Annotated in this window: 104 protein-coding genes (2 of these 104 running past the window's edge); 34 read left to right on the top strand and 70 right to left on the bottom strand. The window is 43.5% G+C overall.

Annotated elements, in window-relative coordinates; genetic code table 11:
- The 7 genes from K360_RS0101630 to K360_RS0101600 all read right to left on the bottom strand — a co-directional run.
- Positions 1-673 carry the 5' portion of a glycine/sarcosine/betaine reductase component B subunit gene (locus K360_RS0101630; protein WP_024821446.1) on the bottom strand. It extends 620 nt beyond the left edge of the window, so only the first 673 of its 1,293 coding nucleotides appear in the window; the start codon lies at positions 671-673; its stop codon lies off the left edge, out of view.
- An 11-nt stretch (positions 674-684) separates the two neighbouring features.
- A complete protein-coding gene (locus K360_RS0101625; protein ID WP_024821445.1) occupies positions 685-1,956 on the bottom strand; it encodes an L-cysteine desulfidase family protein in 1,272 nt (423 codons plus the stop codon).
- A gap of 58 nt (positions 1,957-2,014) precedes the next feature.
- Positions 2,015-3,031: a TRAP transporter substrate-binding protein DctP gene (dctP, locus tag K360_RS0101620; RefSeq protein WP_024821444.1), complete on the bottom strand. Its 1,017-nt coding sequence runs from the start codon at positions 3,029-3,031 to the stop codon at positions 2,015-2,017.
- A gap of 20 nt (positions 3,032-3,051) precedes the next feature.
- Positions 3,052-4,653: an L-serine ammonia-lyase, iron-sulfur-dependent, subunit alpha gene (sdaAA, locus tag K360_RS0101615; protein ID WP_024821443.1), complete on the bottom strand. Its 1,602-nt coding sequence runs from the start codon at positions 4,651-4,653 to the stop codon at positions 3,052-3,054.
- Between the two features lie 24 nt (positions 4,654-4,677).
- Positions 4,678-5,982 (bottom strand): TRAP transporter large permease, encoded by a 1,305-nt coding sequence (locus K360_RS0101610; protein ID WP_024821442.1) that lies wholly within the window; start codon positions 5,980-5,982, stop codon positions 4,678-4,680.
- Complete coding sequence (locus tag K360_RS0101605) at positions 5,983-6,531, bottom strand: TRAP transporter small permease (RefSeq protein ID WP_024821441.1); 549 nt, start codon at positions 6,529-6,531, stop codon at positions 5,983-5,985. It lies immediately after the preceding gene.
- A gap of 90 nt (positions 6,532-6,621) precedes the next feature.
- Positions 6,622-7,614: an ornithine cyclodeaminase family protein gene (locus tag K360_RS0101600; RefSeq protein ID WP_024821440.1), complete on the bottom strand. Its 993-nt coding sequence runs from the start codon at positions 7,612-7,614 to the stop codon at positions 6,622-6,624.
- Positions 7,615-7,804: 190 nt separating this feature from the next.
- On the opposite strand from K360_RS0101600, the gene K360_RS10395 reads away from it, so the two are divergent.
- The 3 genes from K360_RS10395 to K360_RS0101585 all read left to right on the top strand — a co-directional run bounded on the left by K360_RS10395 (position 7,805) and on the right by K360_RS0101585 (position 10,050).
- Positions 7,805-8,497, top strand: a complete 693-nt coding sequence (locus K360_RS10395) for a FadR/GntR family transcriptional regulator (RefSeq protein WP_024821439.1) — start codon at positions 7,805-7,807, stop codon at positions 8,495-8,497.
- Between the two features lie 95 nt (positions 8,498-8,592).
- Positions 8,593-9,288, top strand: coding sequence for a FadR/GntR family transcriptional regulator (locus K360_RS10390; protein ID WP_024821438.1), 696 nt, complete (start codon positions 8,593-8,595; stop codon positions 9,286-9,288).
- A 51-nt stretch (positions 9,289-9,339) separates the two neighbouring features.
- The gene (locus tag K360_RS0101585; RefSeq protein ID WP_024821437.1) at positions 9,340-10,050 is read left to right on the top strand and encodes a FadR/GntR family transcriptional regulator; all 711 of its coding nucleotides are present in this window, start codon (positions 9,340-9,342) and stop codon (positions 10,048-10,050) included.
- A 24-nt stretch (positions 10,051-10,074) separates the two neighbouring features.
- Here the strand turns inward: K360_RS0101585 and K360_RS0101580 are convergent, their stop codons facing one another.
- The 8 genes from K360_RS0101580 to K360_RS0101545 form a co-directional block, all read right to left on the bottom strand.
- Positions 10,075-11,172, bottom strand: coding sequence for a M24 family metallopeptidase (locus K360_RS0101580; RefSeq protein ID WP_084043835.1), 1,098 nt, complete (start codon positions 11,170-11,172; stop codon positions 10,075-10,077).
- 71 nt (positions 11,173-11,243) lie between these two features.
- Positions 11,244-12,440, bottom strand: coding sequence for a DUF3798 domain-containing protein (locus K360_RS0101575; protein WP_024821435.1), 1,197 nt, complete (start codon positions 12,438-12,440; stop codon positions 11,244-11,246).
- A 107-nt stretch (positions 12,441-12,547) separates the two neighbouring features.
- Complete coding sequence (locus tag K360_RS0101570; RefSeq protein WP_024821434.1) at positions 12,548-13,750, bottom strand: M20 family metallopeptidase; 1,203 nt, start codon at positions 13,748-13,750, stop codon at positions 12,548-12,550.
- A gap of 31 nt (positions 13,751-13,781) precedes the next feature.
- Positions 13,782-14,162, bottom strand: coding sequence for a DUF6672 family protein (locus K360_RS0101565; RefSeq protein ID WP_024821433.1), 381 nt, complete (start codon positions 14,160-14,162; stop codon positions 13,782-13,784).
- Between the two features lie 20 nt (positions 14,163-14,182).
- Positions 14,183-15,274, bottom strand: a complete 1,092-nt coding sequence (locus K360_RS0101560; RefSeq protein ID WP_024821432.1) for an ABC transporter permease — start codon at positions 15,272-15,274, stop codon at positions 14,183-14,185.
- Entirely contained in the window at positions 15,271-16,326 is a 1,056-nt protein-coding gene (locus K360_RS0101555; RefSeq protein WP_024821431.1) for an ABC transporter permease, read from the bottom strand. Before K360_RS0101555 ends, K360_RS0101560 begins: the two co-directional genes overlap by 4 nt.
- A complete protein-coding gene (locus K360_RS0101550; protein WP_024821430.1) occupies positions 16,319-17,929 on the bottom strand; it encodes a sugar ABC transporter ATP-binding protein in 1,611 nt (536 codons plus the stop codon). Before K360_RS0101550 ends, K360_RS0101555 begins: the two co-directional genes overlap by 8 nt.
- 389 nt (positions 17,930-18,318) lie before the next feature.
- Positions 18,319-18,522, bottom strand: coding sequence for a cold-shock protein (locus K360_RS0101545; protein ID WP_156923315.1), 204 nt, complete (start codon positions 18,520-18,522; stop codon positions 18,319-18,321).
- Between the two features lie 176 nt (positions 18,523-18,698).
- On the opposite strand from K360_RS0101545, the gene galE reads away from it, so the two are divergent.
- Entirely contained in the window at positions 18,699-19,673 is a 975-nt protein-coding gene (galE, locus tag K360_RS0101540) for a UDP-glucose 4-epimerase GalE (protein ID WP_024821428.1), read from the top strand.
- Between the two features lie 73 nt (positions 19,674-19,746).
- Here galE and K360_RS0101535 read toward each other — a convergent pair whose 3' ends face one another.
- The 3 genes from K360_RS0101535 to mscL form a co-directional block, all read right to left on the bottom strand.
- Positions 19,747-20,277, bottom strand: coding sequence for an O-acetyl-ADP-ribose deacetylase (locus tag K360_RS0101535; RefSeq protein ID WP_024821427.1), 531 nt, complete (start codon positions 20,275-20,277; stop codon positions 19,747-19,749).
- A gap of 108 nt (positions 20,278-20,385) precedes the next feature.
- Positions 20,386-22,185 carry a gamma-glutamyltransferase gene (gene ggt, locus K360_RS0101530; protein WP_024821426.1) on the bottom strand — a complete coding sequence of 600 codons (1,800 nt, stop codon included), beginning with the start codon at positions 22,183-22,185 and terminating at the stop codon, positions 20,386-20,388.
- A 93-nt stretch (positions 22,186-22,278) separates the two neighbouring features.
- Positions 22,279-22,734, bottom strand: a complete 456-nt coding sequence (gene mscL, locus K360_RS0101525) for a large-conductance mechanosensitive channel protein MscL (RefSeq protein ID WP_034326166.1) — start codon at positions 22,732-22,734, stop codon at positions 22,279-22,281.
- Positions 22,735-22,928: 194 nt separating this feature from the next.
- Here mscL and K360_RS0101520 point away from each other — a divergent pair, with 194 nt between their 5' ends.
- Genes K360_RS0101520 through K360_RS0101500 form a run of 5 tightly spaced genes read left to right on the top strand, consistent with a single transcriptional unit; the run spans position 22,929 to position 28,362 of the window.
- The gene (locus K360_RS0101520; protein ID WP_024821424.1) at positions 22,929-24,611 is read left to right on the top strand and encodes an ABC transporter substrate-binding protein; all 1,683 of its coding nucleotides are present in this window, start codon (positions 22,929-22,931) and stop codon (positions 24,609-24,611) included.
- A gap of 10 nt (positions 24,612-24,621) precedes the next feature.
- A complete protein-coding gene (locus K360_RS0101515; protein WP_024821423.1) occupies positions 24,622-25,596 on the top strand; it encodes an ABC transporter permease in 975 nt (324 codons plus the stop codon).
- Positions 25,596-26,780, top strand: coding sequence for an ABC transporter permease (locus tag K360_RS0101510; protein WP_024821422.1), 1,185 nt, complete (start codon positions 25,596-25,598; stop codon positions 26,778-26,780). Before K360_RS0101515 ends, K360_RS0101510 begins: the two co-directional genes overlap by 1 nt.
- The gene (locus K360_RS0101505; RefSeq protein WP_024821421.1) at positions 26,777-27,556 is read left to right on the top strand and encodes an ABC transporter ATP-binding protein; all 780 of its coding nucleotides are present in this window, start codon (positions 26,777-26,779) and stop codon (positions 27,554-27,556) included. Before K360_RS0101510 ends, K360_RS0101505 begins: the two co-directional genes overlap by 4 nt.
- Positions 27,553-28,362, top strand: coding sequence for an ABC transporter ATP-binding protein (locus tag K360_RS0101500; RefSeq protein ID WP_024821420.1), 810 nt, complete (start codon positions 27,553-27,555; stop codon positions 28,360-28,362). Before K360_RS0101505 ends, K360_RS0101500 begins: the two co-directional genes overlap by 4 nt.
- On the opposite strand, the gene K360_RS0101495 is transcribed toward K360_RS0101500, so the two are convergent.
- From K360_RS0101495 to K360_RS0101420, 15 genes are all read right to left on the bottom strand, one after another.
- On the bottom strand, positions 28,334-29,521 hold the full coding sequence (locus K360_RS0101495; protein WP_024821419.1) for an MFS transporter: 1,188 nt from the start codon (positions 29,519-29,521) through the stop codon (positions 28,334-28,336). The two genes, K360_RS0101500 and K360_RS0101495, sit on opposite strands and share 29 nt — an antisense overlap.
- A gap of 55 nt (positions 29,522-29,576) precedes the next feature.
- Complete coding sequence (locus K360_RS0101490; RefSeq protein ID WP_024821418.1) at positions 29,577-30,170, bottom strand: ribonuclease HI family protein; 594 nt, start codon at positions 30,168-30,170, stop codon at positions 29,577-29,579.
- Positions 30,160-31,035 carry a dTDP-4-dehydrorhamnose reductase gene (gene rfbD, locus K360_RS0101485; RefSeq protein WP_024821417.1) on the bottom strand — a complete coding sequence of 292 codons (876 nt, stop codon included), beginning with the start codon at positions 31,033-31,035 and terminating at the stop codon, positions 30,160-30,162. The genes K360_RS0101490 and rfbD overlap by 11 nt, the downstream gene beginning before the upstream one ends.
- Before the next feature lie 62 nt (positions 31,036-31,097).
- The gene (locus K360_RS0101480; RefSeq protein ID WP_024821416.1) at positions 31,098-31,928 is read right to left on the bottom strand and encodes an ABC transporter permease subunit; all 831 of its coding nucleotides are present in this window, start codon (positions 31,926-31,928) and stop codon (positions 31,098-31,100) included.
- A gap of 63 nt (positions 31,929-31,991) precedes the next feature.
- A complete protein-coding gene (locus K360_RS0101475; protein WP_024821415.1) occupies positions 31,992-33,074 on the bottom strand; it encodes an extracellular solute-binding protein in 1,083 nt (360 codons plus the stop codon).
- 26 nt (positions 33,075-33,100) lie between these two features.
- Positions 33,101-34,144, bottom strand: coding sequence for an ABC transporter ATP-binding protein (locus K360_RS0101470; RefSeq protein WP_024821414.1), 1,044 nt, complete (start codon positions 34,142-34,144; stop codon positions 33,101-33,103).
- On the bottom strand, positions 34,141-34,626 hold the full coding sequence (locus tag K360_RS0101465; protein WP_024821413.1) for a TIGR00725 family protein: 486 nt from the start codon (positions 34,624-34,626) through the stop codon (positions 34,141-34,143). The genes K360_RS0101470 and K360_RS0101465 overlap by 4 nt, the downstream gene beginning before the upstream one ends.
- Positions 34,627-34,631: 5 nt before the next feature.
- The gene (locus tag K360_RS10385) at positions 34,632-35,447 is read right to left on the bottom strand and encodes an ABC transporter permease (protein ID WP_245587088.1); all 816 of its coding nucleotides are present in this window, start codon (positions 35,445-35,447) and stop codon (positions 34,632-34,634) included.
- 156 nt (positions 35,448-35,603) lie between these two features.
- A complete protein-coding gene (locus K360_RS0101455; RefSeq protein ID WP_024821411.1) occupies positions 35,604-36,860 on the bottom strand; it encodes a serine hydroxymethyltransferase in 1,257 nt (418 codons plus the stop codon).
- Positions 36,861-36,885: 25 nt separating this feature from the next.
- Entirely contained in the window at positions 36,886-38,079 is a 1,194-nt protein-coding gene (locus K360_RS0101450; protein ID WP_024821410.1) for a glycine C-acetyltransferase, read from the bottom strand.
- A gap of 166 nt (positions 38,080-38,245) precedes the next feature.
- On the bottom strand, positions 38,246-39,199 hold the full coding sequence (locus K360_RS0101445) for an NAD-dependent epimerase/dehydratase family protein (RefSeq protein WP_024821409.1): 954 nt from the start codon (positions 39,197-39,199) through the stop codon (positions 38,246-38,248).
- 83 nt (positions 39,200-39,282) lie between these two features.
- Positions 39,283-40,518 (bottom strand): dicarboxylate/amino acid:cation symporter, encoded by a 1,236-nt coding sequence (locus K360_RS0101440; RefSeq protein ID WP_024821408.1) that lies wholly within the window; start codon positions 40,516-40,518, stop codon positions 39,283-39,285.
- 302 nt (positions 40,519-40,820) lie between these two features.
- Complete coding sequence (locus tag K360_RS0101435; RefSeq protein WP_024821407.1) at positions 40,821-42,071, bottom strand: glycerate kinase type-2 family protein; 1,251 nt, start codon at positions 42,069-42,071, stop codon at positions 40,821-40,823.
- A 155-nt stretch (positions 42,072-42,226) separates the two neighbouring features.
- On the bottom strand, positions 42,227-42,883 hold the full coding sequence (locus K360_RS0101425; RefSeq protein WP_024821406.1) for a response regulator: 657 nt from the start codon (positions 42,881-42,883) through the stop codon (positions 42,227-42,229).
- Positions 42,884-42,900: 17 nt separating this feature from the next.
- Positions 42,901-46,164 (bottom strand): sensor histidine kinase, encoded by a 3,264-nt coding sequence (locus tag K360_RS0101420; RefSeq protein ID WP_084043834.1) that lies wholly within the window; start codon positions 46,162-46,164, stop codon positions 42,901-42,903.
- Between the two features lie 73 nt (positions 46,165-46,237).
- Between K360_RS0101420 and K360_RS11510 the strand changes: the two genes are divergently transcribed.
- The 4 genes from K360_RS11510 (at position 46,238) to larC (ending at position 50,063) form a co-directional block, all read left to right on the top strand.
- The gene (locus K360_RS11510) at positions 46,238-46,654 is read left to right on the top strand and encodes a citrate lyase subunit alpha (protein WP_156923313.1); all 417 of its coding nucleotides are present in this window, start codon (positions 46,238-46,240) and stop codon (positions 46,652-46,654) included.
- Complete coding sequence (locus K360_RS0101415) at positions 46,569-47,687, top strand: NAD(P)-dependent malic enzyme (RefSeq protein ID WP_420804784.1); 1,119 nt, start codon at positions 46,569-46,571, stop codon at positions 47,685-47,687. Before K360_RS11510 ends, K360_RS0101415 begins: the two co-directional genes overlap by 86 nt.
- A gap of 281 nt (positions 47,688-47,968) precedes the next feature.
- Positions 47,969-48,787 (top strand): ATP-dependent sacrificial sulfur transferase LarE, encoded by an 819-nt coding sequence (larE, locus tag K360_RS0101405; RefSeq protein ID WP_024821403.1) that lies wholly within the window; start codon positions 47,969-47,971, stop codon positions 48,785-48,787.
- 25 nt (positions 48,788-48,812) lie between these two features.
- Entirely contained in the window at positions 48,813-50,063 is a 1,251-nt protein-coding gene (gene larC, locus K360_RS0101400; protein WP_024821402.1) for a nickel pincer cofactor biosynthesis protein LarC, read from the top strand.
- A gap of 97 nt (positions 50,064-50,160) precedes the next feature.
- Here larC and K360_RS0101395 read toward each other — a convergent pair whose 3' ends face one another.
- From K360_RS0101395 to K360_RS0101385, 3 genes are all read right to left on the bottom strand, one after another.
- On the bottom strand, positions 50,161-51,291 hold the full coding sequence (locus tag K360_RS0101395; RefSeq protein ID WP_024821401.1) for an alanine racemase: 1,131 nt from the start codon (positions 51,289-51,291) through the stop codon (positions 50,161-50,163).
- A gap of 79 nt (positions 51,292-51,370) precedes the next feature.
- On the bottom strand, positions 51,371-52,570 hold the full coding sequence (locus K360_RS0101390) for a M20 metallopeptidase family protein (RefSeq protein ID WP_024821400.1): 1,200 nt from the start codon (positions 52,568-52,570) through the stop codon (positions 51,371-51,373).
- Positions 52,571-52,585: 15 nt separating this feature from the next.
- Positions 52,586-53,767, bottom strand: a complete 1,182-nt coding sequence (locus K360_RS0101385) for a membrane protein (protein WP_024821399.1) — start codon at positions 53,765-53,767, stop codon at positions 52,586-52,588.
- A gap of 441 nt (positions 53,768-54,208) precedes the next feature.
- Here K360_RS0101385 and K360_RS0101375 point away from each other — a divergent pair, with 441 nt between their 5' ends.
- From K360_RS0101375 to K360_RS10920, 3 genes are all read left to right on the top strand, one after another.
- Complete coding sequence (locus K360_RS0101375; RefSeq protein ID WP_024821398.1) at positions 54,209-54,433, top strand: putative Se/S carrier protein; 225 nt, start codon at positions 54,209-54,211, stop codon at positions 54,431-54,433.
- 74 nt (positions 54,434-54,507) lie between these two features.
- A complete protein-coding gene (locus tag K360_RS11280) occupies positions 54,508-54,672 on the top strand; it encodes a hypothetical protein (protein ID WP_156923309.1) in 165 nt (54 codons plus the stop codon).
- A 120-nt stretch (positions 54,673-54,792) separates the two neighbouring features.
- The gene (locus tag K360_RS10920; RefSeq protein WP_024821397.1) at positions 54,793-55,188 is read left to right on the top strand and encodes a hypothetical protein; all 396 of its coding nucleotides are present in this window, start codon (positions 54,793-54,795) and stop codon (positions 55,186-55,188) included.
- 62 nt (positions 55,189-55,250) lie between these two features.
- Here K360_RS10920 and K360_RS0101360 read toward each other — a convergent pair whose 3' ends face one another.
- The 4 genes from K360_RS0101360 to dnaK all read right to left on the bottom strand — a co-directional run bounded on the left by K360_RS0101360 (position 55,251) and on the right by dnaK (position 61,063).
- A complete protein-coding gene (locus tag K360_RS0101360; RefSeq protein ID WP_024821396.1) occupies positions 55,251-56,597 on the bottom strand; it encodes an FAD-dependent oxidoreductase in 1,347 nt (448 codons plus the stop codon).
- Between the two features lie 129 nt (positions 56,598-56,726).
- Positions 56,727-58,118: a dipeptidase PepV gene (pepV, locus tag K360_RS0101355; protein ID WP_024821395.1), complete on the bottom strand. Its 1,392-nt coding sequence runs from the start codon at positions 58,116-58,118 to the stop codon at positions 56,727-56,729.
- Positions 58,119-58,152: 34 nt separating this feature from the next.
- Positions 58,153-59,037: a DUF2156 domain-containing protein gene (locus K360_RS0101350; RefSeq protein WP_024821394.1), complete on the bottom strand. Its 885-nt coding sequence runs from the start codon at positions 59,035-59,037 to the stop codon at positions 58,153-58,155.
- Positions 59,038-59,173: 136 nt separating this feature from the next.
- Positions 59,174-61,063, bottom strand: a complete 1,890-nt coding sequence (gene dnaK, locus K360_RS0101345) for a molecular chaperone DnaK (RefSeq protein ID WP_024821393.1) — start codon at positions 61,061-61,063, stop codon at positions 59,174-59,176.
- A 235-nt stretch (positions 61,064-61,298) separates the two neighbouring features.
- Here dnaK and K360_RS0101340 point away from each other — a divergent pair, with 235 nt between their 5' ends.
- Positions 61,299-62,105 (top strand): hypothetical protein, encoded by an 807-nt coding sequence (locus K360_RS0101340; protein ID WP_024821392.1) that lies wholly within the window; start codon positions 61,299-61,301, stop codon positions 62,103-62,105.
- Here K360_RS0101340 and K360_RS0101335 read toward each other — a convergent pair.
- The 9 genes from K360_RS0101335 to K360_RS10370 form a co-directional block, all read right to left on the bottom strand.
- Positions 62,102-62,899 (bottom strand): putative hydro-lyase, encoded by a 798-nt coding sequence (locus K360_RS0101335; protein ID WP_024821391.1) that lies wholly within the window; start codon positions 62,897-62,899, stop codon positions 62,102-62,104. The two genes, K360_RS0101340 and K360_RS0101335, sit on opposite strands and share 4 nt — an antisense overlap.
- Positions 62,899-63,669, bottom strand: coding sequence for a LamB/YcsF family protein (locus K360_RS0101330; protein WP_024821390.1), 771 nt, complete (start codon positions 63,667-63,669; stop codon positions 62,899-62,901). The genes K360_RS0101335 and K360_RS0101330 overlap by 1 nt, the downstream gene beginning before the upstream one ends.
- Before the next feature lie 15 nt (positions 63,670-63,684).
- Entirely contained in the window at positions 63,685-64,767 is a 1,083-nt protein-coding gene (locus tag K360_RS0101325; protein ID WP_024821389.1) for a 5-oxoprolinase subunit C family protein, read from the bottom strand.
- Positions 64,764-65,513, bottom strand: a complete 750-nt coding sequence (gene pxpB / locus K360_RS0101320) for a 5-oxoprolinase subunit PxpB (RefSeq protein ID WP_024821388.1) — start codon at positions 65,511-65,513, stop codon at positions 64,764-64,766. Before pxpB ends, K360_RS0101325 begins: the two co-directional genes overlap by 4 nt.
- 41 nt (positions 65,514-65,554) lie before the next feature.
- Positions 65,555-66,742 carry an NRAMP family divalent metal transporter gene (locus tag K360_RS0101315; RefSeq protein WP_034326409.1) on the bottom strand — a complete coding sequence of 396 codons (1,188 nt, stop codon included), beginning with the start codon at positions 66,740-66,742 and terminating at the stop codon, positions 65,555-65,557.
- Positions 66,743-66,968: 226 nt separating this feature from the next.
- On the bottom strand, positions 66,969-69,095 hold the full coding sequence (locus K360_RS0101310; RefSeq protein ID WP_024821386.1) for a methyl-accepting chemotaxis protein: 2,127 nt from the start codon (positions 69,093-69,095) through the stop codon (positions 66,969-66,971).
- A gap of 124 nt (positions 69,096-69,219) precedes the next feature.
- Positions 69,220-69,906 (bottom strand): response regulator, encoded by a 687-nt coding sequence (locus tag K360_RS10915; RefSeq protein ID WP_024821385.1) that lies wholly within the window; start codon positions 69,904-69,906, stop codon positions 69,220-69,222.
- Between the two features lie 12 nt (positions 69,907-69,918).
- Positions 69,919-73,056 carry an AAA family ATPase gene (locus tag K360_RS0101300; protein ID WP_024821384.1) on the bottom strand — a complete coding sequence of 1,046 codons (3,138 nt, stop codon included), beginning with the start codon at positions 73,054-73,056 and terminating at the stop codon, positions 69,919-69,921.
- Positions 73,044-74,354: a metallophosphoesterase family protein gene (locus K360_RS10370; RefSeq protein WP_024821383.1), complete on the bottom strand. Its 1,311-nt coding sequence runs from the start codon at positions 74,352-74,354 to the stop codon at positions 73,044-73,046. Before K360_RS10370 ends, K360_RS0101300 begins: the two co-directional genes overlap by 13 nt.
- 91 nt (positions 74,355-74,445) lie before the next feature.
- Between K360_RS10370 and K360_RS0101290 the strand changes: the two genes are divergently transcribed.
- Together K360_RS0101290 and K360_RS0101285 are read left to right on the top strand one after the other, a co-directional pair.
- The gene (locus K360_RS0101290) at positions 74,446-75,690 is read left to right on the top strand and encodes an ArsB/NhaD family transporter (protein WP_024821382.1); all 1,245 of its coding nucleotides are present in this window, start codon (positions 74,446-74,448) and stop codon (positions 75,688-75,690) included.
- On the top strand, positions 75,684-76,658 hold the full coding sequence (locus K360_RS0101285) for a DUF2284 domain-containing protein (RefSeq protein WP_024821381.1): 975 nt from the start codon (positions 75,684-75,686) through the stop codon (positions 76,656-76,658). Before K360_RS0101290 ends, K360_RS0101285 begins: the two co-directional genes overlap by 7 nt.
- Here K360_RS0101285 and K360_RS0101280 read toward each other — a convergent pair.
- The gene (locus tag K360_RS0101280; protein WP_024821380.1) at positions 76,614-77,783 is read right to left on the bottom strand and encodes an MFS transporter; all 1,170 of its coding nucleotides are present in this window, start codon (positions 77,781-77,783) and stop codon (positions 76,614-76,616) included. The genes K360_RS0101285 and K360_RS0101280 overlap by 45 nt on opposite strands.
- A gap of 193 nt (positions 77,784-77,976) precedes the next feature.
- Here K360_RS0101280 and K360_RS0101275 point away from each other — a divergent pair, with 193 nt between their 5' ends.
- Genes K360_RS0101275 through nudC form a run of 7 tightly spaced genes read left to right on the top strand, consistent with a single transcriptional unit; the run spans position 77,977 to position 86,435 of the window.
- On the top strand, positions 77,977-79,602 hold the full coding sequence (locus K360_RS0101275) for a sensor domain-containing diguanylate cyclase (RefSeq protein ID WP_024821379.1): 1,626 nt from the start codon (positions 77,977-77,979) through the stop codon (positions 79,600-79,602).
- Positions 79,603-79,661: 59 nt separating this feature from the next.
- The gene (locus K360_RS0101270) at positions 79,662-80,999 is read left to right on the top strand and encodes an MATE family efflux transporter (protein ID WP_024821378.1); all 1,338 of its coding nucleotides are present in this window, start codon (positions 79,662-79,664) and stop codon (positions 80,997-80,999) included.
- A 22-nt stretch (positions 81,000-81,021) separates the two neighbouring features.
- The gene (locus K360_RS0101265) at positions 81,022-81,492 is read left to right on the top strand and encodes a MarR family winged helix-turn-helix transcriptional regulator (RefSeq protein ID WP_024821377.1); all 471 of its coding nucleotides are present in this window, start codon (positions 81,022-81,024) and stop codon (positions 81,490-81,492) included.
- Between the two features lie 8 nt (positions 81,493-81,500).
- Positions 81,501-83,135, top strand: a complete 1,635-nt coding sequence (locus tag K360_RS0101260; protein WP_024821376.1) for a glucan biosynthesis protein G — start codon at positions 81,501-81,503, stop codon at positions 83,133-83,135.
- Between the two features lie 18 nt (positions 83,136-83,153).
- Positions 83,154-83,516, top strand: coding sequence for a hypothetical protein (locus tag K360_RS0101255; RefSeq protein WP_024821375.1), 363 nt, complete (start codon positions 83,154-83,156; stop codon positions 83,514-83,516).
- Positions 83,517-83,535: 19 nt separating this feature from the next.
- Complete coding sequence (mdoH, locus tag K360_RS0101250; RefSeq protein WP_024821374.1) at positions 83,536-85,635, top strand: glucans biosynthesis glucosyltransferase MdoH; 2,100 nt, start codon at positions 83,536-83,538, stop codon at positions 85,633-85,635.
- Complete coding sequence (nudC, locus tag K360_RS0101245) at positions 85,587-86,435, top strand: NAD(+) diphosphatase (RefSeq protein ID WP_245587074.1); 849 nt, start codon at positions 85,587-85,589, stop codon at positions 86,433-86,435. The genes mdoH and nudC overlap by 49 nt, the downstream gene beginning before the upstream one ends.
- Here the strand turns inward: nudC and K360_RS0101240 are convergent.
- Positions 86,432-87,610 (bottom strand): HD-GYP domain-containing protein, encoded by a 1,179-nt coding sequence (locus K360_RS0101240; protein WP_024821372.1) that lies wholly within the window; start codon positions 87,608-87,610, stop codon positions 86,432-86,434. The genes nudC and K360_RS0101240 overlap by 4 nt on opposite strands.
- Before the next feature lie 194 nt (positions 87,611-87,804).
- Between K360_RS0101240 and tpx the strand changes: the two genes are divergently transcribed.
- Positions 87,805-88,323 carry a thiol peroxidase gene (gene tpx / locus K360_RS0101235; protein ID WP_024821371.1) on the top strand — a complete coding sequence of 173 codons (519 nt, stop codon included), beginning with the start codon at positions 87,805-87,807 and terminating at the stop codon, positions 88,321-88,323.
- 110 nt (positions 88,324-88,433) lie between these two features.
- On the opposite strand, the gene K360_RS10365 is transcribed toward tpx, so the two are convergent.
- The 3 genes from K360_RS10365 to K360_RS0101220 all read right to left on the bottom strand — a co-directional run bounded on the left by K360_RS10365 (position 88,434) and on the right by K360_RS0101220 (position 89,749).
- Positions 88,434-88,838 (bottom strand): hypothetical protein, encoded by a 405-nt coding sequence (locus K360_RS10365; protein WP_024821370.1) that lies wholly within the window; start codon positions 88,836-88,838, stop codon positions 88,434-88,436.
- Between the two features lie 12 nt (positions 88,839-88,850).
- Positions 88,851-89,144: a hypothetical protein gene (locus K360_RS0101225; RefSeq protein WP_024821369.1), complete on the bottom strand. Its 294-nt coding sequence runs from the start codon at positions 89,142-89,144 to the stop codon at positions 88,851-88,853.
- A 173-nt stretch (positions 89,145-89,317) separates the two neighbouring features.
- On the bottom strand, positions 89,318-89,749 hold the full coding sequence (locus K360_RS0101220; RefSeq protein ID WP_024821368.1) for an FKBP-type peptidyl-prolyl cis-trans isomerase: 432 nt from the start codon (positions 89,747-89,749) through the stop codon (positions 89,318-89,320).
- 119 nt (positions 89,750-89,868) lie between these two features.
- Here K360_RS0101220 and deoC point away from each other — a divergent pair, with 119 nt between their 5' ends.
- Positions 89,869-90,546: a deoxyribose-phosphate aldolase gene (gene deoC, locus K360_RS0101215; protein ID WP_024821367.1), complete on the top strand. Its 678-nt coding sequence runs from the start codon at positions 89,869-89,871 to the stop codon at positions 90,544-90,546.
- A gap of 25 nt (positions 90,547-90,571) precedes the next feature.
- On the opposite strand, the gene K360_RS0101210 is transcribed toward deoC, so the two are convergent.
- The 8 genes from K360_RS0101210 to K360_RS10910 all read right to left on the bottom strand — a co-directional run bounded on the left by K360_RS0101210 (position 90,572) and on the right by K360_RS10910 (position 100,549).
- The gene (locus K360_RS0101210; RefSeq protein ID WP_024821366.1) at positions 90,572-91,498 is read right to left on the bottom strand and encodes a dihydrodipicolinate synthase family protein; all 927 of its coding nucleotides are present in this window, start codon (positions 91,496-91,498) and stop codon (positions 90,572-90,574) included.
- 98 nt (positions 91,499-91,596) lie between these two features.
- Complete coding sequence (locus K360_RS0101205) at positions 91,597-92,754, bottom strand: pyridoxal-phosphate-dependent aminotransferase family protein (RefSeq protein ID WP_024821365.1); 1,158 nt, start codon at positions 92,752-92,754, stop codon at positions 91,597-91,599.
- A gap of 39 nt (positions 92,755-92,793) precedes the next feature.
- Positions 92,794-93,543: an IclR family transcriptional regulator gene (locus tag K360_RS0101200; RefSeq protein WP_024821364.1), complete on the bottom strand. Its 750-nt coding sequence runs from the start codon at positions 93,541-93,543 to the stop codon at positions 92,794-92,796.
- Between the two features lie 194 nt (positions 93,544-93,737).
- Entirely contained in the window at positions 93,738-94,805 is a 1,068-nt protein-coding gene (gene buk / locus K360_RS0101190; RefSeq protein ID WP_024821362.1) for a butyrate kinase, read from the bottom strand.
- A gap of 77 nt (positions 94,806-94,882) precedes the next feature.
- A complete protein-coding gene (locus K360_RS0101185) occupies positions 94,883-95,815 on the bottom strand; it encodes a bifunctional enoyl-CoA hydratase/phosphate acetyltransferase (protein ID WP_024821361.1) in 933 nt (310 codons plus the stop codon).
- A 49-nt stretch (positions 95,816-95,864) separates the two neighbouring features.
- Positions 95,865-96,773, bottom strand: coding sequence for a bifunctional enoyl-CoA hydratase/phosphate acetyltransferase (locus K360_RS0101180; protein WP_024821360.1), 909 nt, complete (start codon positions 96,771-96,773; stop codon positions 95,865-95,867).
- The gene (buk, locus tag K360_RS0101175) at positions 96,770-97,864 is read right to left on the bottom strand and encodes a butyrate kinase (protein WP_024821359.1); all 1,095 of its coding nucleotides are present in this window, start codon (positions 97,862-97,864) and stop codon (positions 96,770-96,772) included. The genes K360_RS0101180 and buk (K360_RS0101175) overlap by 4 nt, the downstream gene beginning before the upstream one ends.
- A 54-nt stretch (positions 97,865-97,918) precedes the next feature.
- On the bottom strand, positions 97,919-100,549 hold the full coding sequence (locus K360_RS10910) for an ABC transporter substrate binding protein (RefSeq protein ID WP_024821358.1): 2,631 nt from the start codon (positions 100,547-100,549) through the stop codon (positions 97,919-97,921).
- Between the two features lie 226 nt (positions 100,550-100,775).
- Here K360_RS10910 and K360_RS0101165 point away from each other — a divergent pair, with 226 nt between their 5' ends.
- Positions 100,776-101,603, top strand: a complete 828-nt coding sequence (locus K360_RS0101165) for an aminotransferase class IV (RefSeq protein ID WP_024821357.1) — start codon at positions 100,776-100,778, stop codon at positions 101,601-101,603.
- Positions 101,604-101,710: 107 nt separating this feature from the next.
- Here the strand turns inward: K360_RS0101165 and K360_RS0101160 are convergent, their stop codons facing one another.
- The gene (locus K360_RS0101160) at positions 101,711-102,574 is read right to left on the bottom strand and encodes a DMT family transporter (RefSeq protein ID WP_024821356.1); all 864 of its coding nucleotides are present in this window, start codon (positions 102,572-102,574) and stop codon (positions 101,711-101,713) included.
- Between the two features lie 162 nt (positions 102,575-102,736).
- Between K360_RS0101160 and phrB the strand changes: the two genes are divergently transcribed.
- Positions 102,737-104,092: a deoxyribodipyrimidine photo-lyase gene (gene phrB / locus K360_RS0101155; protein WP_211235514.1), complete on the top strand. Its 1,356-nt coding sequence runs from the start codon at positions 102,737-102,739 to the stop codon at positions 104,090-104,092.
- A gap of 118 nt (positions 104,093-104,210) precedes the next feature.
- On the opposite strand, the gene K360_RS0101150 is transcribed toward phrB, so the two are convergent.
- The 7 genes from K360_RS0101150 to rsmG form a co-directional block, all read right to left on the bottom strand.
- On the bottom strand, positions 104,211-104,777 hold the full coding sequence (locus K360_RS0101150) for a biotin transporter BioY (protein ID WP_024821354.1): 567 nt from the start codon (positions 104,775-104,777) through the stop codon (positions 104,211-104,213).
- A gap of 102 nt (positions 104,778-104,879) precedes the next feature.
- Positions 104,880-105,518: an IMPACT family protein gene (locus K360_RS0101145; protein WP_024821353.1), complete on the bottom strand. Its 639-nt coding sequence runs from the start codon at positions 105,516-105,518 to the stop codon at positions 104,880-104,882.
- Positions 105,515-106,006 (bottom strand): HIT family protein, encoded by a 492-nt coding sequence (locus K360_RS0101140; protein WP_024821352.1) that lies wholly within the window; start codon positions 106,004-106,006, stop codon positions 105,515-105,517. The genes K360_RS0101145 and K360_RS0101140 overlap by 4 nt, the downstream gene beginning before the upstream one ends.
- 43 nt (positions 106,007-106,049) lie before the next feature.
- Complete coding sequence (locus K360_RS0101135) at positions 106,050-106,274, bottom strand: hypothetical protein (protein ID WP_024821351.1); 225 nt, start codon at positions 106,272-106,274, stop codon at positions 106,050-106,052.
- A gap of 15 nt (positions 106,275-106,289) precedes the next feature.
- Positions 106,290-107,183, bottom strand: a complete 894-nt coding sequence (locus tag K360_RS0101130) for a ParB/RepB/Spo0J family partition protein (protein ID WP_024821350.1) — start codon at positions 107,181-107,183, stop codon at positions 106,290-106,292.
- On the bottom strand, positions 107,156-107,932 hold the full coding sequence (locus K360_RS0101125; RefSeq protein ID WP_024821349.1) for a ParA family protein: 777 nt from the start codon (positions 107,930-107,932) through the stop codon (positions 107,156-107,158). Before K360_RS0101125 ends, K360_RS0101130 begins: the two co-directional genes overlap by 28 nt.
- 4 nt (positions 107,933-107,936) lie before the next feature.
- On the bottom strand, positions 107,937-108,626 hold the full coding sequence (rsmG, locus tag K360_RS0101120; RefSeq protein ID WP_024821348.1) for a 16S rRNA (guanine(527)-N(7))-methyltransferase RsmG: 690 nt from the start codon (positions 108,624-108,626) through the stop codon (positions 107,937-107,939).
- Positions 108,627-108,722: 96 nt separating this feature from the next.
- Between rsmG and K360_RS0101115 the strand changes: the two genes are divergently transcribed.
- The 4 genes from K360_RS0101115 to K360_RS0101100 form a co-directional block, all read left to right on the top strand.
- A complete protein-coding gene (locus K360_RS0101115; RefSeq protein ID WP_024821347.1) occupies positions 108,723-109,457 on the top strand; it encodes a Rossmann-like domain-containing protein in 735 nt (244 codons plus the stop codon).
- Positions 109,454-110,260, top strand: coding sequence for a thermonuclease family protein (locus tag K360_RS10905; RefSeq protein ID WP_024821346.1), 807 nt, complete (start codon positions 109,454-109,456; stop codon positions 110,258-110,260). Before K360_RS0101115 ends, K360_RS10905 begins: the two co-directional genes overlap by 4 nt.
- A gap of 291 nt (positions 110,261-110,551) precedes the next feature.
- A complete protein-coding gene (locus tag K360_RS0101105) occupies positions 110,552-114,211 on the top strand; it encodes a hypothetical protein (RefSeq protein WP_024821345.1) in 3,660 nt (1,219 codons plus the stop codon).
- Between the two features lie 79 nt (positions 114,212-114,290).
- Positions 114,291-115,343, top strand: partial view of a PucR family transcriptional regulator gene (locus K360_RS0101100; RefSeq protein WP_024821344.1) — the 5' portion only. It continues 564 nt past the right edge of the window; 1,053 of the gene's 1,617 nt are visible here — the first part of the coding sequence; its start codon is at positions 114,291-114,293; the stop codon falls past the right edge of the window.

Genomic DNA, 115,343 nt, shown 5'->3' with positions numbered 1-115,343 from the left:
GACATCCCTGCGCGTTGAGACCATAGAAATAGTTATCGTGAAGCAATCCTTGTGCTATGGCTTGACAGACATAAATCACTTTAGGTAATGAGCTGTTTCTTCCTAGGAGTTCCGCCAACGTAGGAACCGTGTACGTTGTTTCTTCGTATAAAGGGTAGTTCTTTACTGCTTCTGCCAGGAAACGGGCGACCTTAATGCCGCCGTTTCGTACACTTCGCTCGTGTTCATGTTTCCCAAGACCAGGGACTGGCTCAAAAAGCAAAACTATATTGTTCTTCTTCGAAAAGATGCTGTATTCCGCACCTTTTCCCTTCATATCTATGAGACCTTCCTGGAAATTCACAAGTTTACCTGACGTCACCACAGCTGCCCCATCGAGAACAACTGTGGTTCCTCGACCCGAAAGGAAATTAGGGTCACAAAAAAAGCCCGGGAAGGTGTAGGTTTTTTCTTCGAGTTTCGTTCGAGGCTCTATGACATCTTTTACAGGGATAATTCGCTTGCTTTCCCCAGGCCGAGCTACTTTAATATCAACACTTTGAAGCTGCTTATCTTCGAGAAGAAGGGAAACGAGCTCTTCTTTATCTATAAAAAGAGTCTTATCCTTAATTTCAGTGACTGTCCCAAACTCTATGTTTGAAATTGAGATTCGTCTCAGCTTCAAGGTTTCCATAAAGTTCCCCCCTAACCCTGTTCTCGTTCTATAATGGCACGGCACATTTCTTCATCGGCAGGAGCCATTCCCTTTTGTGCTATCCGGCCAAGAATGCAGATGGTATCATCTGCTCTCTCACAAACGAGTCCGTCTCCTGAACGGATAGACGTATTATTCATTGCCAAATAAGCTGATTCCATTGCCGTACCTACCGCATTGGCCAACTTCATAGCACATCCGAGCTTTGCGCCATCGCACAAGATGCCGCCAATACTTCCTACAACAGTATTGATTGCTCTTTCCACCTGCTCAAAAGAACCGTCAAGCATAAGGACCATTCCAGAAGTAACACCCAACCCCGCAGCTATGGCGCAAGCACACATCGGTGAAAGGCGACCAATATGACTCTTTAGATAAATAGTGACAAGAAAACTAAGGGCAAGAGATCGAAGAAGCGCTTCTTTATCTTTATCAAGTTCACGAGCCATAACAACAAGGGGTAACGAAGCTGTAATGCCAACATTTCCACTTGTGGCACAACTCATGGCTGGCAGCCCCAGGCCATCCATTCGTGCATCAGAGGCAGCGGCTGTCAAGGCTTTAGCCTTGATAATAGGATTCATATAGGGATAATCGAGGAACCCCTGTCCAAACTTTCCTCCTGCTTGTTCTTCAAAACCAGCCTTGGCAAGTTTTTCGTTCATCACTATGGCATCTTGAAGGAATAATAAATTCTCAAGAGGCTCACTTAAAGAAAAATCGTAAAGATCCTTAAGCTTATAAGAAAGGATTGCATCTTTCGAATAGTCAGAAGCTGCTGTATCTTCTTGGGGTTTAGCCAATATCATTTCTTCATTGGCTTTTATAAGAACTACATTTGTATGGGTTTTAACGACAACTGCTCGTCCAACTCCATTTGTAGTTTCAACTGTAGCATCAATATAAAGACCAACCTCTTTTCGAGTCCAATCGATAGAAATGTGGGTGTTGGGTAGCATGGCTATGGCCCTTTTCTCGTCTTCCTTCGTGATATTATGTAAAACCTCTAGGCCTGCTTCTGCATCCCCAGCAACGGCACCAAGAGAAGCCGCTATATCAAGCCCTAATAGCGATGTACCTGGGATACCCACTGCTATAGAATTTTTATACGTATCCCGATCCATCACAACTTTTATGGATTTTACTTCCCCTTCCACAGCTGCTTGAGCCACACTTGCAGCAAAAGAAACAGAGGTCGGGCCAGTACATCCAAGGGCTGGCTTAACTTCTCTTTTCAAAATGGTAAGCAACGATTCTGACACTACAATTCCCCCTTTTTAGAAAGTAGGGGCTTATTGAAGCCCCTACTTATAAACAGTTTTAATCCATAACTAGCTTCACAGCTTCGTCAAAGTTTGCCTCTCCAAGTATCTTTCTCATTTCAGGCCAAACTTTTTCTCGAGCATTATCAGTAAGGGCTTGAAGCTCCTCTTTGGAAAGGTGAACAACCTCAATGCCATACTCTTCCATACGCTTCTCATTTGCCGCTTGATCAGATTCAGCCTGAGCAACGCGGCGATCTTCCATTTCGCGAGCCAACGTAGTAATTAAAGCCTGATCTTCCTCAGAAAGAGAGTTCCAAAGTTCCATGTTTATAATGAGATACCACTGCTCAAAATGAGTATTCGATGGAACATAGCACTTGATAATGTCGCGGAAATTCGCATAATATCCTTCTGCTCCGGCTCCAAAAGCCCCATCTACAATTCCAGTCTGAAGAGCTGTAAATGTTTCAGCAAAAGCAAGAGGAGTAGCCATGTACCCTTGTGCATCTGCCAGAAGCTCAAAGGCTTTCTGCGTCGGGACTCGGACTTTCAGCCCTTTAGAGACGGAAGGATCGCCAGGTTTCTCAGGTTTTTTCATGAGAGCGGTTCCTCCGAAATACACCGGCCAAACGCTAATAATTTTGAGGTCTTGTTTGGCGTAACGTTCCGCTGCCCAGTTCATGAGGGGAGTGCCGCTTACATAATTTTTCTTTACTCCCTCCCAATCATTCACAATGTACGGGAGATTCAATATCTGGAGCATTTTGTCGGCAGTGGTAACGACAGGCTGAATGGCCATGTCTACCGCACCAACACTCACTCTTTCATGAACGACGGTGTAGTCGCCAAGCTGACTGTTATCAAAAATCTGGAGCTTAATACGACCGTTAGATTCCTGTTCAAGTTTTTCTGCAAACCACTTCACATCTTTGTCAATTGCCGTATCTGCCGGGCGGATATGAGAAATCTTCCAGACATAAGATTTCTCTTTGGCCAGAGCTTCTCCGCCTACCATAAAGAGAGCCGCAAAAACAAAAGAAATTCCCAATAGTGCTGCAAAAAACTTTTTCATGAACACCGCCTCCTTTATGCTTAACTATTCTTTACTCCCAATTTTGCAAACCATTTGTCTTTGAGTTTTTGTGCGGTAGGGGTAGAAGCTAACCCTCCTCGCATGCTTCCTCGAAGTTCAACAGGCAAAAGCTTCTGTACATTGATGAGAGCATCGACCACTTCATCTGGCGGGATAATACTTTCTATGCCAGCAATAGCCATATCTGAAGCCGCAAAAGCATTGGCTACCCCTATAGCATTGCGTTTAATGCATGGAATCTCAACTGGTCCTGCAACAGGGTCACAGATAAGTCCCAAAATATTTTTTAAAGCAAGTGAAGAAGCATGAACAACCTCTTTTGCAGTACCTCCGGAAAGCTGTGCTAAAGCAGCAGCAGTCATGGCAGAAGCAACACCTATCTCGGATTGGCATCCTCCCAATGCTCCGGAAACTGGTGCCCTCATAGCGATGAGAGCCCCTGTCATTGCCGCTACAAGTAACGCATCTTCTATTTCCGCAATATCTGAGCTTAAATGTTCAGCTGCTGTTAGAAGGGCTCCAGGCAATACACCACTTGACCCCGCAGTCGGAGCTGCTACTACACACCCCATACATCCGTTCAATGTCATGACGCCCAGCGCTCTTGCCACAGCCTTTCCTACAGTTTCACCAGAAAGAGATCGCCCTCCTTCTACAAGAGCCATAAGTTTTACACCTTCATCATGGGGCATAAGCCCACCTAAAAGACAAAGATCGTTCCCCATCCCCTTTTCTACAGATTGAGACATTGTTTGCCACGCAATCTGTACCTTTTCACGAATAAAACCCTTGGATAAGCCACTCCTTTTTTCTTCAAATGCAATTGCTGCTTCAGGTAAAGAAATATGGAGAGAGTCAGCATAGTGAAGCCATCCTTCGAAAGAAGAGAAAAGGGGTTCATCGTTTTTCAATTTGTAATCAAGCAAACAAGTAAGGGGAAAAACCTTTCTAACTCCTGCTTCTCTTTCTATTTTTTTAAGCTGAATATCTGACAAAGGTTTTTCCGTAAGGCAGGTGTAAAGGACGTCCTTTTCTTCATGGTTTGACGAGACACTCTTTTCAAGGAATAAAACGTTCTCTTCCAAAAGTTCAGCTAAAAACTCTTTTGTGAAAAGCTTATCTGCAATAAAGAGAATCCCTTCTTCGCTTCCTTGCAAGTAAATAGGAAAGTCTTCAATATCTGTCATAAGAATTTCGCCACCACCGACAGAAATTCCTACAACCCGAAGGCTTTGATCTCGTCTCGCAAGAAGCATATCTACAGTGTTCGGGTTTCTTTTGGAGAGTGGTTCCAAGTGATATAAAACAGGGATATTTTTTTGCTCGGCCAAAGAAAGAGCTTCTCCTATTTCCGGAGAATCTTCTCTCATGCCAAGCAAGCCGCCTACTATAGCAGAATCGCTCATATGTCCTTTATAGGTTTCAGCCAATGCGCCATAGAAAAAAAGGTCAATGCGCTCAGGGTCTCCTCCTAAAAAGAGTCGGCCCATTCGCCCTATTCTGAGGACTCCCGCTGTATGAGAACTAGAGGGTCCTGTCATAATAGGACCGAGGGAATCAAAAAGACTCACGAGTCTGTTACGGTTCTGACAAAAGTTCATAGACGCCACTTCCCTTAATACCCACTACTGTAAAAATCCCATAATTCCAGGAAGGAAAAGGGACAGAGGGGGCCAAAATGTAGTAAGGATCATAACGGGGATATAGCCCAACAAAAGAAAAGTCATTGCTGGACGAAGAATCTCAACAAATTCCACCTCTCCAATCTTCATTCCTAAATAAAGGATGCTCGCATAGGGTGGCGTGACACCGCCGACTGCGAGGTTAACACCAAGAATGGAGGCAAAATGGATAGGGTGAATTCCTATGGCTAAAGCTAATGGTAAAAGTAAGGGCGCGACAAGAATAACTCCTGTAAGGTCATTCACAATCATGCCTATGAAGAAAAGAAGAAGATTGATGAGGACCAACAATATAACCTTATTCTGTGTAATTCCAAACATAGTTTTTACAATAGCTTGAGGAATTTGAAGCATAACAAATGTCTGGCTGAGCATGAGGCTACATAAAATCATGACCATGATAGATCCAACGGATATTGCAGAATTTTTGGCTACCTCATAATAATTTTTAGCTTTAAGCCCTTTATAAATTAGGAAACCTACAGGAATTGCATATATAACAGCTACTGCTGCGGCCTCTGTAGGAGTCATAATTCCCCCATAAATTCCGCCAAGAATAATAACTGGCATCATGAGGGCTGGTAATGCTTTCCAACCTCGATGAACAATTTCGCGCATTTTTTCTTCTTTTTTAAGCTCTGGCTCCAGTTTGAGAGGGAACCGTTTAGCCCATATAAGATTAATGATGGAAAAGAAAATAGTAACGAGGATTCCCGGCCCTACTGTGGCAAGAAAACAGGCTAAGATAGATGTTTCGGTGACCCAGCCGTAGACAATCAAAATAACACTTGGAGGAATAAGGAGCCCAAGAATAGAAGAATCTGTGACAAGAGCCGTAGCGTAACCTTTTGGGTATCCTTGCTCAACCATGCGTGGAATAAGGATAGGACCCACTGCTGCTACTCCTGTAAAACCGCTGCCAGAGATAGCGCCAATAATGGCGCAACTTACTGTAGCTACAACACCTAAACCACCCTTTACTCTCCCTACAAAAACGTCCACTAGATCAAGTAGATATTTTGCAATACCGCTTTGACTCATTAAACTTCCTGCAAAAATAAAGAGGGGGACACAGAGCAGGACAGGGCTCAAAATCTGTTGCAACCCCCACATCATCATGCCTTTCATGGATACGCCACCTATAATGCTCATATACATAAGGGCTCCACCAAAACAGAAAGGTAAAGGAACACCGAGGGAGAGGAATACAACGAGAATTAATAAAGCGATAAGAGCAACAGATACCATTTAATATACCTCCTCTTCCACTTCCATCTGGGTTAGCACGTCTTGAGGTGTTCGGATAAAGTCTCGAACATGACCAAAAAATTCAACGATGGTATAGAAGGTCATGCAAGCCATACTGACAAAAACAAGAGACTCAGACCAAATCATGGGAATAAAGAGCGTGGGACTTTCTTTTTGGACACGTAGAGCATATTTGAGATAATCGTATCCCCAATAGGAAAGCCAAATTAGAACAACTCCACTTAAAGCAGCAGCAATGGCACGCACTAAATACACTGATTTCTGTTTCCGCATAAAAACTTCGAGCACCCTGGCCACTATCTGATTTTTGTCTGCCGAAGCTTTTATAGCCCCGATAAGATATGCCCATGTTGTGGGAAAAAGAAGCAACTCTTCTATTCCCATAAGGGGGGCTTTAAAAACATAGCGCAACACAACCTGGCCAAAAACAAGAATCGAGATGAATGACATCAGAAAAACCAAAACTACATCTTGCGCTTTTGCTGCCCAATAAAGAATGGTGTTAAAAAAACTTTTTGACTCTGACATCCCAGACCCTCCCCTCTTACTCTTTTAAAGAATGGGTGTCGTACTCGCCTAACGACACCCATTCTTTATGTGCGGCGCTACCCGCTTGTTCTATACAAATGCGTACGTTTTTCCGCGTTGGCTCTTCTTAGCTCTGTCAAGCACAACTGAAGCCACACCAATATCCATAGCGCCTGTTCCAATGGGGATACAGAGAATCTTTTCTCCGTTAGCTACAGAGGCTTTCTTTTTTCCAGCAGCTAATTCGCCGATGGTGGCAAAAATGTCTTTTTCTGTGATCCGTCCAGAGGTACCAAGTTCTGCAAGAGCGCCGCGGTGAAGGGTCTGTCCAATATGATCTACTATTATTTTATCCGCGTTTAAAATACAATCATTATCACATTCCTGATATGATCCCATAGGGAAAAGCAACATTCCTGGCTTAAACCACTCATTTTTAAAAAACTTATCTTTTGATTGAGTAACACAAACGACCACATCTCCATCCGCTGCTTCTTCGGGGGTATTCGCAATATGAATTTTCCCTTTTACATAAGAAGCCATGTCAGAGGCATAGCGCTCAGCAGCTGCTTTACTAATGTCGTATACGTGTACTTCTTCTATGTCAAAAAGCTGGGAAATGGCCATGGTCTGAGTATGCCCCTGCATTCCCGCTCCATAGAGACATAAACGAAGAGATTTTCTAGGGAAAAGATACTTAAGGGCTACCGCTGTCTGAGCACCTGTACGAAGATTGGTAATGTATGCACCATCCATCACTGCTGTGAAGTTGCCCATTTTAGGATCTATGAGCATAATAAGAGAGGTAATATAGGGAAGACCAACTTTTTTACGTTCGCCTAAGAACCCGCCAGCCCACTTTATTCCAGCCGTGTCTGACCATCCAACATAGGCAGGCATAGCATTCATAAATCCACTATAAGGAGGGAACGATGCTGTTTCTCCAAGATCTAGATTGACTTTCGTGGGGTTAATAACAGTTCCGTCGCCCATTCCTTGAAAGGTTTTGTCGCAGGCCTCAACTACATCTTTCATCGTAATAAGCTCTTTGATTTCATTCTGGCTCATCAACAACGTATTCATAGAAAAAACCTCCCCCTTCATTAATTGTTACGTATCTTTGAGCTTTACTGATAGAGAATGGTAGGATATAGTAGAAATGATCTTATGCCCTGCTGTTGAACAATTGAACATTATCACAGCAAGGCAATAACGTCAAGCCTGAAAAAATAAAATTTTATAAATAAAACTGTATTGAATACAGGAGGATCTTATGTTTAAACCCGCAAACAAGGCAACTCTTCATGAAAATGTGCTACATCAAATGATCAACGCCATAAAAAATAAGGCTTGGGAACCGGGTATGAAATTACCTGGGGAACAATCTTTGGCGAAAACCTTCGGCGTAAGTCGGAACTGCATACGAGAGGTTTTAAAAGCTCTTGAGCTTACAGGGATAGTCGAAGCCCGAGCTGGTGACGGCACATATCTTTCCGACAGTGCTTTGTGTAACATAGCTAATACAGAACTTGTTGCCTCTCTCTTCGAGGAAAGCACTCTTGCAGAGCTCATGGAGGCACGGCAACTTCTGGAAGGACAAATTGCCTACTGGGCAGCCGAACGGGCTACTGAGGAAGATGTGAATATCTTAGAGCATATTTTGATGGAAGAAACAGACGTTCCCAACGTAGATATACATAACCAATTTCATAATTTTCTGGCGGAAGTAGCCGGGAATCCCTTTCTATTGCGTCTTTTAGATTCCATACGAAATGAAGTATCTGCTCAAAGAATTATGTTTAAGTCATGGCCCTCTACAGATCTGGAACAATTTCGGAAAGACCACTGGGAAATCTGTCAGGCGGTAAAAGCACGGGCTCCAGAAAAGGCACGAGAAACTATGATCCAACACCTCGCCCATTCGCAAAAAGGGATTCTGGAGAAAAAGGAGAAAGAGAGACTATAAAATTGTTATATAAAATATAAAATCTATTTTTATGTCTCTTCACGGAGTTCAAATAGTATATACTTTAACAAGGTCTTATACGTAAGGGGGATATAATGTTTAAACCGGCAAGTAAATCGACACTTCATGAAAGCGTTCTCAACCAAATTATTGATGCTATTAAAAAAAATATATGGGAACCTGGTATGAAGTTGCCTGGAGAACAAGCTTTAGCGAAAACCTTCGGGGTAAGCCGAAATTGTATTCGAGAAGTTTTAAAGGCTCTTGAACTTTCAGGAATTGTTGAAGCGCGTCCTGGTGATGGCACGTATTTATCTATAAATGCTCTTCGCAATATTACTAACACTGAGTTTGTTGCAAGCCTTTTTGAAGAGTCTACATTAAAAGAGCTTGTGGAAGCTCGGCAATTGTTAGAAGGCCAAATTGCTTATTGGGCAGCACAACGGGCTACTGAGCAACAAATTCAAAAAATGGAGGAGCTTTTATTAAAAGACGAGGAACATCCGGATGTAGATATTCACGATAAATTTCATAATGTCTTAGCAGAGATGGCGGGAAATCGTTTTTTATTGCGGTTACTTGGATCTATTCGCAATGAACTCGCGACGCAACGACTTATTTTCAAAACCTCGCCAGTTGAGAACCTTGCTGCTTTCAAGAAAGAAAATTGGGAAATATGTCAAGCTATAAAAGAGCGGAATCCAGAGAAAGCCAAAAAGATTATGTATAAACACCTGTCTCACGGCCAATATGAGATCTTGGAACGTTTACACGAAAAAGAACAGCGTTAGGTCGTATTGAAATAAGAACACATTATTTTTAATGCTTCAGAAAGGATATAAATGATAAAGCCTGCTAATAAATCTACGTTATATGAAAATGTTTTAGAACAAATGCTCGAAGCAGTAAAAAAAGGGGCATGGAAACCTGGAGAAAAGATCCCAGGGGAACTAGCTCTTGCTGAGATATTTCAAGTCAGCAGAAATTGCATCCGAGAAGTTTTAAAAGCTCTCTCAATATATAACATCGTCGAATCCCGATCTGGAGATGGCACATACATTTCTGCCAATGCGCTGCGATATTTGGCAAACAATGAGCTCGTTGAACACTTATCGGAAAATGTTTCCATACGAGAATTAATGGAAATTCGAATTCTTTTAGAGACACAAATTGTAGAATGGGTTATAGAACGGGCAACAGAAGAGGACCTTGAAACTCTCAAAGAAATTGTTTTTTTAGAACGAGGCAATAAAAATGAAGCTATCAATCCTTCCTCACATACTAAATTCCATGAATATCTAGCTGAAATAGCAGGAAACAGCTTGGCTGTTAAAATATTAGCCTCCATACGAGAAGAAATTAATGCACAAAGATATAGATATACAAGGCTTCCCTTGTCTAGCTGGCAAGAGATGATGACAGAACATGAAGCAATATTAAACTGCATACTCAATAGAGACATAGGTAAAGCACGTGAAAGCGTAAAGAAACACATTGAACATATGCTTAAAAGTCAATTATTAAGCCTTGATGCGCAAAAGAATTGCGAGTAACCCTTCAAAGGGCTACTCGCAATTTTATAGAATGATCATTTCTTTATCTAGTTTATTTAATACTTCAGGACCCGTTTCTGTAATAGCAATAAGATTTTCTATACGGACCCCAAATGCCCCCTTTAGATAAATCCCCGGTTCTATGCTGAAACAGTTCCCAACCTCCAGAGGTCTTTTATTTCCTGCTACGATAAAGGGATCTTCATGAGGATCCATACCAGTTCCATGACCTAAACGGTGGGTAAAAGCAGCACCATAACCTGCTGTTTCAATAACTTTTCTCGCCTTATTGTCTATATCCTCCGGTATGGCTCCTAGCGTAGCCTCTTCTTCTCCAACATTTTGTGCTTCTAGAACAATTCTATATACCTTTTTCTGTTCTTCCGTCGGATCCCCTATAAAAAACATTCGTGTCATATCACAATTGTAGCTGTTATACCAAGCCCCAGTATCAACGATAATAATGTCTTTGTTTTGAATAATTCGATTGTCTTGGCCTCCATAATGTGGCATCGACCCATTTATTCCAGAGGCTACAACAGGGTACCGGGGAACCCCCCCTCTTTTCTCATGGAGAAACATAATATGCTTCGCTATATCTTTTTCCGTAACTCCTGGGCGGATGAAATTTTTCAGGTCTTCCATAACTGCATCATTATTTCTTGATGCCGCTCTCAAAAAATCAAGTTCCTGCTCATCTTTACTACGTCGAAGAGGCGAAAGAACCGATGCCCCATTTACACACGTTATGTTCGTCTCTAAAACTGCATCAAGCATATCTACAGCTTTCACTCCTGCATTAAATGCAACTCTTCCATTGTTAAGGCCTAAGGCTTTTATCCCATCTTTAAATACTTCCACAAATCCTTGACCATCTTTCCATTCCAAAATGGCCGTACTTTCAGGAAGAGCTGCCTCCATTTCTTCGCGATAAAGGGAGGGGCAGAGAGCAAAAGATTCTCCATTTTTAGAGATCATGACTCCTTTAAATCGACTGTCAGGATGAAGCTTAAGGCCTGTGGTGTATTCCAGATCTGAAGAGGGAGCTAAAAAAATTCCATCTAAATTGCTATTTTGAAGAATTTCGAGAAGTTTGTTAAATCTTTTTACGTAATCCATCATATCCTCCTCGTATAAGAGAAAGAGAGAAGCTTTTATCTGCTTCCCTCTTTCTTACTAAAACAAACTATTTCTTACTTTATTTTGTAGTATTTCTTAGGTATCTCAACATCCGTCAAATGGAGGAACCCTTTCCCAAAGACGTAGGAGTCTTGCATAATAAGGAGATAATTTTTCATCTTTACACCTGTATTTTTATCTGTATAGTACATTGTTCTCCATGATGCTCCCGGAGTATATGTCTCAAGAGCTTTTTTTAGCGCCTCCGTGTCATTAATGTCGGTTTTCCCTTCTACTACCCATTTCCCGAACTCGCCAAGCCCTGCAGCAGTAGCATAGGCAGTAGAGTACGCCCATGTACCCAGTCTTCCACCAGCTCCGGCATCTACTACTGCTTTTTCTATTTTAGCCATAATGGCTTCCCAATTACCCTTCTCCTTCTCAAGATCTAGATGAAAAGCCCCTGGATATCCCTTCAATGGAGACGGACTATCTGCTTCCAAAAAGTAACCGCCATGATGGTGGGTCAATTGTCGCAACAATGGCTCAATATGAGTTTGGTTCGTCGTAAAGAAACACGCATTTTTCCCATATTTTTCAAGCCATGCTGGCGTTTTTTCAAGGACGTACTGTTGCGCGCCTGCCACTCCTACATCTGATGTAGGATCTGGCGCTGTTTCCTGAACAAACTTAAGACCTAAGTCTTTACATACTTCTTCCATTATATGCATACGCCTTGAAAGAAGTTCTATGCTCAAATGACGTGGGAAAGAAATATGGACAAACGTATCAGCTCCCATTTCTTTCGCACCATATATAATTGTGTATCCTCGGCTAATATGATCTGGCATTACAGCAAGAGAAGCTACTGGACAAATCATATTAGGATCTTCGAGGGGATTACCTGCAAGTCTTACAATATCTGGCCGCTTCTCCATAATTCTTTTAAAAGCCTCTGTTGTTCCAGGAACAGCCTCATCAACAACAATTACTTTCATTAGAGGATCATCGGCAAGACTTACAATTTGAGTAATTGTCGTCTCCATTTCCGCGTTAAAGTTATCTGGAGATGTGAGATGTCTAACCATGCCTCCATCCGCCACATCACCATATTTTTTCAATAGAGCCTCTGCTCCCCGGTAATTATCTTCAGCTTGAGAAACTGTTGGAGTAACGATACCGATATGGAATGGCGCTTCTGCTAATGCTAATCCAGAAAAAGAGCACACTAAAAATACAGCACATAAAAAACGACAAACAACCTTTTTCATAAAAAGCACCCCCTACTACATTTTTATCTTCACAGTTCCCTCTCAATGTTTCCCCTTTGCAACTCTTTGAAACGTATAGTCTTTACCTCCTCCTTTTCATTACGTTCTTATAGTTGAATGTGTTTTTGCTTTTCATAGTCTTCTTTCATCCTTATTCGCAACGTTTCATCTAAAATAGTTTTTAGGCTAGCCCTGGCCAATCCCCTTGCAGCTTTGCTCAGGGCACTCCTCGCCTTGCCTCCACGGCATGCTCGCCCAAAATCGACAGTGTGAGGTGCAATTTCTTGTTCAGAAACACAAATAAGCAGTTCCAAAGTGGGAAGCCTCCACGAAATAGCACCCATATCTGTAGAACCAGTAAGGCTCGGATAATCATTAATAGGCTCTCCTACTTCTTCTTCCATAATTTTTTTGAGCATATTTTTACCGGTAGGGTTGGGGAGCATATTATCCATGCTATATCCACATTTGCTCCAAGATACTTCCGTTTGAGTTGCTATAGCCGCTCCTCTGGCGCAATCAAAAACCTGCTCTACAACTTCATTTAAATAGGTTCTCCAAGGGGCTCTTAAAAGCAGTCTCGCCGCCGCTTTGCTTGGAACTATATTGGGCGCCGATCCTCCTTCTGTAACAATGCCATGCATACGTACTTCTGGTCTGACATGCTGGCGTAACATATCTATTCCGTGCAAAAACAGCTGAAGGCCATTAAGAGCATTTTTTCCCTCCCAAGGAGACGCCGCTGCATGGGCTGATTTCCCAGCAAAAGTAAACTCGAAGGGATCTACAGCTAGAGAATTAAAACCTATAAAAGAGCTCCCTGTTTCTGGATGAGCCATGAGGACAAGATCACAGTCGTCAAAAAGTCCCGCTTTTGCCATGGGTACTTTTTCACCTGTTGTTTCTTCCGCCGGAGTGCCAATAACTCTGATCTGGGCAGGAATATTTTCTTTCTCCAGTACATGTTTGAGAGCTCTTGCCGCTAGAACTGAAATAGCTCCACACATATTATGGCCACAACCATGCCCTACTTCAGGTAAGGCATCATATTGGGCAAGAAGCCCTACAGTAGGGGCATCGTCTCCTCTATTTTTAAAGAATGCGTTGAAACCTGTGTCATACCCCGCATATGGTCGTTCTATTGTAAAATTTTCTTTTTCTAGGGCTTCACATAAAACTTTGGACGTCTCGTATTCCTCATGGCTGAGTTCTGGGTGCTCTGCTATCCAGTCGCTGAGTGTTCCAAGTTCATCAAGGTTTTTGCAAATATACTCGTCCATTTTCAGTGCAAGATCTTCATACTGAGACATGAACTACACCTCCAACATATATGCATTATGATTATTCTGTCACTATGACATCAGAGGAACCTGCTGCAACAAGAGGTAGAGAGACGATAACCATTCGCTCAAGCTTTAAAGAAAGAGGAAAAGTTATAGATTTACCAATCACTCCATCTGATAAAGTCTCTATTAAAAAGACATTCTTTAAGCCGGCAACTTCTATTGCAATCCTATCTTCTGACTCAAGTTCAAATTTTTCTTCTCCTGCTGTAATACGAACACAATCTAAAGCTGGAAAAACTTCTCCATTTTGCTGTATCTCTTCATTCGCAAAAACGACAACATGCCGTTTACCTATAAAAACTAAAAAAACCCCAAAGAAAACTAAAGCCACCACAAGAAGAGTCCGTAAAAGTATTCTTCTCTTTAAAGTGCTCAAGGCAAATCACCTCTTCTCTTCTAAACCAGATCTTCGTCTTCCATTTTCATTCGAGCTATTCGAGCTCGACGTCGTTCCCACGCGTGAAGCAAAAGAGTTACAGCAATAATCCCGTAAGAAACAAATACCCTAAAGTATTCACCAAGCTGCGCATCCCCTATAAGATTTTTTCCAGCAGTCGGTGAGATCACAAACATTAAGTGAAAGAGGAGGACTCCGATAAAAACATTGGAAATACGTGCCTTCGAAACTGTGGCACCACCAATAAGGAGCGCTGCTATAGCGAAAATACCTGTCTGTTCATGACTATTGTAGGTATTTATGGTTCCAAGATTTTGCAGGAAGATAATTTGCCCGTAACAAGCAAGAAGAGTGGAAATAATAATGGCCACGATACGCGTTTTTTCCACAGGAATTCCAGCCCCATCTGCAACGGCCATATCCTTACCTACAGCCCGCATGTCTTGCCCAAGTTTTGTCTTTTCAAACATGACCAAAAGGAGACAAAAGGCTAAAATAACCACAAAAGTTGCTACAGGGATAGAAAGCCCTTGTATTTCTATTGTCACAAGAGAATCCAGCGCCTTCCTAATGCCGGGAAGAGCCATTGTGTTCCTTACGCCGTACCCTCTAGAGAGCAAAAGTTCAGGATCTTTGAGTGGGAAAATCGATCCCATACAATAAAGAACCACGAATTGGTAAACCCCATTCATGAAGAATCCTAAAATATACGAAGTCACCATTTCCCTGCCTTTTGCTCTATTCATTACATACCCACAAAGAAGGCCTAAAAGAATGGATATGGGGGTTCCTATCAAAGCTGCTATCAACAAGCCCGGAATACCTGCAACACCCCAATCGACGGCAAGGATTAAACCAATTTGCCCGGCCATTGCGCCAAGAACCATTCCAAAATTCAATCCCATTCCGGCAAGTACTGGTATAAGAAGAGATAAAACCAGAAAAGTATTACGGCTCAGGCGAGTTATCATTTCCTGAAGAAGATAGTGGCAACTTAAGCCTGAGATAGGAATGGCGAAAAGAGCGAAAACAAGAAATATGATGGGAACTATGTTCGATAATATAAACCCCTTTAAAGAATGTTTTTTCATCTTTTTTTCACCTGCTCTTTCCTGGTAAGAGCGTATAAAATCATGCCATTAGAGACAATGATTCGAATAACCTCTGACATGTCTGTCTCTAGAAGACCGTTAATAACAGAAGGGGTCATGGTCAGTATTCCTTGGAAGAGCAACGTTCCTATAACAACGTTCGTAATTGTCGCTTTGTTTACAGAAGCTCCACCTAGCAACACTGCTGCTACAGCTGGGAAAGCCATGTAAAAAGGCCCCATATAGAGCTGGATAAAACCATAACTTTGTTCGTACACAACCATCCCAACTGCACCCAGAACAGTAGATATAATTACCGATAAAACTCTCATGCGATCGACATTAACGCCGTTAGCTCTGGCAAATTGCGGGTTACTCCCTGCAGATGTCATAGCAGTTCCTGTTTTCGTTCTGAAAAAAGCCCACACTAAAAAGCATGCCGCCACAAAAAAAAGGAAGGTGCCTGTTGGGAAAAAGAAGTAATTACCAATACGGAAAGCTAAAAATTTGTTCAAAACTTCAAGCCAAAAACCTTCGAGACTGATCGTAGTTCGCAAACCACTACCACCAAATCCCCACAGCATGAGTGGATTACGATAGGGCAAAAGGAGCCACATCATACACATAAAAGCCACAGAGGAAAAACCTACATAGGTGGCGATCATCATTTCATCGCCTTTCGCCAGATTTAAAATCCAGCCATAGATATAGCCTAAAAGAGCCGCGAGAGGGATAGCAATTAAAAGAGCTACAAAAAAACCTGTAAATCCCTGTAAGGAAAATTCCATAGATGTCACTGCGCCAACAAGCCCAGCTATAACACCTAAAGGCAACCCAAAGTTAAGGCCACAACCAGACTGGATCATGGGAACCATGGCTAACACCATAATGCCGTTCATTCCTACCCTAACTAATGTGTCGCTTAAGGACGTATCCACGCGAACGCCAACAAAAGGAGCAATAGCAAAGAGTATCACAAGAAAGAAAGCAATAATGACACGAGGCCAACCAAATTGCGCTACGATTCTTTCTATTTGTTGGGAGTTATGCATGAGTTGCTTCCTCCTTTTTCTTATTGCCAAGCATAAGGAGACCGAATTCTTCCAAAGGAGCATCTGCTGGGAGGATATCTGCTATCTCCCCTTCACTAACAATTGCAATTCTATGGCAGACAGAACGAAGCTCTTGAAGTTCAGAACTCGTCACAATAATAGTCGTCCCCAATTTTTCGTTAAATTCCTTTAAAACATCAAGGACAAGCTGTTTTGCCCCTATATCAATGCCCCGAGTAGGTTCTGAAGCAAAGAGGACGTGAGGGGAAGTGGCAAGGACCTTTGCGACACACACTTTTTGCTGGTTTCCTCCGGAAAGTTCTATAACCCTTTGGTTTGGTCCAGTACACTTTATATCTAACTTTTTTATATAGTCCTCTGCATATTGATACAATTCTTCCTCATTCCTCCATTTAATAAATCCACCGAGGAGTTTTTTAATAAATCGTTCATGGACCTGCATGGCAGTAAAGGCAATATTTAAAGCTATGGACTCATCGAGGAGAAGACCAACTCCCCTTCTATCTTCTGAGATAAAAGACAGGCCTGACCGTAATGAGGAAAGAGGATCATTAAGTTTAAGTTCTTTGCCATCTAATAAGACAGTTCCCCTGGAAGGGAACAATCCCATAATGCCATTGGGGATACCGAGCTTCCCCTGCCCTGCAAGTCCTCCAATACCTAATATTTCTCCACCAAAAGCATCGAAAGAAACATTTTTTACTTTTTCTCCAGGCATATCCACTTGTAAGTTCTGAACAGATAAAACTACAGGCCTTTTTGTTTTTTCTCTTTTATTGACTTGTGTTGAGCTTTCTTTAATCTCGCGACCAACCATCCACGATGCAATGCTTCGAATATCCGCTTCTGATGTGGGAATATCTCTAATAACCCGGCCATCTCTTAAAACGATAATGCGATCGCATACATCTAGAACTTCCTGAAGCCTATGAGATATAAAGATGAGACCAATTCCTTTCGCAGATAGTCTCTTTAATGTCTTCAAGAAAGTCTCTGCCTCAGACTCCGTTAGTACGGCAGTGGGCTCATCGAGAACTAAAATTTTCATCTGCTCTCTATCTATTTCGCGCGCTATTTCAGTAAATTGTTTATAACTTACCGGCATCTCTGAAACGAGCGCATCTGGGTGGATATCTACCCCCAAAACCTGTATCGCTTTTTCTGCGCGTTTTTTCATAGCGGGTCTATCCAACAATCGAAAACGATCACCAAAAACTTCAACTAAAGGGTTGTATCGAGAGACTTCTCTATTGAGAAGGATATTCTCTGTTGCGGTAAAGCTTGGGATGAGGAAAAATTCTTGATGAACCATTCCTATTCCGTTATCAATAGCGTCCAAAGGGTTAGTAAAATGAACCTCTTCCCCTTCTATTAGAATTTTTCCACTATAACCGCCTGTGTCATGGATAACAGGCATTCCAAACAGAACGTTCATGAGGGTTGATTTTCCAGCTCCGTTTTCCCCCACTAAGCCTATAATTTCTCCCCGCTTCAAGTGAAAATCGATACCTTCCAGAACTTTATTGCCGTAAAAGTCCTTACAGATACTGCACATTTGCAGAAGCGGTTTCGAATCAAACATTCCGCACCCCCCTCTCTTTAAACAATATCCTACAGTATGGCTGTTGGACATTTGAACATTAACACAGCAATATTTCTCAGTCAAGAGGATATCTTTAAATTTTTTAAACTTGTATATACTTAAGAAAAATAGAATTCGGTTTCAAATGAGGAGAAAAAAGCGGATCCACTTTCAGTTGTAATTGTCAACATTGCGTATAGCACGCAACAATTCGCATGGGCACAGAAAAGAGAGGATACATTGCATAACTTAGGTATAGAGCAGCAAGGAAGTGGCACATAAAAAAAGGCAGCCCATGTACCTTTGGGCCACCTTCTCTATCAACATGCTTTATTCGTATACTTTAAGCACAATTGCATACATTCAAGACTTGACGTTACGTTATAAAACTAAAGTTTTATAACGTTTGCTGCCTGATCTCCCTTTGCGCCGGCTGTTACATCGAAGGAAACTCGCTGACCTTCATCGAGAGTCTTGAAACCATCCCCCTGAATAGCGCTAAAATGGACAAAGACATCTTTCCCCTCATCGCTCGTAATAAACCCATAGCCCTTCGTCGCATTAAACCATTTGACTGTTCCCTGTTTCAAGATTTTTCCTCCTAAATAAATCGAATAGCCGGCCTCAAACCAGCGTTTATCACGCTATCATATTTCTAAATAAAGGTCTAGCACTCTCTATTCAATTATACAAAAAACACAAAAGAGAAAGCACTCTCAAACTTTTTCAGGTATACTTCAATTGTTTGTATTTTTAAGGGGTGATAGCAATGATTCTCGTCACAGGAGGAGCTGGGTATATAGGTAGCACAGCAGTTTTGGCTTTACAGGAAGCTGGCTTCCATGTAGTCGTTCTCGATAATTTCAGCCGCGGGCATAAAGATCTTGTCTTTTCTCCCTATCTCGCGGAAGGCGACTTACGAGATGAAGTTTTTGTACAAAAAGTTTTTGATACATATCCTATTGAAGGTGTACTTCACTTCGCAGCTCTCAGTCTTGTAGGGGAGTCTATGAAGGAACCAGAAGGATACTATTGGAACAATATAACTGGGACACTCAATCTTTTACGCGCGATGAGAAGCCATAACGTTATGTCTTTTGTGCTTTCTTCTACAGCCGCTGTTTATGGCGAGCCTGAAACTGTGCCAATTTCAGAAGAAGCCAACAAAACACCCACAAATGTATATGGCGAAACAAAGCTCTTCCTCGAAAGTGTGTTGCGCCGCTATTATGACGCCTATGGACTTAAAAGTATTTCTTTCCGTTATTTTAATGCCGCAGGGGCAGACCCCCAGGGACGTACAGGGGAAGATCACTCTCCTGAAACCCATCTGATTCCTCTTGTACTTGATGTGGCGCTGGGGCGGCGTGCGTCTATTGCTATTTTCGGTGGAGACTACCCTACAAAGGACGGTACGTGTGTGCGAGACTACATTCATGTAACGGACTTGGCACAAGCTCATGTCTTAGGATTACAGCGCCTTTTAGCAGGGAAAGCCTCCATAGAAACATATAACCTTGGGAATGGAAGCGGCTATTCTGTTCTCGATATTATAGAAACAGTACGAAAGGTAACCCAACATCCCGTCCCCACTATAGACGGAGCACGACGTTGGGGAGATCCCGCGAAACTCGTGGCTTCCTCTCAAAAAGCTATCAAGACTTTGGAATGGGAACCACGCTATGCCGCTTTGGAACAGATTGTCGAAACAGCCTGGGCGTGGCATCAAAAAAGATTCGGATAGCGATGCTCGCAAGGATACAGTGTGGAATAGCAGAGAAGGAAAAACGGCGCCTCTCTTTTCCCTCTCTGCGAAATTATATTTCTTCCGCCGCAGGCACCCCAAGTTTCTCGTATTCCCTCGCAATCACCGAACCAAAGGCAACCAGATAAACTACCTTGATTTTTTGGTCGTTCGCCAGGAAATCCGAAATCGTATTCAGCGCTATTGAGCATGCTTCCGCAACAGGATAGCCATAGACACCACAGCTTATAGCCGGGAACGCTATTGTAGTACAGTCATGATCCCTTGCAAGTTCCAGGCTTCGACGGTAGCATGAAGCCAGAAGCTCTGCTTCCCCCCTCGTTCCGCCGTGCCAAACCGGCCCGGGGGTATGGATGACGTAAGAGGCGGGAAGATTATATCCCTTTGTTATCTTTGCATCTCCAGTGGCACACCCTCCAAGAGAACGACAGGCTTTAAGCAACTCGGGGCCCGCAGCTCTATGAATAGCACCATCCACTCCGCCACCGCCAAGAAGAGACGTATTTGCGGCATTAACAATGGCATTCACCGCCATAGTCGTTATGTCTCCCTCGTAGAGGCGGATCCTCTTATCGATAGTCATAATACTCCCTCTCCTTTCGTGAAAAAATTGCCTTTGTCCATTAAAAGTACTTAAAAAATACTTATTTTTTACTGTCATTTGTTTTCTTGTTTGTAAGGGTGATGTCATTTATTTTCCAGCAGCACCATTGCGGCGCAGAGAGCCTATTCCTTGAACGATGCCATTTTCATTGACACCAATGGCATTTAATCCACCAAAAAATGCATCTGGATATGGGTACAATTTCACAGTATGGCCGAAAAATTTCTCAAGGCATTTTATAGTGTTCACAGGGAAAGCGTCTTCCATGCGCAACTCTGGATACAGAGTGTAGCCTACAAATTTAGGAGCTTTTACAGCCTCCTCAAGGGTCATATGAAAATCGACAAGATCTACTATTACCTGAACTAAGGTGGAAACGATACGTCCTCCTCCAGGCGTTCCAAGCACCCACTTAATCTTTCCGCCCTTTTCTATAATTAAAGGGGCAATTGTAGTGCGAGGGCGTTTCCCTTCTTCCATGTAAAGCGGGTCTCCCTGTGCGGATCCATCTTGGAAATTACATAATTCGTTGTTAAGAAAAAAACCTCCTACCCAATAGCCTGTTCCCCAAAAATCGGATATGGTCTGTGTCCAGGAAACAGTATTCCCCCATTGGTCCACTATGGCAAAATGGGTTGTAGAGGATGATTCTACAGGCACAATTTCCTTGTTTTCTATAGGAGCTTTATAGGGTTTTTCTTCTATTAAAATATCTGAGAATTTTTTGCCCTCTTCAAAAAGGAGAGGATTTCCGTAGCGTTGTTTCCATTCCTCTGGGGAAGAAGCCTGAGATAGATTAAGCTCCATAAAACGACGTTGAGCATATTTTTTATCTACTAGACCATGTTCTGGCAGATCGTCAAAAGATGTATCACCTACGAATTTTTCCTGATCCAGTGCTGTAAGGATAAAAATTTCTTGCATAAGGTGTATTCGTAATGGGTCGTCCCATTCAAAAGCAGAGATATTGAATTTCTCCAAAATATTGAGGGTTTCAATAAGACGCGGCCCTCCTGCTGGCATTCCCGCTACATATATATCGTAGTCTCGATACGTTCCATGAAGAGGGCTTCGCGCACATACACTATAAGACTGAAGATCTCCTTTTTGAATCCAGCCCTCGTTGTGTTTCATAAATGTTTCTATAGAATCAGCAATAGAACCACTATAAAACGATTGCAATCCTTCTTGACTCAAAATGCGAAGCGTTTGGGCCAAAGGTAGATTGAAACATCGGTCTCCCTCTTTCCAAAGTTGCTGTCCGTTCTTTAGAAAATCAGGAGCGGAAAGGATCAGGTGATCGTAGTAAAAAGCCACTGCCTGGGCGAATTCCTTAGTAACCACAAATCCTTCTTCCGCTAAGTGGATAGCCGGCGATATCAAATCCGATAAAGGCATGGTTGCCAGCTTTTTATGAATGTATTCCAGAGCAGCGGGAAGGCCGGGAACACCTGCCCCCTTCAGAGTTTGCATCGTCTTCGCAAATGACATCTTACTCTTTCTTATATTTTCATATGTAGCCAAATGAGGAGCAACGCTGCGAAAGTCCAAAGCAAATCTCTCCCCATCAGCTGTTCTGCCAATAAGATACCCCTCTCCCCCCAAACCAGAACCATAGGGCTCTACCACTCCCAAAGCCACACTCACTGCTATAGCCGCATCAAAAGCATTCCCACCTTTCTCCAAAATTTCTGCCCCAACCTTAGCGGCATCAGGATTCATCGCAACAACAATGCCGTGATCAGATTGAAGGACAGGAGCTATCGTTACAGCCTGAGATGTTGGGGCAAAAAAGAGGAAGGCATATAGTATAAAGGAACAACAAATGATGCCATGTCCCGAGCCCAGAAATCCAGCGTTGCAAAACCTTAACTTACGTATTTTCATCTCCTATAACCCCATATTTCCATTAATCTGCACCTACATTCCCATATTATAAGGCCGTGCCAGATCCTGAACATTTCAAGATCTGGCCTTATTTTATTTTTCCAAAGTAGAAGTACAAGCTGGGCATCGAAGAGCCTGTTCAGGAATTTCAGTGAAGCAGTACGGGCATATTTTTACTGGTGGTTTCGGTGCTGGCATTGATGGTTTTCTTAGTCGGTTCAAATTTTTCACAAGGACAAAAACAGCGAAGGACACTATAAGAAAGCTTACTATGGAGTTAATAAACAAACCTGCATTCAATGTAACAGCTCCAGCCTCTTTTGCTTGCGCCAAAGAAACATAGGGCCCAGCCGTCGCCCCTTCCTTCAAAACCCAAAAAACATCTTTAAAATCTACATTGCCCATAAGTAACCCAATAGGCGGCATTATTACATCATTCACCAAAGAAGAAACAACGCTCCCAAATGCTCCACCAATAATGATTCCTACCGCCATATCCATAGCGTTACCCTTCACGGCAAACTCTTTGAATTCTTTTAAGATAGACATGGTATCCCCCCTATATTAAAAAATAGTTATCCCTATATTATATAATGAAACAATCTAAACATCTTTATCGGTAAATACATGGGGCAGGAATAAAAAATAATATTACAATGGACAATAAAAAGAACACGATAAAAATGAAGTTATAAAAACGCTGCGCAATTCAAGACCTGGCACCATTTTATGGGGGTGAGAAGATGAAGCGTACACTGATAATTGTAGCTATTTTTATTCTTAGTTTCGTCATGATTTTACCAGTGTCTGCAAGAGCTTTTGAGATGAGCTCTTTTTCTGGTCCTCGTGTTACAGATTTATATTTGATAATTGTACGTGATCCTGATGCCCAACTTTTGGCTCTGGAGAAGGGGCAGGTTCATATCCTCAGTGATATTGCTCGACCTGTAGATATTGAGAGGTTGTCTCAGAATCTCTCAATAGGCATGTCTCTTGCAAAAGGATTCCACGGATTTTTCCTCGGTTTTAATTTACGAGCCTTTCCATGGAACTCTGTAGCGTTACGCCAGGCCGTTTGCGAGGCAATTCCACGAGAGAAACTGGTACGAGACCTTTTCTCGGGCTATGCAGAGCCACTGTCTACCTTTTTACCTCCAGCTTCTCCCTACTTTGAACAAAATGTGGTTACCTACCCTTATAACCCTGATCATGCGAAAAAACGTCTACAGGAAGCTGGCTGGAGCTGGAACAAAAATGGCATCCTCGTATCTCCAGATGGGACCGGACCTGATGCTAAAAGAACTCTTACTCCACAGAAGCTCCTCTCGCCTACTGCTCAGATAGCTCCCACAACAGCAGAGATCGCCGAACAAGCTGCGGCTTCTCTTCGAGCCATTGGGATTCCCATAGAGGTCGAACCCATGGATTTTTCTACTATGATCGCACTGCTGGACGAGCGAAAATTCGATGCATATGTTTTGGCGTGGCAGATGACACGGGACCCAGATTCCTTGTTCGCCTTATACCACTCCTCTATGGACGTAAAGGGCGGATATAATATTCCTGGCATATATAATTCCAACCTGGATAGCATTCTCGAAAGGCTTCGATGGGCCCACGACGAAGCCTCTGCTCGATTGGCAGCTTCTGAAGCCCAAAAGATGTTGGCAGACATTGTGCCAGTAGTTCCGATCTACAGTCGATATTCCATATCCGCCGCTTCGACGTTGTGGAAAGGGACGTATGCCACTTCCTATACAACATCGGATAATATATGGAGTTTCCTGCGCATGGAACCGAGGGAAGGTTCTATGGAACCCCTTCGTGTAGCTCTTGCAGATGAGCCACGCTCTCTCAACCCTCTAACAGCCAGTTCCGCCTATGACTGGAACGTTCTGTCACTTATTTACGACGCCCTTCTGGCAATAAATCCTGAAAACCTGGGCGATCTTCCATGGATCGCTGAATCATGGAAGATAGAGACTATAAGAGAGGGAGACCTTCCGGCAACAAAACTCTCCTTCCATATTAGGAAAGGGGTTACGTGGCAGGACGGACGTCCCCTGACAGCTTCTGACCCTGCTTTTACTATTAGCTTTCTTAAAAAACATCGGCCACCTCGATTTTATGATGCTGTGAGTGATGTTGATAAAGTTGAGACGCCTGACGAATACACCTTGGAGGTTACTATGAAGACCACGAGCTATTGGCATCTCCATAATATTGGGGGGCTCCCTATTTTTCCTCGTCATATACTGGAAAAAGTATCGGATTGGCAGAGTTGGAAACCAGCACAAACCCCGTTGGAAGGCGAAGAGGGACTCTCCCAGTTGGTGGGGTCAGGGCCCTTTATCTTCAAAGAATATCGCCCTGGAGAGTACGTTCACTTTATACGCAACCCCCACTTCTGGCTTCTTCGCAAATGAGGGATCAACCATGAAAAATTACTGGGCTCGACGAATAGCAGGCTCCATTCTCGTTCTGTTCATTGTTCTTGTCTTAAATTTTTTGCTCTTCCGCCTTATGCCGGGAGATCCTGTAGGAACCATTCTGGATCCCAGATTTTCTCCTGAAGCCAAGATGGAATTGCAACGTCTATACGGTCTGGATAAGCCTCTGGAGACTCAATTTATTCTCTATATGAAACAAATGGTCACTTTCCATTTTGGATTGTCTTTTCTCACCGCTCGGCCTATTTGGGAAGAGCTATCCTCCCGTCTCCCCAATACTATTGCGCTGCTCGGATCAGCGTTGCTCCTTTCTGCAGGTATTGGCACATGGCTTGGTATACGAGCTGCGTTACAAAGGGGGTGCTGGGGAGAGAGAATTGTTCTATGGGGCGGCGCTCTTTCCTTCTCTTTTCCTTCTTTCTTTTTGCAACTCATTCTACTTATGGCTTTTGCTTACGCTCTTCCCCTCTTCCCACTTCGAGGCAGTGTCTCCATCCCTCCTCCTCAAGGATTCTGGGTCTCCATAATCGACTACGTGTGGCATCTTATGTTGCCTGTAGGATCTTTAGTCCTTCTCAGTTTTGGAGGATGGGCTCTCTATGTGCGAAACCTTATGGTGAAAGTTTTGGGGGAAGATTTTATTGCCATGGGAAAGGCTCGAGGCCTCCCGAAAAAACGAATTGTCTGGAATCACGCTTTCCGCACTCTTATCCCTCCCCTCCTCACTATTTTGCTCCTCTCCATACCAGGGATTATTTCAGGGGCAGTCATTACAGAAACTGTTTTCTCTCTGCATGGAGTAGGTCGTTTCCTCTTCGATTCTGTAACCGGTCGCGACTATCCTGCTGCCAGCGCTGCCTTCTATCTTCTCGCTTTACTGACAATTTTCAGCAACCTGGCTGCTGACCTTCTTTACGGCATAGTAGACCCGAGGGTTCGTTTTGAAAGGAGAGAAAAATAATGGAGCTGCATCGACGATGGAGCTTCCGTGTCCTCCTATGCCTCTTCTTCTTGGCAATGGTGGGCCCCTCCCTTTTTAGCATTTCTCCTTCTGATGAAGTAGCACCGCCCTTTGCGAAACCACTATGGCTACGTCACAATCTTCCTCCTACGATAGACCTCGCCATATCGAAAAACAAAGGGGAATCCTCTATTGCATGGACATATAGCCCTCCAGCTCGCCTTCGTCTCGTAGGGTATATTGTAGCTACAAAGCCTGTCTCTCTCCTCTGGATAATGCCAGATCGAGAACTTTTTTTGCTGCTCTTTCCTCAAGGGGAAACAACTCTGGAGATAGACGGGCGGGACATGGCTTTTAAAGAGATGCTTGGCGCCTCTCCTTTTGCACAAGTTCCTCAGGTTCTTTTCCCTGAAGAGGGAGAGTACACTCTTGCTTTTGATCACCCAGAATATATTGTAAAGGGAGACCTCGCTTTACATATAGAGGGAGGGCGGTGGGGAGCGTTAGGAACAGATCAGCGCGGCCGAGATGTCTTGCTCCTTTTTATAGAGGGGGTGAGAGTTTCCCTGATAGTGGGGATCAGCGCAACCTTTCTGGCCACTTTTCTAGGCCTTTCTTTTGGACTCTTAAGTGGTTATGTTGGGGGATGGCTTGATGCCCTCATTATGAGAGGTGTAGATGTGCTTCTCTCCATCCCAATCCTCCCCATCCTCATGGTTTTAGCCGCTTTTTGGGGGAAGGGCCTTTGGCAATTGGTTCTTATTCTTTCGCTTTTTTCATGGATGGGGACGGCTCGTACAGTTCGAGCAATGACACTTACTCTGCGAGATAGCGGCTACATCGAGGGCTTGCGAGGTCTTGGTGCTCCGACTCATTATATTCTCTGGCGCCACTTGCTACCAGAAACCCTCCCCCTGCTTTTGGCCAATATCGCCTTGGGAGTTCCTGGCGCCATTCTATCTGAGGCAGGTATCTCTTTTCTAGGGCTCTCAGATCCTCGCATCATTTCGTGGGGGCGGATGCTTCACGAAGCTTATGCTTTTGGCGCTTTCTCTCAAGGAGCCTGGTGGCTACTTCTTCCCCCAGGGTTGGGGATTACATTGCTCTGTCTGGTTTTTCTTGATCTGGGGAAATATTTAGAAGAACGAGTGGATCCTCTTTTGAAGGGGGAAGCGCGGTCATGATTGATATAATCAACCTCTCCGTAACCTATGAAGGGAAAAACAAGGTACTCGCCATCAAGAACGTATCTCTAACTCTCCATAAAGGCACCATTACGGGCCTTGTAGGAGAATCTGGAAGTGGGAAAAGCTCTCTCCTCATGGCTATCCCAGGGCTCCTTTCTCCCCAAGTCACGGTAGAAGGGGCCATTATTTACGATAATATTAACCTTTTAACTCTTAATGACAGTATGTTGAACTCTATTCGATGGAAAGAGATAGCGCTGGTTCCGCAAGGAGCTATGAATTCCTTTACGCCAGTGCTCACCATAGGAGAACATATAGAAGAAGTTTTAGAGGTTCATCTTGGACTTTCCGGCTCAGTTGCCAAAAAGAGATGCGCCTCTCTGCTCGAAGAGGCCGAACTTGAAGTTTTTCTTGCAAAAAGATACCCCCATGAACTATCTGGAGGGCAGAAGCAACGAGCGGCCATAGCCATTGCCTTAGCGTGTGATCCAGCCTTCCTTCTCGCAGATGAACCAACAACTGCTCTTGATGTAATTACTCAGAAAGAGATTATATCTATGCTAAAGAATTTAGTAAAAAGACGAAATATGGGCATGCTCTTCGTAACCCATGACCTCCCTTTAGCTACCCATATTTGTGATGAGATAGCAGTAATGAAAAGCGGAGAGATTGTTGAGGAAGGAAGCCCCTCAAAAATAGTGAACGCTCCTCGTCACTCTCATACAATTCAGCTTGTTCAAGCTCTGAAAAAGATAGAAGGAGATTGGTCATGACAAACGGATTCCTCGTAGAGGCAAGAAAGGTTAGCGTCTTCTTCCCATCCAGGAGAAGAAATGAACGTGGTTGTTGGGCTCTTAAAAATATAAATCTCATATTACGAAAGGGAGAAAGTCTTGCCCTTATTGGAGAATCAGGTAGTGGCAAAACAACTCTTTTACGAATTTTATTAGGGCTTATTTCTCCTACAGAAGGAGCGTCTTTTCTTTTCGGGGGAAATATACATCGTTGCTCGCGTCAAGAACGCATAGGGCTTCGACGACGATGTGGTTATGTTTCTCAGGATCCTTACGGCAGTCTGCCTCCCACATTGACAGTTATAGATGCTGTAGCAGAACCATGGATTATCGTATATGGGCGAAAAAGCCGCTCTGAAGCGTACGGTAGAGCTAGAAATATTCTTGAAAAATTAGGGATACGGGAAGATCGACTTCTCTCCACCCGCGTTCGATCTGGTCTTTCTGGAGGGCAAAGACAGCGTATCGCTTTGGCTCGAGCTCTGATTTTAGAACCAGAGCTTCTTTTATGCGATGAGCCTACAAGCATGCAAGACGCCTCGACTCGAAGTGATATTGTAGATCTTTTATGTGAGAGAGTAACATACGGCATGTCTATGATTTTCGTTACACATGATCTCTATCTCGCCAGGGCTGCAGCAGAGAAAGGCATGATATTGTTACGGGGGGAATGCTGCGAAGAGGGAGCAACGCAAAAGCTCTTATCCTTCCCAAAACACAGATACACTCGAAGGCTTATAGATGCGACGCCCACTCTCACCGACGTGAGCGCCTCCAGCCTTTAAAAGCAAGGAACAATCCATTTGCACATCCAAAAGCGCCCATAAGAGCCAAAACATTCTCCAGCCCCCATAGAAAGCCTCCATAACTCATAATGAAGGGAGTTATAATGAAGCCCCCTTCCATAAGAAGAGTCCCCGCCGCCACTCCCTTCGGCTGAAGATGGCGAGGGAATATATCTGGCATTAAAGCAAGCATTACAGGGAAACCCATTCCCATGCCTATCCCGTAAATAGCTCCTAAAAAGCAGAAAGCCTGGTTACTGAAAGCTACTTTTGCACCTACCACTACAGCGCCCATAAGAGCAATGGAAAGGCTTCCTATCAACGTGCGGTCTATGCGGTCCATAATTCCCGTGGCAAGGAAGCGCAAGAAGAGAGAAACTACTGCGTTTGTCATCATAAAAGCACTGGCAATCATTCCTCTGGAATGAATAAGGGAGGGCATATATTGTAAGGTAGAGGAATTGACGAGAGACCACGTCAGAAGAGTCGCCATAAGAGGCCAAAAACCTGGAACGGAAAACATCTCTTTCCAACTTCCCCATTGTTGCGCCTGGTTCCTGTTATGGGGGAAAGGAGAGTCATCTTCATCGGAATGTTCCAGTTCGGCGAGACGCGGAAGGTACTTCGTAGAAAAAATGAGAGCGAGGACAAGAAGAGGGGCCAAAATAAGATAAAAGCTCGTTCCCATACGGGAGAGAGAGAATTCGGCTATTGGAAGAATTGTTACGAGAGGCAATACATACGCAATAGCGATCCAGGCGTACAAACGCCCCCGGCGATCGGCCGGAATGCTCAGGGCCTGATACGTAGTAATAGCTACCATCACAATTCCATAGAAGAAGCCCATACACGCCCGCAAGATCATGAGGCCGGAAAAAGACTGAACCCACAACAACGGAAGTGATGAAGCAAAAAGAAAAATAGAAGCTATGAGCAAACTTTTCCGAACGCCTATCCGCTCTGTTATTATTCCACTAAAAGGACGAACCAGCGTAGATGTGACGCTGAAAATGCTCATGAGCCACCCGGTAAGGATAAAAGGAAATCCCTGCTGTTGAATGGCCACTGGATAGAGAAAGAACATAGAGACAAATGTCTGACTGAAATATGTTACGAGCCAGCAGAGTCGGAAAGTTCTTCTATCAAGTTGCGACGCCATAACAAATGCCTCCTAATACTAGGGTACTTTTTATCGAGAGCTCAATAATAGAGTCTCAAGACTTAGCGCCATTTAAGAGGGAAAGGGCCGCGTCTAAATGTTTACAGCGCTTTTGGTGCATAAAACCCAGGCAGGTACATGCCTTATGTTTCACATCTACAGCATAATCTTCCGTCCCATGGGCAATAAAGATAGAAGGCGCCACCTTTTCAAGGCGAGAAGGATCAAAAACATTGACGGAAGGCTTATCCGCAGAATGTTTGTCTATGGCCTGATTTGACAGACAATCTGCATCGCTGTTTTCCTCCCTTGGGACCCATTCAAAGGCAATGGAGCGGCCACGGATCAAACGCTGGGCTTCTTCCCAAAGTATTTTAAGATGGGGACTGGCTACTTTCCACTCTTTTTTCATCTGGCAGATTACAAGTCGACTGTCTCCACGAATAACAATTTGCTCTATATTCCGCTCTCTTATTTCGCGAAGCAACATGAGCAATCCCTCGTATTCTGCTTCATTATTCGTTTTGGAGCCAAGATACGTCGTTTTTTGCCATATAATATTGCCTTCTCCGTCATAAAGCAGGGCTCCTGCTCCTGCTTCACCTGGATTTCCACGGGAAGCTCCATCAAAATGTCCACTATATGTCATTAATGTCACCATTCTTCTGTCCAATAGATTTTAAAAAACGAAGAGTTGAATCTTCCCAACGAGGCATACGAATACTCAACTCCTCTAAGGGAAAAGAATCTAATGCGCTCATTGCCGGGCGCTGAGCTAAAGGCCGAAAATCTTCGCTTCGTGCTGGTTCTATGGTTCCCTGCCATCCCAGTTCTTTAAGAGCAAAAGAAGCCCATTCAAAACGGCTACACCGACCAGCACACGAAAGATGGTAGAGTCCCCATTCCCGACGATAAAGGAGTTCCAATACTCGCTCTGCCAGATCTGGAGCATATGTAGGGCTCGATATCTGATCTGAGACAATTCGAAGCTCTCGCTGATTCAGACTCCATTGAAACACTTTTTTGAGGAAATTTGATGATTCTTTCCCTTCAGGTCCAAAAACCCAACTCGCCCTTACTATAATAAACCGAGAGGTGTGATCCCGAATAAACTGTTCTCCCAAAAGCTTACTGCGCCCATACACATTAAGAGGGTCAGGTGCGTCAGCAATAGTCCACGAGCGTACGCTTTTACCATTAAAAACATAGTCTGTACTGAAAGAGATGAGGGGAATACCCTGCTCCCCGGCAACTATAGCTACATTTTTGGAGCCCATGGCATTAACCATATACGCTCCCCGCCAATTTTGTTCCGCACCGTCTACGTCGTTCCACGCCGCGCAGTTGATAATACAGTTCGGCTTATCTTCTTCTATGCGCCTTCTGAGACGCCCTATGTCTGTTATGTCTAGTTCTTGGCGGGAGTATGCAGAAAAAGAAAGATCTTCTTCTTTGAAAAGGCGCTGGAAAGCACATGCCAGTTGTCCACCGCTTCCAGTAATAAAAAAATCCATGCTACTCCCTCCTTCCGGTAGTGCTCAACATTTTATCATAGAAGGAGGGGGGGATTGTCGTCTTATCTCCCTTTAGAAGCAAAAAGCCTTTCGTAAAGGGTAATAACCACGGTGGTCACGACTGCAAGGACCACTGCCAGAGCGTCAGCTCGCCCAATATCCACAGAAACCTCGGATATATGAGTATAGATCACGAGGGGAAGAATTTTAACGCCTGTACCGGTAAGAGCAAAGGCCGTTCCAAAAGCTCCCATACTTACGGCAAAAAGAAGGGAGGATCCGGCAAAAATAGCAGGGCCTAACATGGGGAGAAGCACTTTAAAAAGAATAGTCATTCGGGAAGCACCCAGATTCATTGCCGCCTCAATAAGGCTCCAGTCAGCATTGCTCCAGGCAGCTGTCATAGTAAGAATCATTCGAGGGATAAGAAAATAGAGATAGGCCACTACCAAACCTCGCCACGTGAAGAGGAAAGCAGAAAACTCCAAGGGGTTAAACCCGAATATCTGACTGAAAATCATGGTGATAAAACCACTTGTACCTAACAAAATGATAAACATAAAGCCTATCACAAGGCCACTAAACGTTAAGGGAACAGCTGTAAGGGCCATGAGAAACTGTCGGAAACGTCCTTGGCTTTTATAGACGATGTAGGAAAGGGGCAAGCCGATAACTGTCCCTAAAATGGCTGTGGAGAAAGAGAGGGCAAGACTTGTACCAAGAGACTCCCGGTAAAGATTTTTAGTAAAGAGCATAAGGTAATTAGCAAGGGAAATATGCCCATCTATACTTACGCTCTCGATAAAAACCAGAGCCAATGGATATATGAGAAAAATCCCCAGTAAAAGCACAAGGGGGACAAGAAAGAAAAATGCTACGTAACGTCTCTCCACAGATGTTCACTCCTTCAAATAAAAGGGGCGGGAAAGGGAAGCCGCCCCTTATTCCATTAACGTCTAATTCTCTCCTAAGACTTTGTTGCCCCACATCTGTGCTGCTTTTTCCTGCACTTTTTGAGCTGCAACCCAGTCTACGTTCTTAGCTTTTTCATATTCAGAGGCAGGAAGGAACTTATCAGCAACCTCTTCGGGAAGCTCTACGTCATCACGAATGGGCCGAACAAAACCTTTTGCGAAGGTCTGCTGCCCCTCATCGGAAAGGATATAGTTCAACCACAGTTTGGCACTATTAGGATTCGGAGCTCCTTTCGCCATGCTGACAGCATAGGGAGACGTTATAGTCCCCTCTTCGGGAATAATAATATCTACATCATCGCCAAGACCGGCAATATATTTAGCCCGATACCCATTCCAATCGTAGGTAATCCACACGGGGATTTCACCTTTAATAAACTTATCGAAAGGAGTTGTTTTTTCGATCATACGAACGTTGCCGTTCTTCTGAAGTTCTGCAAGGTAATCGATTCCTGGCTCTAGATTGTCCAAGGACCCACCGTGAGAGTATGCCGTGGCAATAACAATAGCGTAACCAATTCCAGCTGTTCTGGGGTCTAGATATACCACTGATTTTTTATATTTCGGGTCGAGAAGAGCCTCCCAAGAAGTGGGAGATTCTTTAATTAGGCGCTTGTTCACTACAAAAACCACAGTTCCCTTATGAATGGAGAACCAATGTCCATCTGGATCTTTTAAAATATCTGGAATTTTATCGAAATTTACAGGCTTAAAAGGCTGAGTAACACCTCTCTCTTTGGCAAGAGCACCAAAAGGCATAAAATAATAGGCAGTATCGGCCTGAGGGTTGTTCAACTCTTTTTCAAGACGAACAACTGTGGCTCCACTCCCAAGGTCATTATATACAAGCTTAATGCCATAACGTGCTGTAAAACCATCGAATAACCCCTGCCAGTTCGCCCAAGTAGGACCTGTATCGTAGCTGCTAAGCCCTTTCTCTTGTTTGGCCAATTCGGCCAACTCTTTTTCGCCAGAATAAAGTTCCTGCTCTGCAGCCAGTGCGAAGCCGGCTGCAAATGCAAGGATAGCAAGTGCTATGAGAACTAAAGTAGCAATTTTTTTCATCCTTCGTAACCTCCGTATTCTCTTTTTTATTCTAAAACGTGCCCATCTTCCGGGGAAAATGCGAGGCGAACAGGATCTCCAGGTTCTATAGATACCACATGAGAATTCAAAGCATCCACCAATAACCGTTCTCCCCCTATGGCTACAGCAATGCGAGAGAGAGGACCAAGAAAAACCCGACCTTCCACAACTCCGGTGAGTACGTTATACCCGCCATGTTCCGTTCCCAAACTCATACGTTCTGGTCGAACCATAATTTTATATGTACCAGCAGGGCGGCGCTCAAGACAGGCTAGCTTTAGCGAAATGTCTTGCCAATGGGCAACCCCATCTCCACAGGTAGAAACTGTAATAATATTGTTAACACCAACAAAATCTGCCACAAAAAGGGTTCGAGGAGAAGAATAAATGTCCCAGGCAGTCCCCACCTGTTCTATTTTTCCCCGATTCATAACTGCCACTCTATCTGAAATAGAGAGAGCTTCTTCCTGGTCATGAGTCACATAAATAGTGGTAATCATGCTCTCCCTTTGAATTTTTTTAATTTCAAAACGAAGAGAATTCCTTACCTTAGCGTCAAGAGCAGAAAGAGGCTCATCAAGAAGCAAAACATCGGGACGAATGGCAAGAGCTCGAGCAAGAGCTACTCGCTGTTGCTGTCCACCAGAAAGTTCTTTGGAGTACCCGCAACGCTTCTCTGCAAGCCCTACCATTTCCAAAAGTTCCATAACTCGCTGTTCTATCTCTTTCTCTTTTACTTTTTGAACTCTGAGACCAAAAGCTACATTCTCAAAAACGCTGAGATTGGGGAAAAGAGCGTAGTTCTGAAAGACAAGGCCCACTCTTCGATTTCGAGGCCCAGTATGGGTTTTATCCTCTCCCCCAATAACGATTTTCCCCTCATCAGCACGGAGAAAGCCCGCTATAAGGCGCAACGTTGTAGTCTTACCACAACCTGAGGGGCCAAGAAGAGATAAAAATTCGGCCTTCTCTACCTTTAAAGAAATATTATCTACCGCAATAAAATGGCCGAATCGTTTTACTACATGTTGAAGATCTACACTACTCACTCTTTTTCGTCCCTTTCATTTTCAAATATGGAAAGAGCCACTTGTACTGCTTCTTCAGGAGTTTCGGCATGAATTAGCGGCGCTGGTTCGCCTTTTTCATCCTGAATCTGCCACGTCCCCAAAGCTATTACCGGCCGCCCCATTTTTAGGGCAAACCCTATTTCAGAGAGGGTCCCAAAAGCTCCTCCAATAGAAATTACAACGTCCCCAGCTGAAACTACAACCGTATTACGCGCCTCTCCAAGGCACGTAGAAAGGGGGATCGTCACCCATAAATTAGCTTCCGAACGTTCTCCCGGTAAGATACCAATAGATATCCCTTTTCCCTCGGCGACGCCACGACACACTGCTTCCATAACTCCACCGCGACCACCACACACCACAACACATCTGTTTTTCGCAAGAAGCCGTCCTACTTGATACGCATTATTCCAAACGGTTTCATCTGCAGTTGATGTGCCTATAACACTCACTATTTTCATATTTCTCAACTCCCGAGAAGTGTCTGTTCGTGACCTGATTTACCAAAAAGGGCTCCTAGCCCCAACACACAAAAGAGAGAGAAAAGGGAGAGTCCAGCTAATATTGTAGTAGCAGCACAGGCAAAGCCCGTACTTACGTAAAAGGCCTGATATAAAACAACAGGATAGGTCTGACTCTGAGAACCCGTAAGCATTACCGAGAGCTGAAACTCCCCTAAAGACATGGCAAATGTCATAAGAGCCCCAGAAATAAGCCCTGGCAGAAGATTAGGAACCAGTACACGGCGCATCATAACCATGGTTCCAGCACCAAGAGAAAATCCCGCTTCCTCCAGTGTTTTCCAGTTGATGAGATCCATATTCGCCATGAGGGGACGGAGCATAAAGGGGAGAGTATAAACCATATGGGCAGCAACAAGAAGCTGCCATGTACCTACAAGAGCCATTCCTGGCCAGTTAAAAGCCTGTATCATGCCGAGTCCCATTACAACAGGAGGAATAGCTACTGGCAAAAGAATTGTAAAGTTGAAGATAGATCGCAACACTGGTCTGTCAAGAACATGAACGGCATATACAGCAGGAAGAGAGATAAAAGCATTACCGACAACAGTCAGAAAGGCTACAAGAAGGCTTCTTTTCAAGGCATCCATGTACATGGGCTGAGAAAAAAGATCCAAATACCATGACCACGTAAACCCTTCTGGGAGCAGGGTACCAAACCATTTCGCCCCCAAAGACCCCACTAAAATCAAAAAAATAGGGGCTAAAATATAGGAAAAATAGAGAGCCCCTAACGAAAAAGACAACGCTCGACGAACCATTGAATGCACTACAATTTCCTCCATATTCAAAACACGGACTTCAATTCTGAGAGAAAGAATACACTGGAAAAGATTTTTATTCAAGTTACAGTTCTGCAAAAAAGAAAAGGCTGGGAAAAAATCCCAGCCTACTATTTTGTAAAGGAGTAGATATGATTAAAACCCTGCGTAAAGAGGATATTTTCCGCACAGCTCCAGAACTTCACCGCGGATCCTCGACAACACCTTCTCGTTCTCTACATTATCCACCACGTCGTTGATCCACGCCGCTATCTTCTTCATCTCGTCTGAGCCAAAACCACGGGTGGTTACCGCCGGGGTCCCGATGCGGATGCCGCTCGTCACAAAGGGACTTTGGGTCTCGAAGGGAACCGTATTCTTGTTCACCGTAATCCCAGCCTTGTCAAGCGCTGCCTCCACTGCCTTGCCTGTCACGTTGCGGCTCGTAAGGTTAATGAGGATCAGATGGTTGTCCGTTCCACCTGATACGAGATGAAGGTCGTGGCTCAACAGCTCGTCAGCCAAAACGGCGGCGTTCTCCACTATCTTCTTCTGGTAGCTCTTGAAGGACGGCTGAAGGGCTTCCTCAAAGGCTACTGCCTTCGCCGCGATCACGTGCATCAGAGGACCTCCCTGCATTCCCGGGAAGATGCTCTTGTCCAGGTCTTTCGCATACTGCTCTCGGCACATGATCATACCGCCCCGGGGACCCCGAAGGGTCTTGTGGGTCGTGGTGGTTACAAAGTCGCAGAAGGGAACCGGATCTTTATGAAGTCCAGCTGCCACGAGTCCTGCTATATGGGCTATGTCAAACATGAGGAGAGCGCCTACTTTGTCCGCTATCTCTCTGAATCTCTCAGCGTCAATCTCGCGAGGATAGGCGCTCGCTCCGCATACAATAAGCTTCGGATGATGTTCCAACGCCAGCCGCTCTACTTCGGAAAAGTCGATGGTCTCCGTATCTCGGCTGACTCCATAGGGAACAATGTTATAAAGCTTCCCTGAAAAGTTTACTGGGGAACCGTGGGTCAGGTGTCCGCCATGGGACAAGTTCATGGCCAAAATCGTATCCCCTGGCTTAAGGCATGTGAAGTAAACTGCCATGTTGGCCTGAGAACCTGAATGAGGCTGTACGTTCACATGATCGCACCCGAAGAGTTTCTTCGCTCTGTCTCGTGCCAGATTTTCGGCCTCGTCAACAATGTGGCAGCCACCATAATAACGGTGGGCCGGGTACCCCTCCGCATATTTATTGGTCAGGATAGACCCCATAGCACACAACACTGCAGGAGAAACAAAATTTTCGGAAGCGATCAACTCGATACCATGATCCTGACGATCCCTCTCGCGGCTTATGATATCGGCTATAGCTGGGTCTGTCTTTACCAACACTTCCCATGACTTCTCAAACATAGAAACCTCTCCTTTCTCTCTGGTGCTACTTGCGTGATGAAATAATTTTCATTTCCTCGCCTACCATCTGGAATTTCTCCAAAGCAAAATCGAGATCTTCCTGAGTGTGGGCAGCAGAGACCATAACACGAATCCGAGCGGTACCCATGGGGACAGTGGGGAACGTAATAGCTCCTGCAAAAACTCCCTCATCGAAAAGTCTGGCACTGAAACGCTTTGCGTCCAAGGCCTCGCCGATGATAACAGGGGTTATTGGAGTTTCGCTATGTCCTATATTGAATCCAAGATTTTTCAAACCTTTTTTAAGGTAACGCCCATTCTCCCAAAGACGGTTGACTCTCTCTTCGCTGACAGATAGTTCCTCAAGAGCCGCAAGGTTGGCAGCTATATCAGGAACAGTCATAGCACTGCTGAAAAGATTTGGACGGGCTTTCTGACGCAAATAGTCTATAAGTTCCACACTGCCGGCAACAAAACCACCGACGACACCGAAAGCTTTGGAGAGAGTTCCCACTTCCACATCAACACGGCCATGGAGATTAAAGTGATCTACAATTCCTCGACCGCCACGCCCTAATACGCCTTCGCCATGAGCGTCGTCCACCATAACCATGGCACCATGCTTTTCGGCTACCTCTACAAGCTGAGGCAGTGGGGCTATATCTCCATCCATTGAAAAAACGCCGTCAGTAATAACAAGTTTCCGGCAATTACGATCGTCATAGAGAGAGAGCTGAGCATCCAAGTCTGATGGGCTCGCATGCTTAAAACGCACAACTTCAGCACGGCTCAGGCGGCACCCATCAATAATAGAGGCATGGTTCAACTCATCACTAAAAATCAAATCTTCTTTCCCTACAAGGGGTGGTATGGCAGAAAGATTAGCGCAAAAGCCGGACTGAACCAGCATCGCTGCCTCAGCCCCTTTAAACTGAGCGAGTTTCTTCTCAAGTTCAACGTGAATAGCCAAAGTTCCCGCAATGGTCCGGACAGCTCCAGGACCAACTCCCCACGTATCTACATATTTCTTTACTTTCTCTATGAGAGATGGATCATTACAAAAACCCAAATAGTTGTTAGAACAGCAGGAAAGATATTTTCTGCCGCCAATTTCAACCCATGCTCCCTGAGGGCTGGAAATTACAGGAATATTTGTGTAAAGTCCCTCTTGTTTAAGTCGGGCCAATTCTTCTGTAATAAATGTTTTCTTCACAGTCATATCTCTTCCCCCTTTATAAAATTGGAACACTCCTCTTTATTGCCGCCCCCTGCTTTTTCATATGGGAAATACATCTTCCATTACAGGCCCCATTAATAGATATACTAGATGGAGTTATTATGGGGTGACTAGCAATCTTGTGACATAAGAACTAAATTCCCCTTTTTTATTTTTTAAGCAGTTTTTCTTTCAGGTGCTTTAACATATCCTCTGTCATTTTATCCAGGTCATACTGAGGATTGAATCCCCACTCCTCTTTTGCCGCATGTACATCCAGAGAATTGGGCCACGACTCAGCAATAGCCTGTCGTACCGGATCTACTTTATAGCCCATAGTGAAATTGGGCATGAATTTTCGAATGGAGGCCGCAATTTCTTCCGGCTCAAAACTCATGGCGGAAATGTTGAAAGCATTGCGGTGCTTTAACTTCGCGCCATCAGCTTCCATGAGCTGAACCACAGCATTGATGGCATCTGGCATGTACATCATATCCATATATGTTCCTGCCGCGATAAAAGAATCATAATGACCATCTGTAATAGCCTTATAATAGATATCCACTGCATAATCAGTCGTACCACCGCCAGGCTCTGTTTCATAAGAGATGAGTCCTGGGAAACGAACACCTCGAGTATCAAGGCCATATTTCAGATGGTAGTAATCGCACAACAGCTCTCCTGTTACCTTTGTAATCCCATACATAGTGGCTGGGCGCTGAATTGTATCCTGGGGAGTATGGTCTAAAGGCGTTCCTGGACCAAAAGCCGCGATAGAACTTGGGAAAAAGATGGCCGTTCTCTTCTCTCGCGCCACTTCAAGAACATTAAAAAGCCCACCTGCATTGATCTGCCAAGCGAGCTGAGGCTTCATTTCACCCACAGCTGAAAGCAAACCCGCCAAATGCATAATTGTATCGATATTATATTTTTCAACAAGCCCTGCAATAGTTTGGCTTTCTCGAACATCAAGGATTTCGAAAGGGCCATCTCCTAGTTTTTCTACGCCAGTTGTCTTCACATCAGAACCAACAACATGGTCAGCACCATATCCCTTACGAAGTTTTTTTACCAATTCTGTTCCTATCTGACCTAAACAACCTGTAACTAAAATATTTTTCACTACCCATGCCCCCTTCACAATTTACTGCGGAAAACATTTTTCCAAAAATATGGAGGACCTCCGAAGAGGTCCTCCTCTTTATGCTAATGTGTATAAGCCTCTGACGTCGTAGTTGTTGACGACGTAGTTGTTGACGACGTTGATGTTGATGAGCTGCCTGTCATTTTGTCTACAAGCAATGCGATGGCTCCGTCACCTGTAATGTTACATGCTGTGCCAAAGCTATCTTGAGCCAAATAGAGAGCGATCATGAGGGTCAGCATGTTAGGATCGAAATGCAACATGGACTCCAACACACCAAGGGCTGCCATAACAGCTCCGCCAGGAACGCCAGGAGCTGCGACCATGGTGATACCCAGCATAATGATAAAAGGAAACATTGAAGCAAAAGAGAACTGCATTCCGTGAAGCATCATAACGGCAATGGCACAACTCGTAAGGGTAATAGTGCTGCCCGACAAGTGGATAGTGGCGCACAAGGGGATAACAAACTGTGCTACCCGGGGAGAGACCTTATTTTCTAGTGTCTGGCGCAGGGTTACAGGGATTGTAGCAGCAGAAGACTGCGTTCCTATCGCTGTAAGGTACGCTGGAATCATATTTTTAATAGCTTTAAAGGGATTTACTTTCGCTACTGCTCCAGCAACAGTGTACTGGAAAAGAATAATCACAATATGAAGAGCAATGATAACGACATACACTTTCAAGAACACCGACATAATCGTTTGAACTTCACCAGCATGGGTCATGTTAGCAAAAATACCACAAATATGGACTGGAAGCAGGGGGATGATAACAGCACTGATCAGTTTCTCTATTATCGACTGAAATTCGTGCATAACGCTGTTGAGGCTTTTGCTATTGATAACGGCCATTCCGATGCCAAGAATAAAGGCAATGAGCAAGGCACTCATAACACCCATAAGAGGCGGCATATCGATTTTGAAGTACGGTGCCAACAACGCCTCCTCAGGATTTGTCGCTGAAGCCAACATGCTGCCTTCCTGTATAATTCTAGGGAAAATCGCCGTATCTACTGTATATGCAACAGTCCCTGAAATAAGGGTAGAAACATACGCAATCACCACCGTAAGGAAGAGGATCTTCCCTGCGTTGTTTCCGAGATCTCCAATGCCTGGGGCCACAAATCCGACGATAATGAGAGGAATAACAAAACCGAGGAAGTTCCCAAAAATACCATTAAAAGTAGCTAGACTTCTAACTACTACTTCCGGCATATAAGCCCCAAACACTATTCCTAAAACAATTGCAATAATGAGACGTGGAAGAAGACCGAGCTTTTTTTTCTTTTCTTGCATTCGACTGCACCCTCCTTCGTTATTGTACTGCCAACATCACATTTTAGGTACAGCCACCATAGAGTACTATCAGCAAATAGCTGAAAATACATCCTTTAAACGCTACAAAGGATGATGTTTCTCAGTAAATCAGGAAGATCAAGATGATACTTTAGACCTAGATATCATTGTAGGGTCTCTATATTTACATGTTTTAAATTATAAATTTTTCTCTTAAAAAACCTGGGAACATTTCTACAAGAAAACATTTTATCAAAAAAAGGATGAAACAAAAGAGGGGAAATACGTACCTGGTCAGCCCGTTACAGCTTCTTTACGAGCAACACTGTAAGATCGTTCACATTCGTGCCAGTTGGACCTGTTTTTATGAGGCTGTTCGCCATGTGTAAGGCGTGGTAGGCATTGTTGTTTTCAAGTAGGGTGTAGGGATCTGCTCCTCTATGATATATTTTTTCAACTGTCTTCCCATCCACTATACCTCCAGCAGCATCAGTAGGCCCATCGGTGCCATCAGATCCAACAGAAATAAGAACAACGCCAGGCATATTCTGTATCTCCAAAGCCGCAGCCAAAGCCAGTTCTTGGTTACGGCCCCCTTTCCCCTTCCCTTTCAAGTGAACAATTGTCTCTCCACCCAATATAATGGCGCAAGGAGGCTCAAGCGGACGAGAATAGGCTCTTTCTTCTCTCGCTATCGAAGCTAAAAAAGTCCCCGCTTCTCTTGCTTCGCAGTTAAGTGTTGTCGTCAAAATAAAAGTTTTATATCCGAGATCATGAGCCTTCTCCGCAGCCTTTTCACAGAGGGTTTTTACGCTCCCTGAAATAAATGTTTCTACATTGCTTACTTTTTTCGGCGTCTCCTCTTCAAGGATCTTAAAGAAACAAGGTTTCATGGCGAGATTGTAACGAGAAACAATTTCTAAAGCTTGTCTAGACGTAGTGGCATCAGGATAAGCCGGACCAGAAGCGATGCTATCGAGGCGATCTCCTAAAACATCAGAAAGGACAATAGAGTAAATATGAGCTGGAGCTACCCATTGGGCAAATTGCCCACCTTTTACAGCGGAAAGACGTTTACGAATTGCATTTATTTCCACAATATTGGCGCCACAACGGAGCATTTGATCTGTAATTTCTATAAAATCTTCAAGGGTTACTCCTTCTTTAGGTTTCTCAAAAAGAGCGGAACCACCTCCAGAAACAAGAAAGAGTACCTGATGGTCTGCAGAAAGGTTTTTGGTAATTTTCAGCGCTTCTGATGTAGCCTTTAAAGAATTTTCATCTGGCAGAGGGTGCCCCGCTTCCCAAATAGAGAGGTTAGCAAGAGGGCCACGGCTGTGATGATACTTTGTAATGACGATACCTCTTTCTATCTGATCCCCTACCTCATCTACAGCGGCTTTTGCCATGCGCCAGGCAGCCTTCCCTATAGAAACAAGAATAATTCGCCCCTTACAAGGTTTCTTCCGAAGCTGCTCCCGTACCGCACGCTCTGGTAAAACAGCGTCGATAGCATACTGAACAATATTTTTCGCGTCTCTGTGAAGAGTCATAACCGAACCCCTTGTCGCAAATGGACACAACTCCCTATAATGGAATTTTCTTTCCCAAATGCTCCTGCCTTCGCTTCGGATCTGTACTCTTCTTGTCCTTCGGAAGTTTCTCTGTATAACATCCTTCGCTTCACCCTTCCCCTCACAAGCTTTAACTACTGTTGATCTGAGGAAATAAGACCTTCTCTAATAGCATATTTCACTAAATCTGCTATGGTCTCAAAGCCAAGTTTTCGCATCATGTTTTGCCGATGGGTGCCGATGGTTTTTACGCTCAGGTGGAGAAGATCTGCTATTTCTCTATTGGTCTTCCCCTCTGCTAGATGTATTAATACCTCCCGCTCTCTGGCTGTAAGTTTTTCCTCTCCCGGAGACGTTCCCTGCTGTACAAAATGCACGTACATGCGCGCTACTATTTTCGATACGCTTGGCCCAAGGTATATTCGTCCTTCATAGACTGTCCTTATGGCTTCAACCAACTCGGTAGAGGCACAATCTTTTAGAAGAAACGCTTTCGCTCCTGCCCGAAGCATTTCAGAAATAAAGTTGCGATCTGCATACATAGAAAGAGCTACCACTTTCGTTTCAGGAGCCCGAATCTGAAGCTCTTCTGTTGCCTCGATTCCATCCATTCCAGGCATTTTTATGTCCATAACTACAATATCAGGGCGAAACGACTCTGCCAAAGCCACTGCTTCAAAACCATCCCCAGCTTCGGCAACAACAGAAATATCTGGTTGCCGTTCAATGAGAAGACGTAATCCTTCCCGCACTATTTGATGATCATCGGCAAGTAAGATGCGAATTGTCATGCCGTACACTCCTCTCGTTATTTAAAGGAATTAACTGGCACAAATATAGTTATACGGACGCCTTTCCCTTCCTTCGAGGTGATGACCAAGTGCCCACCCAGAGAACAAAGGCGCTCTCTCAAGCTGAAGAGACCAAAAGTTTGTTTTTTAGAGATCCCGTCATCAATTGAGTGAGCATCGAATCCTTTTCCCGAATCAGACACCGTGAGACAAATGGTTCCGGCAGAACAAGACGTTTTAACATGAGCCTGCCGAACTCCGGAATGCTTCACTACATTCATAAGAAGCTCTCGTAGTGCCCTGAAAAGAAAGGCTTTTAAGTCATCATTCATTTTTTCGGGAAGGCCGCGGTTTTCGTACGATACCTGGAGGCCATAGTTTTCTTCCATCTTTTCAGCAAGCCATTCCACAGAGGCTGGAAAACCTAAACGGTAGAGCACTGGTGAACCTAACTCAAAGGTCAACGTTCTCGTACTTTGAATAGAGCCCTCAAGTGTTTGTAAAATACCATTAATATCATCTTTTATCTGCCTCTCTTCTACACACTCTGAGAGTAAGGCAAGTCGAATCTTTGTTAAAGCCAGATTTTGACCGATAGAATCATGTACCTCTTCTGCAATACGTCGACGTTCTTTCTCCTCTGCCATAGAAAGGGCTGAAGCTAAGCCCCTTAATTGATCGCGATATGCCTCCTCCTGCAAACGAGCCTTTTCAAGTTTCGTATTAATACAACGAAGCTGTTCATTATTTTTTTCCGTAACAAGCCGCAACCTTCGTTCCGTCTCCTTCTCTTGTCGGTTCTTGAGATATTTCTGTACAAACCAGAAGAGAATAACGGTCAGAAACATATATCCAACATAGGCCAACGGAGTCTTCCACGGCGGCGGAACTACATCCAAAAGCAATGATGTTCCCTCTTTGTTCCAAACATCATTATTATTTGAACCCATAACTTTAAACGTATACCTTCCAGGAGGAAGATTGGTGTAATGAGCATAATGTCGATTCCCTGCCGAAACCCAGTCCATATCAAAACCTTCCAGTTTATAGCGGTACTGATTCGACTCAGGATGGGTGTAGTCAAGAGCTGAAAAATCTATGGAAAGGAAGTTATCTCTATAGCTGAGGATAGCCCACGGCTTCCCATCTTTCGTACGGTAGGGCTGAAGCGGTTTATTCATAACCAATACTCTGTTGATGACAATAGGAGGAATGTGGGAGTTTTCCCAGACATCAGTGGGGAAAAAGCTGTTACAGCCATTAATGCCCCCAAAATACATGCGGCCGAAAGAATCTTTAAAAGTAGCAGTTGCGTTAAATTCCTTTGCCTGGAGCCCATCCCCCAGATTGTAATTTCGAACAGCGCCTGTCTTAATATCATATTGGGAAAGACCGTTTCCAGTGCTGATCCACAAATTTTTATAATTATCTTCCAAGATTCCTCGAATGGAGTCGCTCACAAAGCCATCTTTTGATGTGAGGAGGGAAAAGGTCTCATACTTCCTATCGAAACGACAGAGTCCCTCAGCTGTCGCTATCCAAAAAGTCCTGTCACGGTCTTCATAAATAGAAAAAACTCTATTCCCCGGAAAGCTTTGAGAATTGGTGGGATCATAGAAATAGTGTTTTACACTGTTATTTTGAAGATCAATGCAATAAAAACCATTGCTTACAGTCCCTATCCACAAGGTCTTTTGGCTATCTTCAAATAAGCAGGAAATAAGATCTTTCTTTAAAACATCTGCTATGGGAGACGACCATGGGATAGAATAAAAAAGACCTTCTTCCTGAAGGAAACGATACAAACCTTCCATTGTGCCAACCCAGAAAGTACCGTTTGAATCTTCCAATATGGAAGTTATTTTGTTACTTCCACTAAGAGAGGATTCAGAAAGCTGATTCAGAAAGAGAGTAAAGTCTTGATTTGATCTGTTGAAACGACAAAGGCCATTATCTGTTCCAACCCACATTGTTCCCTCTCTATCGCGGAAAAAGGCAAGCACTCGATCGCTGGATACGCTTTGAGAATTATCTGGATTATGGCGATAATGCTGAACGGTTCCATTATTCATGATAACCTTGATCCCATTTCCATAGGTACCTACCCATAAAGAATCGTACCCCTCTTTATAGACCGCATACACATTATCACCCGACACTTGACGGATAAGAAAAGACTTGCCATTGTATCGTTGGAAGGGGCGCTTCAGATGAAATTTCTCTACCCCTCCGGAATGGGTGCCCAGCCACACGATACCTGTAAGATCTCCCAGAAAGATCGTATCTTTTCTATCGCCATAAATGGCCCGGATCTTATTATCCCGCAAGGAATGAGGGTTGTCTCTTTCTATCTGATAGGTCAGGACCTGCTTCGTTCCTCGGTCATACCGAAGAAGTCCCCCTCCATCTGTGACAATCCACAGGTCTTCAAAGATATCTTGATATAAACCCGTAATGGTACTTGAAGAAACAACTCTGTTGTTTTCATCTACAAGAGGAATATACTCAAACCATTTTTCCCGCGTGTGGAGGAGATAGAGTTGACCAGACTCCGTCCCAATCCAGAGATTCCCCTTTCGCCCATCAGTAATAGCCGTAATGGCAACGTAGGGAAAGACAGTCGGTCGATAGGTCTGGAAAATATCATTCCCTTTATACTCACTCAGCCCTCCATCAGTCCCTACCCACAACGTTCCTGTTGTATCAACAAAAAAAGCAGTGATCTTATTCCCGCCCAGCCCTGATTCATCGTCACTTTTAAAGATACTCCACGTGTTGTTTGAAGGATTGAAACGTGCAAGCCCCTTTTGGAATGTTCCTACCCAAATATTTCCTTTTTTGTCTCCAATTACTTTAGAGATCAGGTCTATAGGAGGAAACGTTTTCGAGTTAGGTGGATAATGATACACACGAAAAGTTTCGGTAACAGGATCAAAACGATTCAGCCCACCACCGAAAGTCCCCACCCATAAAAAACCCTCTGCATCTTCATATAAAGACGTTACAATATTGTTCGACAGGGATGTAGTGGAAAAGGGCTCATGTCGAAACACCCGAAAGGTATAACCATCGTAGCGGTTCAACCCACCATCAGTTCCAAACCACATGTATCCACGGTGGTCTTTCAAAATGGCATTCACGGTGGTCTGTGATAAGCCTTTCTCCAAGGAAAGATGCTCAAACACAATTTCATCCCGTCCCGAAGCAAAAGCTGGAATGTGTGCGAGAATAAGAATGAAAGAGCACAGAAGTATAATTTTTCTTTTGTTGCCGACCACCATGTCACCTCCGTAAAAGCTCTTGCGATAATTGTATCACGGAGATTTTAAAGACAAAAAGGAGCCAGGGGAAACAGTGGATGTTCTTGTAACAGATCGGGTAATGGCTGTTAATCCTCTTCGGGGAAATCTACAGGAACGTTTAGAAAAAGCAAACCTTCCTGTAGAGGGATGCTCACGAATTACAGCAAATATCAAGAAAAATTACGGGAAATCCTGTCCCATTAACCCGAGACGAAAAGGTGGTTGGACAAGTAGAATATTGAGATGGGGAGATCATCGACACTATTCGTCGAGTTTTGTAACTTTCTCTCACAAAGAACACCTACAAGGAGGACACAATGAGAAAAGAAGAAATCTATGCACAAGCACTGGAAGCACATCGTCGGACGAGAGGAAAAGTAGCAATCACGAGCAAACTTCCCGTGGAAAGTATGGCCGATCTATCCATTGCCTACACTCCTGGCGTTGCGGAACCTTGCAACGAAATTAAACGGAATCCCGACGCTGTTTATGAAGTAACCTCCAAAGGAAATATGGTTGCCGTTGTTACCGATGGGTCTGCAGTTTTAGGGCTGGGAAATATTGGGCCAGAAGCAGCTCTTCCCGTTATGGAGGGCAAAGCCGTGCTCTTCAAGCGATTTGCCGGAGTTGACGCTTTCCCCATCTGCATTAAATCTCAAGATCCTGATGAGATAGTACAAACAACAGCTCTTATCACTTCTTCTTTTGGCGGCATAAACCTCGAGGATATTTCAGCTCCACGCTGTTTTGAAATTGAACGGCGTCTTAAAGAAATATGTGACATCCCTGTTTTCCATGATGATCAGCATGGTACCGCTGTTATTGTTCTTGCAGGTATCATCAATGCCTTGAAGATAGTGAAGAAAAAGATAGAGGACGTAAAGATCGTAATGAGTGGTGCTGGAGCAGCGGGAATCGCTATCTGCCGGTTCCTTCTCTCTGCTGGAGCGCAAAATGTTATTCTCTGCGATCGCGGCGGTGCTATTTACGAAGGACGACCCAATAATATGAACTGGGCCAAAGAAGAAATCGCTCAGCACACAAACCCTTCAAAAGAGAAAGGGAATCTGGCTGATGTCCTTAAAAATGCCGATATTTTCCTTGGTATCTCCGCTCCTGGCGTTATTACCACTGAGATGGTAAAAACCATGGCTCAAGATTCTATTATCTTCGCTATGGCCAACCCCACTCCCGAAATCTATCCCGACGAGGCCAAAGCCGGAGGAGCCGCTATTATAGCCACAGGACGCAGTGATTTCCCCAACCAAATCAACAACTGCCTCGGATTCCCCGGTATTTTCCGTGGCACTCTTGACGTTCGAGCAAAGGAGATTAACGAGGAAATGAAACTGGCTGCCAGTCATGCCATAGCAGCCCTTATTTCTGATGATGAACTTTCTCCAGAACGCATTATTCCTGAAGCTCTGGACCCTCGCGTCGCCTCCGCTGTAGCGGAAGCAGTTGCCCGAGCTGCGAGAAAAACAGGAGTTGCTAGAATCTAAAATTCATAACACAGGGTATTCTTAAAGCGAGAGAAAGACGATGGAATCGTCGCCTCAGATTGCAGACAAAGCTCCTTGGAAAAGTTTTTCTGAGGGGCTTTGTCTGCTTTTATAAAGAGCTGACGAAGCCTCTCCCTCATTAATTCGATATTTCGGCCATAGATCCCCCCTTAACATCCCTAGGCGACGAGGAAGAGTTTTTATCTATTCTCCCCTTTTAGATTTTTTTCATTTCTGGATGGTACAATCATGAAATGTAATCGAGAGAGCAGGTGAGAGATTTGAGTCGTGATGTTATAAGCAAATACCTAAAAAAGGACATTTTGGAGAAACTGGAGAAGAGTCGTTGTTGTGTCATCTCATTTTCAGGGGGAATTGATAGCTCAGTTCTTGTGGGCATTATGGCGTCTCTCATCCCCCCACAAAAAATACACGCCGTTATGTTCAGGTCCTTCCTCCATTTTGCGGAAGAAATGGAACGAGGCATTCAATATTGTCACAGTCTCGGGGTCACGCTAAAGCCTCTCCCAGGCCCAGAACTTTATATAGAAGAGGTTATGAAAAACAGCGCGGAGCGATGCGGGTACTGTAAAAAAGCCCGTGCCACAGAACTTTTAGACGTAGCCCGCTCTCTTAAAGCAGACCTTATCCTTGAAGGTTCCAACGCCGATGACCTGAAAGATCCTTCCCGTTTGGGAACAAAAGTCTTACAGGGCATACCCCAGATATTCTCGCCTTTAGCGCAATCAAACATAACGAAACAAAAAGTACGCGAACTCGCTAGGGATTTAAGAATATCATGGTGGAACGAGGAACCAACAGCTTGTCTGGCCACAAGATTTCCGGAAGGGCATGAACTGCAAGCTTGGGAATGTGCCCAGGTAGCTAAGGGGGAATGGAATCTACGAAAGGCAGGATTTCGCCAAGTTCGAATACGAGTTTTTAAAGATATAGCCTGCCTACAGGTTCCACTGCCTCAACTTGAGCAGATTTTGTCCAAAAGGGAAGAGGTTATAGGGATAATAAGAGATGCAGGTTTTAAACAAATCTTACTCGATCTGGAAGGATACGAGTGGGGGCGAAAATGGATTGTAGAATGAACAGAATAGGAAGGATGGACAGCCAATGAAAATTCTTTACTTAGACTGCTTCTCCGGCATTTCAGGAGACATGTTTCTCGGAGCTCTTCTCGACCTCGGCCTAGATAGAGACGAGTTTTTGAGGAAGATGAGCACACTGCACATTCCTCATGGACATTATCACGACCATGGGCATGAAAATGTCCACCATCAGGGCGAAGGGTATAACATTCTCGTTTCTGATGTAGTTCGGAAAGGGTTTTCCGGCATCAGCGTGAAGATAGAAAGTAGCGAAGATCACCCCCATCGAGGTCTCATGGACATATGGGAGATTATCGATAAAAGCAGTCTTTCCCAAGAAGTAAAAGACAAGAGTAAAAAGGCTTTTCTCCTTTTGGCCACAGCGGAAGGGAAGGTTCACGGCCTCCCGCCAGAAAAGGTACACTTTCACGAGGTAGGGGCTGTCGACTCCATTATGGATATAGTGGGGGCCTGTGTACTTATAGAGATGCTCTCTCCAGATAAAATTGTATGTTCTCCTCTTAACGTTGGGAGTGGCACAGTGGAATGTGCACATGGAATCCTTCCTGTGCCAGCTCCAGCAACGGAACAGCTTTTGGCGGGCATTCCCATTTATTCTGCGGGAGGTCCTATGGAGCGAGTTACACCCACGGGAGCTCTGCTCGTAAAAATGTTTGCCCACGAATTTGGGAACATACCTGAGGGAATTATTCTTCGCAGTGGACGAGGCCTTGGAGAACGGGAAAGTGATCTTCCTAACTTCCTGCGAGCCATTCTTCTTGAAAGAGAGAACGAAGGGAAATCTTCCACCGCTACTAAGGAAGAACCTTTTTTACGAGATGAGGGGATCGTGTTAGAAACAAATATCGATGACATGAATCCCCAATATTACGAGCCAGTAATGGAGCGTCTTTTCTCTGCTGGGGCTATGGATGTATGGCTTGATCCTATTATCATGAAGAAAGGCCGCCCCGCTATTCGGCTTTGCTGCCTCGTGTCGGAGAATATGGAAGAAAAGGCTGCCGAAATAATCCTCAAAGGAACAACAACCTTAGGACTTCGTCGATATAAAGTGGATCGAATAAAGCTACATCATCACATTACTCCAATTGAGACAACTTTTGGCCTTGTCCGCATTAAAGAAGCTTGGTGGGGAAAGGAGCGCCTTCGTGTCAATCCTGAATACGATGACCTGAAGCGCATCTCCAGGGAGACCGGCATTCCTCTCAATAAATTGCGAGAAGAAATACTGCGCCAGATAGACAAAAACATCTAAAACCAGGAAAGCTCTTCTTTTTGATGAATGAAGTGCACCCCAAAAGCCGGACAGGAATCCAGCATTTGGGGTGTACTTCGTTTGAAGACGGGCTTTTTTATCGTGACATTCCCCTTGCTAAAATTTTGAACTCTTCTTGCACCTCTCCATTTCTGACCCCATACATAACCGAATATAAATTACATGTAGGGCAAGCGTGGTTAGGAATAATCTCAACCTTATCTCCAATATGAAAAGACATATCTTGAGGCGGGGCGAAAAGGCCGTGCTCATCAGATAAACTATAAAGATAAACAGATGACCGCTCTTTAAGAACACCAAACCCCCTACTTCGTGTTATGCCATGACGCTGTACAAAGTAAGTGAGGGCTTTCGTACCACTGTCAAGAACCACTCTGTCAGGTGACGGGCAACTTATAACTGTCGCCAAGACCGAAAGGGCACAGTGTTGATATGAACCAATAACCTGCGCTTGGTCTCCATCCATAAAGATATAGGTACCTGGACGAATTTCTGTAACACCAGGTACAATATCTGAAACCAAGAGGGACGGAGTAGAGCCGACACTTAATTCCTCTACAGCAATGCCTTCTCTTCTTAATAACGTCGCTGTTTCGATCACATCTTGTTGGCTTTTTAAAGAGATGGCTCTGATTTCTGCCAAATCATTCGCTTCATAGCTATGACCATCGTGGGTAAAAAGACCCCTCAGCCTCACGGAATCCCGATAAAGAATAAGACGTGCCAGTTCCAAAACTTCTTCTCCAGGAGCTACGCCTGTTCGATGATCTCCTGTATCTATATCGATCATGACATCCAAAGGACGGGCTTCTCCATCAAAGGCTTCAGCCAACATTTTTATGTGTTCCGCGCTATCCACACCCACAGCAATCCGAACTCTTCGGCTTAAGGCAAGAAGCCGTTCCATTTTAATATCACCAACAATTTCGTTGGCTACAAAAATGTCATTAATGCCAGCAGAGGCCATAACCTCCGCTTCTCCGAGCTTTGCCACAGTAATTCCTTGCGCCCCAGCCATTACCTGTTTTTTAGCCAGATCGGGAGTTCTATGGGTTTTCACATGAGGCCGAAGCTTCACTCCCGATATGTTAGCTTTTTCCTGCATCCATCGGATATTTCTCTCCATCACATTAAGATCCACCAAGAGAGAAGGAGTATCGAGATCTGCAACCTGGCAGCCTCTATAAGGTTCCCGTAGAGACTTCATAATCTTTCTCCACCTCTATTCTGTTCTTGATTATGCCGCTATGGTTAAATGTACCATAATCAAGAATTTTTTGCTTTACTTAGCACGATGATGCCTGGAAGAAGTGAAAGGCAAAAGAAGAAAGGAGAATCACACCATCCTTCAACACATCCTCGTTAACTTGAAACTGGGGTGAGTGATGTTGTGCGTCACTCCCTTTTGCTGGATCTCCCATACCTAGAAAGCAAAAGACCCCAGGCACCTTCTGCTGATAAAAGCTAAAATCTTCAGATCCCATAACAGTGGCAACTTCTTCATAACTCTCTTCTCCCTTTACCTTTTTCACGACGTCAAGAAGCATGTCTGCCATAGCATCATTATTCACCGTCACAGGGTATACGGGAGTAAAGGCGACCTTCGCCTCACAACGAAGGGCTGAAGCTATGCCGCCCGCAATTCGCCGAAGCCGCCCTTCCATACTATCTCGAATAACAGGACTGGTTGTGCGTATATTCCCCTGGATATGAGCCGTTTCGGGAATAATATTAGGAGCTGTTCCCGACTCCAGCTTCCCGACACTTACTACCACTGTCTCAAGAGGGTCAATCTCCCTGCTCACGATCGTCTGGACAGTGGATATCATCGTAGCGGCAGCAATGGTGGGATCTACTGCTTCGTGAGGTCTGGAACCATGACCACCTCGCCCCTTCACATAAATATCCCAAATATCCGCAGAAGCCATCATAGCCCCTTTTCGAAAACCAACCTTCCCCATCTGTAAGGGACTCCAGACATGAAGACCTCCAATAGCATCTACGCCATCAAGGGCCCCTTCTTCAATAAGCTGCTTGGCACCAGATCGGACTCCTGATTCTTCTGCAGGCTGAAATATGAGCCGGACTCGACCAGAGATTTGCTCTTTCAAGGAGGCCAATATATGGGCGACACCCAAAAGAATGGCAGCATGAGCATCATGACCACAGGCATGCATTACTCCATCACAAGTAGATCTCCATGGTACATCCACATCCTCCTGGAGGGGAAGGGCATCAATATCTGCACGAAGAGCGAGGGTAGGCCCATCCGCTTTTCCCGTTATATCCGCCACTACCCCGCTCTCTGTTCCGCCAAAACCTCGACGAATATTTTCATATCCAAGAGATCGAAGATTTTCTTCTATTTTTTTAGATGTTTCTACTTCTTTCCAGGGAAGTTCCGGATAAGCATGGAAATCCCGTCGCAGTTCTATTACTTTTTGTTCTATTTCCTCGGCACACACAGCAATTTGAGCATAAATCATAAAACAAGCACCTTCTTATATGAATTTGACTAAAAATCCAGCTAAAAATACAGAAGCGATCGTAACAGTTGTAAACCCAGAGACTAGCATTTTAGGAAGGATCCCCGTCAAAATAAAATCTCTTTCCTCTGATGTCTCCCCTACCGCATTCGCTACTTCTTGAGAGACGATAAAAGTACCCGGGAAACCAAAAAGGCAACAAACACCTATAGCAAGGCTCATCTCCCAAGAATAACCAAAGATCTTGGCAGAAAGAAAGGCCACTGCTACTATTCCTACAACCGATATAGCAAAGGCTACTACAATAGGTATTATAAGAGAAGCCACCATTTGAGGGGTTGCTTTGTTGAGGCTCATAAAGATAGGAACCAAAAGAGCAAAAAGAGCCAACCCCGTGGAATTTGCCTTATCAAGAATCTTATGTTCAAGAAACCCTATCTCATAAAAAATAATGCCGAAAATAAGAGCCATAACAAACTGATTGATTACTCCACCAAGAACCTTTGCAAACCAAACTGCGAGCCACCCTACTAACATGGCTTTCATAAGAAGGATAAAAGGCGTACGAAGATCTTTTGGCGTTGCGGGGAACAATCTCCATGTGGGCTGTTCTGGATCACTTTTCACTTGAGCATGCAGATTTGCCTGTCCTTGCTCTCCTTTTCGGAAAATATCTCGCAAACGTCGTCCTTCTCTGGAAAGACAAATAGAAGCTATAGGAAGACCAACAAAATTCTGAAGAACCAACAAAAGGGTCACAAAAACCAGCACAGACTCCAATCCCTTGGCTTTTGCCGCCTCACTCATAATAAGAGTAGCTACAACTCCTCCGGAGATGGGCCCCGCTGCCGTAAGAGCATATTGTTTACCAATAATAGGAGCTGCTAAAAAGAACAAGGCAATAGCTGCTGCTACAATGGCAGCCAATGCGATAAGAACAGTTTTCCACTCATCTTTTAAATCTCTCAATTTCATTAACGTTCCCATATGAACCATGAGCATGGGAATGAGAGCTAAAGAGAACTTTACAATGACTGCATCCTCAAAAAGAGTGGTGGGAATCCCCAACCAAAACCCAACCATGAAGACAATGCCTGATACAAAGAGCATGGAACATATAGCTTTTGTTTTTTGGGCGACAACGTCTCCCACCGCATATACCAGTGCTATGACTAAAAGAGCACTCACCGCATCCATAATTGTACCTCCTCTAAATAAATGCTAAAAAAATATTGATTTCAAAGCCCTATCCCTCTCCTCCTTTCTCGGGCTATAAAAATAAAAAAAGGCCAGGACCCCTTTTCTGGGGGTCCTGGCCTAAGCGCCAAAAGAAGACCTGCGCCGGTCGGCTCAGAAAGCCCCCCCGCGTCGATACCAAAAAGCAAAAAAGAAAAAGGAAAAAACAAAACTGATAAATAAAGACAAATTCATAAAAGACTCCGCCTCTTTCTGAAAATTTACCCTTTCATACCATGATTTTTACCTATCGTCAAGGAATTCTGATCAAATGTATCATTAGACAACAATAATATCATTTTTAATCCATAATAACGCGAGAAATTGTACAATAAATTTTTCTCTAAAGAAGATATACTCTCTATGTATCATTCTATTTTGGGGAGGTGTCTGAGAAAAATCATGAAATGCTTGGCTACTTTCCATGTCACAAGTATGGCACTTATGTTCGAGAAGATCTGTAGGAAAGAAGGACTGGATGTAAAAATAATTCCCGTTCCGCGGCAACTTTCGGCAAGCTGTGGATTAGCATGTAGCTATCCCTGCGATAAAGAAGAGAGCATTCGTCATATTATAGAGAAAAAAAAGATAGATGTTGCCAGCTTTCACCAAATAGAGGAGACATAGGCTCTCTCCAACATCAATATACCCATGTTACATATAGCCCCCCCCAATGGAGGCGGCAGAGGCAGGGGGCGAATTTGGAGAGAGTGTTTACGTTATGGACAATGTCCGATACCTTGGCAATGCGAGCATCTATTGATGGCGGATCTGTAAAAAACTGTGGTGATAAGGTGGAGGGCTTATTGGCATGGAGGTTGTGGAAGCTCTTCATTCCAGAGGGGGGAACTCTGGCGTGGCCGTAAAAAATGACGCTGTCTTAAAATAAGTAAATATGCGTAACAAAACCATGTAGTTTTCTACGATCTCTAAACTCCCTGGGGGTTTTATACTCCTATTAAAAAGCAAGGAGGAGGCATTTAGAGATGAAGAAAATAGTTGTTCTTGCCGGGTTGATAGCTGTTATGGCAACAGGAATTGCTTGGGCTCATGGAGGCTGGGGGGACCGACACGGATTTGATGGGTACTCCTGTAGGGGGACTATGTACGGGCATCACTTTATGGAAGGCAACATGAGAGAAGGCACTCGATGGATATCTCCTAACGGAAATCGCCCGAACGCTGCCAATATCCCCCAAGAAATACAAAACAAGTGGAATGAAATGAGAAGGTCCCATCTTCAACTCCAGCTCGAACTATCTGAGCCTCAAGTCGATCGGAACAAAGCAACAGCTCTTCATGAAAAAATTCTTTCTCTCCGCCAAGAATTGACTCGTTGGACGTTCGAACAGCAACTGAATAGAGTCAACCCATCTAAATAGTTTTTTGAAGTGCACCTCCAAATGCTGGATTCTATGTCCACCTTTCGGGGTGCACTTCTTTACTAAAGGAACTGACGAGCTGCTATCTGAATAGGATCCCAGGGAAGAGAAAAAGGGGGAGCATATCCCAGATCAAGGTTTACAAGTTCACGGGCAGTCATACCGGCAGAAAGAGCCGCAGCTACTACATCGATTCGCTTTGCTGAACCATGGGTACCAACAATTTGCGCTCCTAGAATCCGCCCTCCGGGAACTTCCGCGATCATCTTCACATTAATAGTTCCTGGCTCTGGATAATATCCAGCTCGAACATGACTTCTAATTGTTACTGTTTCATAGCGCATCCCCAGGTCTTCCAGTTCTTTTTCTGAAAGGCCTGTTCGAGCCACTTCTAGATCGCAATGCTTGCTCACGGCTGTCTCCACTACCCCAGGGAAACGTTCACGTTCTCCCCCCATATTCATGCCAGCCACTCGACCAGTTTTATTAGCTACAGATCCGAGGGGAACCCAAAAAGGGCGGTTCGCTACTCTATGCCACGTTTGTGAGCAGTCACCAGCTGCCCATACACCCTCCTCTTCCGTCTGCAGAAACTCGTCTACTCGAATAGAATCTTTGTACCCAAGAGGTAACCCTGCTTCCTTCGCCAATTTTGAATTCGGTCGAACTCCCAGGCCAAGGACCACTAAATCAGCAGGGATAGTTCGCTGATCGGTAATTACAGCTTTGATATTTCCCTTTTCTCGCTCCACTCCTTTCATGGTTTCGCCAAGATAGAGAGTGGTTCCTACATAACGAATAGCTTCAGCTATGAGATCCGCCATATCCATATCGAAAGTATTCATAACCTGGTACGAGCGGTCTACAAGGCAGACATTCATTTGTCTGATACAAAAAGCTTCCGCCATTTCAAGGCCTATATACCCGCCACCCACTACCACCACATTTCGAGGTCCTTTCTCTTCTATGTAACGCTGAAGATTGAGACCGTCTTCAAGAACGCTGAGGGCAAAAACGCCCTTTCCCTCTAAATCAGGGATGGGCGGGAGGATGGGCTGAGTTCCAGTGGCAAAAAGAAGCTGATCGTATGTATCTGTAAATATCTCTCCCGTTTGATGGTTAAGAACCGAGATGGCGCGGTTATGAAAATCCACAGAGAGAACCTCATGTGAAATCCGAGCCTGAATATTCTGCTTCTGCATAAACTCTTTAGGAGTACGAACAATAAGTTTTTGCTCATTATCAACAAGACCCGCCACGTAGTAAGGTATACCGCAAGCTGAATAAGATGTATGAGGGGATCGTTCGTAGACAAGAATTTCTGCGTGAGGACGGCGTTTCCTCACTTGTCCTGCAGCTGACATTCCAGCTGCATCGCCCCCAATAATGACAATCCTCTCTCGCTTCATCAGGGCTACCTCCTTCAGCACCGCCAACAAAGTGATCCGCTCATATAGGACCTAGCATAGTGCCAGAGAGTCAAGTCGCCTCTCCCTACCGTCGTCATAACTCGGTTCCCCGTTCAAACTTTCTTTACATCACCGTGCTAGTTCCACCATAGCATGGGCCATGATTTTTACGTTTTTCATGAGGTCTTCTATGGACCAACACTCATTCTCCTCATGGATAGTATACTTTTGCCCTGGGAAAATAGGGCCAAAGGCCACCACATTAGGCACAGATTTGGCATACGTCCCTCCACCAATAGCTAAAAGATCAGGATTAAAACCTGTCTGTTCTTTGTAAACCTTCTGGAGAGTGCGAATCAGGGGAGACTCTGGGTCCATATACAAGGGAGCTGCATGTCGAACATCTGTAACGGCTATTCCCGCTTTTTCCAAAGCTTCTCTCAATGGGTCAAGAACGAGAGAATCTTTTTTTGTCACTGGGTAACGGATATTTAAAGTAAAATGGACATCAGACTCATTCCCGTCTATTGTGCCTAAGCACAGGGTAAGAGCTCCAGATATATCATCATTCATGGCTATTCCCAGCGATGTTCCATCAGTTTCCATTCCTATAAGGGATGAAAGGGCGTGAATAAACTGTTTTTGACTCTTCATGAGGTCCATGGATGAAAGAATATCCACAAGACAGAGAATGGCATTGACACCAAGGTGAGGCGTGCTTCCATGGGCGGGAACTCCTTGCACCTCAATAGTAATTGTTCCCTTTACTCCATCCTCTACTATTTTAAAGCCACTCCGCTCCGGCCCATTCCATGCATCCACTATTGAAGCAATTCGTCTCCTCTCTTCTGCAGAAGCGCGAATAACGACCTGAGCCGTAGCCGCTACTACATTAGGAGCAACCCCTCCCTTAAAGGAAACAATTTTTACAGGACCGTCACCAGAGAAGGGAAAATGACACGTTAAGGTTAGAACCCCTTTTTCCGCGTAAATAATAGGATACTCTGCGTCAGGAGTAAATCCGGCTGCCGGCAGTTCCTCTGTTTGTATATAACGAGCCATACACTGGCTTCCCGACTCTTCATTCGTTCCAAAAATTATACGAATCCGTCGTTTCAGTGAGATATTGAGATCTTTAATAGCCTTTAATGCGAAAAGAGCACCAATAGTAGGCCCCTTATCGTCAAGAACCCCTCGTCCCCAAATAATGCCATTTTGAATCTCTCCTCCAAAAGGAGGATACTTCCATCCTGTCCCCTCAGGAACTACATCAAGATGCCCCAATATGGCGACGATCTCCTTCCCATCGCCCCATTCCCCGTACCCGGCCATATTATCCACGTTTTTAACACGAAAACCGAGCTGAGACGCTACATTCAATGCATGATCAAGTGCCAGTTTCACATTTCTCCCAAAGGGGGCACCCTCTTCAGGAACCCCTGCAACACTGGGAATACGCACCGATTCCTGTACTGCGGCTATGAGTTCATCTTTAAGCCCATCTATTGCCTTATCGAGCATATATAGTCCCTCCTAAGGTATATTGTGTAAAAAACTATCTATCCCATGTAACAATAAATTTTTTAAGAAAATATACTGGATTATACGATATCTTAGCCTTTCGGATCCCCTCAATTCCCATATCTTGCTCTCTATTCACCCACGTAAAAGAATGAGCAGACCTTTCCAAAAACATTTGATTGATAGCTTGGTAAACCCCCTTATAATCTGTTAGTCCTTTTTCAAAATGAATAATTACTGTGTCTTCTCCACTACTTTCAGCCACAGTATAAGCTACCATTTGCCCATCTACTTTAAGAACTCCTCCCATAATGTTGGGCATAACCTGCCACTGCTCCAGAATGCGATGAACAGCTTCGCTTTCAGCCTTTAAGCCCGGGGAGTCATCACAATTTCTCCACTTACACCATTTTTCCTGCATTTCTAAGATATAGGGGATATTTTTTGAAGTAATAGGTTCATAGGTATATGCGTAACTTCGCAAAAATTGCTGCAAGAGATTTTTCTTCTTATGGAAGCGGTTCCCAGAAAGAGAGATGAGTTCCGAAACACGATAGATATATTCCCACTCGCTTCGTTCCTCTTCTATTTTTACACTATCTCCTAACTCCTTTTGCCATTGAAGAGCCAACATTTCTGGAACCCTGTAAAAAACTGCCCCCGCCGGGAAATAGCTCTCTAACACTTTCCGCCAATCTTTATTTTTCCAAAGCCCAATAGGTGCCCAAAGAGCGGGAGAGGGAGACATTGTCCGGAGCCAACAAAGATCCTCATCAAAGGCCCACTCAAAATCCCTTTCATCAGCCCAGGCCCAAATGTTGATAAAACTGTAATCTGATGCTCTCTGACACGATTTGGAAAAGAGATCGATATAGTCATCACGACAATTCAGGGATAAAGGAACAAAGCTTAACGCCAAAACTCTCACCTCTTTTGTGCTTTTATAGCCCTCTAACTCTATAACACCTATGTATTATACCGTTAATAGTCGTAAGAGATGAAAAGGGCCGAAACTAAGAGTTCCGGCCCTTTCTACTTTCAATATCCTCAATATGTCAGCTTTCGTTTTTTTCATCTGGATCAATAAACTCGGCGTCTACCACATCTTCTTTCGATGAACCTTTTTCTTCTCCTCCGCTCGTACCAGGAGTCTTAGCAGCCATAACAGTTTGAAACGTCTGTTGAAGTTCTGATATGGATACTCGCAAATTTTCAAGAGTGGCATCGCTATTTTTAGCAAGGGCCTTTGCTTCCTCAAGAGCGTTACGAACCCTGACTTTCTGTGTCTCTTCAAGCATACTTTCCTTCTCTTTCAAAGTCTTCTCCAACTGATAAGAAAGAGATTCTAGTTCGTTACGAGCATCGGCCTTTTCCCGCTTCTTTCGATCTTCCGCTGAATGTTCCTGAGCTTCTTGAACCATTCGCTCTACCTCTTTTTTATCGAGGTTCGTGGACCCAGCAATAGTGATCTGCTGTTCTTTACTAGTATCCTTATCTCGAGCTGAGACTTTTAATATTCCATTTGCGTCTACGTCGAAAGTTACTTCAATTTGAGGAATACCACGAGGAGCTTTACGGATACCTTCAAGCTTAAAGTTCCCCAGAATTCTATTATCTGCTGCCATCTCTCGCTCGCCTTGCAAAACAACAATATCCACAGCAGGTTGATTATCTTCAGCGGTGGTAAAAATTTCTGTTTTCTTATATGGGATCGTAGTATTTTTCTCTATAAGCTTCGTCATAACTCCCCCCATAGTCTCCACGCCAAGAGAGAGAGGAATTATGTCCAACAAAAGAACATCTTTCATTTCTCCCTTTAAAATACCCGCCTGGATAGCAGCTCCCATGGCCACAACTTCATCAGGGTTCACTGACATATTGGGATTTCTACCTCCAGTAAAATTCCGCACAAGGTCCTGTACTGCAGGTATTCGAGTAGCTCCCCCTACCATCACTACTTCATCTATATCAGCCTGTTGTAATTTAGCCGATGACAATGCATCTTCCATGGGCTTGAGACAGCGTTTTACAAGATGCTCCGTCAACTGATCGAATTTGGCTCTGGTAATAGTCATAGTAAGATGTTTAGGGCCCGTATCATCAGCAGTAATAAAAGGAAGATTCACCTCTGTTGAGGTACGACCAGACAGTTCACACTTAGCTTTTTCTGCCGCCTCATATAATCGCTGCAAAGCTTGCCTGTCCTTCCGTAAATCAATACCATTTTCTTTTTTAAACTCATCGGCAATATAATCTACTAATACTTTATCGAAATCGTCCCCACCTAAATGAGTGTCACCTGAAGTGGCCAATACCTCCACCACCCCTTCTCCTATATCCAGAATTGACACATCGAAGGTTCCACCGCCAAGATCGAAGACAAGAATCTTCTGCTCCTTGTTTTTATCTAAACCATAAGCAAGAGCAGCGGCTGTAGGTTCATTAATAATACGCAGCACGTTTAACCCAGCAATAAGGGCTGCATCTCTTGTAGCCTGGCGTTGGGCATCATTAAAATATGCAGGAATTGTAATAACCACATCAGTAATGCTCTCTCCCAAATAAGAGCTCGCATCATTTACGAGTTTCCTTAATACCTGGGCGCTAATCTCTTCTGGCGCATATTCTTTTCCCCATACCTCAAAACGCACAGCTCGATTGGGCCCTTCTTTCACTTTATAGGGGACAATCTTCATTTCCGACGTTACTTCGTCGTACGTACGCCCAATAAAACGTTTTACAGAGTAAAGAGTTCCATCAGGATTTAAGGTTGCCTGGCGCTTTGCCATAGTACCAACTAAACGCTCTCCGTCTTTGGTAAAAGCCACAACAGATGGTGTCGTTCGACCACCTTCAGCATTGGCAATAATAGAAGGCATACCACCCTCTATGATAGCTATAACGGAGTTTGTAGTTCCAAGATCAATACCAACTGCTTTTCTCATTTCTCACCCCTCCAATCGCACTGACCTTTAGTGACCAATAAAATTATACTGTTTAAGGGTTATATGTCAATATTGGTCAAATCGCTTATTCTTTGTTTTTTTACGTTCAGCCATAGGGATCCCCATATCTCATGCAAACTTTTATTTTTTGTGTATAATAACTTCATATTTCAATGAAGTATATCTTTTCTGCCCTTTGTTTTTTATATTACCCAAAATAGGAAGAGGTGACTGCATGAGACGAACTTTTAAAGAGACCTTTTTCTTGGTAAAGAAAAGTCATGGTTTTCGATGTAATGTTTTATGTAAAATGAGGCTCTTGAGAAAAGAAGATATTTCCCTCGCTTTGAGCCTCCATAAAAAGATCGCAAAAGAAATTGGTGACGAGAACATTTTTTGTGCTGAACACACTATTGAAGAAAGTATATTAGGACAAGGTTTTGTTATTGGAATTTTTGCAGAAGAAGTTCTTATCGCCATGCGAGCAGTTTCTTTTGGTTCTAAATATGTGGAAGAAGCCCTAGCAGATCTCCGCCTTCCCGATAAGGAACGGAATCGTATTGCCGTCATGGACTTCTGCATAACTGCAAAAGCTTTTCGAGGGAATTACATTCAACACTTCACGTTCTTAAAAGCGGAAAACCTCCTCTACCCTTATCGCTACCATCTTCATACTACAATTTCTCCTCTCAATAATTACAGTTTAAGAAATATGCTGCGATCTGGATTTCTTGTAGTGGATCTCAAAGAAAAATATGGAGGATATCTTCGCTTCATCCTCCACAAAGACCTTCGAGCCCTTCCAGAAATCTGTACACATGAACATATAGAAGTTCCTCTTGAAGACTATGATAGCCAACTGGCCCTTCTCTCTATGGGATATTACGGGTACGCCCTCAAAAAGAACCATACGGGATATTCTGTTCTTTATGGGACAAGAAGCTCTTCCACGAGGCATTTAGGAAAGAGTGGGGAAGAACTCGTTCATCTGATCCAGAAAAAAGCAAAGGTCCTTCGAAGAATTCTTCCCCATGATTTTTAGAAGATAGCGTAATTGGAATCTTTTACAGATGCAATAAACATATGTCCTGGTGCGTGAGTAATGGCAAAGGGCGGTTTGCTCGCCATTAATGCAGCTTGGGGAGTTACGCCACATGCCCAGAATACGGGAACTTCTTCCTCATGAATAGGTACGGAATCTCCAAAATCAGGTTTCCCAATATCGCTGACTCCAATGACTTTAGGGTCCCCGATGTGGACAGGAGAACCGTGCACCGCTGGAAATCGTCCTGTCGTAAGAACGGCTTTAGGCACCAAAGAATAAGGGATAGGTCGCATACTCACAACCATAGGACCAGAAAGAGCCCCAGAAGGAATGCATTGGATATTCGTTACATACATGGGAACATTTCGTCCCATTTCAATATGACGAATTGGGACATCAGCATCAAGAAGAGCGCTTTCAAAGGTAAAAGAGCAGCCAAGCAGGAACCCGACAAGATCATCCCGCCAGTATTTCATTACATCAGTAGGCTCATCAATGCACCTGCCATGTTCCCATACTTTATATTTAGGCAAATCCGTTCGCAAATCTGCGCCAGGAGCTATAAGCTTGGGCTCAGGATCTCCCGGTTCCGTTACATCGAGGAGCGGACAAGGTTTAGGGTTACGTTGAGCAAAAACGAGGAAATCATATGCCCAATCCTTGGGCAAAACTACTAAGTTTGCCTGCACGTAGCCTCTAGCCATACCTGGAGTCGGAGAAGCATATTCCCCCGACCGAATAAGCCTTCGAGCCTCTCCGGGGGACATGAGGGCAAAATCAGCACCTTTCATTATTCCAACACCTCCTTAAGGCAGGAAACTGTTATCCCCGCTTGTGAAAGGGCTTCACGAATAGCCTGTGCCATTGATACTGCGCCAGGTGTGTCGCCATGGAGACAGATGGAATGGGGCCTCAAATGTATTTCTGCGCCATTTATGGCCTCAATCGTGCCTTCTCTGACCATCTTAATAACTCGATCTGCCGCCAAATGTACATCATGAATTACAGCTCCAGGCTGTTTTCTTGGTACAAGAGAACCATCTTCTTGGTAGGCCCGGTCAGCAAAGGCTTCCGCTGCAAATAAAACCCCAGCCTCTAGCGCTGCTTTCTCAAAACAGGAGCCGGCCAGCCCTAAGAGAATGAGATGATCTCCACCATCTTTTACTGCTGAAACAATAGCTTCGGCCAACCTTTGATCTTTTGCCGCTTGATTATACATAGCGCCATGAGGTTTCACATGCTGCAAAGACACCCCGTGAGCTCGGCAGACAGCTGAGAGCGCTCCGATCTGATAAAGGCAGTAACTATAGACCTCATCAGGGGAGCAGCTCATATTTCTCCGGCCAAACCCTAAAAGATCAGGATAGCCTGGATGAGCCCCTATAGCCACTCCTTTTTCCATTGCACTTTGAACAGTTTTAACCATGACTTCAGGGTCTCCTGCATGAAAGCCACAAGCCACATTCGCTGAAGTAATACTTGCCATTACATCGCCATCATGCCCTAATACATATGTTCCGAAACTTTCCCCAAGGTCACTATTTAAATCTACTTTGAACATTCCATTGAGCCCCCTTTAATCGAGACGTTCCCAATGAACAGTATAACCAGTTCCATCGATAGAGAGACGCCACATTCCAGAGCGAGGAGTATCTTCAAGAATCGTTGACGTTGTTTGAGTTGAAGAAGCGATAGGCGTAATCCAAGTGGCGACAAGCTGATGGATTCTATCTAAAAGAGAGCATTCTTTGCGAGTTGCGGCAACCGCATCCTCAAAAGATATTTTCTGAAACCGAACTTTTTGGCCAGGCAATCGCTGAGCTAATGCACCGATATCAGGAGTGCAAAGAACAGCAATTTTAGTATACCCCCCTGTAGTTTGGCGATCAGCAAGCATAGCTATAGGCTGTCCATGGCCAGGTATTTGAATGGTCCCAAGAGGAATTGCATCAGAAATAATATCCGCTGCCCCGCTGTGTTCAATAACAGGTCCCTCTAGTCGATAGCCCATACGATCAGCAGAGTCAGAAATAGTGTAGGTCTGAGAGAGAAAGGTCTCAATCCCACGATCAGTAAAGGCGTCATCCTGAGGCCCCATAACCACTCTAAGAGGTTGATCCAGCTGTCGGCCAGGCAAAGACGAGGCCGGACAGGAAAAACCAATAAAGCGCTCCCAAAGAACATGAGGTTCTCCGGTAGAAAAGGTGTCGCCTTTTTTCAAGGCCCGGCCTTCCAGACCGCCAAGATGGGCTCGAAGATAGGTAGAGCGGCTCCCCATAATTACAGGGACATCAATTCCTCCTGAGAAAACGAGATAAGCCCTGCACCCATTTCCCTTAACACCGGAAAAAGAGAGGTGGTCCCCTTCTTTCACTTCTACCACAACATTACATGGAAAACACTCCCCATTTACGGAAAAACCGAGATCTGCCCCGGTAACTACTGCGGTTCCACGCCCCTCTACTACAGATAAAGTTGGGCCAAGAACTGTCACTTCAAGCCCAGCTGCTCTTTTATCATTACCCACCATAATATTGCCACTTCTGAGAGCAAAAAGATCCATGGCTCCGGCAACAGGCATCCCCTTGCCCTGGAACCCCCACCGGCCCTCGTCTTGAACTGTGGTAAGCATGCCAGGCTGCATAACCTTCAGCTTCATGCCGGCATCTCCCCTTTTTCGTGAAATTCTAAGGTATAGTTTCCATGAAAAATCTTTTCTTCTATGCTGCGGTACTCCTCAGGAGAAATCGGGTGGAAACGAATCCAGAAGCCTGCATCTACTAATGTAGGCGACTCACGGCTCGCATCGAACATAGTGAGCGGAGTTCGTCCTATAAGCTGCCATCCGCCTGGGCTGTCGATAGGGTATATCCCCGTCTGCTTACCTGCAATACCTACACTACCAGCAGGGATGCGTTCCCGCGGTTCAGAGAGGCGAGGAGTGGCTATTGTCTCATCCATGCCTCCAAGATATGAAAACCCCGGCGTAAACCCCAGCATATAGCAATAGTAGTCAGGAGCGCTGTGGCGTTTAATGACCTCTTCCTCCACCAGGCCAGTATGTTTCACAACGTTTTGAAGGTCTGGGCCAAATTCGCCACCGTAACAGACAGGAATAACAATAACTTTTCCCTTTTCAGAACTGAGCCCGACACCAGTTGTAGAAGCCAAACGTTCTAAAAGAGAACGGAATCGAGATGGTTCCGCCTTAACAGGATCAAAATACACAGCAAGAGACCGATAGGTTGGAACAAGCTCCTGAATACCTGAAATATTCTTAGCTTCTAAGACATGCCTTAAAGCCTGAACTCTGGCATTTACATCAAGAGAAATAGAATTACCAAACTCAACAACGATACAACTGTCTCCTGCGCAAAGAAGCTTGGGCCATTCTTGTTCTGTCAAAACGAGGTTCACCTCCCAAACACCTGGTAACAGATATGTTTTTAAGAGAAAATAGTGAATATTTTAGTAAAAGACGTAACGCCCATCCATAAAGTGAAGGCTGCCACTATGTACCCCGCAACAGCTAACCATACAGGGTGATGATAATCTCCTACAACATCTTTTTTATAAGCTGCCAAAAGTACAGATACGAGGGAAAGGGGCAATATAAGACCATTGATGGATCCCGCAAAAATAAGGAGCTTCACCGGTTGACCAACGGTTATAAAAATTGTTGTAGAAATAATGATAAACCCAATCATCCACCAACGAAGTCGGGTTTCTACCGTTTTGAAAAGAGTACGGAGAAAAGAAATAGATGTATAGGATGCCCCAATAACCGATGTTATTCCTGCAGCCCAAATAACGATTCCGAAAATCTTGTAGCCAAGTTCTCCAGCACCAAGCCGAAACGCTGATGCAGGAGGGTTTGCCGGGTCAAGAGTATGCCCCATGGTTACAACACCTAGCACCGCAAGAAAAAGAAGGATTCGCATAATCCCCGTAATACCTATGGCTTGAGAGGCTCCCCGAGTAATGGAATCAAGATTATCTCTCCCTACAATACCAGCATCGATAATACGATGGGCTCCAGCAAAGGTAATATATCCACCTACTGTTCCACCTATTAGAGTGAGAACAATCATCCAATCAATTTTAGAAGGGAGTACCACCTCTTTAAGCGCTGAGCCTACAGGGGGATGCGTGTTAAAAACCATATATAGAACTAAAGCTATCATCATAAAACCAAGTATCTTAGTGAAAGAGTCCATAGCCTTGCCAAGCTCTTTTCTCAAGAAGATAATAATGGCTATAATTGCACTTATGACAGCTCCTACAGGTAAAGGAACTTGAGCCAATACATTAAGCCCCAGCGCAGCCCCGCCCATATTGCCAATGTTGAAAACAAGGCCGCCTAAAGCCACAGCAAAAGCCAAAAAGTATCCTAAGCCCGGAAGGACCTTGTTTGCTACATCCTGAGCTCGCATACCGGATACAGCTAATATTCGCCAAATATTAATTTGAACAATAAAGCAAAGGATAAGGGAAAGCAGAATGGCAAAAGCAAAAGAGGCGCCCAGCTTTTCTGTAAAAACAGCTGACTGAGTTAAAAAGCCAGGTCCTATGGCAGAAGTGGCCATCAGGAAGGCAGCTCCGAGTAACACACTTAATGTCCCTTTCTTGTCCATTGTCCTTTCTTTTTCTAGCGTCGTTTTTAAAGGTTCACTCACAAAAACCACCTCCATAGATAAATTAACCTTATAATACCATAGTAAAAAGGCTGTCTTTATAAATTATTTCGTGTATACGGATAAAAAACAATAATCAGTCTTATCTGATCCACAAAAAGGGCCTCTCGAGGGTTTCCCTTGAGAGGCCCTTTTATAGTTTAAGCAGAGAAAAATTCTCTTAAAGTCAGGCTTGTATCAAAGCCCTTTTCTGCTCTTCACCTTCCTGAAGTTTAAAGGTAGCTACGACCTTCTCCATGGCTTGGCTAAGCTGTACCAATTCTTCTGAAGAACGGGCTATCGATTCAGTAACCTTCGCCTGGTCATCCATAGATTGGGATATCTGATTCATCTGATCAGCCATCTCCTGTCCAGAACGAGCAACACTATCCATACCTGCCGTCATCTCTTGAGCACTCGCTGATTGCTCTTCCATGGTAGCAGCAATGCTCTGAACGTGGTCAGAAACAACCGCAACACTTTCCACAACTTTTTCTATTATTGAACGGGTATCTTTAGCCACTGCTACAAGTTGTACCATACGTTCTTCCGCATTATTCTGATCTACCAAAGCTGCCTGGCTTCTGCCGCTAATTTCCTCAATAACACTATTGACCTCATCAGCGGCCTTTGCCGACTCTTCCGCTAATTTCCGCACTTCTTCTGCAACAACAGCAAAGCCTCGCCCTGCATCTCCTGCTCTCGCTGCCTCTATAGCAGCATTTAATGCCAAGAGATTTGTCTGATCAGCAATAGATGTAATAGCGTTGACGAAACCTGAAATTTTCTCCACAGAGTCTGCCAGAAGGCGAATGGCTTTTCCTACCTTCCCACCAGCATCGGAAGTTTCACCAATAAGGTTGCTCATCTTTCCTACCGCTTCTCCACCACGATGGGCTGCCTCTGTAATATCTGCGGCGTTTTCGCCAGCTTCAGCAGCAGCTTTAGCCCCAGATTGCGCAGCTGCCGCTACCTCCTGAATACCGGCATTTGCCTGTTGCAGCGCTGCCGCGGAATCCTGGGTTTTAAGGCCAGCCTGGCGGGACAACTCTGTAACTTGCTCAATAGCCGCGGCCGACTCCTCTGAAGCTGCGCTCATATCTTCAGCTTTCTCGAGGACAGCTTGAGAGCTATGGAGAATAGATCCCGCCACTTGTGAAATACTATCTATCATCCCATTAATAGACTCTACAAGTGCTTTAATCTCTGCCACTTGTGACCTTGATTGGAGACGGACAGTCAAATCGTTGTTCTCTGATATGTAGCGAGCTTTCATAGCTACGTTTTTCAGGGGCTCCGTCATCTTTCGTACAGACAAAAATGTTACCAGCAGCGCAGCAGCCAAGATAAGAACTGTAGTAATAGTCACTGTTCTTTTTATCTCTTCTACAGAGGAAAAAGCCTCTGATTTCCATGCTTGAGTGCCTAAAATCATGCCATTTGGAAGGGTCTTATAGGAGACAGAAATAACGTCTCCCCGTAAATCGGAAATAAACCGCCCCGCCGGCTCTCTCTGTATTTGTTCCCAATATTGGGAGTAATGACCCTCTTCTATTTGATCAAGCCTTTCGCCAATAAACTCGTCTACCGGATGGTAAAGAAAGTGTCCTGCTTCGTTGAGGAGCCAGACATATCCGCTATCGTAAATTTTTTGAGCTCTGAGCTTCTCCGGTATAAAGTTTGCATCGAAATCCATACCTACAACCGCTACAATTTTCCCATCTTTAAAGACAGGCTCCGAAAGAGTCATGAGGTACATTCCGTTTGTCTTTTGCGGGTCACTCCAAACGGTATCTCGCCGATCTAAGACCTTCCAAAACCAAGCTGACTCAACATTATTACGATCAAGTAACTGTTCTGCAGAATTGAAGTCATCTTGGATCATTTGAAAAGACGAGCGACCATCTTGCCGGGAAAGCGTCAGGTCATAAAGAGCGCCTTTCCCAAAAATTTCTGGGTTCAAGGTAATAAAAACTTGCCGAACTGACGAGAAATCCTGCCCTAGATAATCAAGTATGGGAAGAATTTTTGTCTTGAAATCAGACCAATTTGACGTAATTTCGTCTTGTCGCAACCTATCGAAGCGGGCTGCCACATCATTTCGAATGTCTTTAACTACCTGAGAGTATCTTGTAAAAATCCCATTAATATTCTCCGCATTTTCTCCGGCTACAGAGAGTTCATAATTAATAGACATACGAGTCAACCCCTGACCACTAATTCTCATGGAACTGAAGGCCACTACGCTTACGGCCACAATGAGAGAGCACAAAACAAGCACTGCTATACGAGTGCCTAACCTGTTAAAATGCACCTTTGTTCCTCCTTAAGAATTCCTATGATTAAAAAGACAACGAGTTACGATTGAACCAGATAGAGGAATGAAATGCAATTTTTGACTTTTATGTCCGAGTTTTGTCCTTTTTGTTTTTATGCTTTCAATGGATAGAAAGATAACAACGAGTGGGTCGGCCTTGCGATCGATATTGATTCACGCTAACTGCTTCTCCTATGCGGCATAAATATTCAAGATATCGCCAAACGGTGGATCTTGCTAAACCAGCTTTCTCGGCTACCTCCGAGGCTGAAACAAAAGAATACGATTCCCTGAGAACGCTTCGAACAAGATCGAGAGTCTTCTGGTGCAACCCTTTCGGCAATCCTTGATTGGAAAATTGAGAAGAGACCCGAACTCGCTTTATTCTGTCAACAACAGATTGAGGCCATTGAGGAGGGGAACTTCCTAAAAGAGAGTAATAACATCGGAACCGGATTAAACTTTCTCGATAGCGTTCACACTTGAAAGGCTTCACAATATAATCGAAGACTCCCGACCGGAAAGCACGAGCGATGAATTTCCCATCGTTTTGCTTAGAAACAATAAGGGTATCAAACTCAGGTCGTACTGAATAAAGAAAATCAAGGATTTCTTCAAAACGCTCTTCTTCTCCAAAGGGTTCCGCAATTACAAGCTGAATGGGGCAACTCCTAAGTAGATTTTCTAGCTCACACAAAGACCTGGCATGCCCTGCCAACTTAAAACCTTGAACAGAGACAATAATATTGCAAGATTGCGGGAGATCAACTAGATCAGGGTCGTAAAGAACAATCTGAATGTTTTTCATATTATTTTTAAATTATATCAAACATTGCAATCTCCCTTCTGCTAAACTGAACACTTTCACAAAATTGTTCTTTTGTCCATCAAGCTCGTGAAAAATTCTAATCAACTCCTTGCGACAGGAAAACAGAAGAATCTGCGTTTTACACGCTGCATCTAAAAGAGCTTTTGCAGCCCCCAACTGCCTCTTTTCGTCAAAACGGACAAGCACATCATCCAGAATAAGGGGAAGAGGCTCTGAACGCTTACCATAAAGATCCGAAAGAGCTAAACGAAGGGCAAGATATACTTGATCGGCCAGACCACTGCTCCATATTTCTTCCGTTTTCCGCCATTTCTCTTTTTCTTCCTCCAATTCTATGGAAAAACCACCTTGTCCTGACAAAGAAGAGATGAGAGAGTATCGTCCATGAGTCATAAGCTGAAGAGAATCGCTGGCTTTTCGTATAACTTCCGGTTGCCGCTCTTTCTCGTGTTTCCGTCTCGTCTGCTCCACGATGTATCGACAAAGAACTGTAGACATCCATTTTTTGAGATTTTGCTTACTCTGTTCTATAAGACATTCTTTTTGGAAAAGAATGGCGCTTAATTCTTTATCCTTCTCAAGCTTCTGCATACGACTTTTTATGGTACCAAGCTCTTCATTCAACTCCTCAAGTAGCAAAGAAAGAGTACGCTCTTTTTCCTTCGACTCCATATAAAGGGTATGAGATTCTGCCGGCGTCCTCTCTTCAAGTTCTTTTATGAGAAGGGGCAGATTCCCCTCCCCACCAGCTATAGTAAGTAAAGAGAGGCGATAATTTTCTATGGCATATTTTAATTTCTGAGATTCCTGCCACCGAATACCTTTTTGATAAAAAACCTCTTCATTACACGCATCAGCTTCCCTTAAGAGAGTTTCCTTTCTTGAAATATACTGTTGTAGCTCCTCTTCGGCACTTTTGCGACGTCTGGAACATTGCTCCTTGTTTTCGTGCAATCTGCTGAATTTCTCCTGAAGACTCATGCTTTCATCCAATATGGATGAAAGAAAATCTATTGTTGGGACTATCTCTCTGTAAGTTGAAATTTCGTTTTTCTCTGGAGCAATTTCCAGGCAAAGTTCTTTTATTTCTATAAGGCGACTTTCAAGGTATGAAGCAGCAAAAGAAAGCTTTTTTTCTGCCTCTTTTATGCGATCGCCATGTTGCCGAAGCTGTTTCACACGCCCTTCAAATTCGACAAAGTGACAGAGTTCCAAAGAAGGGGGGAGTTTTGAGCTTTCTACAAGCTCTTGCCAAGCCTCTTTTATTCCTTCTTGAACCACTAAAAAACCTTTAAGCGCCTTCTCTCCCTCGTCATAAAGAAGCTGCCTCCGTTCCCTCGCCTTTTGGGCCGCCTCCCAATCAGCAACACATTGATCTTTTTGCTTTAAACAGTCTAGATAGCTGTCTATAAGGGCTTCTATATTCTCAAGTTGAGCGTATGATTCCAAAGGTTCTTTTATATGGAGGTTTTGGAGAATACCGTTTAAAATCTCCTTGCTTTCCTCCCACTCTTCCTGAAGTTTCAAGCGATACGATCTCTTTTCTTTTTCCTTCACATTTCTATCATAGCAATTCCCCAAGAACGCTGCCGTTCCTAAAAAACAAAGAGCTCCACCTATAATCATTTCGAAAGGAACTTTCTCCCCAAACCCTTTCCATAAAAAAGCTACTCCTGAAAAAAGCATAACCCCCATAACAACAGTGCTTAACACCCATTGTTTTGAAACTGGCTGGGAAGAGCGCGATGATGTTTGAAGCTCTTGCAAAGCAAGACGGGCCTGATTACAGCATAAAAAGGTTTGCCGCAAATGTCCGCGCTCCTCTCGAAGAGTTTCCTCTGAAAGGGGAGGGGTACTCAAACAAGCCTCTTCTGCTTTTTTATAGAGCTCTCTTTCTGTATCCGCCGCTTTCTCCATTTCAAGCCGAGCCTGAATGAGAGCTTCTTGTCGAGCTGCTATTTGAGATCGAATTTCCTCTTGACGGCTTTGCAAATCGTGAGCATATTTACATACATTAAAAGAAAGATCTATATTATAAAGATGTTCCAAGGACCACCCCTGATAGAGATTACTGAGTTCTTTTTCCAGCTCATGTCTCATGCTGGCGATTTCTCCTTCTAGCGTACGTAATGCCTCCTCTTCTCTCTCTATTCTTCCCCGGTTTTGAACTGCGGATCTGATCTCTCCTTTTTTCTCTAGAACTCCTCTAAAAGGCTTTCTTTCCAGAGATTGAAGAACTTCAAGAAAGTGCTCTTCCTCATGTTGAAGCTCTCTGCACTCTTGCTCTTTATTCTTGATTTCTTCCGTTATAGTGGCAAGATGTGTTAGTCCGTCTTTTGGGAAAGACGAAATTTCGCCAAGGGCATGAAGTTTTTTCTGCGACTCCTCCATCTCTATCCATGGAGTCCTTGCCTTTTCAATCCATTCGTAAAGAGAGAGTGTGGAGCGTTTTTCTTCCAATTCTTTTCGCACAGATTCTATGCGCTTCTCTTGGTCTCTCAACATTGTTTGCATTTTAATGAACTCAGACTTTTGTTGTTGCAACACCTTGATTTCTTCATCTATTTGACGCAACTTTTGTAAAAGGCCATTGATTATCGCTGAATTTCTGCTTCGAGCTTCTGGGTGGTAGAGTTTTTTCTGTTTGGAAGAGAGCGTTTCTACCAAGCATGGAAGAGAAGCTGTGCCCAACCCCGCTCCAGCCGCAAAGAAACGATTTTGAATTGTTTGGTCGTTAAGAGTTTTGATCTGTTGCATATCTTCAAGACCAACTGCAAAAACTCTCTCATATGTTTCTCTGTCAAGATAACCGAGAAGAGCATCTACATTTATCCCTTCGCCTTGCCCAGAAACATTGATTTTCCGCCCATTCATTTCAAAGGCAAGAGAGACTCCATTTGTAGTCTCCACTATGAGCTGGCCTTGTTGTGCTCTCCCGTCCGGAGGAAGATAAAAATTACGATTGGAGCGGCCATGAGGGAAGTTGAAAAGGCAGTAACGGAAAAAATTCATCAGTGTGGTTTTGCCACTTTCGTTCTCCCCGACGATGAGAGACAATCCTGGAGAGAAAGAGCCTCCTACCTCCCTCAGAAGACCAAATTGACGAATGTAGAACTCTACGAACCGCACGGATCGTCTTCCTCCCCCATAAGGCCATCTGCGCCTATTATTTCCACTTCTTTTACAATATCGCCTACATCTTTTATAGTAAAAGCTTCTAAAAGGAACTCAAGGTCTCGACGACGCCAGCGAGAAGATCCCAAAGCTCCGTCAATAGTTTCAAAAAGCTCTTCTTTGTTGGATATATGAGAAGTTACGTATTCCACTTCTCTTAAAAAGTCTCCTACAAAAGTTTGGGTTTTTTTGAGATTATCCAGATTATAGTCAGGATTACTTTCATCAATACATCCTTCAATCCATACAAAATCAGAACGCTCTTCTTCGCAGTTCAGTTCCGCGGTAAGATCATCAAGATATCCATCTCTGGTTAAAGAGCGGTGGAGAGGGCTTCGTCCCTTAATAGCAACTCGCACTATAAGGCCTCTCTCTTCCGCTGCTTCTCTTAGCTCAGATTTCAGCATATCGAAAGCGTTCAATATGTCTTGGTCTGTTCTGAAAGAAGATATATCTAGAGAAGTGTTCTTCCACCGAACAATATCTGTGGGACAAAAAAGAGATGAGATATGTCCTTGTTCTGAAACACGTACTACACTGCATCCATGAGGTCCAGTTTCCTTTATGCTGCGTCCTTGAATAGTACCAGAATAGACAACCCAAGGGGCCCCTTTTTCTAAAATCATGGGACGGTGGATATGGCCGAGAGCCCAATAATCCATCCCTGATTTTTTTAAATCGTCAAGAGAGCAGGGAGCATAGTTTTCATGCCCCTCTATTCCGCCTACATTACAATGGAGCATCGCAAGACAAAGTCCATGTTCTCGATCTTCTTGAGAAGGGATCATTTGAACTGCTATATTATCAGTTACATCCCTCACCGGATAACTGTAGCCCCATATAGAACCAACCCTTTCTCCTCCCCTGGCCAAAAGGGGAAAGATGCCTACCGAACTTTCAAAACAGAAGACCTTGTCTGGCAGTTTTAGATCAGCACTTTCACCTAAGAGTGGATCGTGGTTTCCGTGAGCTACATATACGTAGACCCCGGCTTCACTGAGACGAACAAGCTGGCGCTGCAATTCCAGCTGGGCCCTAAGGCTTCGATCTGCGTCATTGTAAAGGTCCCCTGCTATAAGCACACAATCTACTTCTTCTTGAAGTGCCAGATCTACCACTTTTTCAAAAGCCTGAAAGGCTGCTTCCCGCAACCTTTCAGCAACAAATGCTGAATAGCGGGAAACTCCTCTAAAAGGACTATCTAGATGAAGATCTGCACAATGCAGGAAACGGAACTCTCTTTGAAGCCTCATTTTTTTCTCCCTTCATATACATTATTTGCTTGGAAGCATATGCCCTTTATAGAACATAGACAATTCCATTCAATCTGATAGACTCATGTTTATGGTCGATATTTCTGTAGCTAAAGGTTTCATCTATATTATATTTATAATCGTCTATTTAGGGATGGTTGCCGGCCGTCTTCCCCGTTTAGCTCTTGACCGCACCGGCATTGTTCTTCTTGGGGCTATTACGCTGTTTGTTGGTGTCGAGAAGTTAGGCATGGCGAGTCTTCTCGACATAGATTCTTCCACTATCTTACTTCTTTTCGGCTTTATGGTTATATCTGCCCAGTTCAGACAGAGCGGCTTTTATACTCTAGTAACACAATTTGCGGCCTCGCTTCCCCTTTCCCCTCTCCAGTTCCTGGCCCTTGTCATAATCTTATCTGCAACACTCTCTTCACTGCTCTCTAATGATATTGTCTGCTTGGCCATGACTCCTATTTTAGGACAAGGATGTGTGAAGAAAAAACTTTACCCTTTACCCTTTCTTCTCGCCTTAGCTTGTTCTTCGAATATAGGTTCGGCTCTTACTCTTATAGGGAACCCCCAAAACATGCTTATAGGGCAACAACTTCATCTCTCTTTTTCTCGCTATTTTCTTTTTTCCCTTGTACCAGTCACACTCTCACTGATAGCTCTATGGGCTATCATAGCCTATATTTTTAGAAACAACTGGCATTATTGCCATGTAGAGAAGATGCCGACAATGCCGGAGATCCCTTTTGATCTGTGGCAAACAGCAAAAGGAATGGGAGTCCTTGCAGGTGTCGTGTCTCTTTTCCTTTTTTCACCCTTCCCGCGAGATATGATAGCAATAGGAGCTGCCGGTATTTTACTTATAAGCAGGACGATGACATCTCAAAAGATGCTCGCTCTCATCGATTGGCAATTGATTCTTCTTTTTATCGGCCTCTTCATTGTCAACGGAGCCTTTGCTCGGGCAGGAGGACTCACTTCCATCGAGAGCATCCTCCACGTCATGGGGATATCGATAGGGGAAGATTTTTGGCTTTTTACAATTACTGTCGTCTTGTCTAATCTCGTCTCTAACGTTCCAGCAACTATGTTGCTATTGCCTATGGTCCAAGGAGCTCTTGCAGGCCCTATTCTCGCGTTGAGCAGTACTTTTGCAGGGAACCTCATCGTCGTCGGCAGCATTGCAAATATCATCGTAGTAAATGGAGCCCGGAATTTAGGCCTCTTCATCTCTTGGAAAGAACATGCCCGGGTAGGAATTCCTGTAACGCTCGCATCTCTTCTGATTTGCTGGATCTGGATAAAAATAGGGGGATGGCTGTGGTAAAAATAGCATTCGCAACAGTGGCCCCTTCCTCCAATTTTCTTGGGAAGTATCTCATTACACAGGCATTGGAAGAAGAAGGGGTCTTTATTATCAATCTAGGAGAAAGATTCAAAGGATGTCATTTGCTTTCTTTTCTGAAGGCAAATACGCCAGATGTTCTTGCTTTCTCATGTCCAGACGAAGAATGCCTGAGTGAATTGTTCTCTCTTCTTTCCATTGCTTCAGGTCGAAATATACCTGTTATTTGTGGAGGAAGCGCCCTTTCTATCCATCATGCCACCAACTTTCGCAAAAAACTACATTATCCCCTCATCTACTATAGTCACGGACCTGGCGACGTTTCCTCAGTACTTCGCTGCGCGCTCAAAAAAGAGATCCCACCAGAACCTTCTCACGGGAAAGGGATACCGTTGCCTCTTTCCCCCGAAGAGAAACAGCTTGTTCACTGTCTTGGTCTTCGGGTTCTCTCTGCATCTTTTGAAGATATTGTGATAAAGGAAGGGACTCGACAGTGGTGCGGGGACTGTCTTGGGAATTTAAACCGCACCTGTCCATTGAGCAGTGGCTATTTTTCCCAAAAAACAATTCTTGAAAGCCATCAATATATCCAGCGTTACAAAAAAGTTTTTCTTATTTGCTCGCCGATCCTCAAAAAAGAGGAGCGGGAAAACATGAGAGACCATCGAAAAACCTTATGGCTAGGGCTTAAAGAGCTAGAAAAGCTTTGGGAAAAAAGACTCGGAGAAACCATTATTTTTAAACTTCCAATTCGCTGCCCTCTCTGTGCTGAAGAACAGTGTCTTATGCCCCAAGCTCGATGCCATCTGCCGGAACTCCAATTCCCTATGCACGAAGAATACAACATCGATATGATGGAGACTGCTCGTGCCATTGCTGGAGACAGTATGACCATGGAAATGTACTCACTTGTTCTTGCGGATCCTCTTCCAAACAAAAAGATACACTAATACTGAAGCCACACAGGCAAAAAGGGAAAAACCGCGGAAAGCCCAGGAGACATTCGTCAGAGCAGAGGCATATCCTATATAGATAGGCAAAAGAGTCCAGCTTATATCCATGGCAAAATAGACCATGGAAGAAGCATGTCCCCTGAAATATTCGGGGATCATATCGCCAATAAGAGCCAGATGGGTAGGGTACCCATACCCCACCGCCACACCATAAAGGAATCCCCAAAGGGCTATAGCGCTATTACTTCCAGCAAAAGATGCTCCCATAAGTGCTCCACCCATAAGCCCAATAGCCGGGGCAGCTATCACTATGCGCGAAACTTTCTTATAAAGGCCCCCTCCAAAAAGTCGTACAATAACTGCGCCAGAAGAGATAGCCATCAAAAAGATGGAAGAGTTCAGTCCTCGCCCAATAGCTAAACTTGAGGCGTAGGCAATAGAGGAGTCTGTCAGTCCAAGAAAGAGACAAGAAATAAGTAAATATTTTATAGGAGTTTCCTTGAAAAGAGAAAGATAAGAAACATGATGATTCCCTTCACTGACAATATTCTTCTCTACAGGAGGCAAAAAAGAAGCTACGCACATAGAAACAAGAGAAGCTAAAGACGCCATAAAAAGATAGTATGTGCTATGCCCTCCTTTAATAAAAAACTCCGCCAGAGGAATAATGGAAAAAGAAGTCAAAACACCGCCAATACTTGTTATGGAAAAAGCTGGGCCTCGAATAGCAGCAGGAATAACAAGGGTTTGATAGGTTGTAGTCGCTACCACAAACACACTAAATCCAGCACCCATAAAAAAACGAAGTCCCCAAAGAGCATGGGGAGTCAAGGGGATACAAGCAAAAAGGCAAGCCCCTACGAAACAGACACTTCCGGCAAAAAGCATGGTCTTCCGAATTCCAAATTGGGAAAGAAACCACCCCGCAGTGGGCCTAGTCATAGTTGCAGCTAAATAAAACGCGCTCATAACCCACCCAATGCTCTGGGGCTGAAATCCCCTCTGAAGGAGAAACGGGGGGAGCATAAAGAAAACATGAGAATAAGCAAAAATTGAAAAATATGTAAGAAGTATGAGAATAATATTTTTTTTATATCGAGAAAAATCGGCATCAAAAAACACTTCTTCGCCCCCTTCTTCAACAACATTACGTCTCTCCTACGTCTTTGTAAAGATTCTGCAGCGACACCCCCTCTAAACATTAAAATAAAATTGAAAGGAGAGACTCCCGCCCCTTCTCGAACCTCCTCTATTTAGGTACAATTCTTTATAGATATAATAAAATGACCTATATCGACTATAGGAGTGTGATCTTTTGCCTATTCGACCAGAGAGAACTCTTCGTTGGGAACAGTTCAAAAAAGTATTACGCCATTTTATATGGATTCTTCCCGTGCTTTTTACTGTGGTTTGGTTCATAGGTCGAATCTACGCTTTGGAAGTATCCCAACATAACGAATTGCTCGCCAGTCTAGAACAGCAATTTTGTGCTTCTCGTCTTGAAATAGTTCATCAAAATATAAATATGGTCGCTCAAGACCTCCTCTTCCTGGCTCAAGCATGCGAGAATAGTGCAGAACATGGTGATGAGCTATCTGAAACTCAGATGCGCGCCCTCGAAAGCCTTTTCCTTACCTTTGCCAAAAGCAAAGATATCTACAACCAAATTTGCTTATTAGATACGTCAAGTCGCAAAAAAATTTTTATTCAACATAACAATGGATCGCCCATAGTAGCACGGCCCACTGCAGATTCGCAAGATACTTTCAATCTCGACTATTTCCAATCCACTATGGAACTGCGAAAAGGGCAAATATATGTTTTTCCTCCAGACACAGAGGGAGAGCCCCATCATGTTCTTGTCGAGCCAATTCTTCGCCTTGCCACTCCTGTTTTTGCCCATGAAGGGAACAGGATCGGCGTCCTCATTTTCCATTATTCAACTGAGGATCTTCTCACTCTTTTGAGAGCCTCTTCTTCCATGAGTACTATTATGTTACTCAATCACCACGGAGATTGGTTACAAAAGACAAACCCTTTTATAGAAGAAGCCATCAAGCAGCATAAAAATTTCTCTGAAATCTTTCCGCAAGAAGCCTCTTTCATATATTCCCAAGAGCGCGGGCAGCTTAAAACACCACGAGGCCTTTTTACATTTACAACAATACGTCCCTTTGATTTAAACAAGACACTCAATGCATCTTCCGACTATTTCTGGAAAATTGTTTCCATGGTCCCTCTGTTCTCTCTTCAAGAGCAAGATTTGCATATAAAAACTCGTTTTCAAACTGTAACTATTATTATTATTTTCATACTGCTTATTAGTAGCATTTTATTCATTGTAGAGTATGAACGCCGGAAAAAAATTCTCGCTGATCTACAAAAGAAGAGTAAGGAACTGGAAGAAGTGAACATTGCTCTCAACTCTGCCGTTCAAAAAACAGCACATGACGCCATGATCGATCCTCTCACGGAACTTTGGAATCGTCGTTACATGGTCAAAAGACTTAGAGAAGAAGAGTTTCGCATCCAACACACCGCAGGTAGCGCTTGTATTGCAGTTATTGATTTAGGAAACTTCAAAAAAGTTAACGATACATACGGGCACGATAGGGGAGACCGAACTTTGGCAGAAATTGCGGCCCTTCTTCGGAAAGGTCTTCGTCAGACTGACTACGTAGCTCGGTCGGGAGGAGACGAATTTCTCATCTATTTTGCTGATCTCCCCTTAAAAAAGGCCGGGAAAATTATGGATCGCCTTTACACAAAAATTGTACAGAGAAGTGCCGCTAGCGCCGGTTTCCCTGTCTTTCCAGACTATGGCGTTGCTCATTGTCCTTCTGATGCTCCAACTCTGGAAGAAACAGTAAAAGTGGCTGACGCCAGAATGTACGAGTTTAAAGCGCGTCGAAAAAAAGAAATGGCTGATAGCGAAAGATAGTTGCATATGCAACGTTTTCTGTCTATACTATTTCCTTGCTTTTATATGGAGGGATATGTATGGATAGATATGCTTTACTTGCAAATGAAAAGGTTGGACGCCTTCTGTGGAAGCTTTCCTTACCTGCTATTGTAGGAATGTTGGTTCAAGCTTCTTATAACATAGTAGATGCTATTTTTATAGGACGAGGTGTGGGAGCTCTGGGACTCGCAGGTACAGCTATCGTTTTTCCCATTCAGCTTCTAGCCTCATCTCTTGCTGTTACTATCGGAACTGGAGGGGCTTCTCTTATTTCTCGGAGCTTAGGTGCTAAAAAATTTCGTCGAGCTTACAAAGCTTTAGGAAATATGATTTTTCTCTCTCTCTTTTTCAGCACAACCCTTTTAGTAAGCGGCCTTTTACTACAAGAAAAGTTACTGCGAATATTCGGAGCTAGTGAGACAATTCTGCCTTACGCCAGGGAGTATTTACAAATTATTCTCCTCGGATTCCCTTTTGTAGGTTTTGGAATGGCCGCAAATCATGCGGCTCGTTCTGAAGGAAATGCTAGGGTAGCCATGATCAGCATGATTATTTCTGCTATTTTAAATATGGTTCTTGACCCCCTGTTTATATTTGTATTTCACATGGGAATTCGTGGCGCCGCCATAGCTACCGTTATTGCACAAATCGCTATGGCGTGCTGGATGATATATTACTTTTTCTTCTCGCAAAAAAGCTCTCTTGTCATCGCATTGAAATACTTCTTTCCACAATTGGCATATATGAAAGCCATAATAAGTGTCGGGGCATCTGACTTCGTTCGCATGGCTGCCGGCAGTGCCATTATTGTATTTCTCAACAACAGCTTGATATATTATGGTAGCGATATTTCCGTAGCTGTTTACGGCATTTTAAATCGTGCCATGTCTTTTTCATTTATGCCTATTGTCGGCATTGCACAAGGACTTCAACCTATTCTCGGTTTTAATTACGGAGCTGGCCATTTCGACAGGGCCAGAAAAGTAGTGCAGTTAGCCGTTATTGCAGCAAGTATTATGGCTTCAGCTACTTTTCTCATCGGTATTTTGTTTCCTCAAGAAATTATCGGACTTTTTACTACAGATCCTGATCTTCTGAGAGAGGCAAGCAACGCTCTGCGAATCGTTATTTTGGCTTCTTTTTTAGTAGGATTCCAAATCACAGGCTCATCAATGTTTCAGGCATTGGGAAAAGCTAAGGCGTCCCTTATTCTTTCCCTCAGCAGACAGGTTCTCTTCCTTCTTCCTCTTCTTATGATTCTGCCGCATTTTTTCCATTTAAAAGGGATATGGATTTCTTTTCCCGTATCTGATATTCTCTCTTTTCTTATAACAGCCAGACTTTTTTTCCGACAATATCAGATACTTAAACCATGAAGAAAGACGGTGTGCTATTAATATGACCAGCAATGACGCTCCTCCACAACTTGGCAGGTGGCTTTCGTGTCTCTATCGGCAAATGCAGTGTCTTCTAGATCGAGCCTTTGAACCAGTAGGGCTTGGAAGTGGAAACTATGCTTTTCTCCTCGTTCTCAAGAAACAAAATGGACAAACACAAGAAGCTCTTAGAGGAACTCTTCGTTTCGATAAAGGGACAACTGCCAGGGCTCTTAAAAAATTAGAGTATCTCGGTTTTATAGAACGTCATCGTTGTAAAGATGACGCACGAGCCAATCAAGTTTTCCTCACTTCTCGAGGGGAAAATGTGCTACCATTCGTGGAAAAGGTCTTAAAAGAATTAAGTTCTCAAATTCAAGAGGGTTTGAGTCCAGAAGAAAGAGCAACCGCTTTTTATCTTATTTCCCGCATGGCATCTAATGCTTTGTTGTTGAAGAATGATGAACTTAGCGTTCTGTTTAATAAGGAGTGATGATCTCTATGAAAGCATGGAAGTTCAGAAATATCCGATTCGGATATATTGCTTTATATACACTGTTGTTCTGCGTTCTTTTTTTTCCATACTCTCTCTTTGCCGCATCGTCTTCCCCAGGAGAAAATTTTGGATTTTTGGCTGTGGCAAAACAAGCACAGGACCTCGCCTCCAGACCATATATAGACCCACAAGGAACCGTTCCGGAAATACTCGCAAAGCTCTCTTACGATGAATGGCGCGATATTCGTTTTATTCCTGAAAAGGCTCTTTGGAAGGGCGAGAAACGATCATTCTCCGTGCAATTTTTCCATCTTGGAATGATCTACAACCGAGCTGTGCATGTTCACATAGTGGATCGGGGAAAAGTAGAAGATTTTTCTTTCTCCGCAGATTTATTCGATTACGGGAAGAATGTTTTGAATAAGAAATCTCTTCCTTCGGACCTCGGTTTTGCCGGCTTCAGAATTCATTACCCTATCAATACAAGAGAGTACTCCGACGAAGTTGCTGTTTTCCTTGGGGCCAGTTATTTCCGAGCTGTGGCTCGCAACCAGCAGTACGGTCTTTCTGCGCGAGGACTGGCTGTTGACACAGCTCTTCCTTCAGGTGAGGAGTTCCCTTGGTTTAAAGAGTTCTGGCTCGTAAAACCTGCCGCTAATGCACAATCCATGGTTATTTACGCTCTTCTCGATAGTCCTAGCTGTACAGGAGCCTATAAATTTACAATTACCCCTGGAGACGAAACAACCATGGATGTGATCTGCACTGTATTTAAACGCAAAGACACGCTAAAACTAGGGATCGCTCCTCTCACTAGTATGTTCTTCTATGGAGAGACTTCTAATGGGCGACCAGGTGATTTCAGACCAGAAGTTCATGATTCTGATGGGCTTCTGGTAGCAACAGATGATGGCCGATGGATATGGCGCCCTCTCATAAATCCAAACCGCCTCTTGATCTCTGAATATAAAGGATATGGTGTTAAGGGATTCGGCCTTATGCAGCGTGATGTAAACTTCGATCATTACCAAGACCTTGAAGCCTGGTATGAGAAACGGCCAAGCCTCTGGATTATTCCCGGCGAGGAATGGAAAAAAGGGCATATAGAGCTTATAGAAATTCCTACCGACAGCGAAATAAACGATAATATCGTAGCTTTCTGGGTTCCAGAAATGAAAATCGGAAACTCCGATACAAAAGAACAAAGTGGAAAGAAAGGAGAGCTCCCTATTCCGCTCACATTTACATACACCATGAAATGGGAGTACCCTTCCTCTCTTTTGAAGATAGAGAAACCTGCCCTAGCTGCTCATACACGTTCAGCTACAGAAAAAGCAGAGGGAGTATATCGTTTTATTATTGATTTTGAAGGCGAGGAACTTAATAAAATATCGGCTGAAACTGGCCTGGCCAGCGATATTAAAATAGAAGGGGACGGAACTCTACTGGGAAAGCAGCTTTTGAAAAATCCAGAAACAGGTGGATGGAGATTGAGCTTCCAAATAGCTGTTCCCATCGACAAGTTAAAAAGTGTGGTACCAGACCGCAAGCCTGTTGTCAAACTTTCAGCTTTCCTTAAAAAAGGGGAAAATATCCCTGAACCTCTTACAGAAATCTGGACCTATGACTTTCGTCCCTAGGTAAGGAGGGGAAATCCTATGCCAACACTACAACAAAAAAACATGGAAACATGGCAAGTTGTGCGAGACAGAGTATTACTTTATGTTCGCGCTATGGATCTGCCTCCTTTTGAGGGGCTTGAGATTGCGTTGGAGTCTTTAAAACAAGCAAACACCTACAGCATAGAAGAGGCTATGAATAGCTTGGCTTATACAATCGAGAAACGAGGGCTCAACAAAGGTGTTCTTGATGCGCAGGGAGAGCATATAGCCTCTATTCCTTCTATGAACAGAGGCGTTATGGTTTCAAAAAATTTCGATCGAACGCCATGGCTTACAGCCCTTAAAATTTTTATTCATCGATGGACACGAGACCTTTTCGGGCCATCGAGAACACGTTAATTCAAGGAGAAAAGTATGGATGAACGTTCAAGAGAATAGAGAGATCAAATGGACACGTTCTGCAAGCTGGCGAAGGATTATTCTCCTTAGCCTTATTATAGTCCCTACCATTACAGCCAGCCGTTACATGGCGGGAGTCTTGCCCTATAAAGGTGAAACCCCCTTAGAAATAGGGCTCGTGGTGGTATTTGCCATCCTTTTTGCTTGGATATCCATAGGCTTTTGGACAGCTATGCTGGGATTTCTTGTGCTTTTAAAACAGAAAAAGAGCTTTTCATTAACATCAGATATTAAGAACACTCCTTTGGATATAAAAGATCCAGAGGCAAAAACTGCTATTTTAGTGCCCATTTACAATGAAGATGTTCATCGGGTTATGGCTGGCGTACGCACAACATTACAGACCCTTCGAAACACTGGACAAGATCAGAATTTCCATATTTTTATTCTGAGCGATACCACAGACCCTGACGTTTGGGTTCATGAGGAAACTGCCTGGTATGAGCTTTGTCGTGAAGAAGAGGCTTTTGGGTCTGTCTTTTATCGTCACAGAAAAAGCAACGTGAAAAGGAAAAGTGGAAACGTAGCAGATTTTTGTCGCAGATGGGGGAAGAGTTATCGATACATGATTGTTTTCGATGCAGACAGTATCATGTCAGGCGTTACCATGGTTCGTATGGTGCAAATTATGGAACAGCGACCTGATATAGGAATTTTACAGACGCCTCCAGCGGCAGTAAACCGGCAATCCCTTATATCCAGAGTTCAACAATTCGCAAACCGAGCCTACGGCCCTATCTTCGCTGCCGGCCTTCACTTTTGGGTTCTTGGAGATGCCCAGTACTGGGGCCATAACGCTATTATTCGCGTGGAACCTTTTATGGAGCATTGTCAACTTCCTCGTCTTCCCGGGAAAGGCCCTCTCAGCGGGGATATTTTGAGTCATGATTTCGTAGAGGCAGCTCTTATGCGCCGTGCAGGATATGGCGTATGGCTTGCTTACGATATGGAAGGAAGTTATGAAGAAACCCCGCCTACTCTCCTTGATGAACTGAAACGGGACCGACGGTGGTGCCAGGGGAATTTACAGCATCTTCGACTTATTTTTACAAGAGGGCTTTTCCCTGTTCATCGGGCTCTTTTTATAAACGGCGTTATGTCTTATGGTTCTGCGTTCCTGTGGCTGTTGTTCCTCGTCTTAAGTTCTATAGAAGCAATAACAGAGGTCATCATTGAACCACAATATTTCCCTTCTGCCGAACTGGCCCTCTTCCCCGAATGGCCCGTCTGGTATCCTCATTGGGCTATCACACTTTTAGGATCTACAGTCCTTATCCTTTTTCTTCCCAAAGTATTGACCATCCTGTACATTACCTTTGTGGAAAAAAAAGCGCACCAATTTGGCGGATTTATTCGACTCTGTTTCAGTGTTCTTATAGAAATTGTACTTTCTACCCTTTTGGCACCTATCCGCATGATTTTCCACAGCCGTTTCGTAGTAATGACTCTGGCAGGACGAGCCACTGGCTGGGGGACTCAAACACGAGACGATCGCGGAACAACGTGGGGAGATGCTTTTCAATACCATATAGGTCAAACTCTTTTAGCCGCTTTGTGGGGCACTTTGCTGTACGAATTCAACCCCTCTTTTTTTTGGTGGATGTCTCCTATTTTAGGAGCCTTGTTCTTCTCAGTCCCAATATCGGCGCTCACGAGCCGGGTCAGTATTGGGAAAGCATTAAAACGTAATGGCATATTGCTTACTCCAGAGGAAAAAAACCTTCCGCTGGAATTGAAAATACTCGACGAAAAAATGGAAGCCCCTTTATCGTATACTCCGTTTCCTCTTCCTCGAGAACAGGGGTTTGTTCGTGCTGTAGTGGACCCTACTGTTCTGGCACTCCATACATCTTTAATTCTTCGTCACAGGATCGCATCTCCTTCCATACGTCGTCGGCGGGAAGACATTCAGGAGAAGGCGCTACTTTACGGTCCCGAAAGTTTAACTCAAAAGGAAAAGATGGAACTTCTGCGAGATCCCGAACAGCTCAAAGAACTTCATCAGAGGGTATGGCGTATCCCCGAATGGGAACGAGCTGCTCAGTGGGGACTCGAATAGGGAAAGGGCTGAAATTTTCTATGAAGCAAGAATCATTTATGTTCATTTTTCGGAAAGACCATCTGCTGCTGAAAGAAAATCCTTCCTCTTCTTTCTTTTCTGTTGCTGAAAGCACTCAACTAGCCTTACCTTATATACGGCAGGGAAGCGTAGGATCTCCTAAGGGAGAAGGTCACTTCTGGGGGGAAGTGTCAGAAGATACGTATCCTCCTGCTGGAGCAAAATTTGTCTCTCTTCGAAGCCTCTACGATCTTTTAGGAGAGAGAGGTTTTAACGTAGCTGGACAAGCATACCAAATCATGAACTGGAGACGGACAACTCAATTTTGTGCTTCTTGTGGTTCAGTACTGCGAGAACATGTTATAGATAGAGCCTTAGAGTGTCCTGTTTGCCATACAATAACCTATCCGCCTGTTACACCTGTAATCGCCGTAGCCATAGAAAAAGATGGACATCTTCTTTTGGCGCGCAGCCCTCATTTCCCTCCCAACCGTTACAGTATTCTTGCTGGTTTTGTAGAACCAGGAGAACAACTTGAGGAAGCTGTTGCCAGAGAGGTAAAAGAGGAAGTAGGGTTAGAAATTCAAGATATAACTTATTTTGGGAGTCAGCCTTGGCCGTTCCCCCATACTCTTATGGTAGGTTTTACTGCTTCGTGGAAGGCAGGCAATATACAAATTGACGAGAAAGAGATTGAGGCTGCCGACTGGTATTCTCCTTATTCCATGCCGGAAATACCACCTCGTGCCAGCATTTCTCGCCGTCTTATTGATAACTATCTTGAGCATACGAGAGATTAGTGAAATTCGCGCAGAATCACCGAGTCTTTTCGCTTCCCTACATCATCAAGCGCGGAACGAACAAAGAGGTGAGGAGCTGAAGAGAGATCCAAAACCACGTGCTCCTCATATCGCTCCCCTTCTTCGTCTGTTTTAAGCAAGACACGGGGACGGAGAATACTTTTCTCTCCTGCCGCAATAACAATACCCATTCGATTGTCCGAAAGTTGCACTACTGTACCTGGCGGATAAATCCCAACAGCCCCTAAAAAAGCCGACACTACAGCTTTGTCAAAATGATACTCGGCATTCTCTATAATAATAGAAATAGCGCGATGAAGAGGCACAGATTCTTTATATATCCTTACTGTAGTTAATGCATCGAAGACATCTGCTACTGCGGCAATACGAGCAGGAAGAGGAATATGAGCCCCACAGAGATGATACGGATAGCCGGTTCCATCCACTCTTTCATGGTGACCCTCTATAACTGCAAGAATATCTTTGTCATCCACTCCAAGTTGCTTTGCAATACTTGCTCCATAAATAGGATGTTTTTTTACCTCATCGAATTCCTTTTCTGTGAGCCTAGAGGGCTTGTTTAAAATAGAAAGAGGAAGCCTAGCTTTTCCTAAATCATGGAGAAGACCACCAGTTGTAACTGCCTCTACCAACGAATTGTTTTCAGGAGCAAGGCGATAGGCTAAAAAACCACCGAGAAGCGCTACGTTAAAGGAATGAACAAAAGTATATTGATCCTGTTCTCGAACATTACTGAGAGAAAGAAGTATTCTGGGGTTGTTTGTAATCGTCAGCGCCAAGAGGCGCCCTATTCTAAGGAGAGGAACGAGACATACCTGAGATACTTCTCCAGAAGCAATAGCACTGAAATTTCTTCGAATTTCTTGAATCGTCTGGAGAGTAAGGCGGCGATCTACAGGATTTGAAGGGACCTCCATAGCATCCAGTACTTCAAAAATTTCACTGAGTATGAACTCTACATCCTCTCGGACAGTAACGTATCGAACTCCTTGATCTGCTAAAGAATGGGCAAGAGACAAACGGGAGTCTCCCATTTTAGAAAGACTCGTTCCTTTGGGGAGCAATAAAGCTCCCTTCTGTGAAAGAACATCTTCCATGATCATTCCACTGCAGCAAGGAATATCCCACACAGGAATTTTTCGTGCTAGATTCATAAAAACGCCCCCGATTTAAAAAAGCATCGATCCCTTCTCCACAAAAATTTTTTACTCTCTATTATATTTTGATTATATTTATTTTACTCATTTTCAGTTTAAATACTACTACACTTTTTAATTAAAAGAAAAGAGCTTCATTTTTATGATAAAATAAATATACTGGTATAAAGTATATGGAGGTGAAGATAAACATGGAAAGAACCGGAATCGTTACAATGAAAGGAAATCCTTTGACCCTCATAGGGCCGGCACTCTCCTTAGGAGATGCGGCTCCAGATTTTACCGTCTTTGATCAGGGTTTAGCTCCAAAAACTTTAAAAGATTTTCAAGGAAAAATTAAAGTCATATCCGTTACACCTTCTCTTGATACTCCGGTTTGCGACCTTCAGATCCATTGGTTCAATGAAGATGCAGCAAAACAGCCAGATAATGTGGTTGTATTAAATATCTCCATGGATCTCCCTTTCGCGCTAAAACGTTTTTGCGCTACTAAAGGAATTGACAGAGCTATTGCTCTTTCAGATTATCGCGATGCCTCTTTCGGAACAAATTGGGGAGTATTGTTGAAAGAGCTCCGCCTTCTTGCCAGAGCTGTTTTTGTTGTAGATAAGGATGATACTATTCGCTACGTAGAAATCGTTCCAGAGGCCACCAACGAACCCAACTATGAAAAAGCAATAAAGGCGCTTGAGCAACTCACAAGAAAGTAAAAGCTATATACTCCCTTCATGTGTTGAAAAGAGGAGCTTGCACAGATATTTAATCACAATAATAAGGCCGAAGCATGGGAAAACTTCGGCCTTATTATTTTTTTACTGAGTTAGTTCTCCTTAACTTCTTCGATCGTCTCCACTGAGATATACATCTTCCCACTACCCGAAGAGGAGCGCAGTTTTCCTTCTATACGGACAGGAGTATCTTCCTGTCTTGCCAAAACCCATCTCTGAATAGCTGGGTCAAAGGCTCGCATGAGAAGGAAATCGCGGCGAATACTGCCATCCTCCCATGGCGTTTCCTGTTTTACGGAAAAAACAAGATATTTTCCTACGCGGCTTTCTTGGAAGCTTTCTCCCTCTACAAAGTGAAGTTTTCCTGATATCTTTACTAAATTTTCCACCATTGCTACCGTCCAACTCCTTTTTCCTGGCTTCGTATGGAGAACATATATACCACGAACAGGACGCTCCGCCAAGGTATATGGCAAACCACGAAAAAAGGGAGGCACAGAACCCTCCCTTTAAATTTCCTCTATTTTACGAACATGGACGTACATCTCTCCGCTACCTAACGACGAACGAACATCTCCTTCTACCCGCAAAGGCGTGCCCTCTTCACGACTTAAAACCCATTCTCGCAACTCGGGATGATACGCCCGCATAAGCAGAAAATCGCGCCGGGTGCTCCCATCACTCCACGGGGTCTCTTGTCTCACTGCAAAGGACACATATTTCCCTAACCTGTTCTCGAGAACCTTATCCCCCTGTACATGATGCAGAGTCCCGGCCACCGTAACGATGTTCTCCGTCAGCATATGCACATCACTCCTTGTGGCTGTGGATTTTTGAGAGTTTTTATATCTCTCGTTCTTACTTTACACTGGAATATGTTTTGTAACAAGTGCCTTAAAGGTTGACCTTTTCTAGAAAAGTTCCTTTGTGAAAGAAAACCTCCGAAAGGATCTATTTCTCTTCGGAGGTTTTCTTTTTACTCGTGGATTTCAACTATGGTTATATCGAAAATAAGAGTTTTTCCCGCCAACGGGTGATTCGCATCGAGAAGCATCCCTTTTTCCGATACATCTGCAACTAAAGCATTGAAAGTATTACCGTCTGGAGTTTGAACTTGCAGTACTTCTCCAACCTTTGGGTTGAGGTCATCTGGAATATGTTCGGCAGGTACTTCCATGGTCAGTTCCATTTCGTACTCGCCATAAGCTTTTTGGGGGGGAACGTTTATTGTCTTCTCTTCCCCAACGGTCATGCCTAAAACTGCTTTATCAAAACCATCAATAACCTGGCCAGATCCTACTTTAAATTTTAGCGGCTCCCTGCCTTCAGAGGCATCAAAAACTGTTCCATCTTCAAGGGTTCCCTTATAATGAACCGATATAGTGTCTCCATTTTTTATTTGAACCATGAGGCCCTCCTTTTGTAGCCCCTCTTTTCGAAGAGCGTGGGATCATTCTACCCTTTAAATTCTTCTTTTTAAAGGTGGTAATATAGTAAATAACCTTAAAAGAATCAGGAGGTGCCATTATGAAACTCTATTCCTCCCTCGAAAAGTGCATTGATAATACGTTATTAAAGCAGACGGCAACTCTGCCAGAAATTATTTCCTTCGTCGAAAAAAGCGTACCTTATGGTTTTAGAAGCCTGGTCATTCCTCCCTTTGCTCTGGGAAAAGCTATATCCAGAGTTGAAGGGCGTTCCTGCCATTTTTCCGCTGTAGTAGGCTTTCCCCTTGGATATATCCCCACCCTGTTAAAATGTCGGGAGATAGAAGCATATCGTAATATGGGGTCGGCTATTACTGATTTTGATGTTGTTCTTAATATAAATTTAGTGAAATCAAAGGCCTGGAACTCTCTATACACTGAAATGCAAGAACTCTCCTCCGTCACTGAAGGGAAAATATTGAAACTTATTATCGAAACTCCCCTCCTCACCCAAGAAGAAATAGAGCACGTCTGTCTTCTATCTATGGAATTCGAAGGGATTGATTTTATAAAGACCGGAACAGGCTTTGCCGGCAAACCTACCACTATCGACGAAGTCTCCTGCATTTCCAAGACCTTAAAAGGATTGAAGGGTATTAAAGTTTCAGGTGGCGTAAAAAAACTTGAACACGTAAATAATTTTCTAGCAGCAGGAGCCACTATCTTCGGATCCAGTTCTGGCATAGAAATTATGGAAGAGGCCAAACGACAAAAATAAAGGCAGGCCTCTTCCCTCTCCAATCCTAGGAAATCCCGAGATATTCTTCTCCTGTGATAGCTTTATAAGCAGCGATAGTTTTCTCATAAATTGCCCGGATTTCTTTTTTCGCTCCCTCTGATGCATTGAGGATGGGGAATCGGGCACTTCCACCAAAAAATCCTGCTATATCCATAGCAGCTTTCATGCCGCCTATACCAAAACGAGACGTTACTGCCGCATTGAGGTCGAGAAGAGCCAGCTGTAATTTCCGTGCTTTTTCTATTTCTCCAGCTTTCCATGCGTTATAGATAGTTACACAGTAATTAGGAACAACGTTGGCCACAGCAAGAGTTCCCCCTACGCCACCAAGCATAAGAGTCGCTAACAGGAAACTTCCGGAACCGGCAAAAACAGAGAAGTTCTCAGGAGCTTTTGCCACAACTTCAGCAATTTGAGTAATATTCCCCGAGCTATCTTTTATGCCTGTGATATTAGGATGATAGGCAAGTTTTACGGTTAAAGAAGAAGGGATGTTAATCCCTGTGTTTCGAGGCATGTTATAGATCATGACAGGAAGAGGAGATGCATCAGCTATTGCCGTAAAAAACTTTTCAAGTGCTTCAAAAGTCATATCGCTTTTATAGTAGGATGGCGAGACAATAAGAACTGCGCTAGCTCCTGCATCTGCACATCTTTTTGTGAGCTCAATAGTTTCCCTTAAAGACTCACAGCCTGTTCCTGCTATTACTTTTTTATGTGGAGAAAGTCTTTTCCTGGCTTCTGCAACTAAAGATACTTTTTCGTCTTGGGAGAGAAGAACGAACTCTCCGTTGCTGCCAAGGATAACAAGACCTTCTAACGACGTGGCATTAAACTTCTCTATATTTTCCTGAAAACGTGCCAGATCAATGCGTTCATCATCTCCAAAAGCTGTTGCTATTGGGGCAAAAATTCCTTCCATTCCAGCCATACCTGCGTTCCTCCCATCCATATAAGAAAAGGGAGCTCTATGCAGAGCAAACCCCTCTTTCCCGTGCTAAGAACGAGAACATCCTGAAGAGAAAGAGTTTAATGCTCATCTACAAGCCCTTGTTGTAGAACGCTCAACCCCGTACCAGGTTCTACATTCATACCACATCGCATGGCAGCCCTTTCAACAGATGCTACTGCCGAGACGAGAGTATGTTTATCTATATTGCCCATATGTCCCATTCGAAAACCTTTTCCTGCATATTCGCCAAGGCAACCAGCTGTTTGAGTTCCTTCCTCAGCAAGGATTTTTCGGAACTGTAAATCATCTACATTGGCGTCTTGAGGATAGAGATATACAGAGAGAGTGGGTGCTCGGAACAATTTTTCTGCTGCCACAGTAAAACCTATGGCCTCAAGAGCCCCATCTGCAAAAGCAGCCTGACGAAGATGTCGAGCGTAACGTTCAACAATCCCTTCTTCTTTAATAATCTGCAGAGATTCTTTCAACGCCCAGATCAGATTAATTGCCGGCGTTCCCCAATATTTGGAGGGATCGTGCATTACAGGAAGCCATTTTTCGAAGTCTATATAGGATTCGGGAATGGGATTTAAGGATTTTCTTTTCTCCACAGCCTCTCTACTTGCCCAAAGGATGGCAAGGCCGGGAGCAACGCCAAAAGCCTTCTGCGAACAGGAAAGCAACACATCAATCCCCATAGGGTCCACATATTGCGCTGCTCCAGCAGTAGCAGCAACGCCATCAACAACATAGAGAGCCCCATGAGCTTTTACTACTTTACCAATTGCTTCTATGGGAGCTACTACCCCTGTGGCAGTTTCTACGTGAGTAACTGTCACAACATCGTATTTTTTCTCTACCAACTTTTTCTCTACATCATCCGCTGTAACAGACGTACCCCAAGGAGCTGAAAGGACATCTACATTAAGCCTTTTTCGCTGACACATCTCAATGAATCTGTCGCCAAAAAAACCATTCGAGCAAATCAACACATGGTCCCCCTGTTTTGTAATGTTGGCTATAGCCATTTCCATGGCTAATGTTCCAGAACCAGCAATTACAAATACTTCACCACTACATTTCCAAAGCTCTTTCAGATCGGCCAGAACTTCCTTATAATCCTGAACAAAGAAGGGATCTCCAAAAGCAACTGTTTCCCGACCCATTTGGTCTTGAATAGACCGAACAACAGGCGTTGGCCCTGGGATCATAACCAGTTTAGGTGTTCGAAGCATACCCTACTCCTCCTTTAGCCATAAAGGGCTTCTTTAGTTTTATGTGTTTTGGTTCCTCTCTTTTTCATAGCGTATTAAAGCCTCGCTAATAAACTTTGCCGTCTGACAAACCTCTTCTCCATACTGAGAGATCACCTGAAAATCTAAACGATATACTGGAGCTGAAATACTAATCGCACCTACAGGGTCTCCATGAGCATCCATAATTGCAGCCCCTACGCAACGAAGACCTTTTTCGTTTTCTTCATCATCAATGGCATATCCTCGATTTTGAATTTTTTGCAATTCAGAGAAAAGGCCAGGAGTCGCCTCTTCTCCAAGAAATTGAATAACTTCTTCTTTAGGAAGACAGGAAAGTATCGCTTGTCCTGCTGAAAGGCGGGTTAAAGACCCTTTCACTCCTACTCTCGAATGCATACGAACTTGGTAAGGACTTTCAAGTTTATCGAGGTAAAATAACTCCCCTTTTTCGAAGATAAAGAGATGAACGGTCTCTTTCGTTCCTCTATTCAGCTTCTCTAAAAAAGGCCTGGCTACCTCGGCAAAAGCTACTTGAGAACGATAGGCATCAGCTAAAAATAATGTAGCCGGTCCCATTTCATACGAACCTTCTCGTTCAATCACCATGCGCTGGACTGCGAGACTGTCGAGAATTCGATATACGGTAGCTTTCGGGAGATTCACACCTCGAGCTATCTCTGTAACACCCATAGGCCTCTTTTCATGGGCCATAAAAAAAAGGAGAGTAAAAGCTCTATCTATAACTCGAATTTGACTCTGGTTTTTCATTATTTGTTTCACTCCATGGATTTTTCATCTATTATACGAAACCAAAATAATCATAACATTCTCTCTTTTTTTTGCAAATAAAACTTCGCCAGATCTTTATGAAAAGACGAACACAGCCCCTCGGAAAGACTTTTCCGAGGGGCTGTGTCTGCAATCTAAGGCCCTCATGAATGGGGCCCTTTTTCTCTTCATATTTAACGATATTCTCTCGGTTTTTCCTGACCTGTAAGGACACGAAGCGTTCCTTCTGCTAATGCTCTTAGCTCATCCTCTCCAGGGTAGACAAAAACTGGAGCAATGAAAGAAACCCTTTTTCGGATTTTTTCCACAAGGCTTTCACTATACGCAAGGCCTCCTGTGAGGATAATTCCATCTACCAAACCTTTCAACACCGCAGACGAGGCCCCTATTTCTTTTGCAATCTGATAGGCTAGGGCTTCAAAAATAAGAGCCGCTTTTGCGTCTCCGGCCTCGATCATTTGTAAAACTTCTCTCAAATCATTCGTACCAAGATAGGCGACAATTCCGCCTTCCCCTACTAAACGCCTTAAAAGACCATTCAAATCATATTGACCGCTAAAGGCAAGGTGTACAAGAGTCCCTGCAGGTAAAGAGCCAGATCGTTCCGGGGTAAATGGTCCTTCTCCGTCAAGAGCATTATTCACATCTATGACTCGCCCATGATCGTGAGCTCCTACAGATATACCTCCACCCATATGGGCTACTATAAAAGAGCATTCCTTATACTCTTTCCCTAGTTCTGAAGAAGCATGACGCGCAACCGCCTTCTGATTAAGCGCATGGAAGAGAGAGCGACGCTCTATTTCTGGCAATCCAGAAAGGCGTGCTTCGGGAATCATCTCATCTACAACAACTGGATCTACAGTATAAGCCTTCCCACATCCACTTTCCTGAGCCAGCCTAAAAGCCAGGGGGGCTCCAAGATTACAGGCATGAGAACCGTATCGACATGATCGAAGGTCATCAAGCATTACATCGTTTATTATATAAGTACCGCCAGGAATGGGTTTCAAAAGGCCACCTCTTCCCACTATAGCATCAAGAGAAGATGGGTCTGTATTATGTACTTCCAATATTTTTTTAATTTCTATAAAACGGAATTCTTCCTGAGCTGAAATGGAGGGGAACTGTCGGATCTGATGGATCGGGTACCTTTGTGCATCATCCCAAACCTGAGATGTGTCATCGAAAAGAGCTATTTTAGTACTCGTAGAGCCTGGGTTTATGGCAAGTATCCTCACGATTGCTCCTCCTTCTCTTTTGTAGAGAGGGCTTTAAAAGCCCTCTCTACATGAGGTATATTTAATTGTATTAGGGGTTATTCTTCGAAGGATGAAAGAACAACAGCTGCGGCTATGGAAAGAAGTTTGGCTCTCGGCGAATCAGCACGACTCGTCAAGATAACTGGTGCTGCCGCTCCGAGAATTAAACCAGCTGTTTCGTTTTTCGAGAAATAGACAAGAGCTTTGACCATCATGTTACCAGCTTCAATATCTGGAACCAGAAGGATATCGGCATGCCCCGCCACTGGAGATATTATTCCCTTCGTGCGAGCAGACTCTTCACTTACTGCGTTATCAAGAGCGAAAGGACCGTCAACAATACAATTTTTAATCTGACCACGACGATTCATCTGAGTCAATGCCGCAGCATCAATAGTACAAGGCATGTCAGGATTAACCACTTCCACAGCTGCCAATACTGCTGCCTTAGGTTCTGCAACTCCAAAAGCTCGAGCAAAATTCACTGTATTTTGAAGAATATCTGCCTTGCCCTGCAGATCAGGATACATATTAAAAGCTGCGTCTGCAATAAAGAAAACTCTATCGTATCCTTCTACAGAGTGAAAATAGCAGTGGGAGATGGTATTTTTCCCCTTACGTAGCCCCACCTCTTTGTTCAACATTCCGCGAAGGAAATGGTTGGTATGGAGCTGCCCTTTCATATAGATATCAGCTTTGCCGGAAGAAACTTTTTCTACGGCAGTCAAGCCCATAAATGCCTCTCCTTTAACCTCGTCCACTATTTCATAATGAGCTAAATCGATATTAGCTTCTTTCGCTGCCTCCTCTATCTTTTCCTTGTGTCCAACCAATATGGCTTCAGCAAAACCAGCAATTCTGGCCTCTTCAATGGCAGAGAGAAGACCTGCGTCTTCCGCCATTGCAACAGAAAGCTTTTTGGGCCCTTTTTCCGAACCAATTTTCTTTGCATACTCAAGTAGTTGAGTCAGAGAGCGAATCTGTTCCATGAGAATTAAAGACCTCCTTGATAGAATTGATAGAATTTAAAATAAAAAACTAATCTTTACTCGCTACCACAGCTCCAAGGGCTATAGAAAGCAATTTTGTTTCCATAGAATCGAAACGACTAGTGAGCACTATTGGTTTTTTAGCTCCAAGGATAACACCCGCCCCCCGCCCCCCAGTCATATACAACAGTACTTTACCTATCATGTTACCCGCCTCTATGGAAGGGACTAAAAGCATGTCAGCATGTCCTGCTACAGGCGAATCAATACCTTTAATCTGCGCTGCCTCTATACTTACAGCATTATCAAGAGCAAAAGGCCCATCGAGAGTACATCCAGTAATCTGACCTCGGCGGTTCATTTGGGTAAGAGCCGCAGCATGGAGAGTGGCAGGCATATCAGGATTAACCACCTCTACAGCGCCTAGAGCTGCAATGAGGGGATTACTAACACCAATTTTATGGTAACACTTTACCGCATTTTCTACGATAGCAACTTTAGCATTCAAATCTGGGTACATATTCATACCCCCATCAGAGATACCAATGACTCTTTTCTGGAGAAGAGGTATCTCAAAAAGGAAAAGGTGGGAAAGAAGAGATCCAGTTCGAAGCCCCCACTCCTTGTTCAAAACAGCATGAAGCAACGTCGCAGTTTTTATGAGCCCCTTCATCAAAAGGTCCGCATCTCCTGATGAAACCATCTGGACAGCTTTTTCCGTTGCGGAATAATCATCTTTCTCTTCGATAAGAGAAAGTCCCGCAAGATCGAAACCATGTTCTTCTGCTTTAGCACGAATGTTTTTAGGGTTACCGATAAGGAGTCCATTAATCAATCCTAACTTGTGGGCTTCACATACTGCCCCAAGAACATCGTCGCCGTAGGGGCAGGCTACGGCAAGGTTCATACGTCGCCCCTTTTTACACATATCGATCAGAAAATCGAGGTTGTGCATCATTCTATTTTCCCTCCCACAAGACTTTGTTCGTATATTTTAGCTTTTTCTTCTCCCCTAAGAACCCGAAGGGCTCCATCGGCCAAAGCTTTCATCTCGTCTTCGCCAGGATAGACTAAAACTGGTGCTATCCATTGAACACGGTTCTGTATCAAAGCAACAAAATCACTATCGTAAGCAACTCCTCCTGTAATCAGTATAGCGTCTACTTTACCGGCCATAACTGTAGCCTGAGCAGCAATTTCTTTTGCAAATTGATAGGCCATCGCTTCATAAGCCAGCTTCGCCTTGGCATCTCCCGACCCTATTCTTTTCTTTACTTCCCTCATGTCACTCGTCCCTAGATAGGCCATAAGACCACCTTTTCCTACGAGCTTACGGAGCATGTCTTTAAGGCTATACTGGCCACTAAAACAAAGGCGTACAAGATCTACTGCAGGCAATCCCCCTGCTCGCTCTGGAGAAAATGGGCCAAAATCGTTACCGCTGTTAAGATCTATCATACGCCCTTGGCAATGGGCACAAACAGTAGAGCCGCCACCGATATGAGCCACTACAAAGTTCACCTTATCCCAAGGCTTACCAAGATCTCGCGCAGCTAATCGCACAGTAGCTTTCACGTTTAAAGCATGAGCTAAAGATATTTTAGGCAATTCAGGAAGACCTGTAATCCTCGCTACTTCATCCATTTCATCTACAGCTACAGGGTCCACAATAAAGGCGGGGATATGAAGAGGATTTGCTATAGCATCTGCAAGAATTCCACCAAGGTTTGAAGCATGTTCCCAAGGCTTTCCCAGCTTAAGTCTACTTAACAAAGCGTCACTCATAGTATATGTTCCTCCAGGGATGGGGTCTACAAGACCTCCTCGACCCACTACTGCACTAAGAGAATGGAAAAATGCGCCATGAGCTGTTGCCGCTTCTTGAATCGTTGCCAAGCGAAATTCAAATTGATCGACGATATGGTCGTACTTGGCCAGTATTTCGAGGTCATGATGAACGGTTTCCCTCCACTGTTCCTCATCGTCGTGAAACCAAGCAATCTTTGTGCTTGTAGAACCAGGATTAATAGCCAACACTTGGAAAAACACGCAAGTACCCCCCTTCAGACAAGTGAACGTGCGCCTTCTTTTCGTCGAACCACATTATACATGAATAGAAGAACGTAATACGTTGTCCCATATAGTATTTCCATGTCGCGCAAAAACATCTATGCATGTATCTACAACCTGAGGATCGAACCAATCTCCACGGTGCTCTTGAATCTCTCGCAAAGCTGCATCTACCCCCAACGCGGGGCGGTATGGACGGAAAGAAGACATTGCTTCCACTACATCCGCCACTGAAATAATTCTGGCTTCAAGGCGTATTTCATCCCCTTTTAATCCACAAGGATACCCTGATCCATCAAAACGCTCATGATGTTGTCGCACAATATCGGCAATCGGCCATGGAAAACAAATAGAAGAAAGAATATCGGCTCCATAGTGAGCATGTTCTTTTATAATGGCAAATTCAGCCGCATTGAGGCTACCGGGTTTACTGAGAATAGATGATGGTATGGGGATTTTTCCTATATCGTGCACAAGAGCCGCATAATAAATAGTGTCAACTTGGAAAGAAGATAAATGCAGGGCTCTCCCTATAAACCGAGCTAAAATAGCTACATTCTGTTGATGTCCTACGGTGTAAGGATCTTTAATTTCCAGTAATCGTCCCATTAGATGAAAAGTTTCCTGAAATGTCTTTTCTAACAATAAAATATTATCGCGAAATAATTGATTTGTCTTCCTACGCGATAAAGCAGCTCCAAGCAATAAAGCGACGATTTCAAGAAGGTTTTTTACAGAATTTTTTGCCTCTCCCTCCCAACAGGATGCACACGTCAAACATCCTGCAACTTCATCTTCACAAAGAATGGGGAGCATATACACCGATTCCTTAGGATAGGGTTTAAAAATTCTATTTTTGTCAAAAGAAGACCAATAAAATGGATACTCTTCACCAAAACAAAGCATGGTCTGAGACGAAAGGACTCGTTTTAAAGGCTCTACTTCATCGAAAGTCAATGGAAAAGATTCTCCACCCCCCTCTTTTGCATCCCTATGCCGCACATAGGCTATTCCTCTGTCAAAAACAGATGTATCGAAGAAAAAAAACGCCATATAGCGAGTTTTTGTAATCTGCCAAACTTCATGAAGAACGGCAAGAACCGTTTGCTCAAAAGGATCTTCACTCACAAGATGAGCTGATGTAGATGCCACTATTTCCTTCATTCGTAAGTGTTCTCGAACGGCTTCTTCTCTTTTTTTTGATGCGGTATTATCTGAATAGATGCCGTAACACCCTCGATAGAGTCCATCTACTACCAAAGGGTATGTAGAAATAAGAACTGGCAGAGGAACCCCATTTTTTCTCACTCTATACGTCTCTTTTTCACTTATAACGCCACCTCTGACTGTTACTTCTGAAAGCTCCCTGGCATTTTTTAAAAGATCAGGACTATCGGTAAGCAAAAGATCGGCATCTTGCCCTAAAACTTCCTTTAGTTTATATCCAAACATTCTGAGAAAAACCCTGTTAGCCCTCACAATCCTTCCTTTACAATCTGTAAGGATTGTGCCATGAGGAGCGTTTTCAAAAAGCTTCTCAAGAAGTTCCGTTTCAGAACGAAGAGCCTCCATTTCTATTTTAAGCTGCCTATCATTCCAAAAAAGGGCGAGGGCGAGGATAAAAAGGATTGTCGTAATGGCTGCACTTATAGCAATAACTCTGCGATACTTGTATAAAAAACTTTGAGGTTCGTTCACAAAAACAGCGAGGTATGGAACATCTCGTAAAGAAAGGGAACGCGACTCCAGCGAAGGGTAGTTAACCATAAAAATTGGAGAGTCCTCACGAATCGGGATATCAGAAGGAGGCGTGCCTTCCAGTGCTTGTATAGCCAAAGTAGCTGCTTCACGGCCATGCTCTTTAGCCTGTAAGACACTGCCAGCCAAGGCACCTGCCTCTATCATAATATCCCAAAAGCTAAATATAGGAGCGTCGGTAGCTTGCTGAATAAAGGATATAACCTCTGCAGGAGACATATATTCTTCCTCTCCATTGCTGGAAAATTGCAACAGAAGAACGATGGTCTGAGATGGAAGAGATTTTAGGGCTTTCTCTAATTCCTTGTGCGAAAACCCTAAAAGATCAATTTCTTCTAGTTCAACTGAGAAGGGAATTATACTCTGACGAAAAAGAGAGATAATACTCATAGCAGTGGGAGACAAGTCGCTAATAACAGCAATGTGTCTCGTATAAGGATAGAATCTTAAAGCCAAACGCAGCGTTCCTTCTATGTCAACTCGCTCTATAATTCCAGTCGTGTTTGCCCCTATTTCATCGGGAGAAAAATTACGGCTATTCACCCCACAGAAAATAAAAGGTATTTCCCCGAAAAGTCTTTTGCCAGAGTGAGCGAGGAAAGAAAAAGCTTCATCATCACAGCATAAGATGGCATCGAGAGGAATATTCTGATACTTAAGCCGAAGAGTATTTTCAAAGTGTGCTATATATTTGCCCGGAACGGAGCGCTTTGCATCAAGATATTCTACAAAAATTCTTGTTGTACTATTCCATTGAGAAAAAGTTTTCATAATTCCATCGGTTAAACCATCAGACCAAGGATAGCCTTCATGATAAGAATGCAAAACGAGTAGCGTTGGAACATGAGAGATTGAAGTTTTTCCATAGATGGGCAAGGGGAAAAGGAACAACAAAAACAATGACACTATAAGAAAGCATCTTTCACAGTGTCTTGGCCATTTTTGCACTATTTTTATAAACATGAAATCATTGCAAAAGCGCCAGAAGAACAGGACAAAGCAGCCCCCTTTAGATCTTTGTTTTAATATCATACCATTCTTATCTGTTAGAAGAAAAACTGATGCATCAAATTTCCTTTCACGTTATACTAGCCATCGCAGCTAGCGAAAATATGAAGAGGTGAACAATGCTATGAACCTATGTTATATGAATGGAAAATATCTCCCTTTAGAGGAAGCGACCCTCCCTGTTACAGACCTTATTATTCAACGAGGTGTAGGCGTTTTTGAAACAATTTGCACTCACTCTCGGCGTCCTTTGATGCTTCGATCTCATCTTGAGCGCCTTGAAGGTTCCGCTATTTCTTCGTCAATGGTTATGCCTCTCTCTCTAGACCATTTTGCAGAGATAATAAGAGAAGGTATCGCAAAAATGGACTCAGAAGTCCTTATCCGTCCATATATAACTGGAGGCGACTCTTTCGGAGAGAATCAGCTTTTCAATTCTCCTCGTTTCTTTGTACTTTTTGAGACTGTTGAAAAGCCAAACCAGGAAATATATGAAAAAGGAGTCACTCTTCACCCCATTAACGCTGAACGATATCTTCCCAGCGCTAAGAGTATTAATTACATGCTCTCCTTTACAGGGCAAAAAGCAGCTAAAGGAACCTTCGAAATACTTTATTGTCCAGAAGGAGAAATAGTAGAGGGAGCTCACAGCACCTTCTTTCTTGTAAAAAATAACCGAATTATTACGGCCCCTACGACTCGCGTTCTTTCAGGAACAACTCGAAAAATTATTTTAGAAATAGCCCGGAAAGAACAAATAGAAGTGGAGGAAAGGTGTCCTCTCCTCACGGAACTTTCAGAAGCTGACGAAGCTTTTATTACTGGAACTGTAAAAGAGGTTGTACCTGTTGTACGCGTGGGAGATCAAGTTATTGGGAATGGTAAGCCTGGGGAAATAACCCGACGTCTCCACACCCTCTATCTCACAAATATAGAGAAATGGTTAGATTAAGGAATAAAACACTGTAAGAAGGCAAATAAAACCCAGTCGAGTAAATTTGATTGGGTTTTATTTACTAACATGTAAGAGAAAGAAAAGAGTTTTTCCTTTATTTTTTCTCAAAAAGAAAAAAGAAACCACGCCCCGACGAACATGAGTAAAACACCTGTAATGCGTTGGCGTATCTTTTCCTTGAAAACAATCACTGACAACAATAACGTAACCACCATGCTCAACATAGATAAAGGTTCAGCAATGCTCACTTCTACACTTTGGAAAGCGATAAGCAAACAAAGATAAGCGTAAGCATTTATAAATCCACTGGCTAAAGAAACCCACGGACGACAATGAAACAACGAGAACACTTCTTTAAATGCCCCTGTAATAACCAGCCAAATTCCGAGGTATAAAGTCACAAAGAAATAAAGGAAAAAAGAATAAAGAACAGGAGATGTTGTTGATACATTCCCTTTATCAATTACCCGTCCAATAGCCAAAAGGAGAGAGGACACCATCATCATCTGGCAAGGTCTATCGACAAACAAGGCTTTTAATGATTGATAGATGTTCTTTTGACGATTGAGGAAGGTTGCCCCATAAAGCAAAAAAAACAATCCTACCCCCTTCATGACAGATAATGATTCTGATAGAAAAACAACTGAAAGAAGGAGAAGAAAAAGTATGTTGAAATTATAGAGAGGAGAAACAAGAGATACTTCTCCTTCTGCTAAAGCCTTAATATAGAGGAGAAAAGCAAAGGAATAAATAACGCTGCTTCCTGCTACATATTTCAAAAAATTCCAATCCACATTTTCTGACATGAGAATAAAACAAACGAAAGGGGAAAGAAAAAGAGTGGCCAATCCAACAAAAAGCATCAAAGCTGCCGAAGGATTAGCATCGTTTCCTAACATCTTTACTACAATTCGTTCAAAACCAAGCAATATGATACGGCTTAATAAAGCCATGTAAGAAATACACATCTATAATCCCACCCTTATAAAAATCCGTTTACCCTACCCCTTATACTTGCTAGAATCAATAATAATATATTTTTCATTATACATATTTTCAAAAGATAAATGACTATTATTTCCCAGGAAATAAATGGGGACGACTTTTAGGAAAGAGAGGACTGAATCGGCGTGGAAAAAAGAATGCGTATTATAAGAGAAGGAGAGCTTGGGGAAGGTCCAGTAGTATATTGGATGAATAGAGACCAACGAGCTCGAGACAACTGGGCCTTGCTCGCTGCCCAAAAATACGCCCTCGAACAAAGGAAGCCTCTGCATGTACTATTCTGCTTAACCCCATCCTATCTTCATGCAAACAAAACAATGTATTCATTCATGATTCACGGGCTTGAACGTGTTAGAGACGAACTTGCTTCTTATAACATCCCCTTATGCATACTATCAGGTGCAGCTCCTCTTTCCCTACCACAGACATTAGAAAACATTAAAGCCGCTGCGCTATTTACAGACTTTAACCCCCTTCGCATTAAGAAAGAATGGATTTATCAAATAACGGAACAAATCCATATCCCTTTCTATGAAGTGGATGCTCATAATATTATTCCTTGTTGGACAGCCTCCCCTAAAAGGGAATATACTGCCAGGGCATTCCGATCTAAAATTAATAAGTTACTTCCCTCTTTTCTTACAAACATTCCTCCTCTTTTGTTTCATCCTTACTCACAAACTATAGAGACAGACCCCTTTCAGGCTGTAGTTGAAAAAGTATTTCCTCATTTTAATAATATTCCATCCCTACAATGGACTCCTGGGACAACGTACGGGATGAAGAAACTTGAATTTTTTCTACAGACAAAAATATCTCAATATAGTACACAAAAAAATAACCCCACTGTAGATTGCTTATCCGGCCTCTCCCCCTATCTGCATTTTGGGCATATTTCTCCTCAACGAGTAGCTTATGAAGTCATATCTTATAAGGGGGAGGAAGAAATAGACACTCAATCACGAGAAGACTTTTTGGAAGAACTTATTGTTCGAAGAGAATTAGCCGATAATTTTTGTTTTTATACAGATAACTATGACACATTCGATGCATTCCCTGATTGGGCAAAAAACACATTGAACAAACACCGTTTCGATTCTCGCCCATATTTTTACTCCTTAGAATTACTTGAACAGGGAGAAACACATGATCCTCTCTGGAATGCGGCTCAGAAAGACATGTGCATTCATGGGAAACTTCACAGTTGGCTTCGAATGTATTGGGCGAAAAAAATCCTTGAATGGTCCCTCTCTCCAGAAGAAGCCTTGAAAAGAGCAATCTACTTAAACGACCATTACGAAATAGATGGACGAGACCCCAATGGATATACAGGCATAGCATGGTCTATAGGCGGCATTCATGATAGACCTTGGCCCGAAAGGCCTATCTTTGGGAAAATTCGCTATATGAATGAAAAAGGCGCGTATCGAAAGTTTCACGTGAAACATTATATCGATAGTGTTACGATTTTAAATCCATGATTGGTCAAATAAAATCAAACCCTATTCCCTCTTATTTTGCCAGTCAAGTACGGACATTATAAAAAGGGAGGCCCCCTAAAAATTTTTTAAGGGCCTCCCTTTTCCTTGACTTTTTAAGTTATATTGTTATAAATCCAGATTTTTGAAGAAGAGGAACAATTCTCCACGCAAAAAATGTAGCTCCTACTCCTTTTATAATATCAGAAAGAAGAAAAGGCATAACTCCTATCTTAAATACACCGAACCAACTCACAGCTTTTCCTGCTATTAAATTAAGATTTACATATAGGCCAACCATTCCCATACAGTAAATTACAAAGAGACCAACAAAAGCAGCTATCCCATATAGAAAAATATTCTCCTTAGGAATATCTATTTTCCAAACAATGCTTCCAGCTACCCACGAAGCAATAACAAAGCCCACTAAGTAACCAATCGTAGGAGACAAAAAAATTTGCACGCCTCCTCCGCCAGCAAAAAACGGGAGGCCAAGAACACCAAGCAAAAAATAGAGAAGTTGAGATAAAGCGCCATTTTTAGGCCCCAAAAGCATTCCTGCTAACAAAACCACAAAAACATGCAATGTCATAGGTACAATTGGAAAAGGAATGCGTATTTGCGCACTCACTGCCGTTAAAACAGAAAAGAGAGAAACAATCGCCATGCTACGAACAGAAAATCTCACAAAAAAGCACCTCCCTATGTTAACCAGACTATTATATAGGTTAACATAGGGAGGTGTAAAGCCCCTTCTCCTTAATATTAAAGAGTATATAGGTATTGACTATTACTGATCTTTGGACGTTTCTTCCCATCCCCATTTTTTTATCATACCGGAAGCCTCTTCTTCTGATAAATAAGATTCTACAGAAGGAACAGAAGAAAGGGGGACAAAAAAAGATAGAGTAATCGTTTCAGCATAGGCAGGAAGCATACTTTCTTCTGAAACATCGCGATTTTTTAACTGATAGACTATTGTTTTATAAAGAGAGTAAGGAAATTCTACATATCCTCTTTTGCCCATTCGACCCTCTTTTTTCCCTGCTTTTTCAAGTGCTTGGGTTGTTGCATTCCCATACGCCTCAATAAGGCCTCGAACGCCTAATTTAATACCTCCAAAATAGCGTGTTATGACAACAGTCGTAAAAGTTAAGTTCGCTCGTTGAATTGCTCCTAATATAGGTTTCCCAGCTGTACCTGAAGGCTCTCCTGCATCTGAACAATATTCTATAATAGGATCAATTCCTACCCTATAGGCCCAACAGTTATGGGTTGCTTGTTTATGTTTTTGAGATACATCTGAAATAAACTGGCGGGCTATCTCCTCACTTCTGGAAACACTTACGTGGGCAATGAAAAGAGAACGTTTTATTTTTAGTTCGTACGTTACATTGTTTAAAGGTTCATAAAAAAAATCAGAAATCATTCAAGGCTCCATGCATCTTTTATTTTGCAATATGTCTGTTCAAGACTTTCTGGGATCACTCTAGTCTCAGCTAAAACTGGCATAAAGTTAGTATCTCCATTCCATCGAGGAACTATATGCAAATGCAAATGGCCGTCAAAACCAGCCCCTCCAACTCGGCCTAAATTTACTCCGAGATTAAATCCTTGTGGTGCCATAACTTTTTTTAAAACTTTTAAACAATGACCAGCCAAGCGATGCATCTCCAACAATTCTTCATCAAGAAGATTTTCATATAACGCTGTATGTCGATACGGAGCAACCATTAAATGTCCAGGATTGTAAGGGAATGCATTACACATTACAAAACATCTTTCTCCCCTAAACAAAATTAAACGGTCCTCATCTCGGTCTTCTTTGGGAAAGTCACAAAAGATACAATGCTCTTCTTTTTCTTCCGTCGAACTTGAGATATAAGCCATACGCCATGGGGCAAAAATACTTTCCACGATGCCACACCTCCGCTATATGTTTCACGTGAAACATTAATAATTATCTCTTTCTTTTATTTTTACGCCATATCTGTTTTAAATAAAGCCATCCTTGCCATAAACCAATAATGGCACCTAATAATGTACACCCTATAATAACCGTATCGGGGTATCCTCTAGAAAAAAGCCACCGCCCGATCCAATAGCCCAAGAATATATAACCTGCTATAAGAAGGGCTGTTGAAATAACCTTTCCAAATAATAAAAGGTCCTCTAGTCCCTTCAATATAAAACGCCTCCCCTATTTCCCGGGAAATAATTGGACAGCTGATTCTTGAAGAAGAGAACCCAATTTTTCTATCTGTTCCATGGATAAACCACGAATAGAAAGACGTAATGCGTCCCCATCTCCCGAAATCCGTGCCTGAAGACCATATTGTTTTGCAAGGTGTTCGAACACAGCTGGACATTTCTGTTTACAAAAAGTCTTTTCCTTAGATTCCTCCCAAGAGCCCTCCTTAAATCGCTTCACAAGCAATTCCAATTGCCGAACAGAAAGATGCTCTTTCTGTACTCGCCGTGCAAGTACCAGCATATGTCCTTCAGATTGAAGGCCAAGCAATGTTCGAGCATGGCCCTCTGTAATATCTTCTTCTTCAAGCATTTTTTGAATAGAAGAAGGTAATTGCAATAAACGCAATTTATTTGTTAGAAGGGTGCGACTCCATCCTATTCGTTCAGCAACTTCTTCTTGAGTAAGAGAAAATATGTCAATAAGTTCTCGAATAGCTCTAGCTATTTCTAAGGGTGAAAGGTCTTCCCGCTGGATATTTTCAATAAGAGAGATCTCCTGTACTTCCTGATCTGTCCCATTAAAAAAACATACTGGGACTTCGTTAAGGCCTGCTATCTGAGCCGCTCTCCAGCGTCGCTCTCCAGCTACAATGTTATACATTTCTCCCACTTTACGAACCACTAACGGTTGGATCACTCCATGAGTTCGAATGGATTCCGCCAGCGCCTGCAAATTCTTTTCATCCATACTTTTACGTGGCTGTTTATCATTTGGTTGAAGAAGAGAGAGAGGAAGTGTTTGTACTTCCCGCTCATCGTTATGGATGGACGATACATTCTTAGCCCCTGGCAAGAGGGCTCCTAACCCCCGTCCTAGTGCTCTGCCTTTGCTTCCAGCCATCTTTTTGCAACCTCCCTGGAAAAGGTAGAATACGCTTGGGCTCCAGAACAGTTGGGTTCGTAGTATGCAATGGGCATCGCATGGCTTGGAGCCTCAGAAAGCTTAATGTTTCGAGGAACAACCGTAGAAAAAACTACCTCCCCGAACTGTTTCTTCACTTCCTCTACCACATCATTCGCTAAACGAGTACGGGAATCATACATTGTAAGGAGCACTCCATCTATATTCAAATCAGGATTCAGACAATCTCGAATAAGCCCGATGGTACGGGCTAATTGACCAACGCCTTCCAAGGCATAATACTCACATTGTATAGGAACTATCAGCTTGTTCGCCGCAACAAGAGCGTTAATAGTAAGCATGCCAAGGGAAGGTGGGCAGTCGATAATAGCCACATCAAAATCTTTTAGGAGAGACATGTGACGGCGTAAACACGTCTCTCGACTAATAATGGAGGCCAATTCTACCTCAGCTCCTGCTAAATCGATAGTTGCTGGCAACAGAGTTACGCCTTCCCAAGGGGTAGGGGATAATGCTTCATGAATAGAGACTCCCCCTAAAAGAACATCATAAAGGCTCGTCTTTATAGTGTCTGGCTCCACTCCTAATCCGCTTGTGCAGTTTCCCTGCGGATCCATATCCACTGCCAGAACAGAATAGCCAAGGCTTCCTAATTCTGCCGCAAGATTGATGCACGTGGTAGTTTTCCCAACTCCACCTTTCTGGTTGGTAATAGCTATAGATAGCACAGTGTCACCTCCACCAAAATTTTTTTTCTGCCATTCCAGATCTCCGTGGAAACTCTTTAGGGCACGGTAATACTTTTTCCCATTTAAGAAGATAGTGTTCTTTTTTGTTAATGCTATACGGAGAAATGTCTGTTGCAGAAAGCCCTAATCGCAAAAACTTCCCCTCTAAAGGGGCTATCTCTTCCTTGTAAAGAGGCCCCTTAAAAGCAAGCACCCCCCCTCCTTTTGCTACAAAAGGAGATAGATATTCCAAAAGGACCCCTGTTCCTGTTACTGCCCGAGCGCCAGCTAACATATAACGTTCCCTCTGTTCTCTTGCATACTCTTCGGCCCTGGCACAAACAATATCCACATTGGTTAACCTCAAAAGTTGTACAAGCTCTTCAAGGGCTTTGCACTTCTTCCGCACACTATCAAGAAGAGTTACGTGTATATCGGGCCTACATATAGCCCATACTATCCCAGGGAGCCCTCCACCAGTCCCCACATCAATAACCTTCCCTTGATCAGGGAGAAAAGGAAGAGAAAAAAGACAGTCAAGAACATGTTCGTCCCATAGGGTTTCAGGATCCTGCGGTCCTGTCAATCGCACCCGACCAGAAAAAGAAACAAGACCCGCAATATAGCGATCCAAAGCTGGCCGGAAAGGTTGAACCATACAAAGAATCTCTTCAATATTTAATTGGACTGGCAATCAGCCAACCTCCTCTAATATCAAATAATATTCATTCATTATTTTTGTTATCATAACCCTTAAAGGGAAGTTTTCCAAACAGATGGAGGGACGCTTATGCGCTTTTTTGAAAAACTTATTTCTCTAGCCAAAGAACAGAAAGATGCTCCTGTTCGAGAAATAATTCTTGGATGGCACGCAAGTATTGTTAGTTTTGAAGATGGAAGATGGGGGCTCGGCATGGTTCCCCCTGGAGAAAAAATCCCACTATCCTCCAGAGAAGAACACACCCAAAGGCTCCTTGCCTCTACTGCTCATGATCTCGTATCTCTTTTTGCATCCCCTTACCCTCAAGAATTCGCAGCTGCCTCTGCTGCCGCTGCAGCACTCTTGCCTCCAGAAGGACCTTCTCTTCCTCTCGATACCATAGCAGGAATTCCAGCCGGCGATAACGTTGCAGTTATGGGATACGATCGAACACTTACTCCTTTCCTGCGAGATTGGGGATGGTCTATGGTGATCCTTGATGACGAAAGAGAGGCTCCTGATGTTTTCCCTGAAGATGAAACCCCTCAAAAATTACCTTTATGCAAGTGGTGTTGGCTCTCTTCAGACACTCTTCGAAACAGGTGGTTTACTTTCATTCAACCATATATCTCCCAAATGAAAGGAGTTTTTCTTCGAGGCCCAGGCCTTCCATGGCTTCCCCATCTCTTCAAAACAGCAGGGGTAACACACCTTATTCTGCCCTCTATAAATAAATACGAAATCTCTTCCATTACATCTTTTATTGCAGCAGGTGGAAATCCTTGGCTCTGTCGACATATTACGTGGCGGGTGCATATCTTATGAATGTTAAAAAAAGAACGCAACGCTTTTTTGTGTTATGGCTTCTTTTTGTTGTTCTTATCTCCATCTTCGTTATTTCTTCACAAGCTTCCTGCACGTCTTTCTTTTGCCCTGTCTCTGTGAGGAAAGTTATTGACGGAGATACTATTTCTGTGTCTCTCCCCGACGGAACAGAAAAACGGGTGCGCTATCTTCTCATAGATACACCAGAACTCCACCACCCCCATCGTGGAGAAGAGGAACTAGGGGAGGAAGCCCTTCAGATGAATACACAACTGCTCCAAATGGGACAAATCCTCTTAGAGTTTGACGTTGAAAAACGGGATTGTTACCAACGTCTTCTTGCCTATATTTGGTGCATTACGAAAGAAGGAACATTTTTAGTCAATGAAGAGCTCGTACGCCAGGGTGTAGCAATGCCTTCTACCATTCCTCCTAATGTTAAGTATGTATCCCGAATTCAAAATGCTTTTCGAGACGCTTGCGAGAGGGAAGCGGGCCTTTGGAGACTAGCTCGTCATCGTCGTTTCACTGCGAAACAGATATGGGAGTTCCTTCCTTTCCTGAGAGGACATTTTGTCTCTTTTTCTGCAACAATTCAAGATGTAAAAGAAACGCCTTTACGTTATATTTTCCGTGATGGACGCCTCTCACTTATCATATATAAAAGCGAAAAAGATCTTTTTCCTTTAAATAGTATAAAAAAAGGGACTCACATAGAGGGGGTAGGGAAGGTGATTTCAGGAAATAGCGGAGGTGAAATTATTCTAAATAGCCCATTACAGCTGTTTACTCTTGTCTACTAATGGGAAAGAGCCTAGTGGCTTTATAAATGATTTCCACATCTGGACAAGTTATCCACAATCCTTATAATGCACGGGGTAAGTGGGACTAAATCCACGACTTCTCCACTGGGTTATCCACTTATCCACATATCCACGCCCTTTAAAAAGGCTCTATATGTGTGTAGTTTTAAACTGAATAATTAAAATTATCAAACGAGTATTCTTTACACGTCTTCCCGATGACAAAATCTTCAAGAGAGAGTATCGTGAACTTTATATATATGTGAACTAAGAAAGGGTAAGAGGTGGGCAATGAAAAGATCCATTTATTTTGTTTTACTATTCGTCCTCATTTGTTCGATAGGAGGTATCTTTTTCCTCCCCTTCGTTAAAATTGATCTCGGGACTGCATCGCTTCGAGCAGCTTTGGAAAAAATCTTGGAAACAGCGACTTCTTATTCTATAGAAATAGGAGACATTCATGGGAACCCCCTTGGAGGGTTTACAATAAATGATGTTGTTATATCTAACGGTCAGGCTATTGTTGGACAGGTTAGCACTCTTTCTATTCGGCCCTCTCTATTATCTCTTGCAACAGACCACCCGAGATTAAAGAGACTTCGTCTAGAAAAATTCTCTCTTTCCATAGACCACTTTCTATCTTTTAAAAAAGAGGAAGCTAGGAGATGGAACCTACCTCAAGATATTGTTATGGATATCATCGTATCCCAAGGGAAAATTACCAGCTCTTCTTTAGGTATTGTAGATATTGGGAGAGGCAAAATATCAGTAAATAACCAACACATTACAGTAGACGGGCGGGTGAAAATAAATAACGCCCCTCTCTGGATCAATATGGAAGGGCAAGTAGGGGAGAGAATTTCTGTTAAATATATGAATTTTAAAATAGCTGAAGGGACTATCCAACTTTCTGGATATGTATGCCCGGAAATAGGGCTTGCCGGCAAAATAGAGAATGTGAATCTCTCAAAATTCATGCTCGCTTTCCCTCCGGCTAAGAAGACTATTGATCGTCCTTTAGAAGGGACCGTTTCTTCCAGCATTATTCTTCGCGGCCGTTGGCCATCCCTTGTTGCGGAAGGGCAGCTTTCCGTGGAGAAGGGGCACATTTGGGGATTCGACGTTTCGCAGGGAACAACTCGTTGGGCATGGGATGGTAAGACGTTAAGTTTTCTTGACATAAATGGATTGTTCTTTGGAAGCAACGTACAGGGAAATATCGTTATCTCTCCTCAAAAAATGGTTCAGATAGACGTAACGGGACATGAGTTAAAAACAGCTGAATGGTATGGCGTTTTCCCCTGGCTTCGTTTTGCACAAGGAACTCTCGATACCCTCCGCGTAGAGTTGGCAATACATAATGGGAAGAGAGAAGGAGTCACCACCTTTACTAGCACGTCTGCTGTCCTTTCCGGCTTCCCTCTAGAAAAGCTGACTGGGAAACTTTTTTTCTCTCCAGAGCACCTCATAACTGTAGATGCTTCGGGGTTGTGGCATGCTACTCCAGTAAAAGGGAAGGGCACTATTACTATTAAAGAAAAAGGGGCGAACCTTGATCTTGCATTCGATGTGCCGAAACTTTCTCTCAAAAATATACAAAAAATAACGCCGGAATTTCAAGCTCTTCTCCTCGAAGGGGATGTATCTGCTGCTGTTTCTCTTCAAGGTCTTTCTACTTCACCAGAAATTCAGGGAGAGATCCGATCTAAACGGATTCGAATAAAAGGTAATATCCTGGAAAGTTTTGCCCTAGATTTCATACAAAAGGGAAATATTACTACTATTCCCTCTTTCGCTGCTCTTTTTCAGAAAACATCTATTAAAGGAGGGGGGGAGATACAACACCTCTTCGCAAAAGAAGAACCCATTTGCAACATAAGAGGAAACATGAACAACCTGTCCACTGCTGCTCTTGAGACTCTTCTACCAGATATAAAGCCTCTTCATGCTTCAGGATCTCTATCGGCAACATGGCAAATTTCAGGTTCTCTTAAAGATCCTATTTTTACTATAAATGCAAAAGGGGAGAACAATAAAATTTTTGAAAAGGTTCCTCTTCAAGACCTTGAAATGTCGGGAAAGTATAGAAAAAATCTATTTTCGCTAGACGCAATCAGAGGAAGGATATGGGGAGGGCTTTTTCTGCTTTCCGGTACCTTTGACATAGCTCAACCTGGAATAGCTCTCAATATAACAGGGGATATACGTCACATGAAAGTAAACAAAATGGGTCCTACCTTGGCAGGCTGGCAAAAAATGGATGGGGAAGTAAATGGAACTTTCAACATCCTTGGCACCTCGAGGGCTCCTTTATTAACAGCCATCATAGAAGGAGAGAACATGACGCTTTCTGGCCTTCTTTTCGATAAAGTTACAGCGAAAATAGAAGGGACGCCAACAGAGTTACAAATAGAAACTGTTACGGCCATGCTAGCGGGGTCATTATTGGAAGGGGCAGGTACATTTTCTGTGGGGAAAGGGTTAAATATGAACATTACCATCCCTCCCACAAATCTCCAGGCAATAGTGTCACAATGGCTTTCTCAATCACCTGTAGATGGGAACATCGCTGGTGAGATTTCTATTTCTGGCCCCCTACAACGGCCATCTATCTCGGCTACAGGCACATCTCAACATATTCGTATTGGCGGACTTGTTCTGAGTGACGTCTCATTAAAAGCCCAACCCCAAAAAGACGGAGCTTTTGTTTTTTCCCTCGATGGAATATATAAAAATGTTCCTGTAACCATTCTAGGCGGAGGAGACCTTGCTAAAGACGGATGGGAAATTTCTTTAACGACAGGAGAAAAAGGCATTCCCCTTGAACTTCTCGCTGCCAATGGAAATGGGAAAGGACGCTTTTCTGGCTTCCTTAACGCTTCATGGAAAGGGAAAGTTAGCGAAAAAGGCCTTCGTGGCAGTGGGCTTATCTCTTCTTCAGAGATGAAACTATACGGCTTTACTCTTTCCAGAATTCAGCTTCCCATTGAAACAAGTTCTGATGGGAAATTTTTAATTACAGATGGGGAGGTTCAAGCATACGGAGGGGAAGGTACAATCTCTGGGAGTTTCGATCCTCAAAAGTTTAGGTGGGACGCAAATGTTATAGTAGAAGGGCTTGACTTGGAAAAAGCCTCTATAGACTGGCTACCACCAGAAGGGAAACTCTCCGGGGAAGGGACCCTCAAACTTGATGCTTCTGGCACAATGGGGCAGTTAAAGTTTGTTTTCGGAAGTGGCTCTCTCTATATAAAAGAAGGGGCCATAGAAGGATTCCCTCTTGTTAAGAAAGTAAGCGGCACAGATAAAATTGGTTATCGTTCGATCATGGCTAATTTCAATCTCGACGGAAGAAGCCTTTATCTCCTTCCAGGAAGCAGGATTTCCGCTTTTCCTAATGATCCTGTTTATCGCTATTTAAACGCAAGCGGCTCTCTTGGATTTGGAGATAAAACCGTTTCGCTAAAATGCATGGGAGACATTAATTTGAAAGCTTTAAATGCCCTCCTTGGCGGTATCAAGGGACTCATAAGCGTGGGAGACAATATTACAGACCCCCTGTTGCTTCAAAAGTTCCTATCTGGACTTTTAGGCGGGTATTACTCTGTACGAGATTTTCGTGAGGCTAGTTTTACACTTGAAGGGACATGGGACAATCTTAAAATGTACGATTTAAAAGTCTCTCAGCCTGTTCAAAAATCGCCTATACCGACAGACAGCTCCTTCACACGGGAGAAAAGAGACGATGAAATTGACGATATAACCATTAAGCTATCTTTTCCGACTGGAGAGGGGAAAGATAGCTCGCTCAGCCCGGGAGAACAAGTAAAAAAACAACTTATGGAAAACCTGTTAAAACAAATAATAAAACCAGAAGAAATTGAAGAGATCTCGCCAAGCCCTAGTAAAGAAAACGATGCTGGAGCATCTTCTTCTAATGGCGGGCTATAAAAGAACAGAGAAAAGAGACGTTGTTAACCAGATCGCATGAGAGAACAGAGAAAAGAGACATTGAAGGGAGTTTTTATACATGACCATTACTGTACGCCAAATGCTTCGAATCCCAGAGTTGAGACGAATGAAAATTGTTGCTGGAGAAAGTGGCCTTGATACGAATCTTGTATCTACGGTCACTGTTCTTGATGCTCCAGATATAGAGAGATGGGTTCATGGAGGAGAATTTGTCATTACCTCTGGATATATTTTCAAAGATGATCCTACAGCCCTGGTGCAAGTAATCGAGAATCTAAGTAAGGGAGGAATGGCTGCCATTGGCATAAAGTTGGAACGCTTTTTGAAAACTCTCCCAACTGAAGTAATAGAAGCAGCAAACAAGCTTCGTTTCCCCATTATTAATGTACCTATTGATTTTGCTTTTAGCGATATTATTAATCCGGTACTCTCTAATGTAGTAAACGCACAAGCTCAGGAGCTGCGTTTCTCCGAGAAAGTTAGTCAATCTTTCTACGAGCTTATTATGAACGGAGAAAGTATCGACGAAATACTCGACAACCTTCAGTACTTTATTCATGTAGATTTAGCTTTTGTCGATACGGTATTTGGACAAAATTATTACTGTGCCCAATCTGAGGACTTTGTCGACCGTATCCGGAGAACAAGTTTACCCCAACTTGTGCGTGAGATCCCTAATCGACAAGCAGTTATTGGAGATAAAACATACGGGTATCTTTTCTTCGATGTAGAGGACTTAGGGACCCTTCCTAAAAGTTGGGACATCTCTATTTCTCATGCTATTACAGCTATTTTAATTTGCACTCAAAAACGGATCGCTAAAAGTGAAGCTGAGAAACGATATCGTGATGAATTTGTCCAGGACATCCTTTTAAAAAATGTCCGGTTTGAGAAGGAGGTCTGGAATCGTGCTCAACTTTTCGACTGGGATTTACGCGGCCCTCAGGCTGTAATGGTAGTCGATATAGATAACTACAAGCATCAGTTTGAGACAGCTCGGCAAATTGACGAAGCAGTAGCTACTCTTGATGAGGTAAAACAGCGGATTTATAACATTTCTACCTCTATCACAAAAAAGGATTTTCCTAACGTTCCCTACGCAGAGATGAGC

It is taken from the genome of Aminobacterium mobile DSM 12262 (assembly GCF_000526395.1).
Classification (GTDB): domain Bacteria; phylum Synergistota; class Synergistia; order Synergistales; family Aminobacteriaceae; genus Aminobacterium; species Aminobacterium mobile.
This window is presented reverse-complemented; position numbering and strand designations above follow the sequence as displayed.

Coding starts and splice junctions, on each gene's coding strand:
- dctP (WP_024821444.1), bottom strand. CDS start 3,031: ATGAAAAAGTTTTTTGCAGCACTATTGGGAATTTCTTTTGTTTTTGCG.
- sdaAA (WP_024821443.1), bottom strand. CDS start 4,653: ATGAACTTTTGTCAGAACCGTAACAGACTCGTGAGTCTTTTTGATTCC.
- K360_RS0101610 (WP_024821442.1), bottom strand. CDS start 5,982: ATGGTATCTGTTGCTCTTATCGCTTTATTAATTCTCGTTGTATTCCTC.
- K360_RS0101605 (WP_024821441.1), bottom strand. CDS start 6,531: ATGTCAGAGTCAAAAAGTTTTTTTAACACCATTCTTTATTGGGCAGCA.
- K360_RS0101600 (WP_024821440.1), bottom strand. CDS start 7,614: ATGAATACGTTGTTGATGAGCCAGAATGAAATCAAAGAGCTTATTACG.
- K360_RS10395 (WP_024821439.1), top strand. CDS start 7,805: ATGTTTAAACCCGCAAACAAGGCAACTCTTCATGAAAATGTGCTACAT.
- K360_RS10390 (WP_024821438.1), top strand. CDS start 8,593: ATGTTTAAACCGGCAAGTAAATCGACACTTCATGAAAGCGTTCTCAAC.
- K360_RS0101585 (WP_024821437.1), top strand. CDS start 9,340: ATGATAAAGCCTGCTAATAAATCTACGTTATATGAAAATGTTTTAGAA.
- K360_RS0101580 (WP_084043835.1), bottom strand. CDS start 11,172: ATGATGGATTACGTAAAAAGATTTAACAAACTTCTCGAAATTCTTCAA.
- K360_RS0101575 (WP_024821435.1), bottom strand. CDS start 12,440: ATGAAAAAGGTTGTTTGTCGTTTTTTATGTGCTGTATTTTTAGTGTGC.
- K360_RS0101570 (WP_024821434.1), bottom strand. CDS start 13,750: ATGTCTCAGTATGAAGATCTTGCACTGAAAATGGACGAGTATATTTGC.
- K360_RS0101560 (WP_024821432.1), bottom strand. CDS start 15,274: ATGAAAAAACATTCTTTAAAGGGGTTTATATTATCGAACATAGTTCCC.
- K360_RS0101555 (WP_024821431.1), bottom strand. CDS start 16,326: ATGCATAACTCCCAACAAATAGAAAGAATCGTAGCGCAATTTGGTTGG.
- K360_RS0101550 (WP_024821430.1), bottom strand. CDS start 17,929: ATGTTTGATTCGAAACCGCTTCTGCAAATGTGCAGTATCTGTAAGGAC.
- galE (WP_024821428.1), top strand. CDS start 18,699: ATGATTCTCGTCACAGGAGGAGCTGGGTATATAGGTAGCACAGCAGTT.
- K360_RS0101535 (WP_024821427.1), bottom strand. CDS start 20,277: ATGACTATCGATAAGAGGATCCGCCTCTACGAGGGAGACATAACGACT.
- ggt (WP_024821426.1), bottom strand. CDS start 22,185: ATGAAAATACGTAAGTTAAGGTTTTGCAACGCTGGATTTCTGGGCTCG.
- mscL (WP_034326166.1), bottom strand. CDS start 22,734: ATGTCTATCTTAAAAGAATTCAAAGAGTTTGCCGTGAAGGGTAACGCT.
- K360_RS0101520 (WP_024821424.1), top strand. CDS start 22,929: ATGAAGCGTACACTGATAATTGTAGCTATTTTTATTCTTAGTTTCGTC.
- K360_RS0101515 (WP_024821423.1), top strand. CDS start 24,622: ATGAAAAATTACTGGGCTCGACGAATAGCAGGCTCCATTCTCGTTCTG.
- K360_RS0101510 (WP_024821422.1), top strand. CDS start 25,596: ATGGAGCTGCATCGACGATGGAGCTTCCGTGTCCTCCTATGCCTCTTC.
- K360_RS0101505 (WP_024821421.1), top strand. CDS start 26,777: ATGATTGATATAATCAACCTCTCCGTAACCTATGAAGGGAAAAACAAG.
- K360_RS0101500 (WP_024821420.1), top strand. CDS start 27,553: ATGACAAACGGATTCCTCGTAGAGGCAAGAAAGGTTAGCGTCTTCTTC.
- K360_RS0101495 (WP_024821419.1), bottom strand. CDS start 29,521: ATGGCGTCGCAACTTGATAGAAGAACTTTCCGACTCTGCTGGCTCGTA.
- K360_RS0101490 (WP_024821418.1), bottom strand. CDS start 30,170: ATGACATATAGTGGACATTTTGATGGAGCTTCCCGTGGAAATCCAGGT.
- rfbD (WP_024821417.1), bottom strand. CDS start 31,035: ATGGATTTTTTTATTACTGGAAGCGGTGGACAACTGGCATGTGCTTTC.
- K360_RS0101475 (WP_024821415.1), bottom strand. CDS start 33,074: ATGAAAAAAATTGCTACTTTAGTTCTCATAGCACTTGCTATCCTTGCA.
- K360_RS0101465 (WP_024821413.1), bottom strand. CDS start 34,626: ATGAAAATAGTGAGTGTTATAGGCACATCAACTGCAGATGAAACCGTT.
- K360_RS10385 (WP_245587088.1), bottom strand. CDS start 35,447: ATGGTTCGTCGAGCGTTGTCTTTTTCGTTAGGGGCTCTCTATTTTTCC.
- K360_RS0101455 (WP_024821411.1), bottom strand. CDS start 36,860: ATGTTTGAGAAGTCATGGGAAGTGTTGGTAAAGACAGACCCAGCTATA.
- K360_RS0101450 (WP_024821410.1), bottom strand. CDS start 38,079: ATGACTGTGAAGAAAACATTTATTACAGAAGAATTGGCCCGACTTAAA.
- K360_RS0101440 (WP_024821408.1), bottom strand. CDS start 40,518: ATGCAAGAAAAGAAAAAAAAGCTCGGTCTTCTTCCACGTCTCATTATT.
- K360_RS0101435 (WP_024821407.1), bottom strand. CDS start 42,071: ATGACTCTTCACAGAGACGCGAAAAATATTGTTCAGTATGCTATCGAC.
- K360_RS0101425 (WP_024821406.1), bottom strand. CDS start 42,883: ATGACAATTCGCATCTTACTTGCCGATGATCATCAAATAGTGCGGGAA.
- K360_RS0101420 (WP_084043834.1), bottom strand. CDS start 46,164: ATGGTGGTCGGCAACAAAAGAAAAATTATACTTCTGTGCTCTTTCATT.
- larC (WP_024821402.1), top strand. CDS start 48,813: ATGAAAATTCTTTACTTAGACTGCTTCTCCGGCATTTCAGGAGACATG.
- K360_RS0101395 (WP_024821401.1), bottom strand. CDS start 51,291: ATGAAGTCTCTACGGGAACCTTATAGAGGCTGCCAGGTTGCAGATCTC.
- K360_RS0101390 (WP_024821400.1), bottom strand. CDS start 52,570: ATGATTTATGCTCAAATTGCTGTGTGTGCCGAGGAAATAGAACAAAAA.
- K360_RS0101385 (WP_024821399.1), bottom strand. CDS start 53,767: ATGGATGCGGTGAGTGCTCTTTTAGTCATAGCACTGGTATATGCGGTG.
- K360_RS0101375 (WP_024821398.1), top strand. CDS start 54,209: ATGAAATGCTTGGCTACTTTCCATGTCACAAGTATGGCACTTATGTTC.
- K360_RS10920 (WP_024821397.1), top strand. CDS start 54,793: ATGAAGAAAATAGTTGTTCTTGCCGGGTTGATAGCTGTTATGGCAACA.
- K360_RS0101360 (WP_024821396.1), bottom strand. CDS start 56,597: ATGAAGCGAGAGAGGATTGTCATTATTGGGGGCGATGCAGCTGGAATG.
- pepV (WP_024821395.1), bottom strand. CDS start 58,118: ATGCTCGATAAGGCAATAGATGGGCTTAAAGATGAACTCATAGCCGCA.
- dnaK (WP_024821393.1), bottom strand. CDS start 61,063: ATGAGAAAAGCAGTTGGTATTGATCTTGGAACTACAAACTCCGTTATA.
- K360_RS0101340 (WP_024821392.1), top strand. CDS start 61,299: ATGAGACGAACTTTTAAAGAGACCTTTTTCTTGGTAAAGAAAAGTCAT.
- K360_RS0101335 (WP_024821391.1), bottom strand. CDS start 62,899: ATGAAAGGTGCTGATTTTGCCCTCATGTCCCCCGGAGAGGCTCGAAGG.
- K360_RS0101330 (WP_024821390.1), bottom strand. CDS start 63,669: ATGTTCAAAGTAGATTTAAATAGTGACCTTGGGGAAAGTTTCGGAACA.
- K360_RS0101325 (WP_024821389.1), bottom strand. CDS start 64,767: ATGAAGCTGAAGGTTATGCAGCCTGGCATGCTTACCACAGTTCAAGAC.
- K360_RS0101315 (WP_034326409.1), bottom strand. CDS start 66,742: ATGGACAAGAAAGGGACATTAAGTGTGTTACTCGGAGCTGCCTTCCTG.
- K360_RS10915 (WP_024821385.1), bottom strand. CDS start 69,906: ATGAAAAACATTCAGATTGTTCTTTACGACCCTGATCTAGTTGATCTC.
- K360_RS10370 (WP_024821383.1), bottom strand. CDS start 74,354: ATGAGGCTTCAAAGAGAGTTCCGTTTCCTGCATTGTGCAGATCTTCAT.
- K360_RS0101290 (WP_024821382.1), top strand. CDS start 74,446: ATGGTCGATATTTCTGTAGCTAAAGGTTTCATCTATATTATATTTATA.
- K360_RS0101270 (WP_024821378.1), top strand. CDS start 79,662: ATGGATAGATATGCTTTACTTGCAAATGAAAAGGTTGGACGCCTTCTG.
- K360_RS0101265 (WP_024821377.1), top strand. CDS start 81,022: ATGACCAGCAATGACGCTCCTCCACAACTTGGCAGGTGGCTTTCGTGT.
- K360_RS0101260 (WP_024821376.1), top strand. CDS start 81,501: ATGAAAGCATGGAAGTTCAGAAATATCCGATTCGGATATATTGCTTTA.
- K360_RS0101255 (WP_024821375.1), top strand. CDS start 83,154: ATGCCAACACTACAACAAAAAAACATGGAAACATGGCAAGTTGTGCGA.
- mdoH (WP_024821374.1), top strand. CDS start 83,536: ATGAACGTTCAAGAGAATAGAGAGATCAAATGGACACGTTCTGCAAGC.
- nudC (WP_245587074.1), top strand. CDS start 85,587: ATGGCGTATCCCCGAATGGGAACGAGCTGCTCAGTGGGGACTCGAATA.
- K360_RS0101240 (WP_024821372.1), bottom strand. CDS start 87,610: ATGAATCTAGCACGAAAAATTCCTGTGTGGGATATTCCTTGCTGCAGT.
- tpx (WP_024821371.1), top strand. CDS start 87,805: ATGGAAAGAACCGGAATCGTTACAATGAAAGGAAATCCTTTGACCCTC.
- K360_RS0101225 (WP_024821369.1), bottom strand. CDS start 89,144: ATGCTGACGGAGAACATCGTTACGGTGGCCGGGACTCTGCATCATGTA.
- K360_RS0101220 (WP_024821368.1), bottom strand. CDS start 89,749: ATGGTTCAAATAAAAAATGGAGACACTATATCGGTTCATTATAAGGGA.
- deoC (WP_024821367.1), top strand. CDS start 89,869: ATGAAACTCTATTCCTCCCTCGAAAAGTGCATTGATAATACGTTATTA.
- K360_RS0101210 (WP_024821366.1), bottom strand. CDS start 91,498: ATGGCTGGAATGGAAGGAATTTTTGCCCCAATAGCAACAGCTTTTGGA.
- K360_RS0101205 (WP_024821365.1), bottom strand. CDS start 92,754: ATGCTTCGAACACCTAAACTGGTTATGATCCCAGGGCCAACGCCTGTT.
- K360_RS0101200 (WP_024821364.1), bottom strand. CDS start 93,543: ATGAAAAACCAGAGTCAAATTCGAGTTATAGATAGAGCTTTTACTCTC.
- K360_RS0101185 (WP_024821361.1), bottom strand. CDS start 95,815: ATGGAACAGATTCGCTCTCTGACTCAACTACTTGAGTATGCAAAGAAA.
- K360_RS0101180 (WP_024821360.1), bottom strand. CDS start 96,773: ATGATGCACAACCTCGATTTTCTGATCGATATGTGTAAAAAGGGGCGA.
- K360_RS0101165 (WP_024821357.1), top strand. CDS start 100,776: ATGAACCTATGTTATATGAATGGAAAATATCTCCCTTTAGAGGAAGCG.
- K360_RS0101160 (WP_024821356.1), bottom strand. CDS start 102,574: ATGTGTATTTCTTACATGGCTTTATTAAGCCGTATCATATTGCTTGGT.
- K360_RS0101145 (WP_024821353.1), bottom strand. CDS start 105,518: ATGATTTCTGATTTTTTTTATGAACCTTTAAACAATGTAACGTACGAA.
- K360_RS0101130 (WP_024821350.1), bottom strand. CDS start 107,183: ATGGCTGGAAGCAAAGGCAGAGCACTAGGACGGGGGTTAGGAGCCCTC.
- K360_RS0101115 (WP_024821347.1), top strand. CDS start 108,723: ATGCGCTTTTTTGAAAAACTTATTTCTCTAGCCAAAGAACAGAAAGAT.
- K360_RS10905 (WP_024821346.1), top strand. CDS start 109,454: ATGAATGTTAAAAAAAGAACGCAACGCTTTTTTGTGTTATGGCTTCTT.
- K360_RS0101105 (WP_024821345.1), top strand. CDS start 110,552: ATGAAAAGATCCATTTATTTTGTTTTACTATTCGTCCTCATTTGTTCG.